The organism is Bradyrhizobium sp. STM 3557, assembly GCF_045571465.1.
Lineage (GTDB): Bacteria > Pseudomonadota > Alphaproteobacteria > Rhizobiales > Xanthobacteraceae > Bradyrhizobium.
This window is the reverse complement of the sequence record NZ_CP120697.1, coordinates 4,314,106-4,425,924: the sequence shown is the minus strand read 5'-3', so window position 1 is coordinate 4,425,924 and position 111,819 is coordinate 4,314,106. Positions and strand designations below refer to the sequence as shown.

General features: G+C 64.3%; 111 protein-coding genes and 2 pseudogenes (2 of these 113 cut by a window edge). 51 read left to right on the top strand and 62 right to left on the bottom strand.

Annotated features, from left to right (window positions below; translation table 11 throughout):
• A protein-coding gene (locus P6U24_RS20150; protein WP_407154265.1) for a L,D-transpeptidase family protein crosses the window boundary here: on the bottom strand, positions 1–53 show its beginning. 1,525 nt of this gene lie to the left of the window's left edge; 53 of the gene's 1,578 nt are visible here — the first part of the coding sequence; its start codon is at positions 51–53; its stop codon lies off the left edge, out of view.
• 223 nt (positions 54–276) lie between these two features.
• Between P6U24_RS20150 and P6U24_RS20145 the strand changes: the two genes are divergently transcribed.
• Entirely contained in the window at positions 277–825 is a 549-nt protein-coding gene (locus P6U24_RS20145; RefSeq protein ID WP_407154264.1) for a CreA family protein, read from the top strand.
• Between the two features lie 7 nt (positions 826–832).
• Here the strand turns inward: P6U24_RS20145 and P6U24_RS20140 are convergent, their stop codons facing one another.
• Positions 833–1,033, bottom strand: coding sequence for a hypothetical protein (locus P6U24_RS20140; protein WP_407154263.1), 201 nt, complete (start codon positions 1,031–1,033; stop codon positions 833–835).
• Positions 1,034–1,628: 595 nt separating this feature from the next.
• On the opposite strand from P6U24_RS20140, the gene P6U24_RS20135 reads away from it, so the two are divergent.
• Positions 1,629–1,949 (top strand): hypothetical protein, encoded by a 321-nt coding sequence (locus P6U24_RS20135; protein WP_407160529.1) that lies wholly within the window; start codon positions 1,629–1,631, stop codon positions 1,947–1,949.
• A 111-nt stretch (positions 1,950–2,060) separates the two neighbouring features.
• Here P6U24_RS20135 and P6U24_RS20130 read toward each other — a convergent pair whose 3' ends face one another.
• Both P6U24_RS20130 and P6U24_RS20125 read right to left on the bottom strand, forming a co-directional pair.
• Complete coding sequence (locus P6U24_RS20130; RefSeq protein WP_407154262.1) at positions 2,061–2,333, bottom strand: DUF6719 family protein; 273 nt, start codon at positions 2,331–2,333, stop codon at positions 2,061–2,063.
• Positions 2,333–2,485: a hypothetical protein gene (locus P6U24_RS20125; protein ID WP_407154261.1), complete on the bottom strand. Its 153-nt coding sequence runs from the start codon at positions 2,483–2,485 to the stop codon at positions 2,333–2,335. Before P6U24_RS20125 ends, P6U24_RS20130 begins: the two co-directional genes overlap by 1 nt.
• 145 nt (positions 2,486–2,630) lie before the next feature.
• On the opposite strand from P6U24_RS20125, the gene P6U24_RS20120 reads away from it, so the two are divergent.
• The 3 genes from P6U24_RS20120 (at position 2,631) to P6U24_RS20110 (ending at position 5,189) form a co-directional block, all read left to right on the top strand.
• Entirely contained in the window at positions 2,631–3,911 is a 1,281-nt protein-coding gene (locus tag P6U24_RS20120; RefSeq protein ID WP_407154260.1) for an ArgE/DapE family deacylase, read from the top strand.
• Positions 3,912–4,006: 95 nt separating this feature from the next.
• The gene (locus P6U24_RS20115) at positions 4,007–4,408 is read left to right on the top strand and encodes a PaaI family thioesterase (RefSeq protein ID WP_407154259.1); all 402 of its coding nucleotides are present in this window, start codon (positions 4,007–4,009) and stop codon (positions 4,406–4,408) included.
• A 157-nt stretch (positions 4,409–4,565) separates the two neighbouring features.
• Positions 4,566–5,189 (top strand): GNAT family N-acetyltransferase, encoded by a 624-nt coding sequence (locus P6U24_RS20110; RefSeq protein WP_407160528.1) that lies wholly within the window; start codon positions 4,566–4,568, stop codon positions 5,187–5,189.
• Positions 5,190–5,299: 110 nt separating this feature from the next.
• Here P6U24_RS20110 and P6U24_RS20105 read toward each other — a convergent pair whose 3' ends face one another.
• From P6U24_RS20105 to fabG, 3 genes are all read right to left on the bottom strand, one after another.
• Positions 5,300–5,605 (bottom strand): hypothetical protein, encoded by a 306-nt coding sequence (locus P6U24_RS20105; protein WP_407154258.1) that lies wholly within the window; start codon positions 5,603–5,605, stop codon positions 5,300–5,302.
• A 77-nt stretch (positions 5,606–5,682) separates the two neighbouring features.
• On the bottom strand, positions 5,683–6,396 hold the full coding sequence (locus P6U24_RS20100) for a DUF2161 domain-containing phosphodiesterase (protein WP_407154257.1): 714 nt from the start codon (positions 6,394–6,396) through the stop codon (positions 5,683–5,685).
• A gap of 110 nt (positions 6,397–6,506) precedes the next feature.
• Complete coding sequence (fabG, locus tag P6U24_RS20095) at positions 6,507–7,187, bottom strand: 3-oxoacyl-ACP reductase FabG (protein WP_407154256.1); 681 nt, start codon at positions 7,185–7,187, stop codon at positions 6,507–6,509.
• Positions 7,188–7,318: 131 nt separating this feature from the next.
• Between fabG and P6U24_RS20090 the strand changes: the two genes are divergently transcribed.
• On the top strand, positions 7,319–8,077 hold the full coding sequence (locus tag P6U24_RS20090) for an SGNH/GDSL hydrolase family protein (protein ID WP_407154255.1): 759 nt from the start codon (positions 7,319–7,321) through the stop codon (positions 8,075–8,077).
• Between the two features lie 110 nt (positions 8,078–8,187).
• Complete coding sequence (locus P6U24_RS20085; RefSeq protein WP_407154254.1) at positions 8,188–8,406, top strand: hypothetical protein; 219 nt, start codon at positions 8,188–8,190, stop codon at positions 8,404–8,406.
• A 122-nt stretch (positions 8,407–8,528) separates the two neighbouring features.
• Here the strand turns inward: P6U24_RS20085 and P6U24_RS20080 are convergent, their stop codons facing one another.
• Complete coding sequence (locus P6U24_RS20080; RefSeq protein ID WP_407154253.1) at positions 8,529–9,272, bottom strand: tyrosine-protein phosphatase; 744 nt, start codon at positions 9,270–9,272, stop codon at positions 8,529–8,531.
• A 165-nt stretch (positions 9,273–9,437) separates the two neighbouring features.
• Complete coding sequence (locus P6U24_RS20075) at positions 9,438–9,635, bottom strand: DUF2735 domain-containing protein (RefSeq protein WP_407154252.1); 198 nt, start codon at positions 9,633–9,635, stop codon at positions 9,438–9,440.
• A gap of 546 nt (positions 9,636–10,181) precedes the next feature.
• Between P6U24_RS20075 and P6U24_RS20070 the strand changes: the two genes are divergently transcribed.
• The 6 genes from P6U24_RS20070 to P6U24_RS20045 all read left to right on the top strand — a co-directional run bounded on the left by P6U24_RS20070 (position 10,182) and on the right by P6U24_RS20045 (position 15,609).
• Positions 10,182–11,216 carry a glutamine synthetase beta-grasp domain-containing protein gene (locus P6U24_RS20070; protein ID WP_407154251.1) on the top strand — a complete coding sequence of 345 codons (1,035 nt, stop codon included), beginning with the start codon at positions 10,182–10,184 and terminating at the stop codon, positions 11,214–11,216.
• A 174-nt stretch (positions 11,217–11,390) separates the two neighbouring features.
• Positions 11,391–12,095, top strand: a complete 705-nt coding sequence (locus P6U24_RS20065; RefSeq protein ID WP_407154250.1) for a GrlR family regulatory protein — start codon at positions 11,391–11,393, stop codon at positions 12,093–12,095.
• A 41-nt stretch (positions 12,096–12,136) separates the two neighbouring features.
• On the top strand, positions 12,137–12,787 hold the full coding sequence (locus P6U24_RS20060) for a substrate-binding domain-containing protein (RefSeq protein ID WP_407160527.1): 651 nt from the start codon (positions 12,137–12,139) through the stop codon (positions 12,785–12,787).
• A 38-nt stretch (positions 12,788–12,825) separates the two neighbouring features.
• Entirely contained in the window at positions 12,826–13,650 is an 825-nt protein-coding gene (locus tag P6U24_RS20055; RefSeq protein ID WP_407160526.1) for a tetratricopeptide repeat protein, read from the top strand.
• A gap of 84 nt (positions 13,651–13,734) precedes the next feature.
• Positions 13,735–13,884 carry a hypothetical protein gene (locus tag P6U24_RS20050; protein ID WP_407154249.1) on the top strand — a complete coding sequence of 50 codons (150 nt, stop codon included), beginning with the start codon at positions 13,735–13,737 and terminating at the stop codon, positions 13,882–13,884.
• Between the two features lie 102 nt (positions 13,885–13,986).
• Positions 13,987–15,609, top strand: a complete 1,623-nt coding sequence (locus tag P6U24_RS20045) for an ABC-F family ATP-binding cassette domain-containing protein (protein ID WP_407154248.1) — start codon at positions 13,987–13,989, stop codon at positions 15,607–15,609.
• Positions 15,610–15,657: 48 nt separating this feature from the next.
• Here P6U24_RS20045 and P6U24_RS20040 read toward each other — a convergent pair whose 3' ends face one another.
• From P6U24_RS20040 to P6U24_RS20030, 3 genes are all read right to left on the bottom strand, one after another.
• The gene (locus P6U24_RS20040; protein ID WP_407154247.1) at positions 15,658–15,903 is read right to left on the bottom strand and encodes a hypothetical protein; all 246 of its coding nucleotides are present in this window, start codon (positions 15,901–15,903) and stop codon (positions 15,658–15,660) included.
• Positions 15,904–16,023: 120 nt separating this feature from the next.
• A complete protein-coding gene (locus P6U24_RS20035) occupies positions 16,024–18,102 on the bottom strand; it encodes a methyl-accepting chemotaxis protein (RefSeq protein ID WP_407154246.1) in 2,079 nt (692 codons plus the stop codon).
• Between the two features lie 147 nt (positions 18,103–18,249).
• On the bottom strand, positions 18,250–18,684 hold the full coding sequence (locus P6U24_RS20030; RefSeq protein ID WP_407154245.1) for a DUF1810 domain-containing protein: 435 nt from the start codon (positions 18,682–18,684) through the stop codon (positions 18,250–18,252).
• Positions 18,685–18,922: 238 nt separating this feature from the next.
• Here P6U24_RS20030 and P6U24_RS20025 point away from each other — a divergent pair, with 238 nt between their 5' ends.
• Positions 18,923–19,978: a DUF2778 domain-containing protein gene (locus P6U24_RS20025; RefSeq protein WP_407154244.1), complete on the top strand. Its 1,056-nt coding sequence runs from the start codon at positions 18,923–18,925 to the stop codon at positions 19,976–19,978.
• 193 nt (positions 19,979–20,171) lie between these two features.
• Positions 20,172–20,429 carry a hypothetical protein gene (locus P6U24_RS20020; protein ID WP_407154243.1) on the top strand — a complete coding sequence of 86 codons (258 nt, stop codon included), beginning with the start codon at positions 20,172–20,174 and terminating at the stop codon, positions 20,427–20,429.
• Positions 20,430–21,517: 1,088 nt separating this feature from the next.
• On the opposite strand, the gene P6U24_RS20015 is transcribed toward P6U24_RS20020, so the two are convergent.
• Positions 21,518–21,976 carry a hypothetical protein gene (locus P6U24_RS20015; RefSeq protein WP_407154242.1) on the bottom strand — a complete coding sequence of 153 codons (459 nt, stop codon included), beginning with the start codon at positions 21,974–21,976 and terminating at the stop codon, positions 21,518–21,520.
• Between the two features lie 386 nt (positions 21,977–22,362).
• Here P6U24_RS20015 and P6U24_RS20010 point away from each other — a divergent pair, with 386 nt between their 5' ends.
• From P6U24_RS20010 to P6U24_RS20000, 3 genes are all read left to right on the top strand, one after another.
• Positions 22,363–22,644: a hypothetical protein gene (locus tag P6U24_RS20010; protein WP_407154241.1), complete on the top strand. Its 282-nt coding sequence runs from the start codon at positions 22,363–22,365 to the stop codon at positions 22,642–22,644.
• Between the two features lie 438 nt (positions 22,645–23,082).
• On the top strand, positions 23,083–23,673 hold the full coding sequence (locus P6U24_RS20005) for an NADPH-dependent FMN reductase (RefSeq protein WP_407154240.1): 591 nt from the start codon (positions 23,083–23,085) through the stop codon (positions 23,671–23,673).
• Between the two features lie 207 nt (positions 23,674–23,880).
• Complete coding sequence (locus P6U24_RS20000) at positions 23,881–24,612, top strand: alpha/beta fold hydrolase (protein WP_407154239.1); 732 nt, start codon at positions 23,881–23,883, stop codon at positions 24,610–24,612.
• An 18-nt stretch (positions 24,613–24,630) separates the two neighbouring features.
• Here the strand turns inward: P6U24_RS20000 and P6U24_RS19995 are convergent, their stop codons facing one another.
• Together P6U24_RS19995 and P6U24_RS19990 are read right to left on the bottom strand one after the other, a co-directional pair.
• The gene (locus tag P6U24_RS19995; protein ID WP_407154238.1) at positions 24,631–24,876 is read right to left on the bottom strand and encodes a hypothetical protein; all 246 of its coding nucleotides are present in this window, start codon (positions 24,874–24,876) and stop codon (positions 24,631–24,633) included.
• A 134-nt stretch (positions 24,877–25,010) separates the two neighbouring features.
• Positions 25,011–27,320, bottom strand: a pseudogene (locus P6U24_RS19990) (molybdopterin guanine dinucleotide-containing S/N-oxide reductase).
• Between the two features lie 289 nt (positions 27,321–27,609).
• Here P6U24_RS19990 and P6U24_RS19985 point away from each other — a divergent pair.
• The 8 genes from P6U24_RS19985 (at position 27,610) to P6U24_RS19950 (ending at position 37,643) form a co-directional block, all read left to right on the top strand.
• Complete coding sequence (locus P6U24_RS19985) at positions 27,610–28,497, top strand: LysR substrate-binding domain-containing protein (RefSeq protein ID WP_407154237.1); 888 nt, start codon at positions 27,610–27,612, stop codon at positions 28,495–28,497.
• A gap of 249 nt (positions 28,498–28,746) precedes the next feature.
• Entirely contained in the window at positions 28,747–30,024 is a 1,278-nt protein-coding gene (gene gabT, locus P6U24_RS19980; protein ID WP_407154236.1) for a 4-aminobutyrate--2-oxoglutarate transaminase, read from the top strand.
• Positions 30,025–30,065: 41 nt separating this feature from the next.
• Positions 30,066–31,364, top strand: a complete 1,299-nt coding sequence (locus tag P6U24_RS19975; RefSeq protein ID WP_407154235.1) for an ArgE/DapE family deacylase — start codon at positions 30,066–30,068, stop codon at positions 31,362–31,364.
• A gap of 180 nt (positions 31,365–31,544) precedes the next feature.
• Positions 31,545–32,471 (top strand): 2-hydroxyacid dehydrogenase, encoded by a 927-nt coding sequence (locus P6U24_RS19970; RefSeq protein WP_407160525.1) that lies wholly within the window; start codon positions 31,545–31,547, stop codon positions 32,469–32,471.
• A gap of 46 nt (positions 32,472–32,517) precedes the next feature.
• Positions 32,518–34,107, top strand: coding sequence for an ABC transporter substrate-binding protein (locus P6U24_RS19965; protein WP_407154234.1), 1,590 nt, complete (start codon positions 32,518–32,520; stop codon positions 34,105–34,107).
• Positions 34,104–35,141 (top strand): ABC transporter permease, encoded by a 1,038-nt coding sequence (locus tag P6U24_RS19960; RefSeq protein ID WP_407154233.1) that lies wholly within the window; start codon positions 34,104–34,106, stop codon positions 35,139–35,141. The genes P6U24_RS19965 and P6U24_RS19960 overlap by 4 nt, the downstream gene beginning before the upstream one ends.
• Before the next feature lie 13 nt (positions 35,142–35,154).
• Entirely contained in the window at positions 35,155–35,994 is an 840-nt protein-coding gene (locus P6U24_RS19955) for an ABC transporter permease (RefSeq protein ID WP_407154232.1), read from the top strand.
• Entirely contained in the window at positions 35,991–37,643 is a 1,653-nt protein-coding gene (locus tag P6U24_RS19950; RefSeq protein WP_407154231.1) for an ABC transporter ATP-binding protein, read from the top strand. The genes P6U24_RS19955 and P6U24_RS19950 overlap by 4 nt, the downstream gene beginning before the upstream one ends.
• 18 nt (positions 37,644–37,661) lie before the next feature.
• On the opposite strand, the gene P6U24_RS19945 is transcribed toward P6U24_RS19950, so the two are convergent.
• The 3 genes from P6U24_RS19945 to P6U24_RS19935 all read right to left on the bottom strand — a co-directional run bounded on the left by P6U24_RS19945 (position 37,662) and on the right by P6U24_RS19935 (position 38,588).
• Positions 37,662–37,994, bottom strand: coding sequence for a hypothetical protein (locus P6U24_RS19945; protein ID WP_407154230.1), 333 nt, complete (start codon positions 37,992–37,994; stop codon positions 37,662–37,664).
• Between the two features lie 193 nt (positions 37,995–38,187).
• Positions 38,188–38,346 carry a hypothetical protein gene (locus P6U24_RS19940; protein ID WP_407154229.1) on the bottom strand — a complete coding sequence of 53 codons (159 nt, stop codon included), beginning with the start codon at positions 38,344–38,346 and terminating at the stop codon, positions 38,188–38,190.
• Between the two features lie 8 nt (positions 38,347–38,354).
• Complete coding sequence (locus tag P6U24_RS19935; RefSeq protein WP_407154228.1) at positions 38,355–38,588, bottom strand: DUF6894 family protein; 234 nt, start codon at positions 38,586–38,588, stop codon at positions 38,355–38,357.
• 301 nt (positions 38,589–38,889) lie between these two features.
• Between P6U24_RS19935 and P6U24_RS19930 the strand changes: the two genes are divergently transcribed.
• From P6U24_RS19930 to P6U24_RS19905, 6 genes are all read left to right on the top strand, one after another.
• Complete coding sequence (locus tag P6U24_RS19930; RefSeq protein ID WP_407160524.1) at positions 38,890–39,075, top strand: hypothetical protein; 186 nt, start codon at positions 38,890–38,892, stop codon at positions 39,073–39,075.
• A gap of 183 nt (positions 39,076–39,258) precedes the next feature.
• Positions 39,259–40,143, top strand: coding sequence for a hypothetical protein (locus P6U24_RS19925; RefSeq protein ID WP_407154227.1), 885 nt, complete (start codon positions 39,259–39,261; stop codon positions 40,141–40,143).
• A gap of 79 nt (positions 40,144–40,222) precedes the next feature.
• Positions 40,223–40,555 (top strand): cytochrome C, encoded by a 333-nt coding sequence (locus P6U24_RS19920; protein ID WP_407154226.1) that lies wholly within the window; start codon positions 40,223–40,225, stop codon positions 40,553–40,555.
• Positions 40,556–40,704: 149 nt separating this feature from the next.
• Positions 40,705–41,544, top strand: a complete 840-nt coding sequence (locus P6U24_RS19915; RefSeq protein ID WP_407154225.1) for an HD domain-containing protein — start codon at positions 40,705–40,707, stop codon at positions 41,542–41,544.
• A 185-nt stretch (positions 41,545–41,729) separates the two neighbouring features.
• Positions 41,730–42,872, top strand: a complete 1,143-nt coding sequence (locus P6U24_RS19910) for a PepSY-associated TM helix domain-containing protein (protein WP_407154224.1) — start codon at positions 41,730–41,732, stop codon at positions 42,870–42,872.
• A complete protein-coding gene (locus P6U24_RS19905; RefSeq protein ID WP_407154223.1) occupies positions 42,869–43,027 on the top strand; it encodes a hypothetical protein in 159 nt (52 codons plus the stop codon). The genes P6U24_RS19910 and P6U24_RS19905 overlap by 4 nt, the downstream gene beginning before the upstream one ends.
• 3 nt (positions 43,028–43,030) lie before the next feature.
• Here the strand turns inward: P6U24_RS19905 and P6U24_RS19900 are convergent, their stop codons facing one another.
• From P6U24_RS19900 to P6U24_RS19855, 10 genes are all read right to left on the bottom strand, one after another.
• Entirely contained in the window at positions 43,031–43,705 is a 675-nt protein-coding gene (locus tag P6U24_RS19900; RefSeq protein ID WP_407154222.1) for an HAD family hydrolase, read from the bottom strand.
• Between the two features lie 160 nt (positions 43,706–43,865).
• A complete protein-coding gene (locus P6U24_RS19895) occupies positions 43,866–44,249 on the bottom strand; it encodes a hypothetical protein (protein WP_407154221.1) in 384 nt (127 codons plus the stop codon).
• A gap of 75 nt (positions 44,250–44,324) precedes the next feature.
• Complete coding sequence (locus tag P6U24_RS19890) at positions 44,325–45,458, bottom strand: alpha/beta fold hydrolase (protein ID WP_407154220.1); 1,134 nt, start codon at positions 45,456–45,458, stop codon at positions 44,325–44,327.
• Between the two features lie 63 nt (positions 45,459–45,521).
• The gene (locus P6U24_RS19885; protein WP_407154219.1) at positions 45,522–45,728 is read right to left on the bottom strand and encodes a hypothetical protein; all 207 of its coding nucleotides are present in this window, start codon (positions 45,726–45,728) and stop codon (positions 45,522–45,524) included.
• 214 nt (positions 45,729–45,942) lie between these two features.
• The gene (locus tag P6U24_RS19880; RefSeq protein ID WP_407154218.1) at positions 45,943–46,863 is read right to left on the bottom strand and encodes a hypothetical protein; all 921 of its coding nucleotides are present in this window, start codon (positions 46,861–46,863) and stop codon (positions 45,943–45,945) included.
• 383 nt (positions 46,864–47,246) lie between these two features.
• Entirely contained in the window at positions 47,247–47,456 is a 210-nt protein-coding gene (locus P6U24_RS19875) for a hypothetical protein (RefSeq protein WP_407154217.1), read from the bottom strand.
• Positions 47,457–47,587: 131 nt separating this feature from the next.
• Positions 47,588–47,809, bottom strand: coding sequence for a hypothetical protein (locus P6U24_RS19870; RefSeq protein ID WP_407154216.1), 222 nt, complete (start codon positions 47,807–47,809; stop codon positions 47,588–47,590).
• Positions 47,810–47,875: 66 nt separating this feature from the next.
• On the bottom strand, positions 47,876–49,204 hold the full coding sequence (locus tag P6U24_RS19865) for a PQQ-dependent sugar dehydrogenase (protein WP_407154215.1): 1,329 nt from the start codon (positions 49,202–49,204) through the stop codon (positions 47,876–47,878).
• An 8-nt stretch (positions 49,205–49,212) separates the two neighbouring features.
• Entirely contained in the window at positions 49,213–49,605 is a 393-nt protein-coding gene (locus tag P6U24_RS19860) for a DUF2231 domain-containing protein (RefSeq protein WP_407160523.1), read from the bottom strand.
• 386 nt (positions 49,606–49,991) lie between these two features.
• On the bottom strand, positions 49,992–50,459 hold the full coding sequence (locus P6U24_RS19855; RefSeq protein ID WP_407154214.1) for a hypothetical protein: 468 nt from the start codon (positions 50,457–50,459) through the stop codon (positions 49,992–49,994).
• 178 nt (positions 50,460–50,637) lie between these two features.
• On the opposite strand from P6U24_RS19855, the gene P6U24_RS19850 reads away from it, so the two are divergent.
• Both P6U24_RS19850 and P6U24_RS19845 read left to right on the top strand, forming a co-directional pair.
• Positions 50,638–51,489 (top strand): 3-hydroxybutyryl-CoA dehydrogenase, encoded by an 852-nt coding sequence (locus P6U24_RS19850; protein ID WP_407154213.1) that lies wholly within the window; start codon positions 50,638–50,640, stop codon positions 51,487–51,489.
• A gap of 953 nt (positions 51,490–52,442) precedes the next feature.
• Positions 52,443–52,742, top strand: a complete 300-nt coding sequence (locus P6U24_RS19845) for a copper-binding protein (protein WP_407154212.1) — start codon at positions 52,443–52,445, stop codon at positions 52,740–52,742.
• Between the two features lie 8 nt (positions 52,743–52,750).
• Here the strand turns inward: P6U24_RS19845 and P6U24_RS19840 are convergent, their stop codons facing one another.
• Complete coding sequence (locus P6U24_RS19840) at positions 52,751–52,948, bottom strand: hypothetical protein (RefSeq protein ID WP_407154211.1); 198 nt, start codon at positions 52,946–52,948, stop codon at positions 52,751–52,753.
• Between the two features lie 464 nt (positions 52,949–53,412).
• Between P6U24_RS19840 and P6U24_RS19835 the strand changes: the two genes are divergently transcribed.
• Positions 53,413–54,174, top strand: coding sequence for a DUF2066 domain-containing protein (locus P6U24_RS19835; RefSeq protein ID WP_407160522.1), 762 nt, complete (start codon positions 53,413–53,415; stop codon positions 54,172–54,174).
• Positions 54,175–54,266: 92 nt separating this feature from the next.
• On the opposite strand, the gene P6U24_RS19830 is transcribed toward P6U24_RS19835, so the two are convergent.
• A complete protein-coding gene (locus P6U24_RS19830; protein ID WP_407154210.1) occupies positions 54,267–54,482 on the bottom strand; it encodes a hypothetical protein in 216 nt (71 codons plus the stop codon).
• 280 nt (positions 54,483–54,762) lie between these two features.
• Here P6U24_RS19830 and P6U24_RS19825 point away from each other — a divergent pair, with 280 nt between their 5' ends.
• Complete coding sequence (locus P6U24_RS19825; RefSeq protein ID WP_407154209.1) at positions 54,763–55,491, top strand: DUF3750 domain-containing protein; 729 nt, start codon at positions 54,763–54,765, stop codon at positions 55,489–55,491.
• A 13-nt stretch (positions 55,492–55,504) separates the two neighbouring features.
• Here P6U24_RS19825 and P6U24_RS19820 read toward each other — a convergent pair whose 3' ends face one another.
• From P6U24_RS19820 to P6U24_RS19810, 3 genes are all read right to left on the bottom strand, one after another.
• Positions 55,505–56,266, bottom strand: coding sequence for a hypothetical protein (locus P6U24_RS19820; protein WP_407154208.1), 762 nt, complete (start codon positions 56,264–56,266; stop codon positions 55,505–55,507).
• 191 nt (positions 56,267–56,457) lie between these two features.
• Positions 56,458–56,727 (bottom strand): DUF2312 domain-containing protein, encoded by a 270-nt coding sequence (locus tag P6U24_RS19815; protein ID WP_407154207.1) that lies wholly within the window; start codon positions 56,725–56,727, stop codon positions 56,458–56,460.
• Positions 56,728–56,899: 172 nt separating this feature from the next.
• A complete protein-coding gene (locus P6U24_RS19810) occupies positions 56,900–59,461 on the bottom strand; it encodes an ATP-binding protein (RefSeq protein ID WP_407154206.1) in 2,562 nt (853 codons plus the stop codon).
• A gap of 332 nt (positions 59,462–59,793) precedes the next feature.
• On the opposite strand from P6U24_RS19810, the gene P6U24_RS19805 reads away from it, so the two are divergent.
• The gene (locus P6U24_RS19805; protein WP_407154205.1) at positions 59,794–60,033 is read left to right on the top strand and encodes a hypothetical protein; all 240 of its coding nucleotides are present in this window, start codon (positions 59,794–59,796) and stop codon (positions 60,031–60,033) included.
• 88 nt (positions 60,034–60,121) lie between these two features.
• On the opposite strand, the gene P6U24_RS19800 is transcribed toward P6U24_RS19805, so the two are convergent.
• The 5 genes from P6U24_RS19800 to P6U24_RS19780 all read right to left on the bottom strand — a co-directional run bounded on the left by P6U24_RS19800 (position 60,122) and on the right by P6U24_RS19780 (position 65,296).
• Complete coding sequence (locus tag P6U24_RS19800) at positions 60,122–61,312, bottom strand: cytochrome P450 (protein WP_407154204.1); 1,191 nt, start codon at positions 61,310–61,312, stop codon at positions 60,122–60,124.
• Positions 61,313–61,363: 51 nt separating this feature from the next.
• On the bottom strand, positions 61,364–61,597 hold the full coding sequence (locus P6U24_RS19795; RefSeq protein ID WP_407154203.1) for a hypothetical protein: 234 nt from the start codon (positions 61,595–61,597) through the stop codon (positions 61,364–61,366).
• A gap of 50 nt (positions 61,598–61,647) precedes the next feature.
• Positions 61,648–61,950 carry a hypothetical protein gene (locus P6U24_RS19790; protein ID WP_407154202.1) on the bottom strand — a complete coding sequence of 101 codons (303 nt, stop codon included), beginning with the start codon at positions 61,948–61,950 and terminating at the stop codon, positions 61,648–61,650.
• Positions 61,947–62,597, bottom strand: a complete 651-nt coding sequence (locus P6U24_RS19785; protein WP_407154201.1) for a transglycosylase SLT domain-containing protein — start codon at positions 62,595–62,597, stop codon at positions 61,947–61,949. Before P6U24_RS19785 ends, P6U24_RS19790 begins: the two co-directional genes overlap by 4 nt.
• A 1,454-nt stretch (positions 62,598–64,051) precedes the next feature.
• The gene (locus P6U24_RS19780; RefSeq protein ID WP_407154200.1) at positions 64,052–65,296 is read right to left on the bottom strand and encodes an oxalate decarboxylase family bicupin; all 1,245 of its coding nucleotides are present in this window, start codon (positions 65,294–65,296) and stop codon (positions 64,052–64,054) included.
• Between the two features lie 245 nt (positions 65,297–65,541).
• On the opposite strand from P6U24_RS19780, the gene P6U24_RS19775 reads away from it, so the two are divergent.
• Positions 65,542–67,845: an FdhF/YdeP family oxidoreductase gene (locus P6U24_RS19775; RefSeq protein ID WP_407154199.1), complete on the top strand. Its 2,304-nt coding sequence runs from the start codon at positions 65,542–65,544 to the stop codon at positions 67,843–67,845.
• A gap of 38 nt (positions 67,846–67,883) precedes the next feature.
• On the opposite strand, the gene P6U24_RS19770 is transcribed toward P6U24_RS19775, so the two are convergent.
• From P6U24_RS19770 to P6U24_RS19750, 5 genes are all read right to left on the bottom strand, one after another.
• Positions 67,884–68,048 carry a hypothetical protein gene (locus P6U24_RS19770; RefSeq protein WP_407154198.1) on the bottom strand — a complete coding sequence of 55 codons (165 nt, stop codon included), beginning with the start codon at positions 68,046–68,048 and terminating at the stop codon, positions 67,884–67,886.
• 10 nt (positions 68,049–68,058) lie between these two features.
• On the bottom strand, positions 68,059–71,202 hold the full coding sequence (locus tag P6U24_RS19765) for an efflux RND transporter permease subunit (RefSeq protein ID WP_407154197.1): 3,144 nt from the start codon (positions 71,200–71,202) through the stop codon (positions 68,059–68,061).
• A complete protein-coding gene (locus P6U24_RS19760; RefSeq protein WP_407154196.1) occupies positions 71,199–72,374 on the bottom strand; it encodes an efflux RND transporter periplasmic adaptor subunit in 1,176 nt (391 codons plus the stop codon). Before P6U24_RS19760 ends, P6U24_RS19765 begins: the two co-directional genes overlap by 4 nt.
• An 18-nt stretch (positions 72,375–72,392) precedes the next feature.
• Positions 72,393–72,917, bottom strand: coding sequence for a hypothetical protein (locus tag P6U24_RS19755; RefSeq protein ID WP_407154195.1), 525 nt, complete (start codon positions 72,915–72,917; stop codon positions 72,393–72,395).
• A gap of 123 nt (positions 72,918–73,040) precedes the next feature.
• Positions 73,041–73,400: a hypothetical protein gene (locus P6U24_RS19750; protein WP_407154194.1), complete on the bottom strand. Its 360-nt coding sequence runs from the start codon at positions 73,398–73,400 to the stop codon at positions 73,041–73,043.
• 214 nt (positions 73,401–73,614) lie between these two features.
• On the opposite strand from P6U24_RS19750, the gene P6U24_RS19745 reads away from it, so the two are divergent.
• Positions 73,615–74,403, top strand: coding sequence for an alpha/beta hydrolase (locus tag P6U24_RS19745; RefSeq protein WP_407154193.1), 789 nt, complete (start codon positions 73,615–73,617; stop codon positions 74,401–74,403).
• Positions 74,404–74,766: 363 nt separating this feature from the next.
• Here the strand turns inward: P6U24_RS19745 and P6U24_RS19740 are convergent, their stop codons facing one another.
• From P6U24_RS19740 to P6U24_RS19730, 3 genes are all read right to left on the bottom strand, one after another.
• Positions 74,767–75,147, bottom strand: coding sequence for a response regulator transcription factor (locus tag P6U24_RS19740; RefSeq protein WP_407154192.1), 381 nt, complete (start codon positions 75,145–75,147; stop codon positions 74,767–74,769).
• 106 nt (positions 75,148–75,253) lie between these two features.
• Entirely contained in the window at positions 75,254–75,928 is a 675-nt protein-coding gene (locus P6U24_RS19735) for a response regulator transcription factor (protein WP_407154191.1), read from the bottom strand.
• The gene (locus tag P6U24_RS19730) at positions 75,891–78,200 is read right to left on the bottom strand and encodes an ATP-binding protein (RefSeq protein WP_407154190.1); all 2,310 of its coding nucleotides are present in this window, start codon (positions 78,198–78,200) and stop codon (positions 75,891–75,893) included. The genes P6U24_RS19735 and P6U24_RS19730 overlap by 38 nt, the downstream gene beginning before the upstream one ends.
• Before the next feature lie 55 nt (positions 78,201–78,255).
• Here P6U24_RS19730 and P6U24_RS19725 point away from each other — a divergent pair, with 55 nt between their 5' ends.
• Both P6U24_RS19725 and P6U24_RS19720 read left to right on the top strand, forming a co-directional pair.
• A complete protein-coding gene (locus P6U24_RS19725) occupies positions 78,256–79,110 on the top strand; it encodes a helix-turn-helix domain-containing protein (protein ID WP_407154189.1) in 855 nt (284 codons plus the stop codon).
• Positions 79,107–79,316 carry a hypothetical protein gene (locus P6U24_RS19720; protein ID WP_407154188.1) on the top strand — a complete coding sequence of 70 codons (210 nt, stop codon included), beginning with the start codon at positions 79,107–79,109 and terminating at the stop codon, positions 79,314–79,316. The genes P6U24_RS19725 and P6U24_RS19720 overlap by 4 nt, the downstream gene beginning before the upstream one ends.
• A 127-nt stretch (positions 79,317–79,443) precedes the next feature.
• Here the strand turns inward: P6U24_RS19720 and P6U24_RS19715 are convergent, their stop codons facing one another.
• The 4 genes from P6U24_RS19715 to P6U24_RS19700 form a co-directional block, all read right to left on the bottom strand.
• Positions 79,444–80,025, bottom strand: coding sequence for a DUF488 family protein (locus P6U24_RS19715; RefSeq protein WP_407154187.1), 582 nt, complete (start codon positions 80,023–80,025; stop codon positions 79,444–79,446).
• Positions 80,026–80,041: 16 nt separating this feature from the next.
• Positions 80,042–80,257, bottom strand: coding sequence for a DUF2945 domain-containing protein (locus P6U24_RS19710; protein ID WP_407154186.1), 216 nt, complete (start codon positions 80,255–80,257; stop codon positions 80,042–80,044).
• 69 nt (positions 80,258–80,326) lie between these two features.
• Positions 80,327–81,691 (bottom strand): S41 family peptidase, encoded by a 1,365-nt coding sequence (locus P6U24_RS19705; RefSeq protein WP_407154185.1) that lies wholly within the window; start codon positions 81,689–81,691, stop codon positions 80,327–80,329.
• 432 nt (positions 81,692–82,123) lie between these two features.
• A complete protein-coding gene (locus tag P6U24_RS19700; RefSeq protein WP_407154184.1) occupies positions 82,124–82,252 on the bottom strand; it encodes a hypothetical protein in 129 nt (42 codons plus the stop codon).
• Between the two features lie 49 nt (positions 82,253–82,301).
• On the opposite strand from P6U24_RS19700, the gene P6U24_RS19695 reads away from it, so the two are divergent.
• Positions 82,302–82,625, top strand: a complete 324-nt coding sequence (locus P6U24_RS19695; protein ID WP_407154183.1) for a hypothetical protein — start codon at positions 82,302–82,304, stop codon at positions 82,623–82,625.
• 692 nt (positions 82,626–83,317) lie between these two features.
• Positions 83,318–84,496 carry an ABC transporter substrate-binding protein gene (locus P6U24_RS19690; protein WP_407160521.1) on the top strand — a complete coding sequence of 393 codons (1,179 nt, stop codon included), beginning with the start codon at positions 83,318–83,320 and terminating at the stop codon, positions 84,494–84,496.
• Positions 84,497–85,145: 649 nt separating this feature from the next.
• Here P6U24_RS19690 and P6U24_RS19685 read toward each other — a convergent pair.
• The 5 genes from P6U24_RS19685 to P6U24_RS19665 all read right to left on the bottom strand — a co-directional run bounded on the left by P6U24_RS19685 (position 85,146) and on the right by P6U24_RS19665 (position 97,814).
• Positions 85,146–88,940: a vitamin B12-dependent ribonucleotide reductase gene (locus P6U24_RS19685; RefSeq protein WP_407154182.1), complete on the bottom strand. Its 3,795-nt coding sequence runs from the start codon at positions 88,938–88,940 to the stop codon at positions 85,146–85,148.
• A 562-nt stretch (positions 88,941–89,502) separates the two neighbouring features.
• Positions 89,503–91,752 carry a CHASE3 domain-containing protein gene (locus P6U24_RS19680; RefSeq protein ID WP_407154181.1) on the bottom strand — a complete coding sequence of 750 codons (2,250 nt, stop codon included), beginning with the start codon at positions 91,750–91,752 and terminating at the stop codon, positions 89,503–89,505.
• 47 nt (positions 91,753–91,799) lie between these two features.
• Positions 91,800–94,070: a CHASE3 domain-containing protein gene (locus P6U24_RS19675; RefSeq protein ID WP_407154180.1), complete on the bottom strand. Its 2,271-nt coding sequence runs from the start codon at positions 94,068–94,070 to the stop codon at positions 91,800–91,802.
• A 129-nt stretch (positions 94,071–94,199) separates the two neighbouring features.
• Positions 94,200–96,494, bottom strand: a complete 2,295-nt coding sequence (locus tag P6U24_RS19670; protein WP_407154179.1) for a CHASE3 domain-containing protein — start codon at positions 96,492–96,494, stop codon at positions 94,200–94,202.
• A gap of 627 nt (positions 96,495–97,121) precedes the next feature.
• Positions 97,122–97,814, bottom strand: coding sequence for a BA14K family protein (locus P6U24_RS19665; protein WP_407154178.1), 693 nt, complete (start codon positions 97,812–97,814; stop codon positions 97,122–97,124).
• 221 nt (positions 97,815–98,035) lie between these two features.
• On the opposite strand from P6U24_RS19665, the gene P6U24_RS19660 reads away from it, so the two are divergent.
• A complete protein-coding gene (locus tag P6U24_RS19660) occupies positions 98,036–98,446 on the top strand; it encodes an NADH:ubiquinone oxidoreductase subunit NDUFA12 (RefSeq protein ID WP_407154177.1) in 411 nt (136 codons plus the stop codon).
• A gap of 362 nt (positions 98,447–98,808) precedes the next feature.
• Here P6U24_RS19660 and P6U24_RS19655 read toward each other — a convergent pair whose 3' ends face one another.
• On the bottom strand, positions 98,809–99,504 hold the full coding sequence (locus tag P6U24_RS19655; RefSeq protein WP_407154176.1) for a DJ-1/PfpI family protein: 696 nt from the start codon (positions 99,502–99,504) through the stop codon (positions 98,809–98,811).
• Positions 99,505–99,625: 121 nt separating this feature from the next.
• On the opposite strand from P6U24_RS19655, the gene P6U24_RS19650 reads away from it, so the two are divergent.
• Both P6U24_RS19650 and P6U24_RS19645 read left to right on the top strand, forming a co-directional pair.
• A complete protein-coding gene (locus tag P6U24_RS19650) occupies positions 99,626–100,564 on the top strand; it encodes a GlxA family transcriptional regulator (protein WP_407154175.1) in 939 nt (312 codons plus the stop codon).
• A 32-nt stretch (positions 100,565–100,596) separates the two neighbouring features.
• Positions 100,597–100,869, top strand: coding sequence for a hypothetical protein (locus P6U24_RS19645; protein ID WP_407154174.1), 273 nt, complete (start codon positions 100,597–100,599; stop codon positions 100,867–100,869).
• Positions 100,870–101,085: 216 nt separating this feature from the next.
• Here P6U24_RS19645 and P6U24_RS19640 read toward each other — a convergent pair whose 3' ends face one another.
• Complete coding sequence (locus tag P6U24_RS19640; protein WP_407154173.1) at positions 101,086–101,469, bottom strand: tautomerase family protein; 384 nt, start codon at positions 101,467–101,469, stop codon at positions 101,086–101,088.
• Between the two features lie 94 nt (positions 101,470–101,563).
• Between P6U24_RS19640 and P6U24_RS19635 the strand changes: the two genes are divergently transcribed.
• The 4 genes from P6U24_RS19635 to P6U24_RS19620 all read left to right on the top strand — a co-directional run bounded on the left by P6U24_RS19635 (position 101,564) and on the right by P6U24_RS19620 (position 105,282).
• Complete coding sequence (locus P6U24_RS19635; protein ID WP_407154172.1) at positions 101,564–102,451, top strand: LysR family transcriptional regulator; 888 nt, start codon at positions 101,564–101,566, stop codon at positions 102,449–102,451.
• 99 nt (positions 102,452–102,550) lie between these two features.
• Positions 102,551–103,309: an SDR family NAD(P)-dependent oxidoreductase gene (locus P6U24_RS19630; protein ID WP_407154171.1), complete on the top strand. Its 759-nt coding sequence runs from the start codon at positions 102,551–102,553 to the stop codon at positions 103,307–103,309.
• A gap of 31 nt (positions 103,310–103,340) precedes the next feature.
• Positions 103,341–104,585 carry an NAD(P)/FAD-dependent oxidoreductase gene (locus P6U24_RS19625; protein WP_407154170.1) on the top strand — a complete coding sequence of 415 codons (1,245 nt, stop codon included), beginning with the start codon at positions 103,341–103,343 and terminating at the stop codon, positions 104,583–104,585.
• Positions 104,586–104,613: 28 nt separating this feature from the next.
• Positions 104,614–105,282 (top strand): amino acid ABC transporter permease, encoded by a 669-nt coding sequence (locus P6U24_RS19620; protein ID WP_407154169.1) that lies wholly within the window; start codon positions 104,614–104,616, stop codon positions 105,280–105,282.
• Between the two features lie 264 nt (positions 105,283–105,546).
• Here the strand turns inward: P6U24_RS19620 and P6U24_RS19615 are convergent, their stop codons facing one another.
• From P6U24_RS19615 to P6U24_RS19605, 3 genes and pseudogenes are all read right to left on the bottom strand, one after another.
• The gene (locus P6U24_RS19615) at positions 105,547–106,425 is read right to left on the bottom strand and encodes a transporter substrate-binding domain-containing protein (RefSeq protein ID WP_407154168.1); all 879 of its coding nucleotides are present in this window, start codon (positions 106,423–106,425) and stop codon (positions 105,547–105,549) included.
• Between the two features lie 162 nt (positions 106,426–106,587).
• Complete coding sequence (locus P6U24_RS19610; protein ID WP_407154167.1) at positions 106,588–107,835, bottom strand: cation:proton antiporter; 1,248 nt, start codon at positions 107,833–107,835, stop codon at positions 106,588–106,590.
• A 145-nt stretch (positions 107,836–107,980) separates the two neighbouring features.
• Positions 107,981–109,368, bottom strand: a pseudogene (locus tag P6U24_RS19605) (MFS transporter).
• A gap of 148 nt (positions 109,369–109,516) precedes the next feature.
• Here P6U24_RS19605 and P6U24_RS19600 point away from each other — a divergent pair.
• On the top strand, positions 109,517–110,437 hold the full coding sequence (locus P6U24_RS19600) for a LysR substrate-binding domain-containing protein (protein WP_407154166.1): 921 nt from the start codon (positions 109,517–109,519) through the stop codon (positions 110,435–110,437).
• A 178-nt stretch (positions 110,438–110,615) separates the two neighbouring features.
• Here P6U24_RS19600 and P6U24_RS19595 read toward each other — a convergent pair whose 3' ends face one another.
• Positions 110,616–111,617 carry a Na+-dependent transporter gene (locus tag P6U24_RS19595; RefSeq protein WP_407154165.1) on the bottom strand — a complete coding sequence of 334 codons (1,002 nt, stop codon included), beginning with the start codon at positions 111,615–111,617 and terminating at the stop codon, positions 110,616–110,618.
• Between the two features lie 106 nt (positions 111,618–111,723).
• Positions 111,724–111,819, bottom strand: partial view of a D-cysteine desulfhydrase family protein gene (locus P6U24_RS19590; RefSeq protein WP_407154164.1) — the final stretch only. It continues 927 nt past the right edge of the window; only the last 96 of its 1,023 coding nucleotides appear in the window; the start codon falls outside the window, past its right edge — the gene reads right to left on this strand; it ends in the stop codon at positions 111,724–111,726.

Genomic DNA, 111,819 nt, shown 5'->3' with positions numbered 1-111,819 from the left:
ACAACTGCCGCACAATAGAACTGCCCCCTGGCAGCCGCACGAACGCAGAGCATTCAGACAATCCTCAAGAACCCTATGGTCAAACTGTCGCAGCCCCGAGTCTGCGTTCACCAGCTTGGGGCTTCTGCCCTCTGCGATTCCCCCAGCGTAGCAAAAAAGCCTCACATCGCGTTAAACGCGGGCTTGCTGCGCCAGTCGGCTGCCTTCCTTGCAGGCCTTTGTGTTCCTACATGGGCGGCGAGTCGTAACATGGGCAGCGGTAACACGGAGATCAACATGACGTTCAAGGCCGTCGGTCGGCGCGCGCTGTGGCTGAAATGCTTCACTTTGCTGCTGCTTGCCGGATTGTCTTTACCCGCAACGTCCGCGCGCGCAGCCGATGAGCCCGATCTGATCTTCCGTCGTTCCACCGTATTCAAGCTGCTCAGCCCGAATGACAAGCTCGCGACCTACGGCGTTGATGATCCTGAGGTCGACGGCGTCGCCTGTCACTTCACGGTGCCGGAGAAGGGCGGTTATGCCGGCTGGCTCGGCCTGTCCGAGCAGGTCTCCGACATTTCACTGGCATGCCGCCAGATCGGGCCGATCAAGTTCAAGCATAAGCTGGAGCAGGCCGACGACATGTTTCGACAGCGCCGCTCGCTGTTCTTCAAGAAGATGCAGATCGTGCGCGGCTGCGATGCCAAGCGCAATGTGCTCGTCTATATGGTCTATTCCGATAAGCTGATCGAAGGCTCGCCGAAGAACTCGACCTCGACGGTGCCGATCATGCCCTGGGGCGCCGGTGACACCGCCGTGCAGAAATGCGGCGACTTCATTCAGTGAGCTGATGTCAATGACGCGGACGTGATCGCGGCGCGGCCTGCCGCGTGCTGGCCGCAGCCGCCTTTTTCGTGCGGGCATCGTGGCACCCGACCAGCCGGACCAGCGTCTGCGGCGCGGACGGCGCCCCGAGATCGGGCCGCTGCTGCGCCATCGGCGTCGCCTGGCTGGACTTGCCGGAGCGCCGCGCGGTCACGTCCTTGTGAGCCATAGGTGCCGTCCCGTCGAAGCAACAGTATTTCAACGCGCAGACCACTGCCTGGTTGCGGTCTCGCGGTGGTGCCGGCGAACAGTGATCTTTGAGCAAATAAAGCTTAAGAAGTCGTCCTATTGCGCTGCCGCATCCTCTCAAGTCTCGCCCGTCGATACTTCGCGCTGGCGCGAAGTTCCCTGCGCAACATCCGGGAGGCAAATGCCTTTCCGCTTTGTTTCGCCGTCCGGCCGGCGACGAAACAATTCCCTGGCCGACGAAACCATTTTCACGTTGTCGCGCAGAACGGGCGAAATCGGGTGTGGGTTATTACCTTGCGGGGTCGGGCCGACAGGGCCGGACGATGGACCGACAGGCCGTCAGGTGAACATCCTGAGCTTCAATCTCGCATCTGCGTTGCTGCCGGCCGGCTCGAACCTGGCGAACTCGGTGAATTGCCTGTCGCGGGTCGACACCTTCCACTACAGTGCTCCGCGGATAACAACTTCCGCGTCGCGCGCGATTCCGGTACGATGGCGCCGATCAATAAAAGACTGAGGACCAGCAGCCGATCATGTCGTCTCGTTTTGGTGTAGTGGCGATCGCCATATCGTTGATGCTCGCACCGACCGCGACGCAGGCACGGCCGACTGCGAGGCTGCCGGATCCGCGCGGCGAATTCGTGCGGCAATGCGCGCCCCACATGCTCGGACGCTGGGCTCATCCGGAACAGGTCTGCTCCTGCCTGCACGATCACGCGGCGGCTGTCGTCGAGGACACCGACCTGCGCGAGGCGCTGCTCCGCGGCATCAGTGAAACAGGCGTGCCGTCGATCGAGACCGATTGGGTACCTCTGGCCAAACAATCCCAGATCGGTCCGACCTTCACCAAGATCGCCAGGCCGGCGCTGCAATGCATGTTCGAGCCAGCGAAATAGCCTCGCCTTCCCACTCCCAACCCCGCCCGGCCGGGTTTCCATTTTGAAAGTCGGTCGACGCCGGATGGCGCGACCGACGCTGCATCGCAGGCGAGCCGCGCGAGGTCCGGATTATTTCTTCTTCGGCCCGAAGCGCGGCACACACTTCGCTGCACGCGCAACACCATCCGGTGTCATCTTTGCACCGGAAACTTCCTTGACCTGTCCAGCCGGGCAGGTGCCGTCGTCGACGAGCACGCGCTGGCCGAGGCGGAGATCGGTGATGTCCTGCTCGCGGCCGAGATATTGCGCTCCCGCGGGCGCTGCGCCGATGAGCAGCACGGCACCGAGCAGGGCCTGCCCGATGAGCACCGTCTGCGACCTGCGCATATGAGGACCACGCATCACTTGCTCTCGATCTTGAGGCCGTTCGGCCCGACATTGATCTGCAGGCCTTCAGGCTGCTTCTTGGCTTGATAGAGATTGAAGCCGAGAACGCCGACGGCAACGACCAGGACAGCAATGATCAGATAGAGAACGTTTCGGTTGTCGGCCATCCCTCACCATCCAGCACGCAGCAAAGCGGTATATGCGAAACTGTAGGGGGACCTCTGCGATTCTGAAAGCAGCAGCAAAAGACCTGCAATCCGCGGGCGAACTGTGGTTGGATCGTCTGCCGAAGCTTTAGGAATCTCGAACACAATGATCACGAGCGATACGCAACAGCGCATTATCGATGCCGTCGACGCCGGATTTGACCGGCAGCTTGCCACCACGCGCGATTTTGTGGCGATTCCATCGACGCGCGGCGCGGAGGGGCCGTGTCAGGACATGATCGGCGACCTGTTGCGCGAGCGTGGTTATGAGGTCGACGACTGGCATATCGATCTGGATGATCTGAAGCAGCTGCGCGGGTTTGGTCCGGTCGAGACGGATTTCTCGCGCGCCCGCACCGTGGTTGGAACCTATCGTCCGTTGAATAACGCCGGCAACTCGCTGATCCTGCAGGGCCACTGCGACGTGGTGCCAACCGGACCGCTCGACATGTGGGAGACGCCGCCGTTCTCGCCCGTGATCAAGGACGGCAGGATGTATGGCCGCGGCGCCTGCGATATGAAGTCCGGCACCATCGGCGCGCTTTATGCGCTGGATGCGATCAAGGCCGCAGGGTTTAGACCGACCGCGCGCATCCATTTCCAGTCTGTCATCGAGGAGGAGAGCACCGGCGTCGGCGCGCTCTCGACCCTGCAGCGCGGCTATCGCGCCGATGCCTGCTTCATTCCAGAGCCGACCGGCTGCAAGATGGTGCGCTCGCAGGTCGGTGTGATCTGGTTTCGCCTCCGCGTGCGCGGCTTCCCCGTGCATGTGTTCGAGGCGGGCGCCGGCTCCAACGCAATCACCGCGGCATATCACCTGATCCACGCGCTCGAAAAGCTCGAGACCGAGTGGAATGAGCGGGCCAAGGCCGATGCCCACTTCAAGAATCTGAATCATCCGATCAACTTCAATCCGGGTATCATCAAGGGCGGCGATTGGGCCTCCAGCGTGCCCGCCTGGTGCGACGTCGATTGTCGCATCGCCGTGCTGCCCGGCTGGTCGATCAGTGATTGCCAGAACGAGATCCTGGCCTGCGTCTCTAACGCGGCGCGCAGTCATCGCTTCCTGTCTAACAATCCACCGGTCGTGGAATGGTCGGGCTTCCTGTCGGAAGGCTATGAGCTGAAGGATTCCGCCGAGCCGGAGGCGGCGTTCGGCCGGGCGTTCAACGCCGTGTTCGGCGGAGATGTGCAGGATCTCGTGTTCACCGCGCTGACCGACACGCGCTTCTACGGTCTCGAATACAACATTCCGAGCCTCTGCTTTGGCGCCAGCGGCGCAGCGATGCACGGCTTCAACGAATATGTCGAGCTCGACTCGCTGCGCCAATCGACCAAGGCGACGGCGCTGTTCATCGCCGAGTGGTGTGGCGTCGAGCCGGCCTGACCAGACATCCAATGACCGAGGCAATGACCTCTGGGGTCATTGCCTCGCCTGGCGGCGCGCGTCATGTTTCCTGAACAATCGTTGAGGAGGGGAGCATGACGCCGCTCGAAAAGATCAACTCGCTGAAGATGCCGTTTGCCGAACTGAAAGGCGTCACCTTTACCGAGGCGGAGCCCGATCGCGTGGTCGCACGCATGGCCATTCGACCCGATCTCTGCACCTTGCATCACACGGCTCACGGCGGGGCTGTCATGGCGCTCGCCGATTCCGTCGGTGCGGCTGCGACGGTGATCAACCTTCCTGATGAGGCCAAGGGCACCACCACGATCGAGAGCAAGACCAACTTCATCGGCGGTGCCAAGGAAGGAGCGACCCTGGTTGCGACTGCCACGCCGGTGCATCGTGGCCGCCGTACCCAGGTGTGGCAGACCCGCCTGGAAACCGACGACGGCAAGCTGGTGGCGATCGTCACGCAGACGCAGCTTATTCTCGTGTGACTGCGGGTTGGACGGCCGTTAACTGCGCGTTGCCTGATCCAGCGCGACAGATAGCCTCGCAGGAAGGCGGGGCTTGAATTCGATGTTGCGATGCACAATATGCTTGCATCTAGGGACTCAACGCCTCCTCGAGGGCTTCCAAGAGGAGTTATCGCAAGTGACACAGGTCGATACTTTCCGTCCCCGGCCGGGCTTCGGCTACGTACGGACGCTTAGCCAGCACGAAGAATTGCCGCTGCTCCGCGACCATTTGCTGCGGCTCGATCCGGACAGCCGCCATGACCGCTTTAACGGCTTTCTGGATGACGGCTTTATCGAGCGTTATGCCGCCAAATGTGCCGCCGACGGCACCATCATCGTCGCCTATATGGAGAACGGGATGGTGCGCGGCGCGGCCGAACTGCATCCGCCGGAGCAGTCCGATGACGGGCTGCCGGAGATCGCCTTCAGTGTCGAGGCCTGCCTGCGCCGGCGCGGCGTGGGCAGCCTGCTGTTCGAGCGGGTGATCGCGGAAGCGCGCTGGAAGGGCTATCGGCGCCTGCGCGTCACCACTGGCGCGCAGAATCACGCGATGCGCGCGCTGGCCGCCAAGTTTGGTGCCCATCTGATGTTCGAGCGAGGCGAATCCAGCGGCACGATCGACCTGACCCAGCAGCCACAGGACGAGCTGACGAAACTTGTGATTGACGCACCGCTGGCAGCGGCGCGGGCTTTCTTCCAGCTCAATCGTGCCTGCTGGAAAATGGTGGGGCGGATGTACGGCGCCAAGCGCGCGGCGTGAGAGCGCGACGTCTTACAAACAAACAATGGGAGCGCGGCAGCGGCTTTCGCTGTCGCGCTCTCGTTATAATATTTGGACCGGATTCGATTTGAACCGGCGAACGCGCTCGTTCAGGTCCCTGTGCGCGGGGCGAAGTTGAAGCGGCGCACCGTGCGGCGCTCGACCACCACGGCGCGCTGCTGCGTGCCCTGGTCCGCCATGACGACACGGGTGTTGGTGCGCGCCGCAATACGACTGGTCTTCTTCACTTCGGGCAGCACCTGCTCGAGCGGAAGACCCATGAGCGCCGCGGCAAACTCCGCCTGCGCCTGCACGTCATCGGTGATGCCGGAAGCGGCAAAGATCGCTTCCTCCAGCGTCGGCGGATCGCGCCGCACGCGCCGCGTGCCGTACTTGGTATTCCAGTCTTCGCTCATGGGGTCCTCGTGAATGATCCGGGATACCTAGAAGCCTCTATGCTGCATTGCAATATGAAATTCGCGGAACAAGCCAGCTATGCACTCACTGTGTCGCGAGCCGGCAACGCCTGATCCTGTACCTGGGCGTCCTGCATGTGGGAATCCTGGGGCCAGCGCCGCAAGGCCGCCCGGCCGGCGTCGGTCAGCGCGTAGACGCCACGCTCGGTGCGATCGAACCAGCCATAGACGTTGTGCTGCAGGATTTTGGGCGCGTCCGGTACTTGCGGCCGCAGATCGCGCACGCGTCGTGGGCCGGTCGCCATCGCGGCGGCGCAGGCCAGCGCCTGCTGGCGGTAGGCAGTCATGATCGGGGCGCGCGTCGAACCGCCGAGCGCGGGATCGCCCTTGCGGCGCTGATGCTCGGCAACGAGCCGCGAGCGCTTCTTCGGGTTGCGCCGCGGCGCTGCGGTCGGCGGCGCGACCAGCACCTCGACATCGCCGCGATCGGTGACGGCGAGCATGCCAAAGCCGAGCCGCCGGCACAGATTGCGGTAGCGCGCATCGCTCTCGCGGCCCTTGCCGCGCGCCGACAGTCTTGCAGCGATCCAGGTCTCGTCGCAGGCCCCAGCGCGATCGACCGCCTGCAGCAGAAGCTCGAGGTTGAACGCCTGCTTGAGCTCGCAGATCACGACAAGGGGGGGATCGTCACCTTTGAGTGCAACCACGTCGCAGCCGCCGACTTCGCCCTTGACCGAGAAGCCGAGGGTTTCGAGGAAGCGTTTGACGGGAAGGTAGAGCGCGGTTTCCAAGCGGGATCCAACGAGATCTTGCAACCAACAGGGTGCGACTCAAGCGCCGCGAGTCTAACGGCATGCGGACATACATGGCAGCGTAAAGTTGTTTCCGCCGCGTGTCGTGACTACACCCGTCCGGCCACCGGTATCAGCGCGCCGGTAACGCCGCTCGCGGCGTCGCTCGCCAGGAACAGGATCACCTCGGCGAGCTCCTGCGGCTTGACCCATTTGTCGAAATCGGCCTTCGGCATGCTGGCGCGATTGGCGGCAGTGTCGATGATCGAGGGCAGCACCGCATTCACGGTGATTTTGCCCTTCCACTCCGCGGCCAGCGCCTCGGTCAGGCGGTGCACGGCGGCCTTGGAGGCGGCGTAAGGGCCCATGCCGGCACCGGCCTGCAGCGCGCCGATCGCCCCGACATTGACGATGCGCCCCGAATTCGAACGCGCCAGATGCGGAATGGCGGCGCGCGATGCATTGAGTGCCGTCACCAGGTTCATCGTGTGCATCTTCTGCCAGACGCTGCCGTCGCCATCGGCGGCTGCCTCGAAAGCAAAGCCGCCGGCGATATTGATCAGCGCGTCGAGGCGGCCGAAATGCGCGGCCACCGCGTCGATCGCGGTCTTGGCTTGCTCGGCATCGGAGAGATCGACCCCGCCGAGCTCGATACGGTCGTCGGTCGCGGGCAGTTGCGCCTGAGCGTGGTCGACGCCGGCCACGCGGGCCCCGCGCGCCAGCGCAATCTCGGCCACGCTTCGACCGAGCGCACCCAGCGCTCCCGTTACCACTATGACAGTCCCGTTCATCCCACGTTCGTCCCGATCTCTCGCCGCCCAGCATCTGCCGTTCAATATCGCCGCGACGGATCGGACTTGCAATGCCACGCGCTTCGCAACACCATCCAACTTGAGATCGTCGTCGACTGGCGGAGGGGCAGATGACAGATGGATCCGTTTGCAATCCCTATCCTGATCTGATGGCGTTCGGCCCCGGACTTGGTCGCTTGCGCGCAAGCCTGAAAGGGCGGCGCAAGACCCGTATTGTGGCGATTGGTTCATCCTCGACGTCAGGCGAGGGGAATGTCATCCCCTATCCTCACCGTCTTGAGCTTGCACTTCGTGCCCGTTTTCCGGACCGAATGGTCGACGTCATCAATCGCGGAATTGGCGGCCAGGAGGCGCCCGAGGAGGCTGCGCGGTTCGAGTCCGATGTCCTCTTGGAGGAGCCGGCTTTGGTGATCTGGCAAGTCGGCACCAATGCGATCTACCATCGCGAGCTCTACGATCCGGCACGCGTCGCCGCAGCCATCGCAGCCGGATTGAGCTGGCTCAAGACGTTGGAAGCAGACATCATCCTGATGGACTTGCAATATGCGCCGGAGCTGTTGACCGCGACCCTGAACGAGTGCGACAGGAAGGATCCCCAGAAGCAGAAGGCCGCTGATGCCGACAGGAAGGCGGCCACGCTCCATATGGTCGAACTGATCAGACAGGCGGCGACTGACGCTGGCGTCAATCTGTTCCGGCGCTTCGCATTGATGCAACGTTGGGTTGAGCAGGACCATATCGACATTGAGAAGCTGATCAATGCCAGCGACCGATTGCATCAGACCGAGTTCGGCACTGCCGGTGTTAGCAATGCGCTCTATACGGCAATCAAGGGCGCAATCGGCGATATCCCGGGGGCCGCGGTATAAGCTCGCGGCCAGGCGCAGATTCGATAAAATTATCGGGAGTTTCGTAAGCGGATCGCGAGGGCGGCGCGCTAGCTTTGATCCCTGCCATAGAGGGGTGTTGGAGCTTCGCCATGATGAGACATCTGCCGGACCATGGTTTGCCGCTGGTTCAGCTCAAGGAGCAGCGCCGCGACCTGGTGGTCGCCCTGCAGAACCGTACCGGACCGGTCAGCGGCTGGGAGTTGATGCAGATCGCCGCCGTGCAGCAGGCCATTTCCGCCTTCGAGGAGGTCATCGCCGATCTCGATGCAATGGAAGCTGCGGAAGCAGAGCCGGCCGACGCAGCCTGAGCGCGTCTTCGCTCGAGCATCATCTCCGCGCAAACGCATGTCGCGTTTGTCGCGAGGAAAAAGCGGTTTCGACCTTGCGCGCCGCGGCCCTCCGGGTCCGGATCATGTTCTTGCAGCGTCCGTCAGGACGTCAGGTAGCGCGCCTGCAATGCGGCGCGTTCCTGCTCGCCGATGCCGAGCCCGTCTCTGAGATAGCCTTCGAGGCCGCCATAGCCGGCCTGCACCGCCTCGAAGCCGGCAGCCAGAAACGAGGCATCGACCGATCCGATCGCGTCCCTGACGTCGTCAGGCAGATCGGTGCTGGCGGTGGGATCGCGCCGATAGAAGCGATTGGTCAACAGATAGTCCTCAGCGATCACCTCGTCCGGCACGCCGAGCGCATGCAGGATCAGGGCGCAGGCAAAGCCGGTGCGGTCCTTGCCGGCGGTGCAGTGGATCACGAGCGGCGCGCGATCTTCCAACAGATGCGCGAATAGCCCGCGAAAGCTGTCCGTGCTGAGACGCACGTAGTTCCGGTAGGATTCCCGCATGACCTCCAGCGCATCCTCCGCCGTGAGACATCCGGCGGCGAGGCGCTCGCGCAAGGTGGCCACGACCGTCGGCTCGATCGGCAGCGAATGCACGGCGATCTCGGCCATCGCGCAAAGAGCTGCCGCACGTTCTTCGCGGCCACGGAAGTCGAATGCGCTGCGGACGCCGAGCTGGCGCACGATCACGATGTCGGTCTCGGTCAGATGACCGAGATGATTTGAGCGGAAGATCTGGCGCCAGCGCACCATGCGGCCGTCACCAGTCGGGTAGCCGCCGAGATCGCGAAAATTGCTGGCGCCTTCGAGGTTGAGATGACGGGGAGGGATCTCTGACATCGACCCAGTCTACGCCATCGGCTGCAGCCGTAAAATGACCCCGGCGCACGGTTCCGCTACGAGCGCAACATGAGGCAAGGCTCGAAAAACAAAGGGCCGGAACGATCTTCGTTCCGACCCTTCAATCGAGACGGCAGCAGGCCGCTCGTCCAGCTGCTTTGGGCATCAGTGATCCCATGACGGCTTGGCTTCCTGGATCGCCTCTTCATGATACCAGCTGCCGCTGCAGATCGACGGCTGGAGCGAGGGGGCAGGCTGCTGCGTGGTCTCGACCTCGCCGTAACGGCGACCGCCGAGAGCGGCACGGCCGCCTCGCGGAAATTGGTAGATCCTGGCGGATCCCTGGCCGGTATTTGTGTCCATCCTTCGATCTCCTTTCCATCGGACTACAACCGATGGTGCGCCCGACTCGTTCTCTGAGGGTTACCAAAATCGATATTTGCCCCTGCCTTGAAGAATGCAATCTGATGAAAAGAAAATCAGCTTCTGCGCATTTAGAAGGCAGTCTGAGGTTTGCCCCACGTGAAGCAGCGGGCAGATGATCAACATCTGAGCCGGGCGGAAGGTTGCGGAAGCGGCCCGTCGGTCTTTTCAAAAATTTCCCTCGCTTGCCGCGGGCTTGATCGGGAGGATATCGCGGCGCCGCAAATGCCGCGAAAACAAGCGGGATTTTGTCATAAGCCGTCGTCGGAGGCCGCTCGGGAACCAGCAAGGCGCGGTGCTATGTCGCACCCGCCATTGGGCCGAAAAAGCTGGGGATGTCCTTCCTCGCATCTGCGTGGGGTGCGGCGGCGCGTCGCAGTATTTGGCACGTTACGTGCTTAAGGAAGGCCGGCCGATCGTGGCCGGGTAAGCGGGGCAGGCCCAGTGCTTCTGGCCTCCCACCTTTCGATTTAGCAGAGAGGCTCAATGACGAAATACAAGCTCGAGTATATCTGGCTCGATGGCTACAAGCCGGTGCCGAATTTGCGCGGCAAAACTCAGATCAAGGAATTCTCTTCGTTTCCGACTCTTGAACAGCTGCCTTTGTGGGGGTTCGACGGCTCGTCGACCATGCAGGCCGAGGGTCACAGCTCTGATTGCGTGCTGAAGCCGGTCGCGGTCTTCCCGGACGCCGCTCGCACCAATGGCGTGCTGGTGATGTGCGAAGTCATGATGCCGGATGGCAAGACGCCGCACCCGTCGAACTCGCGCGCGACCATCCTCGACGATCCGGACGCCTGGTTCGGCTTCGAGCAGGAGTACTTCTTCTACAAGGACGGTCGTCCGCTCGGCTTCCCGGCGTCCGGTTACCCGGCACCGCAGGGCCCGTATTACACCGGCGTCGGCTATTCGAACGTCGGCGATCTCGCCCGCAAGATGGTCGAAGAGCATCTCGATCTCTGCCTCGCGGCCGGCATCAACCACGAAGGCATCAATGCCGAGGTGGCGAAGGGCCAGTGGGAATTCCAGATCTTCGGCAAGGGCTCGCGTACCGCCGCCGACCAGATGTGGATGGCCCGCTACCTGATGCTGCGTCTGACCGAGAAGTACGGCGTCGACATCGAGTTCCACTGCAAGCCGCTCGGTGACACCGATTGGAATGGCTCCGGCATGCATTGCAACTTCTCGACCAAGTACATGCGCGAAGTCGGCGGCAAGGAGTACTTCGAGAAGCTGATGGCCGCGTTCAAGGAAGCCCGTGCCGACCACATCGCGGTCTATGGCCCGGACAACCACATGCGTCTGACCGGCAAGCACGAGACCGCCTCGATCGATACCTTCAGCTGGGGTGTTGCCGATCGCGGTGCGTCGATCCGCGTACCGCACTCCTTCGTGAACAACGGCTACAAGGGTTATCTGGAAGACCGCCGTCCGAACTCGCAGGGCGACCCCTACCAGATCGCGTCGCAGGTTCTGAAGACCATCTCGACGGTTCCGACCGACGCGAAGGCCGCAGCCTAACTGAGACGCCGAACATAATCCCAGGACGGCAAGCCATGATCCGCCGGAGTTTCGCTCCGGTGGATCATTTGTTTTTGCTTCGGCGGACTCTGTGACCTCGCACACTTTCCATTCGATTTCTCGCCGTGTTAATCAACGGCAGCGCAACATCCAGCCGGCAAGGGGAACGCGGCTGTGTTCGGCGGATTCTACACAAGCAGGTATCAACTCGGCCAGACCCCGGGTCGCGGCGTCATGTATGTGCATGACGGTCGCATGCTCGGCGGCAGCTCGGCTTTTGCCCATATCGGCTCGTTCGAACAGATCGGTGAAGAGGTCGCGATCGAGATCAGGACCAGCCGGCACAATCCCGACCCGGCCTATCCAGCCATGGCGGGCACCGACGATGCTACCTTGCTGGCCCGTGGTCGCCGGGATGGCAGGAATTACCGTTTTGCCGGCGAGCTCAACGAGCTGCCGGGCGTGCCGTTTCAGTCGGTATTGACGCCGGTCGAGGAGCCGTCGCTGCCGTCGCTCGGCGGAGTGAGTGAGGGCGGTATCGTCAACGGGCTCTATTCGATCCACCTCCGCCTGCTCGATGGTGTCGACGGCGGGTTGACGGGTGTGATGCTGCTCAATGAGGGCCGCATTCTCGGTGGCGACAATTATTTCTACTATCTCGGCAACTACACGTCCGGGAATGGCCGCTGGAAAGGACAGATCCTCAATCAGGAGCACACGCCGGCACTTGGCGTGGACCTGATTTTTGGCGGTCACGAGGTCGGCATCGGCTTTGCCGGCACCTGCGACATGGACAGCGCGCAATTCGAGGCGACGGCGCTGGCCGGCAAGCGCAGCCTGCGTCTCAGCGCTGCGCTCAGGCTGCTGCAGCGGGCTTGAATGCAGTGAGCGATGCCGTGCGCCTGCTTTCGACGCTGGCCATGAGAGGCGCGGTGCAGGACCTTGCCGATCCCTATCTACACGCGAGCGGCTGTCGGATCGACGCGGACTTCGCGCCGACGCTCGCACTCCTCGAGCGGCTGCGCGCGGGAGAGCAGGCGGATCTCGTGATCCTCACCCGCGAGGGCCTGCATGAGCTTGCCGGTGCCGGGATGGTAGTGGCTGAGAGCTGCACGGATCTTGCGCGCTCTTATGTCGGCATTGCGGTCAGAGCTGGTGCGACACATCCCGATATCGCCGATGAAGCGGCCTTGCGGAAGACGTTACTGACGGCACGCGCCGTGGCTTACTCACGGATCGGCGCCAGCGGCATCCTGTTCGCCGGTCTCATTGCGCGGATGGGAATTGCCGCCGAGATCAACGCCAAGGCCGTCATCATTCCCTCGGGCCTCACCGCGGCGCGCTTGGTATCAGGCGAGGCGGAGCTGGCGGTTCAGCAGATCAGCGAGCTGAAGCAAGTTGGCGGCGTCGAGGTCGTCGGACCGATCCCGCATGCGCTGCAGACGCCGGCCGTATTTTCCGCCGGCCTGATGACCGCGTCGCCGCGGCGTGCGACGGCCCGAGATCTGTTGCGCCATCTGGCGTCGCCTGAATTTTCCGACGCGCTGCGCGCCGCAGGATTGGAGCCTTGAAATTGGCAGCGCAGCTCAGCAATGTTCAGGCCATGATGATGAAAGGCGTGCATTCCTTATTCGTCGTGCTGGCGGCCATCGTGCTTGCGCCATTGGACGTGCGGGCGCAATCGGCTGATCTCGTGCTGTGCGATCGCATCGCCGCCGATCCGTCCGATCCCGACAAGCCGGCCGACGTCAAAGGCGTGACCGAGATCGCCAGCGCCGACATTCCGACCGCGATCAGGTTCTGCAAGCAAGCTCAAGCGTCGCGGCGGGCGCTGTTCCAGCTCGGCCGGGCCTATGCGGCCAACCGGCAGATGGTGGAGGCGATCGCGGCCTGGCGCAAGGCCGCTGACAAGGGCTCGACCTCGGCGATGGTCGAGCTTGGTGTGCTCCATGCCACCGGCACGGGCGTGCCCAAGGACGAATCGCAGGCGCGCAAGCTGTTCGAACGTGCTGCGCAGGCCGGCAATCCGCGCGGCGTCAGCAATCTTGCCGCGCTTGGCGGTGGTGCTGCTGCGCCCGCCGATCCCGCGCGAGCGCGCGAACTGCTCGCCAAGGCAGCCCAGACCAACGCGGAGGCACAATACCAGCTCGGGCTGATGCTCGCCGACGGCACCGGCGGCGCCAAGGACGAGGAGGGTGCAAGGGCGCTGTTCGAGAAAGCGGCTGCACAGAACCATCCGGGCGCTTTGGCGCGGATGGGAGAATTCTCCGAGCACGGCCGCGGCGGTCCGAAGGATACGGCCGCCGCCAAGAGCTACTATCAACGCGCAGCGGACCTCGGCGATGAGGACGCCAAGAAGGCGCTCAAGCGGCTGGACTGTCCGATCGTGCTCAAGGACAAGCGCGGTAATCTCGTCAGTAATCTCTGTTTCTGATTCATCGAGCGTTGCACGCTGGCTTTGCTCGGGAACGCAAGCCGAGCGCGCCGGTTGATGGGGCGAATACGGAGGAGATCGGTCATGATCCGCAAGTTGCGTTCCGGCGAATACCGGCTCTATTCGCGCAAGGTCGATCCGAGGACCGGCAAGCGGCGTAACCTCGGCACGTTCAAATCGCGCGCGGCGGCCGAAAAGCACGAGCGCGAGGTGCAATATTTCAAGCGGCATTAGGGCGGCTTGGAAGCAGGGGATCGGAAGCGCGAAAAGCGCCTTCCACTGCGGCGCAGCATCGACTAAGAGCGGCGGCAAATCGGTCCACGCTCTTGAGCCCACATGATCCGCCTCGATAACGTCAGCAAGCAAGTCGGCCACCAGATCCTCTTCATCGAAGCATCCGCAGCCCTGCAGAAGGGCGAGAAGATCGGCCTCGTCGGCCCCAACGGCGCCGGAAAATCGACGCTGTTCCGTATGATTGCGGGGCAGGAGCAGCCGGACGAGGGGCAGGTGTCGCTCGATCGCGGCATCTCGATCGGCTATTTCAACCAGGATGTCGGCGAGATGTCGGGCCGCAGCGCGGTTGCCGAGGTGATGGATGGCGCCGGCCCGGTGTCGGCGGTGGCGAGCGAATTGAAGGCGCTGGAGGCGGCGATGGCCGATCCCGACCGCGCCGACGAGATGGACGAGATCATCGCGCGCTATGGCGACGTGCTGGCCCGTTTCGAGGAGCTCGACGGCTATGCGCTGGACAGCCGCGCACGCGAGGCGCTGGCGGGCCTTGGCTTCAGCCAGGAGATGATGGACGGCGACGTCGGCAAGCTCTCCGGCGGCTGGAAGATGCGCGTGGCACTGGCCCGCATCCTCCTGATGCGTCCCGACGTGATGCTGCTGGACGAACCAAGCAACCATCTCGACCTCGAAAGCCTGATCTGGCTGGAGCAGTTCCTCAGAAACTACGAGGGCGCGCTGATGATGACCTCGCATGATCGCGAGTTCATCAACCGGGTCATCGGCAAGGTGGTCGAGATCGATGGCGGCCAGCTCACGACCTATTCCGGCAATTATGAATTTTACGAGCAGCAGCGCGCGCAGAACGAGAAGCAGCAGCAGGCGCAGTATGAGCGCCAGCAAGCGATGCTCGCCAAGGAGATCAAGTTCATCGAGCGCTTCAAGGCGCGGGCCTCGCACGCGGCGCAGGTGCAGAGCCGCGTGAAAAAGCTCGACAAGATCGAGCGCGTCGAGCCACCGAAGCGGCGCCAGACCGTGGCGTTTGAGTTCCAGGTTGCGCCGCGTTCGGGGGAGGACGTGGTCAGCCTGAAGAACGTGCACAAGGCTTATGGCAGCCGCCGGATCTATGAGGGGCTGCACTTCATGATCCGTCGCCGCGAGCGCTGGTGCGTGATGGGCGTCAACGGCGCTGGCAAGTCGACGCTCTTGAAGCTCGTCGCCGGCGCGACTGATCCCGATGATGGCTCGGTGACGATCGGCGGCAGCGTCAAGATGGGCTACTTCGCCCAGCACGCGATGGACCTGCTCGATGGGGACCGCACTGTGTTCCAGTCGCTGGAAGATGCGTTTCCGCAGGCGGGGCAGGGCTCGCTGCGCGCGCTGGCCGGGTGCTTCGGCTTCTCCGGCGACGATGTCGAGAAACGATGCCGTGTGCTGTCGGGTGGCGAGAAGGCACGGCTGGTAATGGCAAAGATGCTGTACGACCCGCCGAACTTCCTGGTGCTGGACGAGCCGACCAACCATCTGGACATGGCGACCAAGGAGATGCTGATCGCGGCGCTGTCGGAATTCGAAGGCACCATGCTGTTCGTCTCCCACGACCGCCACTTCCTGGCGGCGCTGTCGAACCGCGTGCTCGAGCTCACCGACGACGGCATCCACCAATATGGCGGCGGCTACACCGAATATGTCGCGCGCAGCGGCCACGAGGCGCCGGGCCTGCGCAGCTGAGGCGCTGCCCCGCCTGAAGCAAGCGGGGCAGGCCGACGTCGTACCGGCCTAGCCGCCGGCCTCGCACTTCTTCATGAAGGAGGTCTTGGCGGCTCCCGCGAGCTTCTTGCCGTCGGAGCCGACCGCCTTGGCCGCGCACTCATCCGCCATGCACTTCTTCATGAACGAGGTCTTGGCCGCGCCGGCGAGCGGCTTGCCGTCCTTGCCGACCGCCTTGGTCTCGCAGCTGTCCTGCGCGAAGGCGGAGCCGGCTGCGAAGCTGGCGAGCGCGGCAACCAGAAACAATTTCCTCATCGGTGCGTCTCCTGTGAAAAAACAACACTCCAGATGGGAGCCACAAATCTTGGCGCGATCAAGTTACCGCGCCTCGCTCTGGCGAGAAATCCCCGTTCATCAACCGCCCCGGCCGCATCGTCAGGCCGCCCGCACCTCCGAGAGGAAGCGGTTGACCTGGCCGGCCAGGTCGCGCGATTGCGAGGACAATTGCGCGGCGGCCGACAGCACCTGCTGAGCCGCCTGACCGGTCTGGTCGGCCGCCTGCTGCACGCCGGAGATGTTGCTGTTGACCTCGCGCGTGCCGCGTGCGGCGTCCTGGACGCTGCGCGAGATCTCCGATGTTGCCGAGCCCTGCTGCTCGATCGCGGAGGCGATCGCAACCCCGATCTGGTCGATCTCGGTGATGACGTTCACGACGTCCTGGATCGCCGCCACCGTCTCGTCGCTGGCGGTCTGGATCGAGGTGATCTGCTCCGAAATCTCGCTGGTGGCTTTCGCGGTCTGTTCGGCAAGCGACTTGACCTCGGAGGCCACGACGGCGAAGCCGCGACCGGCTTCACCGGCGCGCGCGGCCTCGATGGTCGCGTTCAGCGCCAGAAGGTTGGTTTGCTCGGCGATGCTGCGGATCAGGGTGACGACATCGCCGATCTTCTGCGCGCCTTCGGCCAGCGAGCGGGCGGTGTCGCCCGTGCGCCGCGCATTGTCGACGGCGCGCGCGGCGATCTCGGTCGACTGGGCGACCTGGCGGCCGATCTCGGAGATCGAGGAGGTCAGCTCCTCGGTCGCGCTGGCGACCGTCTGCACATTGCCCGAAGTCCGCTCGGAGGCGCTGGCAACCAGGCCGGCCTGCCGGTTGGTGGCGTCAGCGGTGGAGGACATCGATTGCGCGGTGGTCTCCATCTCCGCGGAGGCGCCCGACAGGCCGCCGATCAGTCTGGTGACCTCGATCTCGAAGCTGCGGGCGAGTTCGTCGAGCATCTGCGCTCGCCGCATCTTGACGTCGCTCTCGGTGGCCTTCTCCGCGGCGAGCGTGTCCGCCCGGATCATGTTGTCCTTGAACACGCCGACGGCCGCGGCCATCGCGCCGATCTCGTCGTCGCGCTCCAGGCCCGCGATCGCGCAGTCCACATCGCCGCCGGCGAGGCGCTCCATCGACATCGTGAGATCGACGATCGGCTGGCAAATCCGTCGGCGGACCATGACGATCAGACCGGCGCTGACCGCAACAAAGGAAACGAGCACCGCGAGGGCCACGAAAAAGCTGACGCGGGCAGAGGCATAGGCCGAGCTGAGGATCTGCTCGGCGTTGTCGTAGAACGCGTCGCGCACGCCGATGATGGTGCCGAGACCGCGCTGGGATTCCGCATAGAAAGCGTCGACATCATGCTCATACTTGCCGGTCGCGGCGCCGTCCTTCACCATCTTCAATTCCTGGCCGAAGCGCTGAACATAGGCCTCGTTCATGCGCTGCAGCGCCGCGACGACGCCGGCTGGCGTCGCCGGGTTCTTGCGCAGCTCCTCCAGCGTGAGCAGGATCTGATCGGTGCGGCCCTGACTGCGATAGAGCTCCTTGATCTCCGCGTCAGTGGCGGCACGTTTGGCGCCGACCAGCGCCTTGTGCAGGCTGGCATTGAGACCGCCGATGTCGCGCAGCGCCCAGGCGACGTTGGCGTAGGTGGCCTGGCGGAAGGCATCGCCGTCGAGCGCAGCGAGCCTGCGCACCTGACCATCGAGCAGGTCGGCGACCGCGGCGTTGAAGGCACTGTTCTCGGCGACGGCAGCCTTTGCGGCGTCGCGGCGCGCCTCAGGCGGCTTGGCGAGGCCCTGATCCATCGTATCGCGGAGGCCGGCGAATTTCGCCTTCAAGGCATTGATGGCGCTCGCCACCGCATCGGCATCATCGAGCCCGGAGAGCTGTTTTCGCACCTCCATCATCTTGTCGACTGCGCCGTCGGTCTGCTTGCGATAGGTGTCGAGATCGGCGCGTTGCTTGGGATCGATGACGGGCGGCCCGAACAGGATGTTGGTGGCAAAGCCGCGTTCCGGGTTGAGATAGCGTGGGATGTCGCCGGCGGCCCGCACCACCGCAAGCCGGGCTTGCGCGACGGACACCTGGCCCATGGTCTGGTACTTCGTTGCGGCGACGTAGAGCGAAATGCCGCCGCCAACCGTGGACAAAGAGACAATCGAAATCGTGAGCAGGGCGCCGAGCTTCATGCGACTGGACCAATCACGGTTAGAAAAATGTGTACCGTGACCCTAAAATGCGCGGATTAATCGCGGGTTTATCTGTGCCTATTGCGTAGGCATTTTGCATCATCCCGAAAGATGTCTCTTCTCGCGTGCGTTGTTTTTCGCTCAGGATTAGCCGGCCATGCGCTCCAGAGTTGCGAGTGTCGCCTGATCTTTTTCGCCCGCGTAGTATTTCTCGATTGCTTCCGCGAAGATCGGATTGTCGGAGACGGCATCGAATAAAGTCATCGACGAACGAAACTTGAGATCGTCGGGCGAGCCGAGAATGGCGCGGATGGTCTTGCCGGTGACGCCGAGCACGAGGCGCGTGCATTCGATCAGGCGCGGGCCGAGCACGGGATGGGCGAGATAGGCCTCAGCCTCCGCGCGCGAATCAATCGCGTAGCGCTGCGCCATGACAGAGGAGCCGAGCCCGGTGATTTGCGGAAAGATGAACCACATCCAGTGGCTTTGCTTGGCGCCGGCCGCAAGTTCGGCAATCACGCGCGGGTAGATCGGGGCCTGGGCCTCCACAAAACGGTTCAGATCATGAGCTAGCCTGTTCATGGATGTCTCCAAGTTTTTGATCTGCAAGCCTTTGATTTGAATGGCGTTTGACCAAGCTCCGGCGTGCTTTTCGAGGACGTGGGGCGTCCTGGTTGCAGCTCGGCCGGACAAAACTTGTCTGGGCTTTGTCTAGATTATGCCGCACTCTTGTCCATCCTATGCCACGACGGGTCGAATCTCCCCGCGGGGTCGGACGCCCAGCTTGAGGCGATCCGATGGGGAGTGTATTGGGGTTGCGATGGCTTCCGACGACGTAAGTCTTGAAGTGCTGTTGTCGCGCGGCCGCATCGGACGGTCGGAGGCGATTGCGCTTGTGCTTGCCGCGCTCGCGGTGGCAGCCGGCGCGGCGGCCTGGGTGAGCGCCGACGCGGATCGCGCCCCGCTTGCCGCCGCCGCTTTGCCGGCGCCTCCACCCGCTCCCGCCTCGACATTCGAGTCGCGCTTCGGCTCCGCGCCGTCTGCTACCTATCCCGCGAGCGAGGCCGTGCAGGCCCTCGACCGATTCGCCACCCGTGCGCTTGATCGCCAGCTTCTCGATGCGCGGGCGGCGCTGGTCCGGGGCATGGGCATGCCGGATCCGACATCGCGCGATCTGGGCGCCGGCGATTTCCGGCCGACCTTGGTCGAAGGCACCACGAGCGTGGCAATGCCGGCCCCCGGCGTCCCGCTGCCGCGGCCCCGGCCTGCCGCCGCCAACCTGCCGGCCAGCCTGGTGCCGTCGCTGGCGCAGGTCGATCCGAACGCGCACCCCGACGATCGCTCGCTGCTGCAGAAGCTCTCCGATCTGCTGCCGCATCCGGTCAGGCTGGCTTCGCTGGCGCCGGACGGCGGGGGCATCGTTCGCTCCGGCATCGATCTCGGAGCGCTCGGTTATGACCGGCAGACAGCCGTCTACGACATCACCGCCAAGATGCTCTATCTGCCTTCGGGCATCGGTCTCGAGGCGCATTCCGGCATGGGCGACCTCCGCGATGACCCCGGCCATGTCTCCCAGCGCATGGTCGGCGCGACGCCGCCAGCCACTTATGAGCTGAAGCCGCGCGAAAAGCTGTTCCACGGCGTCCGTGCCCTGCGCATGACAGCGGTCGAGGGCTCGACCCTCGGCCGCGTCGGCCTGCTCACCCACAGCTATATGCTTGGGCCGGACGGCGACTCGAACGGCTGTGTCTCGATCAAGAATTATGATCGGTTCCTCAAGGCCTATGACGATGGCGAGTTCTCCAAGCTCGTGGTCGTGACGAGCCTCCAATCGGCGGTTGCGACCCGGACGGCGCAGAAGTCCCCGGATCAGTGACGTTTCGCCTGCGCCGCAGCGCGGTTTGGCGGTCTTCCGTAGTTCCTCTTCAGGTCCAGCCGGGCCCGCATCTTTCGCGCGCAAATTCAAAAGCGTACACGAATCATATTTGCTAGAGCGGACCATGATTCCGGGCTCCGCGATACGACGGCGAGCTTGAGGAATCCGAGCACTCGTTTCCGGAGCATCTGATATGAGCGACCCCGCAAGCTCTGAGACGCGGTTGCGCACCACGTTCAACATCAAGGTGAACGGCAAGTCGACTGCGATCTCGACCGTGGGGCAGGCCTACCAGTTCTTGTCCAGCCTCAATTCGGTAGAATGGATGGAGTTCAAGTCGCTGCACGATCAGGCGATGGATTCGCTGGAGGCGGCCGCCGACAATGCAATCATGACGATCCAGGCCACCAATGCGGTGCGCACGCTTTTCGTGAGCGCAAAGCTGTTGTGAGGCATGACTCGCTTGTCTCGGGAGGGTATCACGCTCAAGAGGCATATTCCGGTGTCGTCCTCGCGAACGCGAGGACCCATAACCACAGAGCGCAGTTCGTGGCAGGCTCGTCGTTGGCCCTCGCAAAACAATAACTCCCTGTGGTTATGGATCCCGGGTCTGCGCCCGGACAACGCTGGCGCGTTGCCGGGACTTGCCCGGGACGACAGCTGAGCGTGGGGCGCTTGAGTTTCAAACAGCGAGCAATTGCGTTCTCGCGGCACTGAGTGCCCGAGTCATGCTGCTCGAACGAACCCTCCTCAACGAGGAGGGCGCAGGGAATGCCGGGTGCTGGCCGCACCCATGGCCCGCCTGCAACAAAGAAAGCAGGCGGCAGTCACCACAGGTCCAGCCGAACAGCCCGGCATTCCCTGCGCGATGGTCTTAACGCTTATACGCGCTCTCCTCGGGGACCGGCTTGATTGTCCCCGTGTCGCGACAACGCGCGAGGCGCGTTGCGCTGGGCCTCAGCACCGGGAGGCCAGGACCACACGATTTCGCGTACGCATCGACCTCGTTCGTCCGCACGCACAAAGCATGCTGCGAGCCGCTGCGTCCACCGCATCCCCGCCTCGCGTATCGTGACGATCGCGCGCAACGCCCCTCCGTGGTGAGGCGGGATGACGTGAGACAATATCATTTTCCGAAAAAACGAAAGCGATTTATTTTCGTCTGGCCGTCTTGACCCGGGCGAACCAATTGATCGGGCTCGCAAAGTCCGCGTTTCGGCGCAGCCGAAATCGGCCCGTGCCGGTTGCTGAGCGCGAGACGGTGCGGGCTCAGTCGCTCAAATCGTCGGCTTGATTCGCCCGACGGGCAGTCCGGAAGACGGTGTCGTCTCGCCCATAGCCACAGGCGGGCGTGTTGGAGCGAGCTGGAGCTCCAGCCTTCGTCAGATGAGGTTCGGTGGTTAGGGGACCCGGGTCGGCGCGCTGCGCGCTTGCCCGGGACGAGCATCAAGGATTTGCCCAACCGGTCGTCCACGGACTTGTGCCCGGGACGACGGCGGAGCAAGCGCCGGGAGTTAGCCCTGATAGCCGGGCCGGCCGTTATTCGGCTGGCTCGCCTTCGAATTCCATCTCGGTCAGCTCGGTCTCGTCGTGATCGGCATCTTCGAACATGGTCTCTTCAAGATCGGCGTCCTCGAAATCGGCTTCGTCGAAGTCGGACTCGTCGATGTCCTGAATCTCGTGCCCGGCCATCTCCAGCTCGTCGGCTTCGATGTCCTCCGCTTCGAGCGCGGCGGCGACCAGCGCTTCGGCCTCGAGCTGTTCGTCCGCCGGTTCGGGCGCGACGACCGGCTCCGGCTTCACCTGATACCAGGAGAACCGCTTGGCCAGCGACGCTTCGAATGCGCGCGGCTCGAAATCACTGCCGTCACCGTCCACGATGACGACCTGCCAGCCCTCGCTCTGCAACATCAGTGCATTGGCCAGAACGATCAGAGCGCTTTCGCGCTGCTTGCGCACCTTCTGATTGTTCCGCTCTGCGATCATCGTATACGCCATGATCAGCCTCCCTGACGCCACCCCTACACGCGACGAGAGTGGGCGTGGGCCTTGGCCGCAATGCGTTCGGGTCGTGACAATTTGGCGGCGCATGTCGGTTCCCATCGTGGCGCGCAAGATGCACATCGCGGGGGCGTGCTGTTGATGCACTGCGCTGATACATGCGCGGAAGATGCAACAGGCGACAAAATTGTGGTGCACGGGCCAGCCTGAATCTTGAAGGCGCGCATTGACGTGTCATGATTTGATTCTGCTGCGGCAACTGCTTCGCAACGATGAGACGGGACGTGGGGCGTCGTTGTGGGGGCATCGATCAAACAGCTGATCAAATAACAGTCAAACAGTTGGCGACTGAGCAACGACACGCGACTCTTGGGGGCGATGGGATGATGCGAACCGGTGTTTTTACGACACGAAACTTCAATGCGATGCTTGCAGGCGCCGCGCTTCTGACGCTGCTGCCGAGCGCGAGCCACGCCTTCACGGAAGACGATCAGCGCAGGCTGTGCACCGGGGACGTGTTCCGGCTGTGCTCGTCGGAAATCCCGGACCGGGCACGGATCATCGCCTGCATGCACCGGCAGCGCGCGAACCTGAGCGAGGGTTGTCGCAGCGTGTTCGGTAAGCCGACCGAGCGATCCGCCTCCGCCGACGGCTGGTCCCGATGAGTTTCCTTCCAGATCAGGAATGAGACAGGGCCGGAGCGCGGACTGCGTTCCGGCCCCTTTGCCTTTGGCATCGTGTCAGACGGCTTGGGAAAGCCGACCATCCGGAACGCGGCTATTGCGTTACCTCCGTCCAGTCATCCCCTCCGGCCCGTTTTGGTTTCGCCCGGATATCTACGGCCCTGGATGCGCGCGCCGCTGCGGCCGATGCGAATGCGATTCCAGATCGCGCAGCTAAGTCACTCATAACTAATGAGGAAGATCATCGGGAACCGACCCTATCGGGGGGCTTCCATGCGCCCGACTTGACGATGACGCGCGGCGACGACGGCCAGGCCGCGCCGATGATATCGACGTGATCGTCCCGGCGATGCGACATGATCTCCCTTGAGCCGCGGCACATGATGCGGTCAATGTGCGGCGCCGCAATGGGAGACCGTCATGCCCTATCGCATTCTCGTCCTCTACGGGTCCTACCGGTCCGACCGGATGGGCATCCGGCTCGCACAGTTCGTGGTCGACGGCCTCAGCGCCTTGGGGCATGACGTCGAGCTGATCGACGCCAAGGCGGTGGGCCTGCCGATGCTCGACCGCATGTACAAGGAATACAAACCGGGTGAAGCGCCCGCCGTGCTGGAGGAGCTTGCCGGCAAGATCCGCAATGCCGGCGGCTTTGTCTTCGTCACCGGCGAATATAATTGGGGCATCCAGCCGGGGCTGAAGAACCTCACCGATCACTTCCTGGAGGAATGGTTCTGGCGGCCGGCAGCGATCGCCAGCTACTCGGCCGGCCGCTTCTCCGGCGCGCGCGCCGCCACCGCCTGGCACGGCACGTTGTCCGAGATGGGCATGGTGGTGGTGTCGAGCACGATCGCGGCCGGGCCGATCAGCCAGACGCTCTCGGCCGAGGGCCAGCCGATCGGCGAGGCCGGCAAGGCGCTGCAGCGCGCCTTCCCGCGCTTTGCCGAGGACCTGTTGTGGTGGGTCGAGGCGGCCAAGGCGCAGCATGCCCGCAAGAAGCCGCCATATTGAGCGGTGGTCCGCTGGCATCGGCGGCGCGTTTCGCCATCGTCATTGCGAGGCGCGGTAGCGCCGAAGCAATCCAGTCCATTTTATCAGAAGAAGGATCTGGATTGCTTCGCTTCGCTCGCAATGACGGACACATCGGACGACGTCGCTCTATTGTTCGACCCGTCCCTAATTCCCATGTACCCCTGAAAAGGGCAGGGGGGACTTCACATGCCGTTCGCGATGCATCGCGGGCAGCGCATCCACTACACGGTGGACGGCGCAGGGCCGCTCGTTGTTCTCCAGCACGGCGTGCTGCTCGACGGCGAGAGCTGGCGGCGCTGTGGGATCGTCGACGTGCTGGCGCAGGACTTTCGTGTTGCCTGTGTGGATTCACTCGGCCATGGCCAAAGCGACAACCCGTCCGATCCGGCGCTCTACACACAGGAGCAGCGTGCCGGCGACATCGTCGCCGTGATCGATGACCTCGGCTGCGAGCGTGCCCATGTGGTCGGCCATTCCATGGGCGGCTGGCTCGCGGTCGGCGTCGCCAAATATCAGCCGCGCCGGTTGTCGTCGCTGGTGGTGGCCGGCTGGAATCTGGTCAGCGGATTACCACCGGGTGCCAAGGGGCCGATCACTTTCGATGGATTCATGAAATTCGCGCGGGGGACGGCACCGCAGCTCACCGCATGGGTCACGTCACAGAACGAACCGGGGGTCCGTGCCTGCTTCGATGCGCTGGATCAACTCGATGGGGCAGAGCAGGCTGTGCTTGGCCTGGTTTGCCCTGTCATGCTGTGGAACGGCCGCGATGACCCGGCGCATAATCCGATGCAGGCCTTCGCCGAAAAGCGCGGCCTGTCTTATCTGTCGACCGGCGGCGATCATCTCGGGATGTTGTTCAGGCACGGCGGGGAAGGCGGGCAGGGGTTGCGCGCCTTCCTGCATCAGGCGCCGTAAATGGATGGACGAGCCGCCTCAGCGCTGCGGCTGGTCGCTGCCGGCAGCGAGCGACTTGCGCTGGGGCTGTGCCGCGGCGCCATGCTCCTGGCAGGGCAGCGCTGTCCAGGTGCCGTCCGGCGCCTGTTGGTAGGCGTGGCAGGAAGCTGAGCTCGTCTGCTCTTCTGTCGTCTTCTGGTTTTGAGAGTTCTTCGCCAGCGCGGGCGCCGTCGCAGCGACGAGGGCGGCCAGCGAACCGACGAAGATCACCGGTGTGATCCGCATCTTGTTCTCCTGCTCGAATGCTCGAAGCGGGCGGATTTTCAGACCCGGATTATGGAAACTTTGCGGCAAATGCGCCGCATGTTTTCTGGTGTGACTAATAGTTTCTTCGGGTCGCGGGCGGGCCGTTTACGAACTCACGCCGGCTGCGGCGGATCGAAGGCGCGAATCTCGGGCGGGGTGCCGTCGAAGCGCTCGCACTCGACCACGGTGACCTGGCCGCAGCAGCCTTGCGCCAGCTTCGAGGTGCCGATATCGCGCGTCAGCACATTCGGATTGCCGTGGATGCAAGCTGGTTCATCGCCGCCGGCCGGATCGGGATCGTACCAGGCGCCGGTCGAGAGCTGGACCACCCCTGGCATCAACCGGTCGGAGAGGACCGCGCCGGCAAGACAGGCGCCGCGATCGTTGAACAGGCGCACAAGGTCGCCATCCCTGATGCCGCGCGCCGCGGCATCCCCCGGATTGATCCTGACGGGCTCGCGGCCGGCCACCTTGCTGGCCTGGCTGTGATTGCCGAAATCGAGCTGGCTGTGCAACCGCGTCGCCGGCTGGTTGGCGATCAAGGTCAGCGGATGACGCGTGCTCGCCGGCTCGGTACTCGGCATGAAACTCGGATGGCCGGTACAATCGTCATAGCCGAAGCCGGCGATGGTCTCGGAGAAGATCTCGATGCGGCCGCTCGGCGTGGCAAGCCTGTGCCTCTCCGGATCGTCGCGGAAGGCGCGCAGGAAGCCGCCGTCATCGGGACCGGACGGCAGCGGCAGCTCGCCGCGCGCCCAGAACGTCTCGAAATCAGGCGCATCCCAGCCGGCCGCCGCAAGCGCCGCGCGCGTCGGCTCGTAGAGATGAGCCAGCCACTGCCTGACGTCGCGGCCCTCGGTGAAGGGCTCGCCGGCACCCATGCGCGTCGCCAGCGCGGCGAAGATGGCCTAATCGTCGCGCGCTTCGCCGATCGGCTCAGTGACCTTGCGCATCGCCACCAGCAGCGGGTCGGTGGGAGCGGCGCCGATGTCGTCGCGCTCCAACGTCATCGTCGCCGGCAGCACGATGTCGGCGAACTTCGCCATCGGCGTCCAGGCGCTCTCATGCACCACGATGGTCTCGGGCTTCTGGAAGGCGCGCCGCAGCCGATTGATGTCCTGGTGATGGTGGAACGGGTTGCCGCCGGCCCAATAGACCAGCCTGATGTCGGGGTAGCGCCGCCTCTCGCCGTTGTAGTCGAACGGTCCGCCGGGATTGAGCAGCATGTCGGCGACGCGCGCCACCGGAATGAAATCGCTGATGGCGTTCCGCCCTTGCGGGAAAGTGGGGCTCGGCACCGCGTTGAGCCGGCGGCCGGTATGGCCGAGCGCGCCCAGCGCATAATGATAGCCGCCGCCGGGCAGGCCGATCTGGCCGAGCATGGCCGCCAGCACCGCGCCCATCCACACCGGCTGCTCGCCATATTGCGCCCGCTGCAGCGAATGCGACACCGTGATCAAGGTGCGGCCGTGCGGCATGCGCCGGGCGACATCGCGGATCGTATCAGCCGGAATGCCAGTGATCGCGGAGGCCCAATGCGCGTCCTTCGGCGTGCCGTCGTCGTGGCCGAGCAGATAGCGCGCGAAGCGCTCGAAACCGGTGGTGTAGCGGGCGATGAAATCCGCATCGTGCAGGTTCTCGGCGAGCAGGGTGTGCGCAAGGCCGAGCATCAGCGCCACATCGGTGCCGACCTTGAGCGGCAGCCAGGTGGCCGCGGCCTGCTCGGGCAGATCGTCGCGCAGCGGGCTGATGCAATAAAAGCTGGCGCCGCGCGCGGCCGCACGGGCCATCGCGTCGCGCTCGATGTGGCGACTGATGCCGCCCGAGGCCACGTCGGCGTTCTTCACCGCCATGCCGAAGGCGAGCACGAGATCCGAATGTTCGGCGATCTGCTCCCAGGTGACGTTGTGGCGGGAGATGCCTTCGTAATTGCCCATCACATGCGGCAGGATCACCGCCGAGGCGCCAGCGCTGTAGCTGTTGACCGAGCGCACATAGCCGCCGAACGCGATGTTGAGGAAGCGGTGGATCTGGCTCTGCGCATGGTGGAAGCGGCCGGCGCTCGCCCAGCCATAGGAGCCGCCACAGACGGCAGCGGCGCCATGCCGATCGCGCACGCGCGACAGCTCATCGGCGAGGATATCGAGCGCCTCGTCCCAGGGCAGCGCGACGAAGGGGCTGTCGAAGCTGCGCCGATGCCGTGCCGATCCATCGCGCCGGGACTGGTCGAGCCAAGACCTGCGCACCATCGGCCGCAGCACGCGCGCCCGGTGCCTGAGCGCATTTTGGAAATTATCCAGGATCGGCGACGGCGCGGGATCGGCGGCGTGAGGCTTAAGCTCGAGCGCGCTGCCATTCCAGCGCGCGGCGAAGGCGCCCCAATGCGCGCTGTGAGGAATCCAACCACCGCCGTCCTGCGTCATTTCGTCCTTCCATGGTTAACGATCCGCCGAAGTTTGCCGGCATCTCGTCAGCTTGGATTCACTCTCATTCGATCTATTCTGGCATTACGCCGCTGCAGGCGCTAAGAGCATTTCAGCCTTACGCGAAGCAGCACCTTATCATTGCCCGATCGGATGTTCCGGACAAGAATCGGCGCATGTCGGCATGTGTCTGCGGCATGCGTTCATGTTCGTGCCGGAACGTCTCGCTGGCCCGCAAATGGGACGGCCTGTGTGACGGGTAGCCCGTTACGTTCAAGCCAGTGCGAGCATGACCAGACCACGACTGCCTTCTCTCATCGCGTTGCGCGCCTTCGAGGCGGTCGGACGCACGGGCAGCGTGCGCGCGGCCGGCGATGAACTCGCGGTCAGCCATACCGTGGTGTCGCGCCACATGCAGAACCTGCAACGCAGCCTTGGTGTCGCGCTGGTGCGGGCCGAGGGCCGCGGCATCGCCCTGACCAGCGCCGGACAGATGTTCCATGCCCAGGTCACGCAGGCCTTCGACATCATCGCCCGCGCCGTCACGATGATCCGCCCAGCGGCGCGGCCGACCCTGAACATCTGGTGCATCCCCGGCATCGCCAACCGCCGGCTGTTGTCCCGATTACCGGAACTGACCGGCCCGCCGCGCAACTGGGATATCAACCTGCAGCCGACGCTCTCGCATCCGGACCTGCTGCGCGGCGAGGCCGACGCCGAGATCGTCTACGCCGATGCGATCGACATCAAGGGTCCGCTGATGGCGGAAGCGTTGGTGCGGCCGCGGGTGTTCCCGGTGGCAAGCCCCGCTTATTTGGCGCGCCATCCGGCGATTACTAATTTGTCGGAGCTCGCCAAGGCGCAGCTCATTCATGAAGAGTCGACCGAGCAGTGGGAGCGCTGGTTTGCGCTCGCCGGCCACATCGAGCCGGGGCCACTGCGCGGGCAGCGGCTGTGGCACGCCCATCTCGCCATCGAGGCGGCGCGCTATGGACAAGGTGTCGCGCTCGCCAACGAGGTGCTGGTCGGCGACGACCTGCGCAGCGGCGCGCTGGTCGAGGTGATCCCGTCCATGATCTATCTCGAATCATACCAGCTCGTGGCGCTCAGGGAACGCTGGGAAGATCTCGCGATTGTCGCGCTACGGGTGTGGCTGAAGAAGGTGCTCGCGGAGTAAGCGATTTTTCTCGCAGCTCCCGCCAAGCCTTGCGCGCATGGGTGAATGCGCGCCGCGCAATCGCGCGCTGCCGCCGCTTCCTCTCTGGATGCAAACTGGTCAGAACGCTGAGGATATGGACGAGGCTTGCACAGAAGGCAGGCTGCGTCACCGCATTGGTGCACTGGCTGCACCTGTCGCGCCCCGTCAAGCTGATTGATCGCAATTCCTCGCCTCCTACGCTCGCTGCCAAGAGTGTGGAGGGGGCCGATGGCTGCGAACGAGCAATTGCTGGCGCGACGACACCAGGCGGTGGTGCGCGGGGTCAGCCAGGCGACGCCGATCTTCGCCGAGCGCGCGCTCAACAGCGAAGTCTGGGATGTCGAGGGCAGGCGTTATGTCGACTTCGCCGGCGGCATCGCGGTGCTCAACACCGGCCATTGCCATCCGCATGTCGTCGCCGCGATCCGCGCACAGCTCGACCGCTTCACGCATACCTGCTTCCAGGTGCTGCAATATGAGCCTTATGTCGAGCTGACCGAAAGGCTAAACGTGCTGGCGCCGATTGCAGGTCCGGCCAAGTCGATCCTGCTCACGACCGGCGCGGAAGCGACCGAGAACGCGATCAAGATCGCGCGCGCCGCGACCGGGCGCAGCGGCATCATCGCCTTCACCGGCGCGTTCCACGGCCGCACGGCGCTCGCCAGCGCGATGACCGGCAAGACGTCGCCTTACAAGAAGAGTTTCGGCCCGCCGCTGCCCGGTGTCTGGCACGCGCCGTTCCCGGTGGCGGGCAGCGGCGTGTCGGTCGAGGACACGCTGAGCTACATCAATTTCATCTTCAAGGCCGACATCGACGCAGCCCAAGTGGCCGCCATCATCATCGAGCCGGTGCAGGGCGAGGGTGGTTTCCATCCGGCGCCGCCGGAGCTAATGGAAGGCCTGCGCCGGATCTGCGACACATACGGCATCGTGCTGATCGCCGACGAGGTGCAGACCGGTTTCGGCCGCACCGGCAAGATGTTCGCGATGGAGCATTACGACGTGCAGGCCGACGTGATCTGCGTCGCCAAGAGTCTCGCCGGCGGCATGCCGCTGTCGGGCGTGATCGGCTGCGCCACGATCATGGATGCGGCGGAGCCCGGCGGGCTCGGCGGCACCTATGGCGGCAATCCCTTGTCCTGCGCCGCGGCGCTCGCCGTGCTCGACGTGTTCGAGAAGGAGAAACTGGTCGACCGCGCCAATGCGATCGGAGACCACTTGCGCGCGGCCATCGAGCGCTTCTCCCGCGCCAATCATCTGGTGCCGATCTCGGCGCCGCGCGGTCCCGGCGCCATGGTCGCCTTTGACATCGTCAAGCAGCGCGGCAGCGACGAGCCTGACGCGGAGATGACCAAACGCGTCACCCAGCTTGCGCATGAGAACGGCCTGATCCTGTTGTCCTGCGGCGTCACCGCGAGCACGATCCGGATTCTGGTGCCGCTGACGGCATCGGACGCGATCCTCGACGAGGGGCTCGCGATCCTGGAGAAGTGCCTGGCCGCGTGAGACGCGGCCATTCCGCTGAACTGAAATTTGAGGTGAGACGCGTGGCTGAGACGATGGCGGCAGTGCCGAACGACGTGATGGAGCGGCTTCGCGCCGCCATCGACGACAACTTCAACGACCAGGTCGCATTCCTGCAGAAGATGGTGCAGTTCCGCAGCCTGCGCGGCGAGGAAGAGCCGCTGCAGCAGTGGCTTGCCGCGCAGTTCGAGAAGCGCGGCTATAAGGTCGATCAGTTCAGCCTCGCCGACGTCGACCTGATGAGCCACCCGAAGGCGGCGCCGATGGATACCATCCCGCTGGAAGGCTCCAGGCAAGTGGTGGCGACGCTCGACGGGGGCGGCAAGGGCCGCAGCCTGATCCTGCAGGGCCATGTCGACGTGGTGCCGGAAGGCCCTGTTGATCTCTGGGCCGATGCGCCGTTCGAGGCCATCGTGCGCGACGGCTGGATGATCGGCCGCGGCGCGCAGGACATGAAGGCCGGCGTCTCGGCGATGATCTTCGCGCTGGATGCCATTAAGAGAGCGGGCTTTGCGCCCGACGGCCGCATCCATCTGGAGACGGTCACGGAAGAGGAAAGCACCGGCAACGGCGCGCTCTCGACTCTCATGCGTGGCTACACCGCGGATGCCTGTTTGATTCCTGAGCCGACCGGCCACACGTTGAGCCGCGCACAGGTCGGCGCGATCTGGTTCCGGTTGCGCGTGCGCGGCACGCCGGTGCATGTCGCCTACTCGGAGACTGGCACCAGCGCCATCCTCTCGGCGATGCATCTGGTGCGCGCGTTCCAGGATTACACCGCGGAGCTCAACGCCAGGGCCATTTCGAACAAATGGTTCGGCGCTATCAAGAACCCGATCAAGTTCAACGTCGGCATCATCAAGGGCGGCGATTGGGCAAGCTCGACGCCGGCCTGGTGCGAGGTCGACTGCCGGCTCGGTCTGTTGCCTGGCTCGACCCCGGCGGAGGCGATGAAGGGCATCGAGCAGTGCCTGGCGGACGCGCAGAAGAATGACAGCTTCCTGTCGAGCAATCCGGCCGAGCTGATCTGGAGCGGTTTCCAGGCCGATCCATCCGTCTGTGAGCCCGGCAGCGCGGCGGAAGCGGCGCTCGCCGCCATCCATGAACGCGTGTTCGAAAAGCCGCTGGAAGACCGCATGTCGACCGCGGTCAACGACACCCGCTACTACGCCGTCGATTACGGCATTCCGGCGCTGTGCTACGGCCCTTACGGCGTCGGCCCGCATGCCTTCGACGAGCGCGTCGATCTCGACAGCGTACGCAAGACGACCTTGAGCATCGCTCTGTTCGTCGCGCAATGGTGCGGCCTGAAGGCGCTGTGATGTCGGCATCGTCTGCGGCCCGATCGACATTGGCATTCCGCTTGCAACAGGTACGCAGTGGCCAACAAGTGCGCGGTGGCCAACAGGTGCGCGGTGGCCAACAGGTGCGCGGTGGCCTGTCCCGATCGCGAGGTGATCAATCCGCGGGCCGACGGCAGCGAGGTATATGACGGGCGCGACATGATCAGTATCGCTTTTCTCACCACGCCGGGCGTGATGGGACCGCTCGTTGATCCGTTGCAAGATGAATTGCCGGGTGTGACGCTGACGTCCTGGCCGCAGCCTGAGGCGCGCGAGGCCGACATCGCCGTGTGCTGGAAGCCGCCCGCCGGCGCGCTCGCTGCGATGCCAAATCTGAAGCTGATCCATTCGATCGCGGCCGGCGTCGACAACATCCTCTGCGATCCGACGGTGCCGGATCATCCGGTCTGTCGCATCGTCGATCCCGATCTGACCGCAGGAATGACCGAGTTCGTGCTGTGGGGCACGCTGTATTTCCATCGCGACTTCGACCGCGTCATCGGCAATGCCCGCGAGAGCATCTGGCGTCGTTATGAGCAGCGTGCACCGTTCGAGACGCGGGTCGGCATTCTCGGCCTCGGCGCGCTCGGCAGCGATGCAGCGACGCGGCTTGTCGATCTCGGCTTTACCGTCAGCGCCTGGTCGCGCTCGCCGAAATCGCTGCCGGGCGTCACGGTGTTCAGCGGCGAGGATGCGCTCGATCCGTTCCTGGCCGAGGTTGACGTCCTGGTTTCACTGCTGCCGCTGACGCCGTCAACGATCGGCATTCTCAATGCCGAGCGGCTGGCGCGCCTGCCGAAGGGCGCGGCCCTGATCCTGTGCAGCCGCGGCGAGCATCTCGTCGCCGACGATCTCGTCGCGCTGCTGCGTCAGGGGCATCTGCGCGGCGCCATCCTCGACGTGTTCGAGCGCGAGCCGTTGCCGTCGGATCATCCGCTGTGGCGCGAGCCGGGCGTGCTGGTCACGCCGCATATGGCGACGATCGCGACCCCGCGCGTGATCGCGCAGCAGATCGCGGAGAACGTCAGGCGCATGCAGCGCGGCGCGCCGCTGCTCAATCAGGTCGATCGTATCAGGGGCTACTGACCGATGCGCTGTTATTGGAAGTAGTTTTTTCGGAAGCGAGGATGGCATGAATAGACGCGAATTCACCAAGCTCGGCCTGGCTGCTGGCGCCGTCGGCATCGGCGGCTTTCCGCTCGGCATCGTCAGGGCGGCCGGCCAGACCAAGGGCGGCACGCTGAACACCATCATCCAGCCCGAGCCGCCGATCCTGGTGACCGCGCTGAACCAGCAGCAGCCGACATTGACGCTCGGCGGCAAGATCTATGAGAGCCTGCTGCGCTACGATTTCGACCTGAAGCCGATGCCGGGCCTGGCGCAGTCCTGGGAGGTTTCCGAGGATCGCAAGACCTATACGTTCAAGCTGTATCCGAACATCACCTTTCACGACGGCCATCCCCTGACGGCGGAGGACGTTGTCTTCTCCTGCACCAAGGTGCTTATGGAGACGCACCCGCGCGCCCGCGTCACCTTTGCGCGGCTGGAGAGCGCGGAGGCGCCGGATCCGCTCACCGTCGTGTTCAAGCTGAAGGCGCCGTTCGCGCCGTTTCTTGGCTCGTTCGACTGCACTACCGCGCCGATCGTGCCGAAGCACATCTATGAGAACACGGATTATCGAAAGAACCCGGCCAACGACAAGGCGATCGGATCAGGTCCGTTCAAGCTGAAGGAATGGGTGCGCGGCTCGCACGTCCACCTTGTCAGGCACGAGGGCTATTATCGTCCCGGCGAGCCGCATCTCGACGAGATCATCTATCGCGTGATTCCGGACGCGGCATCGCGCTCGGTCGCGCTGGAGCAGGGCACTGTGCAGCTCACGCAATGGAGCGACGTCGAGCCGTTCGACGTGGCGCGGCTGTCGGCGCTGCCGAACCTCACCATGACCACGAAAGGCTACGAGTTCTTCGCACCGCATTCGTGGATCGAGCTGAACAACCGCGTCGCGCCGCTCAACGACAAGCGTTTCCGCCAGGCGCTGATGTATGCGCTCGATCGTCCGACCATGCTCAAGCGCATCTATTTCGGCCTCGGCAAGGTAGCGACCGGCCCGGTCTCGTCCAAGACCCGGTTCTACGAGAAGAACGTCAGGCAGTACGAATTCTCGATCGACAAGGCGAAGGCGCTGCTCGACGAGATGGGGCTGAAGCCCGGGCCGGACGGCAAGCGCGTCTCGATCCCCTATCTGGTGCCACCCTATGGCGAGACCTATACACGGGCGGCCGAATTCATTCGCCAGTCCTTTGCCAAGATCGGCGTCGACGTCCAGTTGCAGAACACCGACATGGCCGGCTGGGCGGAGAAGGTCGGCAACTGGGACTACACCATGACGGCGAACCTCGTCTATCAGTTCGGCGACCCGGCGCTGGGCGTTGCCCGCACCTACATCTCCTCCAACATCAAGAAGGGCATCCTGTTCTCCAACACCGAGGGTTACTCCAACCCGGAGGTCGACCGGTTGTTCGAGGAGGCCGCGGTGGCGCCGACCGATGAGAAGCGCCAGGAGCTCTACAGCCAGGTGCAGAAGATCCTGGTCGAAGATGTTCCGGTGCTGTGGACGTTCGAGGCCGACTATCCGAACATCATGGACAAGAGACTCAAGAACGTGATCACGACGGCGGTCGGCGTGCACGAGACCTTCGGAGCGGTGACCCTGGGATGAGCGAGGTCGCTGCATCGGAGGGGCAAGGGGATCGGGCTGGCGGCCGCGTTGTCGCAGCCGGCCTTGCGGTCCTTGGCTGGCTGGTCAAGTTCGTGATGGTGGTGGTGGTCATCGCCACCGTCAACTTCATGCTGGTGCATGCGGCGCCGGGCGACCCCGCGCAGGTCATGGCGGGACAGAGCGGCGCCGCCGACGAGAAGCTGCTGGCCCAGCTCCGCGCCGATTACGGTCTCGACAAGTCTTATCCGATCCAGCTCGCCAATTATCTCGGCCGCGTGCTGACGCTCGATCTCGGTTACTCCTACCGCCAGCAGCGGCCGGTGCGGGACCTGATCCTCGAGCGCCTGCCCGCGACCTTGCTCTTGACAGCGACCGCCTTCATCGCGGCCCTCACCATCGGCGTGATGCTCGGCCTGTTCGCCGGCGTCAGGGCAGGTCGATGGTCCGATACGTTCATCACCATTCTGTCGCTGCTGATGTATGCGACCCCGGTGTTCTGGCTTGGCCTGATGCTGGTCCTGTTGTTCTCGGTCAAGCTCGATTGGCTGCCGGCATTCGGCTACGTCACGATCGGCGTCGAGATGAACCCGCTGCAGCGGATCGGCGATGTCGCCGCGCATCTCGTGCTGCCGGCAACGTCGCTCGCCGCCATTTATCTTGCGATCTACGCGCGGCTGACGCGCGCCTCGGTCATCGAGGTGATGCATCAGGACTTCATCAAGACGGCGCGCGCCAAAGGCCTGACGCAGGGCCGCATCGTTGCCCGCCACATCCTGCGCAACGCGATCCTGCCCGTGGTCACCGTGGCCGGCATGCAGGCCGGCGCGCTGGTCGGCGGCGCGGTCGTGATCGAGACGGTGTTTGCCTGGCCGGGTCTCGGCCGGCTGATCTACGACGCGCTGCTGCAGCGCGACTATCCCGTCATGCTCGGCATCTTCCTGGTGATGTCGGTGATCGTGATCATGCTCAATCTGCTGACGGACGCGATCTATCGAGTGATCGATCCGCGCGTGTCGATGCGCACGGCATCGTAAGGGAGAGCAGCTGATGCTTCGGATCAAAGCTTTCCTGCGCCATCCGACCGGCATGATCGGGCTGGTGATCCTGTTCGGCGTCGTCATCCTCGCAGGCCTCGCACCGACGCTGTTTCCCGACGATCCCTGGGACATGGTCGGCGCGCCGTTCCAGCCGCCGTTCAGCGACGGGCTGCTGCTCGGCTCCGACACGCTGGGCCGCGACGTTGCGGCTGGGATCGCCTATGGCGCGCGGGTGTCGCTGATGATCGGCATCACGGCGACGGCCGCCGCCGTGCTGATCGGTGTCGTGATCGGCGCGGTCGCCGGTTATTTCGGCGATAGGGTCGATGAAGCCATGATGCGGCTGACCGAGCTATTCCAGACCATACCCGGCTTCATCCTGGCGATCCTTCTGGTCGCGACATTGGGTCCGACGCTCGGCCATGTCGTGCTGGCGATCGCTGCGGTGAGCTGGCCGCCGGTGGCGCGGCTGACGCGGGCCGAGTTCCTGCGCCTGCGCGGCCGCGAATTTGTCCAGGCCGCGGTGTGCCAGGGACAGCCGCCGCTGGTCGTGGTGCTCAGACACATTCTGCCCAACGCGCTCTCGCCCATCATCGTCACGGGATCACTGACGATCGCGACCTCGATCCTCCTGGAAAGCGCCCTCAGCTTCATGGGGCTCGGCGACCCCAACCTGATGTCTTGGGGCTTCATGATCGGCGCCTCCCGCACCGTCATCCGCCAGGCCTGGTGGATGAGCGTGTTTCCCGGCGTCGCCATCCTGCTCACCGTGCTCGCGATCAACCTGGTCGGCGAGGGGCTGAACGACATTTTGAACCCGCGCATTGCGCGCAAGGTGCGCGCCGCATGACCGAGACGCTGCTCCGAATCGAAGATCTCTCGGTGGCGCTGCCGCGCGGCGGCGACCGCGCGCTTGCGGTCGAGAATGTCTCGTTGCAAGTCGGCCGCAACGAGATCGTCTGCTTGGTCGGCGAGTCCGGCTCCGGCAAATCCGTCACCGCCCATGCGATCCTGAAACTGCTGCCGCCGGAGGTCGAGTTGGCCTCGGGCGCGATCCGCTTCGGCGCGACCGATATCGCAGCCGCCGATGAGGCGGCGATGCGCAACTTACGTGGCGGCGCGATCGCGATGATCTTCCAGGAGCCGCTGTCGGCGCTCAATCCGCTGGCGCGGGTTGGCGACCAGATTGCCGAGGTCATTCTCACCCATGCGAGTCCGAAGCCTCAGCGCGCCCAGCTGGATGCGCGGGTGCAGGAACTGATCGCAGCGGTAGGCCTGCCTGACCCAGCGACGCTCGCCCGCGCTTATCCGTTCCAGCTCTCCGGCGGCCAGCGCCAGCGCGTCATGATCGCGATGGCGATGGCGAACAATCCGGCGCTGCTGCTCGCGGATGAGCCGACCACCGCACTCGACGTCACCACGCAGAAGCAGATTCTGCTTCTGATCCGCAAGCTGCAGGCCGAGCGCGGCATGGGCGTGTTGTTCATCACCCACGATTTCGGCGTCGTTGCCGATATTGCCGACAGGGTCGTGGTGATGCGTCACGGCAAGGTGGTGGAGCAGGGCAGCGCCACCGAGGTGCTGCGCGCGCCGAAGGATGACTACACCAGGGCGCTGATCGCGGCGGTGCCGGGCAAGCGTTCCGCCTCGGCGGTCGCCCGGCGACTTGACGGCGAGCCGCTGCTCGACGCGCGCGATCTCAACAAGACCTTCGTCACCAGGCAGGGATTGTTGCGCCCGGCGCGCCGCGTGCCGGCAGTGCGCGATATCGCGCTGTCGCTGCGGCCGCGCGAGACGGTCGCGGTGGTCGGCGAATCCGGCTCCGGCAAGTCGACATTGGGCCGCATCATCATGCGATTGATCGAGCCGGATGCCGGCGCGGTCGCTTTCGGCGGCGAGGATTTCCTCAAGCTGCGCGGCGCGCAGCTGCGCGCGATGCGCCGCAAGGTGCAGATCGTGTTCCAGGACCCGTTCGCCGCGCTCGATCCGCGCCAGAAGGTCGGGGCTGCAATTTCAGCCGGTCCGATCGCCTACGGCACGCCGGCTGCGGAGGCTATTGACGAGACCAAGCGCCTCCTGGAGCGGGTCGGGCTGAAGGCTTCGGCCTTCGACCGCTATCCGCACGAATTTTCCGGCGGCCAGCGCCAGCGCATCTGCATCGCACGCGCGCTGGCGTTGAAGCCGATGGTGCTGGTGGCGGACGAGGCGGTCTCCGCGCTCGACGTCTCGGTGCAGGCGACGATCCTGGAGCTGCTTGCCGAACTACGCGAGGAGATGAATCTCGCGATGCTGTTCATCACCCACGACCTGCGCGTCGCGGCCGAGATTGCCGACCGCATCATCGTGATGCAGCGTGGGCAGATCGTTGAGCAGGGCGAGACCGGATCGGTGTTCCGCAGCCCCCAGCACGCCTATACGCGCGCGCTGCTCGATGCGGTGCCGGGCCGCAGCCTGTTCGCAGGCCCCGGCGAGGCGCCCGCGATCAGCGCCATCGCCTGAGCAAACCTCAAGAGGCGGCTATTCCAGCGTCTGCACCGGCGGTGCCGCAGGAGCCGGCGGTATGGCTGCGGTGGCCGATCGGGGCGTCGGCAGCGGGACTTCGGCGTGCGCCTCGCGGGCAGGTTGGCGCACCTGACGCGCCGTGCGCGAGCGACGGAAGCCCCAGGATCGTGCGATCGAAGGACCCGCGGTGTAGCCGACGACGGCACCGGCGACAGCGCCCACGGGGCCGAACACGACCGCGCCGGAGAGGGCGCCGAGTGCGGCATCGCCGCCGCGATGCTCATCCGCGACAGCCGCCTGCGACAGCAATGTCAGCGCGACCGCAGTGATGGCCATGGTCCTGATCATGAGAGCTCTCTCCGTCCTTAATCATGACCAGCCATACGCAACAATATGGCGAGAAGAATGCAGCTCACTGCGCTCGCACAGGTTCCGTGGCAGCTTCAATTCAAAGCCGGCCCCGTCGTCAAAGGTACGCTGGTGCGTCCTGGTTTCCGAAGTTCGCAGACGAACTGCGCGACATGACATTGGAAACGGGGCACTAGGTCATGTGCAGCCCGTTCTTGGCATGCCACTTCGGCCCAGGGCCGCGCATGTAGTGCTTTTCGGGACGGTAGGGATCACGGATCATCGTTGCCAGGCGCTGCCAACGTTCGGCAAGCGCATCCAGGCGATGGCGAACGGCGCAGCGGATCGACATCGCCGGCCTCACTGCATCGGACCCAGATGATCGGCGAACGACAGGGCGAAGATCTCCTCGCCGAGATCGTCGGCGATGTGCAGCACCCATTCGCGCCAGTCATCTGCTGTCCCGGCGCTGATCAGCGACTGCATGACGCGCGCGGCATGATCGCGCGCCTCGGAAAGGTCCAGGACCGCGGCGCCGCGACGGTCGATCAGGACCTCGTCGGCGCTGGAGCAATGGAAATAGACCTGGGTCATCTTCCGTCTCCTGTTCACAAGCAGGCGATTCGCATCCAGGCATAACAGTGGCAAAGCGCAGGTGAAATTAGGATGAACGCGGCGTCGTAGTACTACGGACGTCAAATCCAGGGTGACCGGCCTCACACAGGAACCGCAACCGGTGCAGAACCGCGAAACGATCGGTTGGACGGAACGGGCGCTGACGCTTGGCCGTTGCAAGGAGGTCCGCCGCCAGTGCCGCGAACAGACCTCAAGTCGTCGCATCGTCCTGGCGATGGGGACGCGCCCACCATCCGAACCCTCTCGGGAGAGCGACATGATGATGTCCGAAACCCAGATTCACACCGTCGCGCGCCAGATGCTTGAGAAGCACGGTCCCAGCGCCATCGCACAGGCGGCGCAGAAGGCGCAGGCCTGCGAAAGCCAGGGTGAGGCCGAGGAGGCCAAGGAGTGGCGCCACATCGCAGACGCGATGAAGATGATGCGCGGCCCGCACCAGAGCTGACGCTGGCCCCCATCTGAAGGTCCGAACCGCGTGGCCTGCCATGCGGGAGGGGGGTTTTGTTCAGCCAGCGGGGGACAACCCGCCGCCTATACCCATATCCTAGTTTCCGACCCAATTGTCCCGCATGACTCTGTTGACATGATTCGGCCGCGGATTCGCCGTGTGTCGGCAGGGGATAGTGCCATGGCCTTTTTCAAGCGCGAGCTCAGCCCGGTCGCGATCTTCGAACGTGCGCTGAAGGACAAGCAGGCAACGCGACGAAAGCTCGATGAGCGCCTGGTCGTGGCCGAGAAGGCGCTGGACGAACAGCGAATGTTGGCCGAGACGCTGGCGAAGGCCGGCGCCAGCAATGCGCAGCTCGACCGCGCCGAGGCCAAGATGCGGGTGGTCGAGGACAAGGCCAAGACGCTGCGAGCGGCCGTCGCAGAATGCGACGAGCAGATCGTGCTGGCCGAGCGCGCGCTCGGCGAGGCCGTGGCGCAGCGCGATCGCGACAAGGCGGCGAACGAGATCGAGGCCGTGGCAGCGGCGATCGAGCAGGCGGTGCCGCGCTTCGAAATCGGCGCGGCCGCCCTGGTCGATGCGGTGACACGCAGCAAGCCTGTGATGTCGGAGGCAACGCGTTTCGGTGCTGATGTCGACGAGATCCGGCGCGAGGTGCTCGCGATGGCCGAGCTGATCTGCTGGGAATTGCGCTCGGCGGCGGTCCGTACCCGCGCCGGCAACGCCAACATCGCGCTGCTGGCGCCGCCCGAGATCAGGCAGCTTCCACCGCCCGAGTCCGACCGGCAGATGGTCTACACGCTCAGTCCGCTGACCTGGCGCGAAGGCGAGGAGCCCAAGCGGGCAGCGGCCTTCACCATGGTTGCGCTGCCGAAAGGCTTGTTGCCGGCTGCACTGCAGCACCAGCATGTCGACTACCTCAATGCAAGGCGCGTGCAGACCCTGATGCATGTCCATGGCAGCGGTCAGCTTCAGGTCGAGCCCGGCGCGGACGATCCTGCACTGGTCGATCTCGACGCGCTGGCGTCGGAGGCCCAGGCAAGTCCGCAGGCCGATGTCGCCTGAGCCACTGGCCGGCTGCCGGCACCGACCAGTATGTTCTGGAAACCAGAGGCTGCTGCGCGCCGGGCTTGCCGCGGCCGGCATGTTCTTGCTCTCGGCCAGCCTTCTGGCCGGCGCTGTCGCGCGCGCGGAGAATCTCGATGCGGGTAAGTCGGGCGCCAGGCTGTTTGCCGAGAGCTGCACGACGTGCCACCGCAGCGCACGCGGACTCGCCAAGGGCCGTTTCCGCCTCACGCTCTATCTGTTTCTGCAGCAGCATTATGCCTCCAGCTCCGACTCGGCGTCCGCGCTGACGTCCTATCTGCAGTCGGTGGACACGCCGGCGGCAGCGGCGCCGCGTGCCGCCAGGCATCCGCGCCCCGGCGCCCGGTCCTTGCGGCCGCCGCGTCCGCCGATGCCCGTCCTGAACCGCTAGGCGTCGATCTCCGATCGTCCGCAGTTGATCCGGGTGCATGGTTCGGCCTGTGGCCGACCTCGCGCAGTTCGGCTATGCTGCATGGTCAGCGGCACAGCATCAGTGCTTGGGAGTCAACGCGGCAGCTCGACTGAAGCGGGGTAGCACCCATGATGACCTTACCGGAGCTCGCGGCGGATGCGCTGGAGGAATTCCTCGGCTCCTACATGCGCCGCCGTTTTGGATCGTTGCAGTCTCGGCTCTCCGAGCTCGTGCCCGCCACGGCCCGTGTCGCGCTCGAATGCATTGGCAACAGCGACGCGCTCTATCACAATGTCGAGCATACTTTGCTGGTGACGTTGGCCGCTCACGAGATCCTGCGCGGCCGCGCCCTGCACATTTCTGTGCCGCCCGACGACTATGCACATGTCATCATCGCCTGCCTGCTGCACGACATCGGCTATGTCCGCGGCGTGTTCAAGGACGAGGACGAGGGCGACGAATTCGTTGTCGACGATGGGAATCAGAAGGTCGTGCTGCCGCGCGGCTCCTCCGATGCGGCTTTGATGCCGTATCACGTCGATCGCTCGAAGCTCTTTGTCATGAAGCGGATGGTCAACATGGAGCCGCTCGACAAGGAGCGCATCGCGCGCGCCATCGAGGGCACGCGCTTTCCGCCGTTGCCGGGGCAGCAGTTCGACGAGGAGCAGTCGATCGTGCGCGCCGCCGACTTCATCGGCCAGCTCGGCGATCCCAACTACATCCGCAAGGCCAATGCGCTCTATTACGAGTTCGAGGAGGTCGGCATCAACCGCCAGCTCGGCTACGATTCGCCGGCCGACATCGTCAATCGCTACCCGCAGTTCTATTGGCAGAGCGTCGCGCCGAACATCCAGACCGAGATCCGCTATCTCAACATGACCTCGACCGGCCGGCAGTGGATCGCCAATCTCTACGCCAACATCTTCCGCGCCGAGCGCGACATCTCGCTGTCGGGTCCGCAGACCTGAACCACGCCCGGAAGCGGCGTGATCAGCTCGCCGCGACCTGCGATCAGCACCGCGATTTTGAGACGAATGCGCGGCATCCCGCCGCAGTCTCGCGCGTCATTAGACCAATTCAAGTCTGTCGCACCGCCTCATCGCCGCGTGCTGATGTTAAGCAGCGCACGGCCACGAGAGGGAGCGAAATTGCGGTGACGGCGAAGGCAGTGCGGGTCTGGCGATGGGTCCATCAATGGACGAGCCTGGTCTCGACCATTTTCCTGCTGTTGCTGTGCCTGACCGGGTTGCCGCTAATCTTCCATCACGAGATCGACGACTGGCTCGGCTATGCGCCGCAATCGAGGCCGGCGCCGGCGGATGGCCGCAAGGCTGCGATCGACGACATCGGCCGCGCGGCGCTGGCGCGCGAGCCCGGCAAGGTGCTGCAATATCTGGCCTGGGACAAGGACGAGCCCGGGCTCGTCACCGCTTATGTCAATCGAGCGGCGGACGGCCCTCCCGACGAGACCGTGGTCGCGGCGTTCGATGCCTATGATGCGCAGCCAGCCGGCCGTGTCGACACCGGACCGATGCTGGTGCTTTTGAAGCTGCACACCGACATGTATCTCGGTCTGCCTGGCGAGCTGTTTCTCGGCGGCATGGGTCTCTTGTTCCTGATCGCGATCGCCTCCGGCATCGTGCTGTATTGGCCGTTCACGCGGAGGCTCGATTTCGGGACGTTGCGGCGCAAGTCGTCGCGCCGCGTGCGATGGCTCGATTGGCACAATCTGCTGGGCATCACGACCGTGGTCTGGGCTATCGTGGTCGGCGCCACCGGCGCCATCAACACGCTGGCTCAGCCGATGCTCGATCAATGGCGCGCCACCGAACTCGCCGCCATGGTCGCGCGCTACGCCGGAGCGCCGGCACCGGCGCAGCTGGCCTCGCTCGACAAGGTGGTGGCGGAGGCGGCCAAGGCCGCGCCGGGCATGGAGGTCGCCTTCATCGCTTTTCCCGGAACGCCATTTTCGTCATCGCATCATTTCGCGGCCTTCATGCGCGGCGACCAGCCGCTGACGTCCCGGCTGCTCAAGCCGGTGCTGCTCGACGGCGCGAGCGGCGAGGTGAGCGATACGCGCGAGCTGCCGCTTTATCTGAAGGCGCTGTTCGTGTCGCAGCCGCTGCATTTCGGCGACTATGCCGGGCTGCCGCTCAAGATCATCTGGGCGATCCTCGACGTCATCACTATCGTCGTGCTCGGCAGTGGCCTTTATCTGTGGGCCGCGCGAACCGTGCGGCGGCGTTCGCGCACGGGCGAGGGCGCTGCCCTGCGCGCCGCCCGGGAGGCGGCATGACGCGCGTGTTCGCAATGCCGCTCGCGCTGGCGGCGGTCAGCGCGTTCGGTCTCATCGCGGCGTTCGCCTTCGGCGAGACCGGTCACGTGCTCTCGTGGCTCGGCGTCGGCGCGCCGATCGCCGTGATTGCCTGGTTCGGGCTGCGGAGCCGCTAGAATTCAGCGCCGCCCGCCGACTTCGTCGATATGGTCGAGAAGATCGGCGGGATCGTCATAGACCCTGATGGCGCCGGCCTGCCTCAGCTCCTCGGAGCCGTAGCCGCCGCTGAGCAGGCCGACACCGAGCGCGCGGCAGCGCGTTGCGGCGAGCATGTCCCAGATGCTGTCGCCGACCACGATCGCGCGCTCGATCGGCGTGTCCAGGCGCGCGGCCGCGGCCAGGAACAGGTCGGGATCGGGCTTGGCATAGCGGACCTGGTCGCGGGTCACCACTGGGCAGGTGTCGGGATCGACGCCGAGCGCCTGGAGATTGACGGCTGCGGTCTCCATCCGTCCGCTGGTCGCGATCGCCCAGGGGATGCCGGCCTCGCTCAGGAAGACCAGCAGCTCGCGCGCGCCGGGCAGCGGGCGGACGGTGCTGCCCAACTGCTGATAGGCCTCGGCATGGGTGCGGCGCAGCCGCTCGATCCGATCGGGTTCGATGGCAAAACCGGTCTCGCGCAGGAGCTGGTTTGTGAACAGGCCGCCGCTCATGCCGATCTTGCGGTGGATGCGCCAGACGGAGAGATCGATGTTTTCGCTGTCGAGCGCGGTCTTCCAGGCGAGCACGTGCTGATAGACACTGTCGACCAGCGTGCCGTCCAGATCGAACAGAAAGGCGGTTTCGATGCGCATCGGCCATCTCCCAATGAGGAATTGCTGCCGTGCGACAGGCGCGGCCGCTCGCCAACGTTCCTAGCTAACCGAGACTTCCGGCGATGGTCGCTGCGCAGACGCCCGGATCACGTGCTCCTGACCATTCGGGGCGCCGCATTTGTGCAACTGGCGCTCACGCTTAGTTTTCCTTGGGACGAATGAACCCGGCGAGGCGCTTCTTCTGGTCCGCACACCAGGCGGTCATGCCGACATTGCGCTGGTCGTGGTCGGTCACCTGCGTCGCTATCGCGACCTCGGCCATCAAGTCATCATCCTGCTTCTCGCCCATGCGGCCGCCGGTGTGCAAATAGGCGATGGCCTTGCGCACCTTCTCCGTGGTGCCGTCGGGCATGTGCATGTCCTGCGCCCGCTGCACGAGGTCCTGATAGACCAGGTCGGTGCCGGGGCATTCGACCTTAGCCGCGAAGGCCTGCAGCACCATGGTGACATAGACCGAACGCGGCTCGGCCTGCACTGGCGCGGCCGCAACCAGCAACGCAGCCATCGTCAAAGCATAACGCATCCTTGGGACCTCCCTGAACCCTGTCGTTTTCAGCAAGGCTACCGTCGCAGCGTGCGCACGGCAATAAGCAAGATTTCATTCGAGCGAGGGTGCGGGGGCGGGATTGGGAGGATCGGCGAACGGCCGCACGCGCGCGACCAGCTCTGCCAGAAATCGATCCGGCCGATCAAACGGAATGAAATGATCGCCACCACGGACCAGCACAAATTCCTTATGTGGCGCGATCAGCCGTTCGAAATATTGTTCGGCTGGCCCGCTTGGCGTGACGTCATCGCCGTCGCCCTCGATGAAGAACGCGGGTATCGGGAATTCGAAGCCGAGCGAGGCGAGATCCCGCTTGAACATCGGACCGTCGCGCCCGCGCAAGTACTTTGCCGAGAACGCGATCCCTCCATTCCAGTTGTACCAATCAAGGAGAGAGAAGTCCGGCATGAACAGAGGCGGGATGGGACCGGCCGGCTCGAGACGATCGGCGGATGGGAGCGCCAACGCCTTGCTCCATTTTTCCGCAACGAGCCGATTTTCTCCATTCATCGCCGGCTGCGAGGCGATCGGCGTCAACTCGGCCAGGGCTGCTGTGTTGTTCGCCGCCTGCGCCAACGCGCGTAGATGAGCGATTGTGATCTCGAAGCTCTTCTCGAAGGTTGCTCTCCCGACGACCTGCCCCGTGCCGACATAGGCATAGAACAGGTCCGGACGTTGCTTGACGATGCTGACGCCGAGAAAAGAGCCCCAGGAATGCCCGACCAGGATGATCTTGTCCTTGTGCAGACGGGTTCGCAGATGCTCCGCGAGCTCGATGCCATCGAGCGTCATCCGCTCCAATGTCATGGTTGGAGCGATCGCTTCTGTGTTCGCGCCATAGGTGCGGCCGGCACCGCGTTGATCCCACTGCACGATGGTGAAGTATCTCTCCCAAGGCAGCCAGCTCGACGAGAGGGGCAGGGTCGAGGCGCCTGGGCCTCCGTGGACGAACAGAAGGACTGGATTGTTCCGATCTTCGCCGCGGATTTGGACCCACTGTTCAATGCCGCCGAGGCGGACAAATGCTCCCTCCTGTACTCCGCTGGGCGAATGGATTGCGAGGAGATCGCTAGCCAGATGCTGGCGGTAGCCACGATAGCTCAGTCCGGCGCCCGCCACCGCGACCAGGAGTCCGGCGACGCACAGGAGAGGTATCCAAATCGATCCCGCAGCTTTGCGCAACATCGACGGCACCTATCGTCGTCTGCGATAGCGCGGGCGCCCGTGCCAGGGGCCCGCACCCGCGCATCACTTGTTCAGGCGACGCTCCTGCTCCTTCAGCAGGATGTCGAGTTCGTCGGATTGTTGCGCCAGACGCTCCGCATTGCGTTCTTCGTCGGCCGCGCCGGATTGCGAAGCGGCCTGCTCCGTGATCTGGCGGATGTTGTCGCGCAGCACCGCGATGCGATGGGACAGTTCGGATGTCGATAGGGAGGTTGGATCGGTCAGGCTCATGGGCTCCTCGCCATACGCGCCGCAAGGCAAGTCAGCCTAGAGCATGATCCGGAAAAGTGGAAAGCAGTTTTCCTCGCGACAAGCGCCGAAGACGTCTGCGCCGAGATAATTAATCAAATAGATGAGATCATGATGCGATTCCTTCCCATCGCATCATGACCTACCCGGCGCGTATTCTTGTCGCACCACCGCACCGGCCATGCTCTCCCAAAGGTCACCTCACCGGCATCGGCGGTCGCACTACGGTCTCAACACCCGGGTCGGACGAGACCGGCGGCGGCGGTGCTGACGGCAGCGGCATCGGAGCCGGGGCTGCTGCGATCGGCTGCGCAGGCGGCGGCGAATAGACCGGGCGGGGCCGGTGGAGCGGCGCGGCGGTGGCAACTGTCGAGGCAGCCGGCCGCGGCGCCGGGCGTGGACGCAGGGTCTGTTCGATCGCCTTGGGATCGAACGGCTTGGCCTCGGCCGTGCGCTCCGCAGCCTTCTCGGACCCCCGCGCCATGTCGCGGGCCATCTGCTCCTGGCCGGCCTTGAGCTGCGCAATGCTGGCTTTGAGATCCGCGATCTGCTGGCCCATCGCGGCAAGATCATGGGCCATCGACTGCAGGAGCTGCGTGCTGTCCTGGCTCGGGGCGGCTGCCGCCGGCACGGTCGGCGCTGCCGACGCCGCACTGTCGGTCGCTTGCGCCGTCGTCGCCGGCGTTTGCGCTGGATCCTCGGTGGCTGCTGCCTGCGGCGCGGTGGCGTCCGGCTGCGCCGGTGAAGCGACCTTCTCTACCGCGGGGTTCGATAGCGAGATCCGCGGCATCCAGCGTCCGATCATCTCCTGTGCCTGGTCGCCATAGGTCTGCCAGGCCGCGGCCCCGACGGCGCTGCAGACGGCCAGCGCCACCGCAAGCCCGGTACGGACCGCCCAGGTCGCGATCGAACTCCGGCCGCCGCCTGGATTTAGCGCATCCACATCCGAGGGGCGGAATGTGGTGTCGACTGTTGGCGTCGGCCCCTCCAGGGCCCGCCGGGCTGCATCGGAACCGGCACCGGAGGCCACCCGGTCGGCCCGGGCGGCGAGCACCACCGCGGGGTCGATCACCGGGCTGTGCGGATCAGTGTCTTTCGTGGTCGGCGTGGAAAGCATCGACGCTCCGTCCTCCATTGTCGCCCGCCTGGAAAGAGCGGGGCGCGGATCTGCGCCAACGTGTGACACGGCCCCGGAGGGAGCCTACGCGGGCGCAAAGTGGATACCGGTTGTCCCCTGGCGCCAACGCTCATGGCGTTCGTGCGTCCAGTCATTTCCTATTGAAAGCCCGGCGCAGGAGGTCCCATCCAAGACTCTTTTGCGCCTGCTCAATAAATCCCTGCCAAGCTCCACAGTCCAGCCGGATTTGACCAAACGAAGGCATGGATTTGGCGAATGTCGGGCTGCTTTGTGGATCATTTGGAGCGCGGAACAGGCGGGGTCGCCGGCCGCGGGGGGACGGGGCATGATTTTGCGCTGCGGCGGTCGCGGCGCGAGCTTCATCAACCGGGAGAGGAGGGACGCAGGGTCGGCGAACTCAACAATTCATTGATGGTCGCAGCGGTCTCGGCCTGGCGCGCCTTTTTCATCAATGCATCGCGCTCCTGCCCGGCGGGCAACCGGCGCGCTGCCTCCCGCGCTGCGGTTGCCGCCTCCCGTAGTCGCTGGTCGAATGATACGGTCTGCTTGCGCCGGTTTCGTCTGGTCGTCACATCGGCCTCCTTGGGTTTGGAAGCCGTAAGTGTCGAACGGACGCAGCATGGCCGCACTAACCCACGTTACTGTGCACGATCACGATAATAAGACGGTGGACCCAGGAACGATTTCGCGTTTTGAGGTCACATCATCCGTTCGGGGTCATCTGGAAGGGCGCCCCGGAGCGCGCAGCTTCTCCGGCCGGCACGCTTAGATGCACTTCGTGTCCCTGTCGGATCGCCAGCGACGCGGCCGCGGCCGCGGACTCGAACGCCGCTTCCTTGGTGGCGAAGTCGCCTTCGACATCGCCGTCGTGCAGCACGCTCCAATGGTCTTGAACCGGTACGATCGCGTATTGCGCAAGTCCCACGTGAACCTCCCGCAGATCTCTCAGCTGACAAGAACGCGCTGGCCGATGTCGCGTTCCCGCACTGCCTCAACTGCCGGCCGCTGTCACTCGCCAAACCGTGTTGCCGACATCGTCGGCGATCAGCAGTGCGCCGGTCTTGTCCACCGCGAGCCCGACGGGGCGGCCACGCGCCTGGTTGTCGCCGTTCAGGAAGCCGGTGACGACATCCTGCGCCATGCCGTTGGGCTTGCCGTCGCTGAAGGGTACGTAGATCACCTTGTAGCCGTTGAGCGGTGTGCGATTCCAACTGCCGTGCTCTCCGACGAAGGCCCCGCCACGATAGGATTGCGGCAGCGCGTCGGCCGTGTAGAACACCATGCCGAGCGGCGCGACATGCGAGCTCAGCGCGTAGTCAGGCGGTATCGCCTTCGCCACCAGGTCGGGCCGCTGCGGCATCACCCGCGGATCGACATGCTGGCCGTAATAGCTGTAAGGCCAGCCATAGAAGGCGCCTTCCTTCACGGAGGTCATATAGTCCGGCACGAGGTCAGGGCCGATCTCGTCGCGCTCGTTGACGACGGTCCACAGCGCGCCGCTTTGGGGCTCGAAGGATAGGCCGTTCGGGTTCCGCAGGCCGCTGGCGAAGATGCGCCATCGCCCGCTCTCGCGATCGACCTCGAGAATGTCGGCGCGGTTTTTCTCCGCTTCCATCCCGTTCTCTGTGATGTTGCTGTTGGAGCCGACGCCGACATAGAGCAGCGAGCCGTCCTTGCTGGCCACCAGGCTCTTGGTCCAGTGATGATCGATCGGGCCGCCCGGCAGCTCCGTCAGCGTGGTGCCCTGTGCCTTCATCTCGCTCTCGCCGGGACGATAGGGATATTTCACGATCGCATCGGTGTTGGCGACATAGAGGTCGTTGCCGACCAGCGCAACGCCGAACGGCGAGTTGAGATGGTCGATATAGACGCTCTTCGCCTCCGGTACGCCGTCGCCATTGGCGTCGTGCAGCAACGTGATGCGGTTGCTCGGTCCGGTGCTGCCGCCCGAGGTTGCCCAGGACTCCACAAGGGCCATCACAATGTCCTTTGGCCGCTTCGGTGGCGGCGGGGGAGGCGCCTTGGACTCCACCACCAGCACGTCTCCATTGGGCAGCGTATAGAGCGAGCGTGGATGCTGCAGGCCGGTCGCAAGAGCTTCGATCTTCAGGCCAGGGGCGACCGTCGGCGTCTCACCCTGTTTCCAGCCCACCACACGCGCGATATTCACCGGCGGCAGCAGATATTGCGTCAGTGCCGGTAGTGCGGGGTTCGCGCCGACCTGGGCTTTGGGATCGCCGCCTTCGTTGCAGCCGGAGAGCGTGACGGCGATGCCGCCGAGCAGCAGCGCGGTCAGCCAGGGAGCCCAGCGAGCGGCCATGGGCATTCTCATCGCGCCACTCCCACGCCATGACGATAGACCAGAGACCAGCCGAGCCAGCCCGTGAACGGCAGGATCAGCACGGTGACCAGCGAGAGGATGAGGCCGACCGGCACGACCGACGTCCACGCATCCCGCGTGTGAATCAGCATGTTGAAGAAGGCGAGAATGATCACCGCGATATTGCCGAGCATATGCGGCCATGCCGGAGACTGGCTACGGATGCGGCGGTTGCCCAGGAAGTCGATCAGGCCTGCGATCGCGGCCAGCACGCCGAAGATGAGGCCGACCGTCAGCAGCCAGGCGGAGAAATTCGCCCACATCATCTCGGCCGTCAGCCAATACGCGATATCAGTAATGAAGGCCCCGACGAAGCAGGTGATGGGGATCGGGACCAGCATGACATGGATGGGATGGCGCGCGATCTGGACGGTCGGCTCGAGATGATCGCCAGGCGTCAAGGCAGTCTCCTGCAAAGCGCTCTCCTGACAGTAATGGGACAGATCGAAATTCCCTGAGGGTTTCCGCGAACCAATCCGCGGCCACCGGGCTCGGTTCCAATCGCAGCGAATCCAGGCGATCACAGCGTGGCGAGGGCGCTGCTGATCAACGATGAGTGCGCCGCTTGCGATTAGTCCTTCACGGATGCCCCATGGGGCGATGCGTGAAGGCCTTTGGTCCCGCAAGCCCACGCAGCAAGCCGCGCCTTTGCGCGTCGGGAACGTCGGTAAGGCGAGCGGCCCACTCCGATTGATCGGCGCGAATTGGCTGCCGAGAAGCGGCGCGCTCAGCGACTCCTGTTGAGGGGCGCGTTACCTCGCGCACTGTCGCTCCCCGCATCGTTCGCCGGCGCTGGCGGCGCCGCAGAACTGGGCTGGTTGTTCCGCGATGCACTGCCCGTCGTCTGACTGCCCGTGCTCTGCTGGCCGCCGGTAGCCTGGCGGGATGGCCCGGACGGACCGTGCGTGTCGGCGAGCGACCAGATCATCAGCGCGACCGCGAACACCACCACCACGATCGGAATCAGGATTGCGTACGGCCTGCTCGCACGCATGGGAAGGTCACCGCCGGCCGGCGCGTTTTGCTCGGCGTCATCATGGGCTCGCATTGCCGCTTCCGTATTCCGATCGAGCCGCGCCCGCTCGCCGGCACCCAGCCGGCCGGCACGAGTGGCCGCAAAAGCAAGGATGAGTCCGAGAATAATGATCCCGGCACCCCACAACCAGAACGTCTGGAATCCACCGGTGTCAGCCATCTCACTGCTTCCTTTGCTCCATCAGTCGCAGCTCCGCGACATCAACTGATCGCGCCAACGGATGGATGTTGCGATCGTTCCTAACGCTCGGCGGGCTCTATCGGACGCCCGGTTTGCCTGTTAAGCAACGTCTCGGCACGGGACGCGATCCCGGTTCGGGACGGAAGGAGAGCAGCATATGATTGAGACGCTCGGCATCATCGGGGCTGGCACCATGGGCAACGGCATCGCGCAGGTCTGCGCGGCGGCGGGCGTGCCTGTGATCATGATCGACATTTCGGAAGCCGCGGTGGCCCGGGGGCTTGCCACGGTCGGCTCGAGCCTCGACCGCCTGGTGAAGAAGGAGAAGCTCACGGCTGCCGACAAGGAAGCGGCGCTGTCGCGCATCACCGGCTCGACCGACCGCGGCAAACTCGCGGCTTGCGACCTGGTGATCGAGGCCGCGACGGAGAACGAGGAACTCAAGCTGAAGATCCTGAAGGATCTCTGCCCGATCCTGAAGCCGGAGGCGCTGATCGCCACCAACACGTCCTCGATCTCGATCACCAAGCTCGCCACCGCGACCGATCGTCCGGATCGCTTCATCGGCATGCACTTCTTCAATCCGGTGCCGATGATGGCGCTGCTCGAATTGATCCGGGGCCTACAGACTTCGGATGCCACGCACGCTGCAGCGGCCGAGTTCGCCAAGCGGATCGGCAAGGTCGCAATCACCGCAAAGAACAGCCCGGGCTTCGCGGTCAATCGCATTCTCTGTCCGATGATCAACGAGGCGATCTTCGCGCTCTCAGAAGGCATCGCCACGGCGGCCGACATCGACGAGGGCATGAAGCTCGGCTGCAATCATCCGATCGGACCGCTCGCGCTCGCCGACCTGATCGGGCTCGATACCATGCTGTCGGTGATGGAGGTGTTTTACAACGGCTTCAACGATCCGAAATATCGTCCTGCGCCGCTGTTGAAGGAGATGGTTGCGGCCGGACAGCTTGGCCGCAAGTCCGGCAAGGGGTTCTACGATTACAGCAAGTAGCGCGGAGGAATGTCGATGAGGTCATCATCATCGCGACCAAGCTGATCGATAACTGATAAATGACACAAACCAACGGCGGGCGTTGCTCCGCGCGTCCGCCGTTCCCCGTACGGTCATATCCTTGTGAATCCCATCCCTGTGGATCCGATCCCGAATCGAGGGAAATGCCGTTTCAGCCATTTGATCAATTCGTCGATTGAACCCCGTTCGATCTCCAACTGATGGCTTTGAACACGGCACAGCGCCGGGCGGGAAGGGGCCATGCCTTGCTGATGCGGCCCGCTAAACCTCGACCCGGCGTGCCGTTCGTGGGGTTGCCGCTATGCGCCGGCCCGATCCGGACAACCGGAGCACTCAGCGGTTCTGGTACGGAGGTGGCGTCATCAAACCTCCCTTGCTCTGGTCGAAGTCGTCGCCATAGCGATCAACATCGCTGTTCCGACGCAGTCGCTTCGAACGACGCATCTGATGCTCCTCCCATCATGTCGCGCTGTCAAGCCGCAATATGACGCAACGATGAATGCTGACGAGACGCGCAATCCGAGATCCGCGAAATGTCAGCCGTCATGACCATGATCGTCCGCTCCAATACGTGTGAGATGTTGAAAGTCCGCAGTGTCACGGCTGATGCAAGACTAATGATGACGCGGCTCCATGTGAGACATGCGCGGAAAGCCGGCTCCAAGGATGCGTATAAATCAACATCGCCGTTTCAGGACTTCGTCAAACCGCCGCGTTTGCGTGTCAACATACGCATGGTTCCCGGAACCAGGCGCAGGGGCGGCGTCTTGTAGCCGCGAGCAGACGTTCTGTCGTGTCGCCATGAGAGGTGGCGTGTACGCAGGGTGCGAGCTAAGAAAGTCGCGAGCACCTGGGCTGATCTACGTTGCACAACATGCTGCGGTGTCGGGATGAACATCGAGGCCGCTGCACGGACTATGAGGAGAGGGCCGATGAGAGTAGCAACAATTCTTTTCGCAGGTGTCGCGGCCGCCGCCATCAGCCTGTCAGCCCATGCGGCCGAGCAGGGCGCGACAGGCATGGTCACCGGCATCAACCGGCTGAACGGCACCATCGCGATCCAGCGCATCCAGACCGGCACGGTTGGCGCCAACACCGGCGGCACAGCCGAGGAGTTCAAGATCAAGGATACTGCCATGATGGAGGACGTCCACGCCGGAGATCGTGTGACATTCTCGACCGTCGACAGCGGTGGGGCCAAGACCATCACCAAGCTGGATCGGCAGAAGTAGTCCGCAGGTCATGCAGAGCGATGACCAACGCCGGATGAAGCGGTGCGAGCCGATTCGTCCGGCGCGGCGTCGTGATGGTCATGGATCATGATCATGGATCGCAGCGGCTGCGGAGCATCTGGAATAAAGCGCAACAATCTGACACAAAAATCGACAAATGCGGGAAACGCCGACGATGCCGCGCGATGAGTGACGCGATCCGACATCAGTTATTAGACATCATTTATTAAATGAGTGACTGGACGCGCTCTCGATCATTCTGCCTCAGTCGCTGAGCTGCTCGAATGCAACACGCCCTTGCAATCTCCACGGGTTGCAAAGACTTAGGACGTAATTGAACCGCTCCGGTGTAAGCGCCTTAATCCCGTCTTCGCGGGACACTCGGCGGGGCAGTACGTCAGCGACGGTCGGGTCCGGCGGTCGCGACGGCACGACGTCGAGGCGGGGAGACCGCGCATGGGTTTCTGGGCGGGGATCAGACGGTGCGCGCACCAGGCGCCGCCGGCGGCGATGAATCCGATTCCCGTTGCCATCGCGCGTGTATATGCTGCGGCCCACGACATCGAACGATACTTCCCCAGAGGTGGAGATCATCGATATGGTTCGGCAGTGGCACGGTTGGGACGTCCGGAGCGTTCTCTTCGGAGTGTTGCTCGTCATCTCGTTCGGCATGACGCCGGCGCGCGCTGACGATCTCTATCGTGCCCAGACCGCCGTCACCGGACAGGGCGAACCCAACCGCCTGATCGGCTTTGCAGCCTGCCTGGAAGACGTGCTCATCAAGGTCTCCGGCGCATTGCAGCTCGCCGGCGATGCGCGACTTGAACCGTTCAAGTCTCGCGCGGCCGATTTCGTCACCGCCTTCGATTATCACGACCAGATGTCGGGCAAGCCCAAACGCGACGAGCAGGGCACGCGCGACCGGCCCTATGATCTGATCGTCGATTTCGACAAATCAAAAATCGATGAGCTGCTGGGCTCCCTTGGGTTGAAGCCATGGCTGTCGCATCGGCCGACGCTCGGCATCATCGTCGCCATGGTGGCGGCGGCGCGCAGCTTCATTGTCACGGCAGACGGCAGGCAATCAGACCTGCAACGCGATTCCGCGCGGATCGCCGCGTCCAGGCGCGGCATGACTATCTTGCTGCCTGACGAGGCATCCGTGGCCAAGCTGAATGTCGGTGATGCCGCGCTGATGACGGCGCCCGTCGAGACCCTGGCGCCGCTGGTCGCCGCGCAGGGGCCGGAGGCCATCCTGATCGGACGGCTGGCCTGGGACGATGATGATCTCGGCTGGGTCACCGAGTGGCGGCTCGACGCCGACGGGCGGTCGCACCGATGGAAGATGCGCGGCGTCACCTTCGACGAGGCGTTCCGTCGCGGCATCGGCGGCGCGGCGCAGGTGCTCTCGGGAAACGGCGATCCCGGCTAGTGCGGAGAATCAGACCTTCACTTAGGGATGGCCTCGGCAGGATTAAGCGAGTGTCCGAGCAGGCACACCGGCCGGTGGCGCGCCGCCGCAGCTCAGGCCTGGCTTTTGGGGGTGTACTTGCCTGCGACGCATTTGTAGCTCTGCAGATGCCAGGACTGATAGGGGCCCTTGGAGAGCCAGTCGGCGATACCGATCTGCGCGTTGACTGCGCATGACATCATCGTGATTCCGGACATCTCGCTATTGGTCACGACCTTTTCCATGCAGAGCTGGCCGTTGCAAAGCAGGGCGACGAGAGTGACGAGCATGATAACCTTGCGTGAAAGATGGAACCCGGCAATGATGAGCAAGCATGCTTTATGCCAAGTTCCAAGATCGTGCTTCTGCGGCCCGTAGTTCTACAGGGCGAAACAGCGCGATGCGGCTCGAAGGTCGGCAGTAGGGCCCGCGATCACTATCTCGTTTGCCGCGAGGGAAGTTCTGAACCCACGGCGGCGGAGGTATCACTGGCGAAGGCGGCCGCAGTGACTACATCGCAGTCATCGCCTGCCGCTCCCCCGGTCGCCCGCCCCCTTCGTGAAGAAATCCGTGCTCCTCCTGGTGTTTCTCATCTTCGGCCCGATTGCTGTTTCGGCCGCCAGCTATCTTGCCGTCGGCGATCGTCGCGCCAACTGGCAGACTGCGGACCGTTCCAGTGCAGGGCTGCTGCTGCCGGCGTCACAGCACCTGGATGCGTTGGTCCGGGTCTATGCCGCGCGCACGGTGCGCTGGCGCGGCATCTTTGCGGTCCATTGCTGGATCGTGCTGAAGGAACGCGGCGCCCTGCGCTACACGCGCTACGATTACACCGCCTGGGGTGAGCCGATCCGCGTCGACGGCTTCGCGCCCGATGGCCGCTGGTTCGGCGCCTTGCCGGAGACCGTCTTGGCCGTCGATGGCGACGATGCGGAGCGAGTGATCCCGAAGATCCGCGCGGTGGTCGAGACCTATCGGTTTCGCAGCCTGGGCGACTATCAGGCCTGGCCCGGGCCGAACTCCAACACCTTCGTGCAGGCCGCGCTGAATGCCGTGCCGGAGCTGCGCGCAGTGCTGCCGCCGACTGCAATCGGCAAGGACTTTCCCTATCACGGCGAGTGGTGGGGACGGACCGCCTCGGGCACGGGCCTGTTCGTCTCGCTCGGCGGCTATCTCGGCCTGACGGTCGGCTGGATCGAAGGCGTCGAGCTGAATCTCTTCGGCGCGGTGCTCGGCTTCGACCTGCGGCGGCCGGCGCTGAAATTTCCCGGCACGGGCCGGCTCGGCATGCCTCTGACCTGAAACCGTCTGCAGACTACGGCTGCGTCGTGACGATGCCGAGCCTGCTCCATTCGGACGATGGCAATTCAGTCATTTGGTGCGAGGCCGAGTTGCGGTCGACGATGTCGAGCAGTGCAGGATCGACGCCCATCTCGCGCAGATAGATCCTGAACTGCGTGTCGAAATACGTCGCCATGCCCTCGCGGTGTTCGTCGGAAATATTGGGTGCCCGGCGATTGCGGATCGTCATGCCTTCCAGGATCATCTGGGTGCCCGGAGGAAGGCGGCGATGCACCGCGCCGGCCAGCATCAGCACGCAAGCCGTGTCGCAGCGGGGCGCGGACTGATCAAGGCGGGCATCGAGCGGTCCACCGGGACGCTTCAGCGCAAAGCAATCCGCACCCGGCCTGTCCTTGCAAGCATCGACCTCGGTGCGGCCGGCAGTGGCGTCGATGCCGCGGTCGCGCAGGATCCGCCCGAGACTGGTGGCGACATTCAGAGCGGACGCGCCCCAGGTCTGAATCACGAGCGGCAGCTTGTGGCCGGCTTGCCGGTCGAGGATCGCGATCAGCCGCTTATGCGTATCCCATTGCACGGTCCCTTCGGCCGCGATCCAGTCCGAGCAGCCAGGGCCGCAGGCATCGGTCGCGCCATGCGCAACATAGAAGATCATGGCGTCGGGCGGCGAGCCGAAACCGCCGACCGGCGACCGTACGGTGGTCTGGCCGAAGGCGGTCGTCGCCGTGATGATGACGGCGATAAGCGCGCCGAAAAACAATGCGCGTCCCGCACTCATGTCCGCAGCCCCTGGTTGATCCCCGAGGCATTGTCCATCGGGACGGAGCGCGGCGCAAGCAGCGCATTGCAAGACGCGTTTCCCGTTGGATCATCGCGCAGCGACGCACATATCGGAGGATGGAGAGGCGGGTTGCGCACCCGCCGTCTCCTCGTCGGTTGCGGCGGAGAAGCCGCCTCGCGCGTCAAACCTCAGGCTGCTTTGGCTTGCGGTTCCTTCTCGGCCGTCTCCATCGCGCGCAGATACATGTCGAGCAGCGTCTCGTGCTCATCGCGCTCGTCCTGATCCTGCTTGCGAAGCTTGATGATCTCCTTGAGGATTTTCACGTCGAAGCCCTCGCCCTTGGCTTCCGAGAAGACTTCCTTCTTCTGCTCGTTCAATTCCTGCAATTCGCTGTCCAGAGTCTCGATCCGCTCGATGAAAGAACGAATACGACCGCCGGGAATGCTGATGTCGGACATGGTGCCTCTCTGATGAAGGAGACCGCGAAAATGCAGGCAAAGATCTAACCAAGATGTTAACGCTGAACGGCCGGCCGTGCTCGATTGCGACGTGCTTAATGCGGAACCGCAATCCGCTGTTCGCAGTGAAAGAGCCGGCCGATCCACGGCAGCAATGGCCCGGCCATTTGCATCACGACCCCTGCATCACCGATTTGAGATATTGCGCGAGCTCGGCACGTCGAAACGGCTTGCCGATGATCGGAAACTCGTCCTCCGCGCCATGGCGGGCCAATATGTCGGCCGCATTGCCCGAGGTGAGCACGATCTTGATGCCGTTGCGCAGCCGCCGCGCCTCGCGCGCGAGCTCGATGCCGCTGATGCCCTGCGGCATCACGACGTCGCTGAACAGGAGATCGAACTCCTCCTCGCTCCTGAGCATCTGAACGGCCTCTGCGCCCCGGCGCGCACAAAGCACCTGATAACCGAGCTGCTTCAGCATCGCGGAGGTGACGTCCAGCACCTCGTCATCGTCCTCCACCACGAGGATGCGCCCCGAACCGGCCGGCAAGTCCTGGATCTGCAGTGCCTGTGCCTGCGCTTCCGGCATCCTGGTCGATTTCGGCAGGTACAAGCTGACTGTGGTGCCCGCGCCAACCGCGCTCTCGATCGTGACGTGGCCGCCGGATTGCCGGACGAAGCCATAGACCATGCTTAATCCAAGGCCGGTGCCCTTGCCGACCTCGTTGGTGGTGAAGAACGGCTCGAACACCCGGTCCAGAGTCTCGCGCGGCATGCCGCGTCCGGTGTCCGTGACGGACAGCTTGACATAGGCGCCCGCCGCAACGCCGGCGATGGCGCCGTCCTCCAGCGTGACGTTCCGGGTCTCGATCTGCAGCGCGCCGCCATCCGGCATGGCGTCGCGCGCGTTGAGGACGAGATTGAGCAGGGCGGTCTCGAGCTGCGCCGGATCGACGTGACAGAGATGGACACGATCGTCCGAGATCAGCCTGACTTCGTTGCCCTCGCCGATCGCGCGGCGGATCAGCCCTTCGAACTCGCGCACCAGCGTGCCGGCATGGACCGGCTTCGGGTTCAGTGTCTGTTTGCGGGAGAAGGCGAGCAGCTGTGCAGTGAGGCGGGCGCCGCGGTCGGCAGCCTTGCGCGCGGACGCCGCCAGTTGCCGGATGCTGTCGTTCTCGCCGGCGAGATCATCGATCAGCTCGAGATTTCCGGAGATGACCATCAGCAGATTGTTGAAATCATGCGCGACGCCTCCGGTGAGCTGACCGACCGCCTCCATCTTCTGGCTTTGATGCAGCTGCTCTTCCATCGCGCGGCGCGCCTCGACGGCGTGCTTGTGCTCGGTGATGTCGCGGAACAGCACGGCGACGCCTTCGCCCGACGGGAATGCGTTGACCTCGTACCAGACGCCGCCATAGCAGGTTTCGAATGAGGCCCGGCGCCGGTTCGGCACCGCCTCGTGCACCAGCGCCGAGGTCTCCAGATTGACCGCGTCCGGAAACGTCTCGCACAGGTTCAAGCCGAGCAGGTCGCGCCCGCCGGCAAGCTGCAGCCTGGCGTTCTCGTTGAGATAGGTGATGTACCATTCGGGATCGACGATGATGACGCAATCCGTCGTCGATTCGAAGATCGCCGTGATGCGCGCGGCGGCGTGCTCGGCTCGCTCCTTGGCCTCGCACAATTCGTGCTCGCGATCGGCGAGCGCATTGGCCATGGTGTTGAACGCTGCAGCGACCCGGCTGATCTCCGACTGCCTGTCCACGATCGGCACGCGCCGTGCGTAGTCGCCGAGCCGCCACTGGTTGGCGGCATCGGCCAGCTGCGTCAGCGGATACTGGATAAAGCGCCGTGCGCCGAACCATGTCAGCGCCAGTGCCACCGCGGTGCAGAGCACGATCAGGAGGATGCCGAGCCGGGTGCGCTGCTGGATCGCGCTGAAGGCCAGCGTCTTGTCGACGCCGATCGTGACCAAGAGCTGCCCGGAATCGGTCTGCAGCCCGGCGTAGCCGACGATGCGCTCGACGCCATCGAGATCGCGCGTGGTGACCGTGCCGGGGCGATCCAGATCGGTGGCATGGTCGGACGGCATCTTCCGGCCTACGAAGCTTGCATTGTCCGGATAGCGCGCCAGGTAGGTCCCATTGCGATCGGTGATGGCAAGCACCGCTCTTCGCTGCACGCCTTTGTGCGCGATGTAATCGGCGAGCCAGTCCAGACCAAGGGCAGCAATGACGACGCCGCCCATCTGGGCATCATCGCCATAGAACGGTACCGCGAAGTGCAGCACCCTGCGACCGGTCTGCCGGCCGATCGCATAGCTGCCGACCGTGAACTTGCCGCTCTTCACCGCGCTGGCGAAATAGGCGCGCCCGGCGGCGGTCTCTCGCTTGAACGCGCCGCTGGAGTCGCAAAACGCCTCGCCCTCCATGTCGACGACGATGAAGCTGATGAATTCCGGATACCGCTCCCTGATCCTGGAGAGATAGGCGCCGCAACCCTCTGCATCTCTGGACTTGATCGCCGGAAGCTCCGAGAGCGCGATCAGCGCCTGGCGAATGCCCTGCACGATCTGCTGCTGCTCGGCCGCGGCGAGCTTGGCGAGCCCGAGCACCTGCTCCTGCACCTCCATTTCGCGCGACCGGCGAAGATCGAATTCATTGTAGGATTGCACGGCGATCGCCGGCAGGAGCGCAACCGCGACCAATAGAAATAGGCGCAACAACAGGGTCACGGCTCGTCATCCAGCGTCCACTCAAGCTCTCCTTCGAAGCCGATGCTCCGCTATTCGTGAAGCGATCTCAGCGCGCATGGGCCTTGCGGGTGAGTAGCAGAACACTTGTTTTTTTCAGCTACGGAATCGTTGCCTCGCCCCGAAACTCCGTTACGGCCGTAACGAGATCTGGACGGTGCTGCCATGAATGACGTGTTTGCTTCGGCGTGAAATGCCAATACCGAAAGTGGGAACGGACCTGAATATGCGTTCAAGAAAGTTTCGCCCTCGAAACCGGAACGGTGGTCTGATGCATTCGTTTTCTGTCCAGGGTAACGAGAGGAGAGAGGATCATGATGAAACTTTCCTATGTTCTCGCCGCACTTGCGACCCTCGCAGTGGCAGTGCCGACTGTGGCAAGCGCTGAGGATTTCGGCGTCCACATTGGCGTGGGCGGCGACCGCTACTATCGTGACTACGATGGTCCGCGGTTCTACAGGCACGATTATGGCTGGCACCGTGGATGGTATGATCGCGACGCCGATCGTACGGTCGTCATCAGGCGCCACCACTTCCATGATTGGGACGACTAAGCCCAACGCGTGACGGAACAGGCGTAACGAAGATGGCTCCCGAAAGGGAGCCATTTTTCGTTCGTAGAACTCAGCTACTTCCAACATCTCAGCCAACAGCGATCACCGCGTCGCGCAGCTCATAGCCCGTGCTCACCGGATTGATGGTCATGGTCGGCGGCCGTTCCAACCGCAGGCGGGGAACGCGCAACAATTGTTCGAGGAAGATCGCGGCCTCCTGCAGCGCGACCGCCGCGCCGGGGCAGCGATGCGGCCCGTCGCCGAAGCTCATCAGGCTGGCGGCGGCCTTGGGAGCGCGCACGCGGTCCGGATCGAGCTGATGAGGGCAGGGACCTGCCGCAGCTTCATCGCGATTGGCGGCGCCGACGTCGATCTCAATGAGCGTTTGTGCGGCAATCGTCATCGGCCCGGCATCGGTCTCGAGGGCCATCGTGCGCGCCGCTCGCCGCTTCAGCACGGAGACCACCGGTTCGAGCCGCAGCACCTCCTCCAGAATGATCATCCGCTCCGGCTCGTCGGCATCGAGGAAACGCGCGCGCAGCTCGTTACGCTCGAACAGCCGCAGCGCCGCCATCACGATGAACTCACGGGTGGTGGCCATGCCGGCCGCGGCATAGGTGAGGCATTCGGTCAGGATCTCGCGCTTGGAATAGCCTTCCGCGATCAGATGCGAGATGACGTCTTCGCGAGGGTTGAGGCGACGAGCACGAATAGCCGGCCGCACGTCGAACAGATAAAAGCTGAGGGTGCGGAGCTGGCCACGCACGACGTTGCCGACCGTCGCGAATGTCCCATGCCGTCCCGGGGTGGCGGAGAAAAACCGGTTCAGCCGAAGCGCCATGCTCTCGCGCGAACTATCGGTGAGCCCGACGATATCGGCGGCGACCGCCACCGCGAGCTCCAGGCTCATGTCGTCGAGCCGTGCGCGACCCGCGGCGCGAAAACGCTCCACCAGCGTGCGGCTGGTTGCCTCCATCAGCGCCCGCGTTGCCACCACGCGCGGTGCGAAGAAGCGTGCGGTGGCGCTGCGCTGCCGCTGATGGGCTTCGCCATCCTGGTACATCACGGGCGCGTGGGCGCGGCCGATGAAGCGCGAGACGAGCTCGGCGTTGAAACCTGCCTGTCGGACATCGGCGGAACGCAGCACCTCGCGCGCCGCGGCAAAGCTGTCGATTTTGAGCACGGCCGCGATGTCGCCCTTTGCGGTCTGATCGGATGTCGAGGACTCGGCCTGGTGCGGGCAGCTCTGCTGCTGCAAGGTCGCCCGTTCAGATAGCATGATGCATTCCCGGTGCCGTTTGCGACGTCGCTGCATTTTGCAATCGGCGCATCAGGCCTCGCTCTCGTCGGTGTAGCTGTTCGGTCCACGACGCAGGACGCCGTAGTTGCTCGATTTGCTGCCGTCTGCCTCGGTGATCCCGGCCGAGGCCAGCCCCAATTTCAAGAGCTCGCGTACGGCGGCGGCACGCGTCGGCATCCGATGGGCGAACCGGAAGTCGTCGATGACGGCAAGCTCTGCCGGCGAGAGCATGATCTGCAGGCGTTCCTCGCGGATCTTGTTCATGACTGCCCCTTTTCGCTGTCAGGGCTCTGGATTGGACCATGAGTAGATAGCTAACTCTGAGTAAGAGTTCGAAGTTCCGGCAAAGTCGACGAATTCGCCAAATGAGTAATAAACATCAATAAATTCAATGGGTTGTTCATTTTGCGGTCATCTTGGCAGGCGTAGCCTTTCGGCCAAGGAGATTGGCTCATGGAAAAAAGAATCGAGCTTCCGAAAATCCCAAAGGACTCGAAGCCGCCGAAGCGGCCGAGCCAGGATGAGGTGAGAGAGAACGCAGATAAATGGGCGCTCAGTCCGGGCCTGCAGCCGCCCAAATAAGGATCGTTGTCGGCGCCGCAGCGTCCGCCGATCATTGCTCGTTGCGGTCTTCGGCCGCCAGACGCTTGAACTCCCGCTTCATCGCATTGACCCGGCCCAGATAGCCGGAGACGAGATGGTCGCCGCAGCGCTCGCCGTCGGCCACCTGAAAGGCGCGGCGCGCGAAGGCGAGCGCCGGGCCGGCGCCGCAGAGATGAATGATGGTGGCGAGATCCTGCTTCTGCTGCGCGTTCGGCTTGGCGTCGGGTACGCGCGCCAGCACGGCAGCGACATTGCGATCGAGGTAGATGGCGGCGAGCGCGATGGCGTGGCTCGGGACCACGCGGAGGTAGGGGCTCGCCCCGCAATCATCATCGACGACGGCGTGATTGCGGATGCAATAGCGCGCCACTTCCGCATAGGCCGGATCGGTTGTCTGGTAGAGGCCGACCGCACTGGACGCGGGCTTGTAGAGCGAGAACGGATTGAGCGCGAGCTGCCAGCGCCAATAGGTGCGCGCGACCGGATTGCCGGAGCTTTCCGTCTGCGCCAGTGCCGCCAGCAGCTCCGGCGTGATCGTCGCGGTGGAATAGGTGCGAAACAGCGACCCGTATTGCCGCCACGTCTCCGACGGCTCCTTGTCGAGCCGATGGCCGGCGATGAAGAACAGCTCGGTCGGCTTGCGCGCCACCTGATAGATCATGTTCGCGATAAAGAATATCGCGAGCAGGATCGCTGCGATGACGATGATCCTGATGGGCCGGAACGTCGCGCCCAGCGTCCCGCCCTGTCCAATGTCCCGGCCGCCAGCGCCTGATGCGGCGGAGCAGGGCGCTCCAGCGCTTGCCGGTGCGGGATTTGCTGGAAGATCTGGAGCGCGGCGGCACGAAGGACGATCTGCGTTTCGGAACGACAGGCGTGCTTGTAAGGGGATGCGAGCGGGAGCGAAAGTCGTTGTCGAAGGCTGGCGTTGATCGCGCAGCCGGCCATCTGTTCCGGCGTCATCGGCCGGTTCAACCGGCCGCCACTGCCCTCTCCGCGCGTCATTCCGGGGCGCCCCAACGGGGCCGCGCAAAGCGCGGCCCGATGGCAGGCTTCGGGTGAGGCCGGAATCCATGACCACGATTGTGAGCATGGATTCCGGGCTCGCGCCGCTCCGCGGCACGCGCCGGAATGACACTGTCTGTGTTGCGTACTCTGTCAAATATGAGTCAACCTCCTCGCGGCGCGATGACGCGTCCGAGCTTTGCAAACCGTTCACCCTCATCATGCAGAGGGCGCAGGGAAGGCCGGATGCAAGGCCTGCACCCATGGCCCGCCTGCAGAAAAAAGCAGGCGGCAGTCACCACAGGTACGGCCCAACAACCGGCCTTCCCTGCGCGGATGGTTTTGACGGCTTATACGTACTCTCCCCGGGGACCGGCTCTTTTGTCCCCGTCGCTCATGATGCTCGTCGAGCATCCAAGCTTGGTCTCAGCACCGGGAGACCAGGACCACACGATTTCGCCGTGCGCACCAGAGCTGTTCGTCCGCATGACGCGAATCACGCTGCAGCCAGATACGCCCACCGCATCCCGCGCTCCACGTTCGTGACGATCGCGATACGCCCCTCCTGGTCGAGGCGGGATGGCGGGATAAGAACATGATTTCCGAAAAAACGAAAGCAAAATATTTTTGTCTGAAGGTCTGGACAAAGACGCAAATCAGGCGAACGGCGAGTGATGTTGCAAGCGACGGCAAACGAGCTCAATGGGTCGTCGTTGCGAGGGGCGCAGCTACAAAGCTGTACAACGGCCCTTTTCGTGCGGACGGGCAATATCGGCCGCTGACGCGAAAGACGGCCCGGGACGGGTTTCGTAGCTTGCTCCTATCGCCTGATCCTGCCGATTGTACAGTCGACGTCCGCGGGCTCTGGCTCTTCTGCCGGCATCATCCTCACCGCGGCCGAATGCTTGTCGGCAGCGATCCGCTCCAGCGACCGATCATGGCTCGCTGACGCCCAGAGCACCAACTGCCATTCGACAAGAGAACATTCGTTCGGGGAAGCGTGCGCCGTGCAACATACGTAGCTTTTGTCGAGCAGCGCCAAGAGGCGTTTCGCGGTCAACTGCCATGTGAGGCAAGGAAGGCGCCGGCTTCCGACGCCTTTCTCTTGGTTCAAGACCTTGGCATGGTGCCCGGACTCTTATCCGGCCATTGCGCGATCAGCTTTTCATCAATGTTGAGATGCTGCGCGACGAGTTTGGTCGGCGTGTGGGTCAGCCAGTTGGAGAGAGAGACCTCCTCGTAGCGCGGCGCGCGGAACACGCCGACAAACTGCAGCTCGGTATCTCCGACGTTCTCGACATAATGTCCCAGGTTGCGTGGGACGTAGCCGATATCGCCGGCGGAAAAATCGGTCGTGCGCGCATTGGGGCCGGTATCGAACACGGTCATCCGCGCCTTGCCCTTGATGTAGTATTGCCATTCATCGGCGTTCGGATGCCAGTGCATCTCCCGGATCGCGCCCGGTGGCATCGTGACCAGCGCTGACGCGACGGTCGTCGCGACCTTGAAGTTGCTGCTGTCGGCAACACGAATGCTGCCGCCGGAATTCTCCTTCAGCGGAGCCGAGCTGCCGAGTGCGTAGACGAACGGGTAGGGCGGAGCCTCGGCCTGCCGAGCGATCGCTGCACGATCCGCGGCGAGATCGCCCGGCACCGTGCCCTGGAAAATCCAGAGATTGTGCAGGGGAATATTCGCGAAGGCTTCGACCGGGACGCCGAAATTTTTGGCCAGCACCTCGGGCGGCGTGTGAGCGAACCAGTCCGTCACCAAGAGCGTGTTGAACTCGTTAGCGTGGCCATCGTCGAAGCAGATCACGAATTCGCAGCCGTCCGGGCCAAGCCCCTGCAGGGAATGCGGTGCGCCCGCCGGAAAATACCAGAGATCTCCGGTCTTGACGTCGGCGACATAGGGATGGCCCTGTGCATCGAGCACCGTGATGCGGCAATTGCCGTAGGTCATGATCGCCCATTCGGCCGCCTGATGCCAGTGCAGTTCGCGGATGCCGCCGGCGGACAGCCGCATATTGACGCCGGAGATCTCCTTCGAGATCGCGAAATCGTCGACGGTGACCTGACGGGCCCAGCCGCCGTTCTGGATGCGCCTGGGCGCGGTGTTGAAGGAGGCCCAGTCCATCGGCAGACCGCCGACGTCGGTCGCCGGCGGCGTTTGCGCCGAGGGAAACTGCTTGGCGAGAGCCGGATCTTGCGGGCCCGGATCGGTCAGGCTTCCCGGACTTCTGGCGTTCACGGCGCCTTGCGGCGGTTCGTCCGGATTGCCGAAGCTTGCGGCTCCTGCGCTGGAGCCGACCATGGCGGCGCCCGCAGACATAGCCAGCAAATCACGTCGTGAAAACATGTTGCTTGCTCCTGTAAATCACCGGAGCCTTTCCATCGTGAGAACGCTCCAGCATTCCAATTAGTTCGGGCTTGCCTCGTTAGGCTTCCGCGAACGGTGGTGCTTTTTCCGGAGCGCACTGTCGGGGCGGGGCGGCTCCCGTCTGCGCTGTGCAATCGAGAAATTCGAACTCCGATTTGAAAAGACGATCCCGCGGCAACCGATCTTAACTGGCGCGAGCATCGTCGCATCGAGAGATCTCGCAGATGACCAGGAAATCGGTTCGTCCCTATCACGAGCCTGCCGGAGGCTGGGGCGCGCTCAAGGCGCTTAGCGAAGCCCTGCTTGTGCAGAGGGTGCCGATCAAAGGCGCGGCAACGCTGAGCCGCATGAACCAGCCGCAAGGCTTCGACTGCCCCGGCTGTGCCTGGCCCGATCCGAAGCACACGTCATCGTTCGAGTTCTGTGAGAACGGCGGCAAGGCGATCGCCTGGGAAGCCACCGCCAAGCGCTGCACGCCCGAGTTCTTCGCTGCGCATACCGTCACGGAGCTTGAGACGTGGAGCGACTACGAGCTCGAAATGACCGGGCGCCTCACGCACCCGATGGCCTATGATGCGGCCTCCGATCGCTATCTTCCGGTGGAGTGGAGCGATGCGTTCGACATGATCGGTCGTCACCTTCGGGATCTGCCCGATCCGAACATGGCGGACTTCTATACGTCCGGGCGGACCTCGAACGAAGCCGCCTTCCTCTACCAGCTCTTCGTGCGCGAATACGGCACCAACAACTTCCCCGATTGTTCGAACATGTGCCACGAGGCGACCAGCGTCGGCCTGCCGCATTCGCTCGGCGTCGGCAAGGGGACCGTGCTGCTCGAGGATTTCGACAAGACCGACTGCATCTTCATCTTCGGGCAGAACCCGGGGACCAACAGCCCGCGGATGATGACGAGCCTGCGCAACGCGGCCCGCCGCGGCACTTCGATCATCTCGTTCAATCCATTTCGCGAGCGCGCGCTGGAGCGCTTTCAGGCGCCGCAAAGCCCGGTCGAGATGATCACGCTGAGTTCGACCAAGATCAGCTCGAAGCTGTTTCAGGTGCGAGTCGGCGGCGACGTCGCCGTCCTCAAGGGGATCATGAAGATCCTGGTCGAAGCGGACGAGGCCGCTCGCGCCGCCGAGCAGCCGGAGATCCTGGACTGGGATTTCATTCGCGGGCACACCATCGGCATCGAAGCGCTGATCGACGACCTCAGGCGCACGCAATGGCCCGACATCGAACGCCAGTCCGGCCTGACGCGCGAAGACCTCGACTATGCGGCCCAGGCCTACATGAAGGCGGAACGCGCCATTCTCGTGTTCGGCATGGGCATCACGCAGCACCGGCGTGGTGCGCATAACGTGCAGCAGATCGCCAATCTGGCTCTGTTGCGAGGCAACGTGGGACGTGAAGGCGCCGGCATCTGTCCGGTGCGCGGCCATTCCAACGTGCAGGGCGACCGCACGGTCGGCATCACGGAGGTGCCCAGCGCCGAGCTTCTCGACCGCCTGGAGCGACGGTTCGGCTTCAAGCCGCCGACGGCACCCGGACACAACGTCGTCACGGCGTTGGAGGCGATGATCCGCGGCGAGGTGAAGGTCTTCTTTGCGATGGGTGGCAATTTCGCCGCGGCCATTCCGGATTGGCGGGCAACGCGGGCCGCGCTGCGCAAGCTCGATCTGACGGTTCACGTCTCCACCAAGCTCAACCGCAGCCATCTGATCCACGGCCGCGCGGCGCTGATCCTGCCGTGCCTTGGTTGCACCGAAATCGACATCCAGGCGGCAGGGCCGCAGTCGATCACGGTGGAAGATTCGATGTCCATGGTCCATGCCTCGGGCGGTCGTAACAAGCCGGCCTCGGAGCATCTTCTGAGCGAGGTGGCGATCATCGCCGGCGTGGCGAAGGCCACGCTTGCCGGCCGCACGGTGGTCGATTGGGATGGCTTCGTCGCGGACTATGATCGCATCCGCGATGCGATCGAAGCGGTGTTTCCGATTTTCCAGGGCTACAACGCGCGCATCCGCTTGCCGGGCGGCTTCCACCTCACCTCGACCGCGCGCGAGCGCATATGGGCGACGCCGTCCGGCAAGGCGAACTTCCTGGTGTTCGAAGGCTGCGGCGAGGATCCGCTGCAGAGCGACCCCGACGTTCTGTGGCTCAGCACCATACGCAGCCATGATCAGTACAACACCACGCTCTACTCGATGTCCGACCGTTATCGGGGCGTCTTCGGCCAGCGCGACGTGGTGTTTCTGAGCGAATATGAGCTGAAGAAGCGCGGCCTCATCGATGGAGATCGCGTCGATCTGATCACGGAATCGACCGACGGCGTCGAGCGGATCGTGCGCAACCTCCGCGTCGTTGCCTATTCCTTCCCGGCAGGCTGCTGTGCGGCCTATTACCCCGAGACCAATCCGCTGGTGCCGCTCTATGCCCGCGATCCCATGAGCTTCACGCCGTCCTACAAGGGCATTCCGATCCGCTTGGTGCGCTCGGCCGCTTCGGCGTCTGAGCGCGGGCAATAGAGGAGATCGGCAGTGTAAACCAGAAGCGGGCGCCGCCTTCACGAGTCCTGTGACTTTTTCGAAATTTTTTCCGAAACGCACGACGTCGCGCACGCCGCACGATGCGCCACAGCGCGCGTCGCTGCTTCGATCTCGCGCACACGTTGCTTTCGAGGCGTGACGGTCACGCGTTTTTCCGCGGCCATGCCAAGTGCGATCTTCAAGTGCGATCTTTCAGACGGATTCATGACTCAACTTCGTAGGTGCCGCGGCCGGTGACGTTGGGGGCACTTGGGTCGCCTGTGACTTTCGTCCGGTGAACCAGGCGCCGAGCCGGTCGAGATAGAGATAGACCACCGGCGTCGTGTAGAGCGTCAGAATTTGCGAGAGCATCAGGCCGCCGACGATCGTGTAGCCGAGCGGCTGGCGCAGTTCTGCGCCGGTGCCGGTGCCGATCATCAGCGGCACGCCACCGAGCAGTGCGGCCATTGTCGTCATCAGGATCGGGCGGAAGCGGAGTGTGCAGGCCTGGTAGATCGCTTCCTCTGGGCCAAGGCCGTGCTGGCGTTGAACCTCGAGGGCGAAGTCGACCAGCATGATGCCGTTCTTTTTCACGATGCCGATCAGGAGAATGATGCCGATGATGGCGATGACGCTGAGATCCATGTGAACGGCGAGAAGCAGGAGCAGCGCGCCGATGCCGGCGGACGGCAGTGTCGACAGGATCGTGATGGGGTGGATGAGGCTCTCATAGAGCACGCCGAGAATGATGTAGATCACGATGAGTGCCGCACCGATCAGGAGCGGAGTGCCAGCCAGAGAGGATTGGAAGGCCTGCGCATTGCCCTGGAACGAGGTCGACAGCGAGGCGGGTTTGCCGGTGTCTCTCTCGATCTTCTGAATCGCCGCCACCGCATCGCCAAGTGCAGCGCCGGGTTTGAGGTTGAAGGAGATCGTGACGGAGGGAAACATGCTCTGGTGATTGATGAGAATCGGCGCCGGCTTGATGACGCTGTGGACCAGCGTGCTGAGAGGGACCTGCTTGCCGCTGGCCGAGTTGAGGTAGATGTCCTTGAGTGCCTCGGGGCCGTATTGGAAGCGTGGGTCGACCTCCATGACCACATGGTACTGGTTCAGCGAGGTGAACATGGTCGAGACGATGCGCTGGCCGAAGGCATCGTCGAGCGTGTTGTCGATGGTCGAGGGCAGGATGCCGAAGCTGGAGGCGACCTCGCGGTTGACGGCAACGTCCAACCGTGGGCCTGCATTGGCCTGATCGCTTGCGACGTCGGTAATGATATCGAGCGCGCGCAGCTTGTCTAAGAAGATCGCCGACCAGTGGGCCAGTTCATCGGAGTCCGCGTCCGTCAGCGTGTATTGATACTGCGTCTTCGACAGGCGCGCCCCGATCGTGATGTCCTGGGCCGCCTGCATGTAAAGCGTGATGCCCTGGATGTGAGCGAGCTCGGGTCGCAGCCGGTCGATGATCTGGCTGGCGCTGGCTTTGCGTCCAGGTTTCGGCTTGAGAACGATGAAGATGCGCCCTTGGTTGAGCGTCGCGGTGGGGCCACCGGGGCCGATATAGCTTGCCACCGACGCGATGTCCGGATCCTTGAGCAGGACACCGACGAGCGCCTGCTGGCGTTCGGACATGGCAGGAAAGGAGATGTCCTGCGACGCCTCGGTGATGCCGACGATCTGTCCCGTGTCCTGCTGCGGGAAAAAGCCCTTGGGGATGATCACATAAAGATAGCCGGTCAGCGCGATGGTGGAAAGCATCACGAGCAGCGTCGCGAAGCGGTGCCGAAGCACGATCCGCAGGCCTTGCGCGTAGATCGCGAGCAGGGCATCGAAACCGCGCTCGAACAGGAGATAGAGCCTGCCGTGCTTCCTCCGCGACTCGTCCTTCAAGAGGCGCGCGCACATCATCGGCGTCAATGTGAGCGAGATGATCAGTGACAGCAGCAGCGAGGCGGTGATGGTGATGGCGAATTCCTCGAACAGCTTGCCGACATAGCCGCCCATCAGGAACAGCGGAATGAACACCGCGATCAACGACAGGGTGATGGAGACGATGGTGAAGCCGATTTCGCCCGAGCCCTTGAGGGCCGCCTGCATCGGCGTCAGGCCGTCTTCGAGATGGCGCACGATGTTCTCGATCACGACCACGGCGTCGTCGACCACGAAGCCGACCGCGATCGACAGCGCCATCAGCGAGAGATTGTCGAGGCTGTAGCCGAGCACGTAGAGGATGGCGAAGGTCCCGATCAGCGACAGAGGGACGGTGACCGCCGGAATGATGGTGGCCCAGAAATTCCGCAGGAACAGGAATATCACCATCACCACCAGCGCGACCGTCAGCAGCAGGGTGAACTGGACGTCGGAGACGGCGGCACGAATAGTGGCGGTGCGGTCGGCGGCGATCGTCACCTTAATCGCGGGGGGAACGGAGGCCTGCAGTTGCGGCAGCAGCCTCTTGATGCGATCGACGGTCTCTATGACATTGGCACCGGGAACGCGCTGGACCGCAAGGATGATGGCAGGCTGTTTGCCGTACCAGCCCGCCAGAAGATCGTTTTCCGGCGCTTCAATGGCTCTGCCAATGTCACGGATGCGCACCGGCGCGCCGTTCCTGTAGGCGATGATCAGGTCCTCATAGGCCGACGGCTTGAGCAACTGATCGTTGGTGTTCAGCGTGTAGGTGACGCGCGGGCTGTTGAGCGTGCCCTTCGGTAGATCGACATTGGCGCCTGCGATCACGCTGCGCACGTCCTCCAGACCGATGCCGCGGGCGGCGAGCGCCTGCGGATTGACGCGGATGCGGATCGCGGGCTTCTGCTGGCCGCCGATGCCAACGAGGCCGACGCCTGGGATCTGCGAGATCTTGGGCAGCAGGATATTTTCGGCATAGGCATCGACCGTGGTCAGCGGGAGCGAGTCGGACGACAGCGCGATCAGCATGATCGGCGTCTCGGCGGGATTCACCTTCCGGATGGTCGGAGGGTAGGGGATGTTGGGCGGCAGAAAGGGACTGGCGGCATTGATTGCAGCCAGCACGTCGACGGCCGCGCTGTCGACCGTCCGCGAGAGCTCGAACTGGACGGTCAGCTGCGCCACGCCGAGCGCGCTGGATGAGGTGAGCTGTGTCACGCCGGGGATCTGGCTCAGCTGCTGCTCCAGAGGGGTGGCAAGCGAGGAAGCGATGGTCTCCGGATCGGCGCCGGGCAGCTGCGCCGAAATCTGGATCGTGGGGTAGTTGACATTCGGCAGCGCGCCGACCGGCAACAGCGGATAGGTCGCAAGGCCGCACAGTAGCAATCCGGCCATCAGCAAGGCGGTTGCGATCGGCCGCAGGATGAACGGGGCGGAGAGATTCATGGGATGGCGTCCTGCACGGAGCTCTGCAAGTCGGCCTCGCGCGCGGCCTTGCCGGTAAGCTGCCGAACGGTGCTACCTTCCTTGAGGCGGTACTGGCCATCGACGACGACGACGTCGCCCGGCTTCAGTCCCTGATCGATCAGAGCCTGGCCGTCACTGATCTGGGCGACATGAACAGGACGCAAGGTGGCGGTCTGGTCGGGAGCGACGACATAGACATAGCTGCCATTCGGGCCATCCTGCACCGCCGAGCCGGCGACCGTCAGGGCATCCTTGCGCATCTCCAGCAGCAGGCGCGCATTCACCAGTTGCCCCGGCCAGAGCTGATGATCATGGTTCGGAAATTCCGCCTTGAGCTGAATGGTGCCCGTCGTCTGCGCGATCTCATTGTTGACCAGCAGCAGGCGGCCTTCGCCGAGCTTCACCTTGTTGTCCTGGCTGTAGGCGATGACCTTCATCTGTCCCTTCGCCATCTGCTGCTGGATCGCCGGCAGATCGGTCTGCGGAAGGGTGAAGAGCAGCGAGATCGGTTCGATCTGCGTGACGACGACAAGTCCGTTCGGATCGGTCGGATGAATCACGTTGCCAACATCGATCTGGCGCACGCCGGTGATGCCGGGAATGGCCGACGTCAGCCGCGTGTAGCTGAGCTGCACATTGGCTTGGTCGATCTGCGCCTGGTCTGCCTTCACCGTGGCGCGCAGCTGCGCCACCTGCGCGGTCTGCGTCTCGATCAGTTGCGGGGTCGCGTATCCCTTGTCTCCGAGTTGGTGATAGCGGGAAAGATTGGCCTCGGCGTTCATGAGCTGGGCCTGGTTGCGGTCGCGATTGGCCGTCAGCTGCTCGATCTGGGCTTGATAGGGACGCGGATCGATCTGCGCGAGCAGATCGCCGGCCTTGACGGTCTGCCCCTCGGTGAAAGCGATCTGAACGATCTGCCCCTGAATCTGGCCGCGGACGACGTCCGTATTGTAGGCGATCACCGTGCCGATGCCGCGCAGGTAGATTGGGACCTCCCTGCCGGTGACGGTGGCCGCGACCACCGGGACCGCGGCAGGAACAGGCGCGACTGCGACGGCTGACTGCCTGTGCCTGGCAAAGAACCAAAGGCCGGCTCCTACCGCCGACACTGCGACGAGGGCGACAAGCGTGAAGGTGAGCTTTCGTTTCACGGCGCTGTTCCTTTGACCTCAGGGATGGCCGGAGCCGCTCGCCGATCCCACACTGCCGGAAAAAGGTGAGCCGGGCATCGGCGCGACTGGGCTCACGCCGGCGCCGACGAGCTCAGTCGCACCCAAGGGAATTCCGACCCGTCCGACCGATGATGGTGGTGGCAAGGCGAATGCCGGGATGCGGCTGTCAGCGCAGGAGAGCGATGTGCCGGAAAGGCCACCGCCGTCGAACAGGGCTCCCGGTGCGGCATTACCGGAGGCGGCACATCTCCCCTGCGGCGGACCGGCCGCAGCCAGGCCAGGCGTTGCAATTTCGGTTGAGCCCAGTGGAATGCCCGCAGGCCGAATTGCCATCGAGGCGGGCGGCGATGTCACGCCCATCCCGACCTGAGGCGCCATCCCCGGCGAGGTGGTCTGCGCTGCCACCGCGGCCGGCAACAGCCGTCCGATGCCCAACGTCAGCGTCGCATTCAGGAGCAGCGATGCGAGTTTACCTGATCGCGGCCGCGTAGGTTTGCTGATTGGCGAGAGCTGTTGGCACATCGTCCGTGCTCCGAGGCGTTCATCCGGAACGGACGATAGGAAGCGGCGGAAGCACTGGTATTCCGAGAACGCACGTCCCGCTGTCTCGCCGCACGATAGGAAGCGCACAGCGCAATCGAGGGATCACTGCCGCCGCTGAAGGATGAGCTTCGCTTCGGAAAGCGCGCGACGGCACGTGGCTATCTGACCGGAATGATCCGCGGCGCGGGCACGATCGAGCGCATCGAGTGCGAGCTGAAGGTCCGCGCCGTTGCTTCCTTCGGACTGTGCCAGGGAGCGTGGAGTCGGCTGATAGCCGCGCAGCGCGGCGAGGCTTTCCGGCTTCCATTGATCCGAACCGGCGCTCTTCTCAATCGCTGCGTCGACCTGCGCCTGCACGCTCGCGATCGACCGTTCGCACGAGCCAGCGTGAGCGGCTGGTGCGGCCAGCAGCAGCGCGCCGAAACTGATGTAGCACGTGGTGATTCTTATGATCGTTGTCATAGCTTAATCCCTCAAGAGGATGGAGCCGATGTCAGCATCCGGCAATGAAATGATATGGCACCTGCGGCTCGTCTTTCGTGAAGGAATGGTCGGGGTCGAGCCAGCGCGGGAATTCAAGCCGTCGACGTGCAAACTGGAAACTATCCTGAATTGAGGAAATACGTCGGCGATGTGCCTCGTTAGTGTCGGACCATCGCAACCGGAGTGATCTGACATGAAGCACCTCAATGCTTGTCTCGCCGCTACGACCGCATTTTCGCTCTTCTCAGCTATCATGCCGGCAAGCGCGGAACCTCTGAAGAATATCGTCCTGGTGCACGGCGCCTGGGTGGACGCGTCCGGCTGGAAGCCGGTCTATGACGTCCTGACCAAGGAAGGCTTCCACGTCACCATGGTGCAGGAGCCGGAAACGTCCTTTGCCGACGACGTCACGGCGGCAAAGCGGGTGCTCGATCTCCAGGATGGCCCGACGCTCCTCGTTGGCCACAGCTATGGCGGATCGATCATCACCGAAGCCGGCGTGCATCCAAGCGTCGTTGGTCTCGTCTATGTCGCCGCTCACGCGCCCGACGTCGGGGAGAACGAGGCGGAGCTCGCCAACAAGACGCCGAGCGTGTTGAGAAAGACCGAAGGCGTCATCAAGATAACGCCCGATAAGTTCACCTATCTCGATCCCGTGCAATTCCCCAAACTGTTCGCGCCCGATCTGCCGCGTGAACGCGCCGAGTTCGTCGCCCGCTCCCAGGTCCTGGCCGCCACGCAGGTGTTCAGCACGCCGCTGACTGCCGCTGCCTGGAAGGCGAAGCCGAGCTGGGGCATCGTTGCCGGCGGTGATCAGATCATCAATCCGGACCTCGAGCGCTGGTATTACGAGCGCGCCAAGAGCCATACGATCGTCATCCCGGGCGCCAGTCACTCCGTTTACGAGTCGCATCCGAAGGAAGTGGCGGCTGTCATCGCAAAGGCGGCGCGCGAGGTCTCGCAAACGGCCGCCGCACGTTGAGTTCGGCTGCAGGCTGCTCTGCATCGCCCGCAGAAGAAAGGGCTGGTGGGGAGAAGAGCATCCCGCGAACACCGAACCCCACCAACGGCGGCGGAGCCGACGGCGTTCAAGCATGACGCTCTTGGTCGATGCTCGCGAAAAACCAAGCGCGTGATATCCTATGCGATCGTAATGGCGCTGCTGCGGTTTTCTTCGTGCCGTTGCTCGGATATGCGGCGGGCAGACGTCGCGATCGCTGCGCTGTTCCCTGGTCAGGCCACACCGACGCTTGCGATGCCTTCGTGATCGGCGGCGGACACGAGGCGCTCCGCACGTCGATACGGAGAGAACGCGCTCCTCGAGCGGGTCAACGTCCGGGAGGGGCTATCGTTGCCCGTGAGCGGCAAGTGCGTCTTCGAGGCAGCGGATGATTTCGTCGCCCGTGGAGGGCTTGCCGAGATAGCAATGCGCGCCTGCGGCCATCACCCGCTGGCGCATAGACTCGCTCGGAAACGCCGTCATAAAGATGACTGGGAAACGACGGCCTGCAGCAACGAGCTGCGCCTGCAATTCATCACCGGTGATCACCGGCATCTGAATATCGGCGATCATGCAAGCCGGTTCGTCTTCCGGTTGCTGCTGCAGGAAGTCGACGCCGGACTCGTAAGTGTGCGCTTCGTAGCCGAGCGAGCGCACCAGGCTCGCAAGGGATTTACGAACGCCCTCGTCATCATCCACGATTGCAATTACGGGGGGATTGACCATCGGCGGATATCCTGACCGCCGTGCTTTTCGCAGGGAAGGGAGGATGTCTCCCGATACGCGGCCGGTAGCATCTTATGCACCCCGAAGGTCCCGCTCGAAACTATACTCAGGTTTGGCCGGTGGTCTTGCGGGACTGGGAGATTCCAAGCGCTTCGGCCTTGCGAACGAGATCGGCGAACGAGCGGACACCCATTTTGCGCATGACGTTGCCGCGGTGGATCTTGACCGTGATCTCGCTGAGCCCGATCAGGCCGGCCACCTGCTTGTTCATCAGCCCGGCTGTGACATGGCCCATCACCTCGCGCTCGCGCGCGGTCAATGTTTCGTATTGCGCGCGAATGTCGTCTTGCGCCGCGGCTTCAGCCCGGCTTTGCGCGTCGCGCGCGAGCGCCGCCGTGACCGCATCCAGCATGTCCTGGTCGCGAAACGGCTTGGAAAGAAAATCGACGGCACCGGCTTTCATGGCGCGCACCGACATTGGAATGTCTCCATGGCCCGTCATGAAGATGATCGGATACCTGATGCCATGTCGGGCCAGTTGCCCCTGGAGATCGAGCCCGCTCACGCCAGGAAGCCGGACGTCCAATACGATGCAGCCGGGAATGTCGGGCAGCGAGCCGCCGAGCAATTCGCCAGGCGAGCCGAACAGGCGCGTTTCGAGACCGACGGATCGAAACAGGCTGTCGAGCGACGCACGGAGTCCCGCGTCATCATCGACGATGATGACGACGGAACTTGCGGATTTAGCCGACGGATGCCCGTCGTCGATTGATCGTGTCATGGCGAGATGTGTTCTCGGGATGTGGCAGCGTGAGGCGGAATGTCGTACCGGAACCGGGCGCGCTCTCTGCCGACAAGTTGCCGCCGTGAGCTTCCACGGTCGTCCGGCAGATCGCAAGCCCCATGCCCATCCCGCCTGGCTTCGTCGTGAAGAACGGAGCAAACAGGCGCGGCAGGTCATCGGGCGCGATACCGGGTCCGGTGTCACGCACCGTGACGGAGAGGTCTCCGTCGGCAGTGGCGCCGGCGCGAAGTGTAATGATGCGAGGGCCACTCTGGCCCGACATCGCCTGGCTGGCATTGACCAGCAGATTGATGAGCACCTGCTGAAGCTGGATGCGGTCGCCTTGAATGGCCGGCAAATCGTGTTCAGTCTCGATGGTCAAAACGATGTTGTCCATCGCGAGCTCGCGGGCGACCAGGCGTGCCGCTTCCTCGATGATCTCACTCACTTGCAGCGTGTCGCGCTGTGGAGGCTTCTTTGTCAGGAAGGCACGGATGCGGGCGACGATCTCGCTTGCGCGGCGGCCTTCGGCTACGACGTGGCCGATTGCATTTGCCACTTCTTTCAGATCAGGGACGTCGCGCCGCAGCCACCGCAGGCCGGCTTCGCCACTGGTGACGATCGCCGCCAGGGGCTGATTCACCTCATGGGCGATCGAAGCGGTGAGCTCGCCAAGGGTGGCGACGCGCGCAGCGTGAGCGAGCTCTGCCTGTGCCGCGAGCAGCGCGTCCTGCGACTGCCTGCGCTCGGTGATATCGACGACGAAGGCGAGGACGTTGCGGTCCCCATCGGGCCCGGCGGGAAAGGTGATCGTAAATAGCACGGGGACCTTGTGCCCATCGAGGCTGATGAGTTCCGTCTCCCCTTCGTAGAACGGCTCTCCTTTCGCAAAGGCCGCCAATGCACCGACAAAGCTCCGGTCGGCCTCGCCCAGAAGTCTGTCGGCGCTCTCGATGAAGGTGCAAGGGCTGCTCGCTCCCACGATTCTTTGCAGGGCCGGATTGACGTCGGTGATCTTGGCAAGCTGCCGCGCGCGGCGGACGAAATCGGGATTTCGCACGAGATGGTCGCGAACATCCGCGACATCGGCGGTCAACGAGTTCAGCGCGGCTCGGACTTCGGTCCAGTCCTCTTCGACGATGCCGATCCGGCTTGCATCGAACATGCGGCGATACCGCCGCTCGCTCTCAACCAGCGCAGCGTGCGCCGCCATGCGGTCTGTAACGTCGGTATGAGTCTCGAGCACGCCGACCGGTTTGCCGAGGTGGTCGCGCTGCAGGGCCCATCGGGCATCCACGCTGAGCGCCATCCCGGCTTTCGTCCGCTGCTCGATCCTGCCCTCCCATCGGCCGGCGTCGAGCAGAACCGACTCGATCAGGTCTCGCTTTTCGGGATACACAGTCTGCAGCAGTTCATCGGCGAACCGTCCGACCGCGTCTTCCGCGGTCCACCCGTAGGTCTGCTCCGCGGCCTGGTTCCAGAAGGTGATCACGCCGCGGCGATCCCTCACGAAGATCATGTCATGCGACAGGTTGAGCAGGCGGGCCTGTGCCGCGAGCCGGTTTGTCGCGGCCTGGTTCTGCAGCGCGAGCAGTGTCGTGATGGTAATGGCTGCAAGGCTCACCAGCGCGCGCAGGGCGGGCGAAGCGACAGATCTCAAGTCGTGCGATAGGGAGTAGCCAAGCACGGTCAGAGTGACACATCCGGCAGCAGCGATGATGATGTCGTTGCGCCGGCTTGTCCTCGCCGCGAGCAGAATCGCAACGACATAAAGGACCGCGATGGCGCCCTCAAGCGGCGTGAGGACGTCGACAAGAAACACCGCGAAGGCAAGCACGGCGGACCAGAACCGCAAGCCGGCGCGGCTCATGGATGAACCTGTGGCTCGATCACTCGTCATCGTCACTGGCTGCTGTTCGTCCCATTCCGATCCGTAGATGCCGCGATTTGAGCGCCCCGACAACATCCATGCGAATTGTTTTTCGTGCGCTTTGGGAAGACACCTGCAGCGACCGGGGTCGTTCGAGCGCTGAAAAGCATTTTTCGGGGAAAACATGCCACTCAGCGATGCCCTGATTGCCCGGCTGTCCCGCCGGCGCGTCACCTTACCGCAGGCGGGCAAGCCGGTGATGCCATGGCTGGCGGGCCGGCGCGAGAGAGGTGCCGCGACATACTTGAGTATGACGCAGCCAACCCGAGAATTTAGCAGCGCAACCGCGCGTAGAATGGGGAGCACGCGGATCGGCGGATTACTTTGCTCCTGTTGCATCCGGACGAGCCAGCGAGGCTCTGCCGGACAGATAGCGGGACAAGGAGTTTCGACGATGTCGCTGGAGACGTCACACCAGAAAAGCGTCAGGGATCACATCGTTCGCCCGATCGATGGCAGTGGCATCGATCGCCGTCGGCTCAGGCTGTCGAAAATTCCCACCGGCTCTGGCGAGAACGGAGTAATGCTTGCGCTCATTCATCTGGATCTGGCGCTGGCCGTCGAGGTGCAACCAGCGAATGCCGAGACGTCTTCCGATGATGCGACCAGCTTCAGGGTTTCCGCCAAACGCCTCGCGGGTGCGTCGGCCGAAACTGACGATGCGTCCGCGGCGGGCGAATTCACGGACCCGGTGATGCGGCGCCTCTCCGACGCGCTGGCGATAACCGAAGCTGCGCACGATTTCCACTCGGCCATCCTGGCGGACGCGTTGCGCCTTGCCATCCTCACCCGCAGGTTCAGCCGGCACACGGCTGAGCGACGAACTGAAGCCGATGCGACCACCGTGGTTCGCGAGGACCATGCCGGTCGGGCGGTGCGGTCGTTGCAGAAATGGCGCCTCAACCGCGTCCTGCAATATGTCGACGATCATCTGAGCGCTAAGATCACGCTGCAGGATCTGGCCAGCGTTGCCGGGCTGAGCCGAATGCACTTCGCCGCGCAGTTCCGGGCAGCCATCGGCCTGCGACCCCATGACTACCTGCTGAAGCGGCGGATCGAGCGTGCGCAAGAGCTGCTCAAGCAATCCAATGTCTCGCTCGTCGATGTCGCCCTGACGGTGGGCTTCCAGACACAGGCGCATTTCACAACGGTGTTCAAGCGCTTCACGGGCGATACGCCCCATCAATGGAGGAGCGCCTATCTCGCGCGATGCATGGCGGGGCGGCGCGCCGGAGAGAGCCTGTCATGACCAGCTTTGGCATCCAGGCGTTGATACTGCCGTTGATCGGCTTCCACGCAGCGTCGATATATCACGAGCTCCTGGAGGCGCTCGAGCTCGCACGCGTTCTGGCGAACTCCTATCGCCTGGCCTCGTCAGGGCTGGGATCGGGCCTGATATACGGCCGCTTCATCTTCGACTTCTGCAAGACGGTTGCTGCGGGCGCCACGAGGTAGCCTGCAGCCTGCGTCGCGGGTAGGACGGGTGGGGGCCTGGTCCGCCGAGGTCCCGGAGAAGCCGAAGCGATACCTACTCATCAGAGCGGACAGCATCGCAGATGGGTATGGCTGCGCTCCAGCCATCCTACGACTTGCCTGAAGCCGGATAATGCAGTCTGTCGCCGGCACGCACGGCGCCAGGCGTCAGTGCCGCTGGCTGGACCTCGTCGGTGCCCATCAGGTGATACACGGTGCGGCCGGCATTGATCAGATAGTCGGCGACGATGCGGCGATGACATCGCCACCATACGGCCTCCGCACACATGATCGCTGCGCGCTGCGTGGCTGATACTTTCAGAAGACAGGCAAGGCCGCGATGAAACTCGTCCGACAGCGCGTAGTCCGCATAGTTATGGAAGCTCCGGTTGGTCCAGAAGCCGTTCGTATCAGGCGGAACCTCAGTTGCCTTGCGCAGGCCGCCAAGCTCGGCCATGCGCATGTAAGCGATCTGATGATGCGCCAGCGCGGCCGGCAGCACCTCGAAATTGTATTGCGGGTTGGCCCGCGAGCGCGGCATCCGCCTGATGTCGACGACGAGCTGAACTCGGCCTGCCCTCAGCAGCGCCACGAACTCGGCGATGGTGCGCGTGGAATGGCCGATGGTGAAGACGGGAAACGCGTCGCCTGTCTGCGCCTCGGTGGCCTCGGAAGGTGAACGCCGGATCATTCCGAAGAGCCGCGGCCTATTTGCCGCGCACCTTGGTCAAGGCGCTCTCCTTGTGGGCGGCGACGTGATCGCTCTTGTCGCTCTTGATCTCGTATTGCGGCGACTCCTTCGAGGCGTGATGGCGGTGACCCTTGTAGTCGAAGTCGCGCACATGCACCGCGACGATATGGCCGGTCACATGGCCCGCTTCCGAGTTCCACGAGACGTGGTCGCCTTTTGCAAATTTGGTCATGGGCTGCCTCGTTCAACACGCTTCGCCAAACCGCCCTACAGACTGTTTGCTCAACGACAACTGCGACAATCACTTCGCTCCGGGCTCGGCGGCCGACCGGTTCGTCGATCCCGGCTGTCGATCCGCATGCTCGTCCAGATAGGCGAGGGCAGCCTTCAGCTGCGCGTCGTCTGGCTTGCCGATCAGGTCCGCCTTGATCGGGGCCGAATAGGCGGCCTTGACCTGCGTTGCGGCCTGCGTCGCGCCTGTGCCGGGCGACGGGTTGAGCGGTCCAGGATTCTTGAACGCGCCTTGTAGCGCGGCTTCGCGCATCAGCGCTCCGCCGCTGATCTGCTGCTCCTTGGGCGCTTCCACGACCACATTGGGCGCGATGCCTTCATCCTGAATGGAGCGGCCCGAGGGGGTGTAGTAGAGGGCGGTGGTGAGCCGCACCGCGCCATGTCCTTTCAGCGGGACAATGGTCTGCACGGAGCCCTTGCCGAAGCTCTGCGTTCCCATGATGGTGGCGCGGTGCCGATCCTGCAGGGCGCCGGCGACGATCTCCGAGGCCGACGCGGAGGCGCCATTGATTAAGACCAGGACGGGGACGCCGGGCAGCATGTCGCCATGCGCGGGCGCGGTGAAGCTCCGCTGATCCTCCGCCTGCCGGCCCCGAATGCTCACCACCGATCCGCCGTCGAGCAGATCGCCGGCGACGTCGACGGCGGCGGTCAGGAGCCCGCCCGGATCGTCGCGCAGATCGATCACGAGGCCCTTCACGCCGCCTTCGGCGTTGCGCTTGAAATCCGTGATCGCCTTCTTGAAGGCGTCAGCCGTATCGCCGCCGAACTGGGTGATCCTGACATAGCCGACGCCGCCGGGCTTGAGCTCCGATTTGACCGATGCGACCTTGATGATCTCGCGAGTCAGCGTGACATCGAACGGATCCTGCTTGCCGCGCAGGATGGTGATGGTCACCTTGGTGCCGGGATCGCCGCGCAACTGGTCGACCACCTTCTGCAGACTCACCCCCAGCGTGCTCGTGTGGTCGACCATGACGATCGCGTCGCCCGGTTCGAGGTTCGCGCGCGCGGCCGGGGTTCCATCGATCGGCGCGATGATCTTGACCACGCCCTCCTGCTCGGAAACCTGCATGCCGAGGCCCCCGAACTTCCCGGCGGTGTCGGCCTGGGAATCCTTGAACTCCTGTTCGTCCATGTAATCCGAGTGCGGGTCGAGCCGATTGAGCATCCCCTTGAGCGCGTCCTTGACCAGCTCGTCCGAGCCGATGGGATGGACGTAATCCTGGCGAACGAGCTGGATCACGCCGGCGAGCACGGCAAGATCCTGAGCGGCGAGCCCGGTATCCTGAACGGCCACGGCGGCGACAAGAGGCGCTGCGAGCGCGCTTGCGCCCACGATGAGACCGGCAATCGCCAATCGGGCTCTGATCATAACCGTGCACTCCTCCGCCTTGACGCATCTCGCCGTCCTGCAGGAACGGCCGAATGGGAGGTTTGTTTCAGCCGGGAACCCGGCCGGATGCGCAAAATTGCGTTAGGGGCCGGCAGTTGGTGAGCGGCAGCCTAGATGATTACGGCGCGTTAAGCCAAGCCATAACCTGCAGTCGCGCTGTGTCGGCGGACTGTGCCTCGCGCCTCATCTGATCAGCTTGTCGTCGTCAGCATGAGAGCCGATCCAGAAGCACAAATAGCCGTCGTCGACCTCGACGGCGAGAGCGCGATAGCGGAGCCCGACCCACGCTGAGCAATAACGTCCGACTTTCTTGAACTGTAGGGAAGGATGGCGTGGGTCACTCTTCAAGAGTGCGAAACTGGAAGAGTGCGAAACTGGCGTCGCAAATTTCGGACGGCGAGTGGGAGCGCCTCATAGGCGGTCCAGAACTTCGGCGATGCGAAGTGCCTCACAGCTCGCGCGAGCGGCCTGTGCGATGCGCCGCGAGGGCTCTTCAGCCAGCGCATCGAGCCTGCCGGAGTGGGCGTCGCGCTCGATCATGGAAGAAGGCTCGCCGGTATAGGCAATTCCTTGTCTCGAACGGACTCCGGTGCATGCGGCTTCGATTCCCTTCGATCGCAAAGCAACCTTCGGCGGCCGCGAGCCTGCTTCATTCACGCCTTGCGGACGAACTCAGACTTCAGGTTCAACTGCCCGATGCCCTCAGGTTCAACTGCCCGATGCCCTCGAGGCAACCAGCATCGACGAAGCGCTCGAGGTTCTGGAGCCCGCCGAAATCGAACTGACCTTTCTCGACCTGTTGATGCCGGGCACGACGGGGCTCTCCGGCTTGGTCCGCATCCGCAAAGCCTTTCCAAGGAGTCCGATCGTGGTCGTCGAGCCGAGGCACTCACTCAGCGTGGGGCCGACCTGAAGAGGGTCGCCGACGCCTGGGAGCCGCTCTACAAGACGCTCAGCGAGGATCAGAAGAGAAGGATGGCATTCGTTACGGTCGTCGGCTTCCGCGGAATACGAGACACGATCGCACACCATATGGAATCGGAAGACGACGAAGACTGAGTTTGAAGTTGAACGAGCTGCCGCCGTCGCGGAGTTGCTGTTCGATCCGCGCAGCGGTGTCATTTTCCAAGTGCTCGCGTTGAATGCCGGCGGATGGCTGAGGTTGCCCGAGCGCTTTCAGCCGTCCAGGACGTGTCGCGAGTGCGCCGTCGGGGTCGACGTCGGCGCGGACGGCCAGATCGGCCATCACGTCAACGTCGAGCTCGTCGCTGGAGTGGCGCGCGACGGTGCCGGTCGGAAGCCGCGTTACGGCCCAGGGAGTAGTTCGCGATCTGACGCAGATGGCGATCGAAATAACTACCACCGACATCCGTTCCAGCTTGGCTCGGTTGCTTCCGCATTGTTGCGACGATCATGGGAACTGCTGCACCTGGGTCGCCGTCCCAGCCATGCCGTCTGAGGCACGGCGCGGGAGCAAAAGCCGATGCCCTGCTTTGCAGCGATGCCCTTCCCCTGTACGATCGCGTCAACACGATCGGCAGTCAGCCGTCGCTACAGCAAGGGAGGAGTTTGATGCGTCGCAACGTTATCGCCGCGCTTGCGCTCATGTTGTGGGGAGCAGGGCTGACCGCCACCGCGCTCGCCGAGCAACCAGTGAAGCTCGGTGTCCTCAACGACCAGACGGGACTGTACGCGGACCTGACCGGCATGGGCTCGGTCCACGCCGCGCGCATGGCGGTTGAGGATTACGGCGGTAGGGCACTGGGCCGACCGATCGAAGTCGTCTTCGCCGACCACCAGAACAAGCCCGACATCGGTGCGAACATCGCGCGGCAATGGATCGAGACCGAGGGCGTCAACGTTATCCTCGACATTCCCAATTCCGCCGTTGGGCTCGCCGTGCGCGAGGTAACGCGTACGCACGATGCCGTCGACATCAACACCGGCGCCGCCACCTCGGATCTCTCGGGAAAGTTTTGTTCGCCGCACGGCGTGCACTGGAGCTTCGACACCTACGGTCTGGCGGCGACGATCGGGCAGGCGCTTGTGAAGCAAGGCGGGGATACCTGGTTTTTCATCACTGCCGATTACGCATTCGGGCATGCGCTCGAACGCGACACCTCGGCGTTCGTCACGGCCGCCGGAGGCAAGGTGGTGGGGGCCGTGCGGCACCCGCTCAATACCGCCGACTTCTCGTCCTATCTGCTGCAGGCGCAGGCCTCCAAGGCCAAGATCGTCGCTCTCTCGAACGCCGGCGGCGACACCATCAACGCGATCAAACAGGCCGCGGAGTTCGGCCTGACCCGCGGCAGCACGCAACGCGTCGCGGCGCTCCTGCTGCAGTTTCCAGATACCCACGCGCTTGGCCTTGAGGCGGCGCAGGGCCTGACCGCCGCCGAGACTTTCTTTTGGGACCTCGACGAGGTGACCCGCGCCTGGACCAAACGCTTCCTCGCCCGCAACGGCGGGAAGCCGCCAAGCATGATCCATGCGGGGACCTACGGCGCGACATTGCACTACCTCAAGGCGGTGGACGCAGCAGGCACGACCGACGCCACCAAGGTCGTCGCCAAGATGAAGGAACTCCCGATCGATGACTTCTACACCAAGGGCACGGTGCGTGAGGACGGGCGTGTGATGCGGCCCTATTATCTGCAGCAGGTGAAGAAGCCCTCGGAAAGCAGATATCCCTTCGATTATCTCAAGCTGCTCGCGACGGTGCCGGCCGAGGAAGCGGCGCGTCCCCTGAGCAAGAGCGAGTGTCCGATGGTCAAGCACGGCTGAGTGGGGCGCGGCGACATAGGAGGCCGCGGTCGGAACTCGCTCTCACCATTTGTTATCCGCGGTGAGGCGGCAGGCGGTCATCGCCAACCGTTGCACGACGGTCAGCGTCCTGCGCGAAAAGCGCGCGATTGTACTGGATCGACCTGCCGATTCCGGTCCGGCGTGCGGCCATGGAGTAGGGCGCGTTAGCGAAGCGTAACGCGCCTGCCGCGTTCGGATGGCGGATCACGCTGTGCTAGTCCGCCCCTACTTGTTGGTTACCGACCTAGCAAGCGGTCACCTGCCGATGCTCTCACAGCCGCACGTCGTAATCGACGTAATCGGCAAAGCCGTGGCTGCCGTAGCTGCCTCATAGGCGATCCTCGATATCCAGGTAGACGGTACTGTGATCGATCTGTTGCAGCAACTTCCGCTTCCCGCTTAGGCCATCCAGGATGCCGGATCATTGAGGTAAAGTGGACAAAGGTCCAATCAATCAACATTCGTCTCGCTGAGAGGGCCCAAATGAAAAGCCCCACCAATCGCTGGCGGGGCTTTCTGTGTTTCAGGCTAGGGGACCTACTTTGCCCCCATTAGCTAGGAACAACTTATAGGAACCAACTTTGCCGACCACCGCTGCAGCAGCAGCAGCGGCGATATAGCTGCGCCCTCACGAACACCCCGTCGTGCTTCCGCACGTGTCGCACTTCATGCAGGTGCCGTTGCGCACCAGGGTGAAGTTGCCGCACTCCGAGCACATCTCGCCTTCGTAGCCTTTGGCTTTCGCCTCGGCGCGGCGCTCGGCCTTGGTGGCCGTCGCGGCAGTGCCGGGCTTGCTCCACTGCAGGGCCTCTAACTTCTCCGTGGGGGAGAGATCGTGCTGGGCTTCCTGCTTCAGGGCAACGGCGCCTTCGATGGTGTCGCCGGTCCTAGAAGAGGAGAGAGCCTTGACCTTGGACCCCCCTCCCTGACCCTCCCCCGCGAGGGGGGAGGGGACGGAGCCGCCAGCGTGTGTGGCCGACCCAGATCCAGCACCGTGCGAGCCGCCGCGCATGACGACGAGATTGTCGGTGCGCGAGCGGGTTAGGCCGCGCGACAGGTATTTCGTCGCCTGATTGCCGCCGCCGTCCTCGTCCGCCATCTTGCCCTCGTCGACGCCGCGGCCGAGCGCATCGAAATTGCTCTCGCTAGGGTCCACGTGGGCGAGGTCGAAGCGGCTGAGATAGCTGACCGCGAGCTCGCGGAACACGTAGTCCAGGATCGAGGTCGCGTATTTGATGGAGTCGTTGCCCTGCACCGGGCCCGCGGGCTCGAAGCGGGTGAAGGTGAAGGCGTCGACATACTCCTCCAGCGGGACGCCGTACTGCAGGCCCAGCGACACCGCGATGGCGAAGTTGTTGATGAAGGAGCGCAGCGCCGCGCCCTCCTTGTGCATGTCGATGAAGATCTCACCGAGCCGGCCGTCGTCATATTCGCCGGTGCGCAGGTAGACCTTGTGGCCGCCGACCACCGCCTTCTGGGTGTAACCCTTGCGGCGATCCGGCATCTTCTCGCGCTCGCGCATCACGACGATGCGCTCGACCAGCTTCTCGACGATCTTCTCCGAGACCTGGGCGGCACGCGCCGCCATCGGCTTCTCGTAGAGCGCCTCGATTGCATCGTCCTCGTCCTCATCATCGCTGATGAGCTGCGAGTTCAACGGCTGCGACAGTTTAGAGCCGTCCCGATAGAGCGCGTTGGCCTTCAGCGCGAGCTTCCAGGAGAGCAGATACGCCGACTTGCAGTCCTCGACCGTGGCGTCGTTCGGCATGTTGATGGTCTTGCTGATCGCGCCCGAGATGAAGGGCTGTGCCGCCGCCATCATGCGGATGTGGCTCTCGACCGAGAGATAGCGCTTGCCGATCTTGCCGCAGGGATTGGCGCAGTCGAACACCGCATAATGCTCGGCCTTCAGGTGCGGAGCACCCTCGACGGTCATCGCGCCGCAGATGTGCACGTTGGCCGCCTCGATCTCGCGCTTGGTGAAGCCGATCGTCGTCAGCAGATCGAACGTCGGCGACGCCAGGGTCTCGGCCGGCACGCCGAGCTGGGCGCGAATGAAGTCCTCACCCAAGGTCCATTTGTTGAAGACGAACTTGATGTCGAAGGCGGTCGGCAGCGCCTTCTCGACCTTGGCGATAGCCTCATCCGTGAAGCCCTTGGCCTTCAAGGTGGAGGCGTTGATCCCGGGCGCGTTCGACAGCGAGCCGTGACCGACTGCATAGGCCTCGATCTCGGCGATGTCGCTCTCGCGATAGCCGAGCGCACGCAGCGCCTCGGGCACGGCGCGGTTGATGATCTTGAAGTAGCCGCCGCCGGCCAGCTTCTTGAACTTCACCAGCGCAAAATCAGGCTCGATGCCGGTGGTGTCGCAATCCATCACAAGGCCGATGGTGCCGGTCGGCGCCACGACGGTGACCTGCGCGTTGCGATAGCCGTTTGTCTCGCCGAGCCCGAGGGCATCGTCCCAGGCCTTGACGGCATGGGCGATGATCGAGGCCTGGGGGCAGGAGGCATGGTCGAGCGGCACCGGGTTGACCGACAGCGCCTCATAGCCGGTGGCGTGGCCATGCGCGGCGCGGCGATGGTTGCGGATCACCCGCAGCATGTGCGCGGCGTTCTTCTTGTAGCCCGGGAAGGTGCCGAGCTCGCCGGCCATCTCCGCCGAGGTCTTGTAGGCGATGCCGGTCATGATCGCCGAGAGCGCACCGCACAGCGCGCGGCCTTCCTTGCTGTCGTAAGGCAGGCCCATGGTCATCAGGAGGCCGCCGATATTGGCGTAGCCGAGGCCGAGGGTGCGGAATTCGTAAGAAAGCTCCGCGATCGCCTTGGACGGGAATTGCGCCATCAAGACCGAGATCTCGAGCACCAGGGTCCAGAGCCGGCAGAGATGCTCATAGGCTTCGACATCGAAGCTCTTGGTCGTGGTGTTGTAGAAGGTGAGCAGATTGGCCGAGGCGAGATTGCACGCCGTGTCGTCCAGGAACATGTATTCCGAGCACGGATTGGACGCGCGGATGTCGCCGGACGCCTTGCAGGTGTGCCAGTCGTTCATCGTGGTGTTGAAGTGCAGGCCGGGATCAGCGCTGGCCCAGGCGGCGTAGCCGATCTTCTCCCAGAGATCCCTGGCCTTCAGCGTCTTGGTGACCTTCTTGGTGGTGCGGCCGACGAGATTCCAGTCGCCGTCGGTCTCGACCGCGCGCAGGAAGTCATCCTTCAGCGATACCGAGTTGTTGGAATTCTGCCCCGATACGGTGAGGTAGGCCTCGGAATCCCAATCGGTGTCGTAGACCGGGAAGTCGATATCCTTGTAGCCTTGCTTGGCGAACTGGATCACCCGCTTGATGTAGTTGTCGGGCACCAGCGCGCGGCGCGCCAGCTTGATCTCGCGCCGCAGGGCAGGGTTCTTCTCGGGATCGAAGCAGTCGTCGCCCGAGCCCTCGCAATTGACGCACGCCTTCAGCACCGCCTTGAGGTGCTTCTGGTTGATCTTGGAGCCGGTAACGAGGGCGGCGACCTTCTGCTCCTCCTTCACCTTCCAGTCGATATAGGCCTCGATGTCCGGATGGTCGGCGTCGACCACCACCATCTTGGCCGCACGGCGCGTGGTGCCGCCCGACTTGATGGCGCCGGCCGCGCGGTCACCGATCTTGAGGAAGCTCATCAGGCCGGACGAGCGGCCGCCGCCGGACAGCTTCTCGCCTTCGCCGCGCAGGCTGGAGAAGTTGGAGCCGGTGCCGGAGCCGTATTTGAACAGGCGCGCCTCGCGCACCCAGAGGTCCATGATGCCGCCGTCATTGACGAGGTCGTCCTCGACGCCCTGAATGAAGCAGGCATGCGGCTGCGGATGCTCGTAGGACGATTTGGATTTGGTCAGCTTGCCGGTCTTGTAGTCGACGTAATAATGGCCCTGGCCGGGGCCGTCGATGCCATAGGCCCAGTGCAGTCCGGTGTTGAACCATTGCGGCGAGTTCGGCGCCACCATCTGCTTGGCGAGCATGAAGCGCAGTTCGTCATAGAACGCCTGGGCGTCGGTCTCGTCGGTGAAGTAGCCGCCCTTCCAGCCCCAATAGGTCCAGCAGCCGGCGAGGCGATCGAACACCTGCTTGGCGGAACGCTCGCTGCCATAGCGCTCAGCTTCCGGCAGCGCACCCAGCGCCTCGATGTCCGGCACCGAGCGCCACAGGAACGAGGGCACGCTCTCTTCCTCGACCTTCTTCAGGCGCGCGGCGACCCCCGCTTTGCGGAAATATTTCTGCGCCAGCACGTCGGAGGCGACCTGCGACCAGAACTCCGGCACCTCGACATTCTCGAGCCGGAACACCACCGAGCCATCGGGATTGCGGATCTCCGAGGTGGTCAGGCGGAAATCGATCCCCGCATAGGGGGACTGGCCTTCAGTGGTGTTGCGCCGTTCAATCCGCATCGGTGGTAACCCCAATTTCTTGCCGGACTGCGCCCCCGCAGTCTCGGATAGTTTCATTTGCTGCGTGCAAGGCCCGTCGCCGGACCAGTGTCGCAACTGTTCAAACCGGTCAGCCCGGCCCGTCTCTCTTCAACGCCCCAACTGTGCCGCCCGAGCCTTTTTGCTGGCCCTTGTCGGCGTGTCCCGGACGGCCCGAAACAGGGCAGACACGCCCTTCACCCGAAAGCCTCCTCGGCCGGCGGAGTGGTCGTTTCGAACCCTTCTGGGAATGCCCGGTGGGATAACAAACTCACCCGTCCAAGCCGGGTCGAAAGCTAGGCCGACTCCGTCGCACCCGTCAAGAACTAGTGCGAGTTCCTGAATCAAACACTAAATATGGTGGAAAAGGCGGGAAAACAGGGCGCTGCCGCGGTTGTGATCGGGCCTAAGTATCGGTGAATCCGACCGGATTCGAAACGCGAAAAATTTGTCAGAACGGCTGTCCCCAGCCCTTCGTCCCGCTCTCCACAGGGCAGCTATTTGGTGGCGCAAATCGCCCCCTTGGGGCTTGCATGTGGTCGACTCAGGCGACGGGCTCGACCTGCAGGGCTTCGCGCACCATCCGCGCCAGTTCGGAGCGCCGATAGGGCTTGGACAGGAGCAGGGCGCCGTGGTCGAGCTGGCCGTGCTCGATCATCGCGTTATCGGTATAGCCTGACGTGTAGAGCACGCGGGCCTGCGGCCGCAGCCGCTTCACCTCGTCGGCGAGCTCCTTGCCGGTCATGCCGCCGGGCATGATGACGTCAGTGAACAGGAGGTCGACGCGCTCGCCGGCCTTCACCGCTGCCAGAGCCTCCGCGCCGTTCGACACCGCCATCGCGGTGTAGCCGAGCCCGTGGAGCTGGCCGACCACGAATTGCCGCACCAGCGTGTCGTCCTCCACCACCAGAACATTCTCGTTACCCAGCGGGACCGGCGCCTCCGGCACGGCATCTGCCTCGATGCTCGCCTTGGCCGGCGGCAGATAGAGCCGGACCGTGGTGCCGCGGCCTTCCTCGCTGTAGATCTTGACGTGACCGCCGGACTGCTTGGCAAAGCCATAGACCATGGACAGCCCGAGACCCGAGCCCTTGCCGGCCTCCTTGGTGGTGAAGAACGGCTCGAAGGCGCGATCGCGCACCTCGGCCGGCATGCCGGTGCCGGTGTCGCTTACAGCCACCATGATGTAGGGGCCCGGCGTGACGCCGGCATTGGCCGCGGCATAGGCCTCGTCCAGCACCGCCTTGTGCGTCTCGAGCAGGAGCTTGCCACCATTGGGCATCGCGTCCCGGGCGTTGATCGCAAGATTGACCAACGAGTTGGCGAGCTGCGCCGAGTCGACATGGGCGATCAGCGTTTCTTCCTCGATGATCGAATTGATCTCGATCTGCTCGCCGAGCGTCGGGCGCAGCAGCTTGGCGATGTCGAGCACGGTCGAGTTGACGTCGATGTCGCGGGGCCGCAGTGGCTGCTTGCGCGCGAAGGCGAGCAGATGGCGGATCAGCTCGGTGCAGCGGTCGGCCGCCCGGCCGATCAGGGCCGCGAGCTCGGCCGTGGCGGGCCGGTCCTTGATCTGCTCGACCAGCGCTTCGATAGACCCGGTGATGATGGTGAGCATGTTGTTGAAGTCGTGCGCGACGCCGCCGGTAAGCTTGCCGATGGCGTCGAGCTTCTGTGCCTGCTGCAACAGCCGCTCGGTCTCATGCGCGTTGGTGATGTCGTGATAGACCATCGCCGCGCCGCCAATGCGGCCGTCGGGATTGCGCAGCGGCCGGCCGCTGACCATGAGCCGGACCTGAGGCCGGCCGTCGGTCGGCTTCACCACCACTTCCTTGCGGTCGAATTCCTCGCCGCGCAGCGTGCGCGCGATCGGCAGTGCCGCATCGGCAATCGGCGTGATGCCGTCACTCTCGTAGAATTGGTTTGCCGCCTTCATCTCGTTGAAGGTCTTGCCCGGCCGCATTCCCAGAAACTGCGCCACCGCTTCGTTCGCGATCACGATCTTGCCATCGGGCTCGACCACCAGCACGCCTTCGGCCATGCTGTTGAACGTATTCTCCAGGATCTCGGAGGAATGCCGCAGATTCTCGTACGCTGCGATCAGATGATCCTGCTGCTCCAGCGCGCGGGCTTCGAGCGAGCTCGTCTCGGCCTTGGAGCGGCTCAGCGACGAGCGCAGCGCGCGATTGGAGAGATAAGTGCTGCGGATCAGATAGGCCGCGAGTAGAAGAATGAGCATCACGCCGGCGAGATCGGCAGCCAGCAGCAGCGTGCCGGTCGTTCGCGATGTCGCCGTGCGCGCGGCCAGCTGCCGCTTCTCCTCCGCGACGAAGTCGTCGAGACGTTGCGAGATCACCGCCATGGCCGCGCGGCCTTCGGCCCGGGCATTGAGCGCGTCGATCCCGGCCTGGTCGGATATGGTATGGAGCCGGATCAGCTCGCCCGAGATCGCGATCCGGCGCTGGATCAGCTCGTCGATACTGCGCAGCCGCTCGACCTGGGCGGGGCTGTCGCTGACCTCCGCCTGAAGCGCGGCAAACGCCGCCGGGATCCGCGCGCTGGCGGCGCGAAAGTCGTCGATGAAGGTCGGCGCGCCGGTCAGCGCATAGCCGCGCCCGGCAGCCTCCGCCTGGCGAAGCTCGACACGCAACTCCGAGGTGTCCTGCAGCACCTTCAGCGTATGATTGACCCGCTCGACATCGTGCCGCGACTTGATGTCGAGCGCGGTGGACGCAACCCCAATGCCCAGCAGCATGCCAAGGCCGATGCCTGCTGCGACACCTCGCCGGATCATCGTGCCGCCTCTGCTGTCGGCATCGCCATGTGCAGTCTCCGTCGCAATCACACCTGGGGCGCGGTCATGGGAGCGCCGGCCGGCGCGTCGAGCGCCGCGCGGATCATCTGCGCGAGCTCGGAGCGGCGATAGGGCTTGGCGAGCAGCTGGGCGCCCTGGTCGATCCGGCCATGCGCGGCCATGGCATTGTCGGTATAGCCGGAGGTGTAGAGCACCCGCATTCCCGGCCGCAGCCGGCGCACCTCATCGGCGAGCTCTTTGCCAGTCATGCCGCCGGGCATGATGACGTCGGTGAACAAGAGATCGAACGCGCGGCCGGAGGTCACGATGGCGAGCGCCGCAGCGCCAGTCGTCACGGCGATCGTGCTGTAGCCAAGGCTGCGCAGCTGGGCGAGCACGAAGTCGTGCACCAGCGGATCGTCCTCGACCACCAGAATGGTTTCCGTGCCATATGGCATCGGTCCATGCGTGACGGGCGCGATCTGCGCGTCGGTCCGGGAAGGCGGCAGGTAGAGGCGGATGGTGGTGCCGTGGCCTTCCTCGCTGTAGATCTTGACGTGCCCGCCGGACTGCTTGGTGAAGCCATAGACCATGGAGAGGCCGAGGCCAGCGCCCTTGCCGGCCTCCTTGGTGGTGAAGAACGGCTCGAAGGCACGGTCGCGCACCTCCGCCGGCATGCCCGAGCCGGTATCGCTGACCGCGACCATGATGTAGCCGCCGGGCGCCACGCCGGGATTGGCCGCGACATATGTCTCGTCGAGCACCGCCAGGCTGGTTTCGAGCAGAAGCTTGCCGCCATCAGGCATTGCGTCGCGGGCGTTGATCGCGAGGTTGACCAGAGAATTGGCGAGCTGCGCGGAATCGACATGCGCGATCAATGTGTCATCGTCGAGGAGCGTGTGGATCTCGATCTGCTCGCCGAGCGTCGGGCGGAGCAGCTTGGCGATATCGAGCACGGTCGAGTTGACGTCGATGTCGTGCGGCCGCAGCGGCTGCTTGCGGGCGAAAGCAAGCAAATGGCGGATCAACTCGGTACAGCGGTCGGCCGCCCGGCCGATCAGGGCGGCGAGGGCGGCGGCCGCGGGCCGGTCCTGGATATCCTCGATCAGGGTCTCGATCGAGCCGGTGATGATGGTCAGCATGTTGTTGAAGTCGTGCGCGACACCGCCGGTGAGCTTGCCGATCGCATCCAGCTTCTGCGCCTGCTGCAACAGCCGTTCGGTGTCCAGCGCGTCGGTGACATCGTGATAGACGAGGGCTGCGCCGGTGATCTTGCCATCCCGATTGCGCAGCGGCCGGCCGCTGACAGTCAGGCTGAAACTTTCGCGGCGATCGTTACGTCGGACGATGACCTCGCGTCCGTCGAATTGCAGGCCACGCAAGGCGCGCGCCGTCGGCAGTTCGAACTCCGGAATCGGGGTGATGCCGTCCTGCTCGAAGAAGCGGTTCTGGCTCTTGATGTCGGCCAGCGTGGTCGCCGGCTTCAGCTGGAAGATCCGCACCGCCGCCGGATTGGAAAGCACGATGGCGCCCGTCTGGTCGATCACCAGCACGCCTTCCGCCATGGTATTGAAGGTGTTGTTCAGGATCGCGGCTGAGTGGCGCGCCTGCTCATGCGCCAGGATGAGACTTTGGTTCTGCTCGATCGCCTGCGCCTCCAGCGAGCTTGCCTCGGCTTTAGAGCGGCCGAGCAACGAACGCAGCGCGCGGTCGGCGAGATAAGCGCGACGGATCAGATAGGCTGCGATCATCAACAACAGCGCGAGCCCGGTCAGGTCGACCGCGAGCAGCAATGAGCCATTCGCCTGCGAAGCGGCTGTGCGCAGATCGAGCAGCCGCTTCTCCTCAGCGGCGAACGCGTCGAGCCGTTCCGCGATCTCGGCCTGTGACGCTCGGCCTTCGGCCCTGGCGTGAAGCGCTGCGAGCCCGGCATCGTCGGACGCGGCGGAGAGACGAACCAGTTCGCTCGATACCGCGATCCTGCGTGCGATGAGGTCCGAGATCGAGTTGAGCCGTGCAAGCTGCAGCGGATTGTCCTGCACGGCCCGCTTCAGATCAGCGATCGCCGCCGGGATGTTCTTGCGGGCGTCATCGAACTCGGCAGAGAAATCCTGCGAGCGGGTCAGCGCGAAGCCGCGGGAGGCGCTTTCCACCTGCCGAAGCCGCAGCCGCAGATCGGACGTCTTTTGCAGCACAAGCAGCGTATGCTCGACCAGGGCGGCATCGTGACGGGACCTGATGTCCAGCGCCGTCGCGGCCGCGCCAATGGCCAGCAGAATGCCAAGCCCAAGTCCGATCGTCCAACGTTGTCGGATCATTGCTTCTCAGTCTCGGTCGTCCTCTGAAACGCATGACGCTGTCCGAAAACGCATGTTGAAAATGCACGCTACCAAGCGCATGCCGCGGGTTGGAGCATCCGCGGCCTGATGGGGTGTGTACAAATTTGCCTATCCGCGATCTGTCTGCGCCGACAGCTCTCCGCTCGCGACCAATACCGCCTTGTCGGAAGCACTGAGCGCCGCGCGAACCATCTGTGCAAGTTCTGACCGCCGGTAGGGTTTCGTCAGGAGCATCGCGCCTTGGTTGAGGCGGCCATGCTCAATTAGCGCATTGTCAGTATAACCGGAAGTGTATAGGACCTTCGTTCCCGGCCGGCGGCGGCGGACTTCGTCGGCAAGCTCCTGGCCGTTCATGCCGCCGGGCATAATGACGTCGGTAAACAGCAGATCGAAGACCTCGCCGGCCTCCATTCTGCTGAGCGCTTCGGCTGCGGTCGAGGCGGGGAGCGTCTTGTAGCCGAGCGCTTGGAGCTGCACGACGACGAAATCACGCACCAGCCTGTCGTCCTCCACCACCAGAATGGTCTCGCCGCCACGCGGCAATGACGTATCGGGTACGGATGCCGCGAGGTCAGCGCTCTTTGCAGGCGGCAAATAGAGGCGAACGGTGGTGCCCCGGCCTTCTTCGCTGTAGAGTTTCACATGGCCACCGGACTGCTTGGCGAAGCCATACACCATGCTCAGGCCGAGGCCTGAGCCGTCGCCGGCCGCCTTGGTGGTGAAGAAAGGCTCGAACGCCCGGTCCTGGACCTCCTGCGGCATGCCGATGCCGGTGTCGCTGACAGCGATCATGATGTAGGGACCCGGCCTGACGTCGGGATTGGCCTTCGCATAGCTGTCGTCCAGCGTGACCAGGCGGGTCTCGAACAGCAGCTTGCCGCCGTTGGGCATCGCGTCACGAGCGTTGATGGCCATGTTGACGAGCGAATTGGCCAGCTGCGCGGAGTCGATGTGCGCGAACATGGCCTCCTGTTCGAGAATCGAATTGATCTCGATCTGCTCGCCGAGCGTCGGACGCAGCAGTTTGGCAATATCCAATACCGTGCTGTTGACGTCGCTATCGCGCGGATGCAGCGGCTGTTTCCGCGCGAAGGCAAGCAGATGGCGGATCAGTTCGGTGCAGCGGTCGGCCGCCTGGCCGATCAGCGCGGCGGTTGCGGCGGCCGCCGGGCGGTCGCGCAGCTCATCGATCAGCGCCTCGATCGCGCCGGTGATGATCGTCAGCATATTGTTGAAATCATGCGCGACGCCGCCGGTGAGCTTGCCGATGGCGTCGAGCTTCTGCGCCTGGCGCAGCAGCCGCTCGGTCTCGTGGGGCCCGGTAATGTCGTGATAGACCATCGCCGCACCGGTGATGTCACCGGCGGCGTTGCGCAAGGGACGGCCGCTGACCATGAGGCGAATGCCTTCGCGGCTATCTCCCAGGTGAACCACAACCTCGTGACGGTCGAAAGCTTCGCCGCGGAGCACGCGCGGCGTAGGCAGCTCATTGACCGGGATCGGCGTGACGCCGTCACGCTCGAAAAAGCGCCGCTCCGCCCGGATATCGGCGAGTCGTCGGCCCGGACGGTAGCCGAGCAGTCGCTCGACGGCCGGATTGGAGAACACCACCGCGTCGGTGGAGTCGATGACCAGCACGCCTTCGGCCATGCCGTTGAAGGTGTTCTGCAGCACCTCTGCCGAATGACGAAGCTGCTCGTGGGCCGCCGCAAGGCTCGCATCCTGCTCCTGCGCCTTGGCGGCCAGCGAGCTCGCAGCCGCCCTTGTACGGATCAGCGAGGCATGTAGCGCGCGCTGCGCCAGATAAGAGCGACGGATCAAGAAGCCGGCAATGAGGAGAACCAGCGCGACGCCAGCCAGATCGATCGCAAGCAGCAGCGAGCCGGTCGTTCGCGAGGTAGCCGAGCGTAACGCCAGCAGACGCTTTTCCTCAGCTGTGAAGCGGTCAAGATTGGCAAGGATGGTCGCCATGGTGGCGCGACCTTCCCCGCGGTCCCTCAGCGCCTCGATGTTAGCAATGTCCCCGGCGGCATGGAGCCGGGCGAACTCCCTGCTGATCTCGAGCCTGCGGCTGATCAGTGGTTCGGTGTTGCGCAGCAGGTCACCCTGGAAGGGATTGTCCTCGACGGCGTGAGACAGGTCGGCGATGGCCGACGGAATCTTACCGGCGGTCTCCTCGAACTCGGCGCGCAGGCTTTCGGACTTCGTCAGCGAGAAACCGCGCGCCGTGCTCTCGGCGGTGCGAAGCAGCAGCCGCAGGTCGGAGGTCTTCTGCAGCACTCCGAGCGAATGATCGACCCAGGCCGAATCGCGCCGCGACTTGATGTCGAGCCCGACCGATGCCGCGCCGATCATCAGCAACATTCCAAGACCCAATCCAAGAGCGATGCGCTGTCGGATCATCGGCACGTCTCGGGCGTGGTTTGCGCCGGACACCGCGCAGGGCTCCCGCCGGCCGCTCGGCGTCGGGCCGGTCCGAACGTCCGATGCGGTGGACATAGGGCGCGCCGCACGCCATGCCGGTGCGGCGTACCGGAGATCGGTGCAATCTGTAAAGGCGGTGGCAGGACAGACATCCGGAAAATTGACGATTGGTCGAGATATCACGGCTCCAGGCGCCGTTCCCGACGTCTCAAGCATCAGCTGCTCAAGTCTCACGCCGACGATGGCGACAGGAAAGTCCTGGCGGCCGGTCGAGTTTGACCTCGTGCTCCGATTCCGAAGCTCGTAAACGAAGATGCCGCAATATGATACGAACTTCGGAATCGAGGCATTGGATGTGCGCCGACGTCCGGTATTGATCAAATAAGCGCGGCACCTCCTTGAGGAGCGTCCTCAGCGCAGAATCACAAACCGAGCGATGATGACCCGAAAGCCGGGCATCTTCTGCACGGTACCGGGCATATGGGGACGCGGAGCCGCGAACAATTTTGCGAGCTGTGGATTTCCGGGGTCTGTATCCGGCGGGACGCAGAATGGCAAAGGCGGCGCACGGAGCGCCGCCTTTGCCGCTATCGCTCAGCTGGCGTGTTATGGGCAGGGGTGCCGCTCGCCGTCATAGCCGAGATAGGTGCCCGAGGCGGGGTCGTAGGACCGATAGCGCCGGGCGCAATAGCTGGCATCGCCACCAACGACGCCGACCTCGACGGCAGGAGCGCTGTCATCGTAGTAATAGGAATTGTCGGCGTAGTAGTCCGGGCCGTAATAATAGTCGGGACCGCCGTAGTAGGCATAGGAATCGGCCGCCAGCGCGCCGCCAACGATGGCGCCGGCCGCAACGCCCGGCCAGAAGCCGCCATGGCGATGATGCCATCCGCCGCCATGCCAGCCGCGGGGGCCTCCCGCGAAGGCACCGGGACCTGCCGCGCCCGCGACGCGTGGGCCAGCCGCCATACCGCCACGGGGCGCGGTGAAGTTTGCTCCGCCGACTGCCGGACCGCTGGCCGCGAAGGACGCGCCGCCACCCGGGCCGCGCGCCGCGAAGGATGCGCCGCCTCCCGGACCGCGAGGGCCACTGAATGCCGCGCCACCGCCCATTCCGCCGCCACCGCCCCCGATGTGGCCGCCGCCACCCATTCCACCACCCATGCCACCGCCGACATGGCCGCCACCGCCGCCGACACCAGCACCGCGCGCGCCCTGCGCAAAGCTTGCGGTGCTCGCCGCCAATGGCAGAATCAGCGCCAACGCCGTCATGGCGGTCAGCTTTTTAAGATTGCTCATTGATTGGACTCCATCACGAGGAAAATGACCTAACCCGCGGCGATGCTGGTCGTTCCAGGGTGCATATGTGCGGAGCCTGCGATTGCAGGGTTGGCAGGTCGTCCCGAGACGGAATGAACGCTGGTTCAGAATGCAGAAGGCGGGCTGGCTTCGCGGTACTGGACAATCCTGCTGCAGGGTGGCATCAGAGCCCGCACCGCCACCAAACCGGCCTCTCGCGCATGAAACAATTCTTCCTCAAGCTCTTCACGTGGTGGAATGGCCAGACCTTCGGCACGCAGCTGTGGACCTGGCGTTTCGGCGAGTTGGTCGGCGAGGACGAGCAGGGCAATCGCTACTACCGCACGGCCGGCGGCAAGATCGATCCCGTGCTGCACTTCGAGCGCCGCTGGGTGATCTACAACGGCCTGGCTGAGGCCAGCCGCATTCCACCTTCCTGGCACGCCTGGATCCATCACGTGGTCGATGTGCCGCCGACCCAGGACGGCTACGAGCCGCGGGAGTGGGAAAAGCCGCATCAGCCGAACCTAACCGGCACGCCGCGCGCGTACCGGCCTTCCGGCTCGACGCTGGCCAGCGGCCGCCGTCCGAAGGCGACCGGCGACTACCAGCCCTGGACGCCGCGTAGCTGACCGCCCCGGGCGGCTTCCCGCGTCGCTTCCGGTTCCAGTCTGTGGATAGCGAGAAGTGCGGGGAGAGTTCGCGCTTGGCGCGAGCACCCCGTTGCGCGGTGACGCCGGTTGGGGCTGAATGATGCCGTCTTGCGAAGGTGGTTTCAGACCACTGCGACGGTTCAGGATACGGAATCGCGACCGTTCCTGATATGCAGCGGCACCCGATCAGGATCCCCGCGACCGGGGCGACCAGCCTCCGGGTTGCGCAAGGCCTGCAATCGCCCGGCACGATGTGGTGCCGTCGTAAGATCAGGAAAGGCCGCTGGGGCAACCCGGCGGCCTTTTTCGTTGTCGTCTTCCGCAGGTCAGGGGGCCGCCCGTCAGGCGCCAGCCCTCAAGCGTTGTGAGGCCCGGGCTACGGCGTTCCGCCGTCGCTGCTGGAATGGCGCGATGCGCTCCTGCATCAGCGCGAGGACGGCGGGCGGAGCGCTCTCCGGCGCGCCGGAGTCGAATGGCGGCGCGGGGATGTATTCGATTGCGAGCTGGATCGCTTCTGCCGTGGAGCGATCAATCAGGATCGACACCAGCGTCAGCGCAAAATCGATGCCCGCGGTGACCCCACCACCTGTGACCCGGTTGCGGTCGATGCAGACACGCTCGGTCGAGAGAGTGGCGCCGAATGGCGCGAGACAGTCGCGCGCGCTCCAATGGGTGGCCGCGCGATAACCGTCGAGCAGGCCAGCCGCGCCCAGCGCCAGCGAGCCGGTGCAGACCGACGTGATGTAGCGGGCGCCTTCGGCCTGACGCTTCAGGAAGTCGAGGACCTCCTCGTCATTGACGATGTCATCGACGCCGGCGCCGCCGGGAACACAGACGACGTCTAGCTGCGGACAATCAGCAAAGGTCGTGGTCGGCAGCAGCGTCAGCACGGAATCGGTCGGGATTGGCTCGATGCGCTTCCATAACAAATGCACGGTGGCGCCAGGCACGCGGGCGAACACCTGCACAGGACCTGTGAGGTCGAGCTGGGTCAGCTTCGGAAACAGGACGAATCCGATCTGGAGCGGGGCAGCCATGATGCGCTTCCTTCGGTGCGTGAAAAGGGCTTGACGGCATGCAGTCTGGCATGATCGCCTCGTGTCTGAAATGGCAGATTTCCCTCGTTTTCGGTCGCAACTGAAAAAAGGGCCCCTGACGATGATCGGCGTCCTGATCTTTCCTGACTTCCAGCTCCTCGATGCGTCCGGCCCGATCTCGGCGTTCGAGATCGCTGCGCGCTACGCGCGGCAGACACCGTCGATCAAAGTAATTGCCGCTCAGCCGGGACCGGTTCGCTCAACGGCGGGCGTCGAGATGCTGGCGCGCAAGTTCGGCCCGGCAAGCGCTCTGTCGACTCTGATCATCGCCGGCGGGGAGGGTGTCGAAGCGGCCGCGCGCAATGCCTGCACCCTCGCTTTCGTCCGTAATGTTGCAAAGCGCGGCATCCGCGTCGCCAGCGTCTGCTCCGGCGCCTTCATCCTTGCCGAAGCCGGCCTGCTCGATGGCAAACGCGCCACCACGCATTGGCAGCGGACGCGGCAGTTCCTCAAGGCCTATCCGAACGTGAAGCTCGAGCCCGACAGCATCTACGTGCGTGATGGGATTATCTGGACCTCGGCCGGCATCAGCGCCGGCATCGATTTGGCGCTCGCGATGGTCGCCGAGGACCATGGCGAGGAAATCGCGCAGAAGACCGCGCGGCAGCTGGTGCTCTATGCCAGGCGCAGCGGCGGCCAGTCTCAGTTTTCACAGCTGTTGGAACTGAAGGCCCCGAACGGCCGGTTCGCCCCGCTGCTGACCTGGGCACGCGAGCATCTCGACGCGCCTCTGACGGTGGATGACCTTGCCGACCGGGCCGGCATGAGCGCGCGGCATTTCACCCGGGCCTTCATTGCCGAGACCGGGACGACGCCGTCGAAGGCGGTGGAACGGCTGCGCATCGAGGTGGCGCGGCAGCGGGTGCAGGCGTCCAGCGAGCCGATCGAGCGGGTCGCGGAGATCACCGGTTTCCGCGATCCGGAGCGGATGCGCCGTGCCTTCATCCGCGCCTTCGGCCAGCCGCCCCAGGCGTTGCGGCGCGCAGCACGGGCGGGATAGAGTTTCGATCAGCGGTCCAAGAGGTCGGCCTGATGGCCAGTCATGCCATGGCTTTCGCAATTCTGTTTCCGAGGCCCTATGTGCTGGAAGTCTCCAAGCTGCGCCAGCAGCTGGAGGAAGCGCATCTGGCGTGGGCAACGGAGTGGAGGCTGCGACAGCAGGAGTTCGTGATCGAGAACATCCGCTTCGCGCATGACCCGCATTGGAAGCAGCGGTTTTTCAGCCTGCAGTCGGCGCGCGATGGAGCGCATTGGTTCTGGCAGGCCACGAGAGTCATCGTGACCTGCACCGGAGCGTCGATCTAGCCGTTGTTCTTATGAAACCGGTATCTCGCAATTGACGCGTGGTTCCCGCGGCCTCGTCATTGCGAGCCAACGGGTCCGCGCGTATGCGCGGCCCGATGACAGGCTCCGCGAAGCAATCCAGTGTCAGAAAGGAAGTCTGGATTGCTTCGTCGCTTCGCTCCTCGCAATGACAAATACGGTAGGCAACTTATCCCGCGGTGAATTGTCGCTATTAGTCTAGACGACGTACTGCGCGATGCCGTTGCCGAACGACCAGTTCTCCTTGACGACTTCCACGAAGTTCACGAACACGTCCTCGGGGCGCAGGCCGGGACGCTGGCGCAGGCGTTCGACCAGCCGGGCGTAGAACGCCTGCTTGGCCTGCTGCGTGCGGGTGTTGCTCACGGTCAGCTGGATGATGACGAAATTATCCGACCGTTCGATCCCGAGATAGCTGCGGTCGAAGACGAGATTGTCCTCATGATGTTCGTTGATGACCATGAAGCGGTCGTGCTCGGGCACGTTGAACGTCTCCCGCATGGTCTCATAGATCTCGTTGGTCAACGTTCGCTTGAATTCGCCGGATTTGCCCCGGCGCAGATCGATCCTGACGAGCGGCATGACGGCATACTCCTGTTGTTGTCATTGCCGCATCATAGATGAACCGCTAGGATCATAAAAATGAATGTTCGGCGGCCAAGCATGACGGTTCGAAATGCATAGATTGCCAACCCTCGAACTCGACTGGTTGCGCGCCTTCGTCACCGTGGCCGATGCGCGCAACTTCACCGTCGCCGGCGAGGCGGTCGGCGCCACGCAGTCGGCGGTCAGCGTCCGGATCCGCAAGCTGGAGGATCGGCTCGGGCAACGGCTGTTGGAGCGCAACGCCCGTCACGTCGCGCTGACCCGTTTCGGCATGAGCTTCCTGCCCGACGCGCGGCGCCTGCTGCAGCTCCATGACGACGCGGCGGTTCGTGCCATCGGCTCGGCGCGCAGCCGCAGCTTCGAGCTGGCGGTCAGCGACCACACGGCCGGCGATCTCTTGCCGAAGATCCTGGGGCCGATGCGTGAGCTGCCGGATGGTCGGCGGCTGTCCGTCGTGGTCGGACGGTCGCCGGAGTTGGCGATCGCATTCGCGGGCGGGCACTACGACGCCGTGATCGGCCGGGCGGACGATTTCGGCGGCGAGGGCGAGACCATCATCGAGGATCGCATGGTGTGGATGACCGCGAGGTCGTTCGAGTGGGAGGCTGGCCAGCCGCTGCCGCTGGTCTTGCTGTCGGCGCCTTGCACGGTTCGGGATGCGACGCTGACGGCGCTGGCGCGGCATGACGTGCCCTGGCGCGAGGCCTTCGTCGGCACCGGCGTGGCCGCGATCCAGGCCGCTGTCGTCGCAGGCTTCGGCATCGCCGCCCTGGAGGCGCGCAACGTGCCACCCGATTGCGTGACGCAGGGCGCATGGCTGAAACGATTGCCGCCGCTGCCCCCGACGCGGGTGGTGATCCGCGCGCGCGAGGCAACGGCGACCGATGCGCAGATCGTGCGGATGATCGCGAGCGCGTTGAAGCAGGTCGCGCCGCGCAGCCGTCGTCGCGCCCGCTGAGGTGGGACCTGCACAGGGGTACGCGGCGAGCGTGGCCGTGTTGGCATTCGCAGATGCGAGACCTATAGTCGGCGCAAACAGGTTTTCGATCTGGGGGTCATGCGCATTTCCATCATCACCGGCGGGGGCGCCGGTATCGGGGCAGCCGTGGCGCGGCGTCTGGCCGCGCCGGGCCAATGCCTGGTATTGCACGGGCAGGGTGCGGACGATGCGGGCCGGCAGCGGCTGGCCGCTGTCGCCGCCGCGTGCCGACAGGCCGGCGCCGAGGTGGCCGTCCTTTCCGGCGATCTCGCTGCTCCCGGCTCCGCGTCAGATCTCGTGAGCGCCGCCCGCGACACTTTCGGTCCGGTGGGCGCGATCGTTCACGCCGCGGGCTTTGCCGATCGCCGCAGCTTTCGCGATCTGCCGCGGGAGGGACTCGATCGTTCCTATGCCGTGATGGCCGGCGCGTTTCACGAACTGGCCAGCGCGGCGCTGCCGGATCTGCTGCGCGGTCCCGAGAGCCGGGTCGTCGCCATCTCCAGCTTCGTGGCGCACCGCTTCGTGGTGGGCGGCACCTTTCCAGCTTCGGCTGCCGCCAAGGCCGCCCTGGAAGCCCTGGTGAAGTGTCTGGCCATCGAGCTCGCTGCCGTGGGCGGCACCGCCAACGTCGTCGTGCCCGGCTATACCCGCAAGGATCCTGGACGGCAGGGATCGCTCGATCCCGCGGCCTGGCAGGTCGCGGCCAGGGCCAATCCGCTGCAGCGTCTGGCCGAACCCGACGATATCGCTGCAACCGTCAAATTCCTGCTGACGGCGGAGGCCGGCCATATCACCGGCGCGGTGCTGCCAGTCGATGGCGGGCTGACGCTGAGCTGAGTGAAATCTGGACAGAGTAATGAGCGAGAGCATGACGGATCAAGCAACCGACGTGGTCGTGCTGGGCGCAGGCATCGTCGGCGTGTCGGCAGCCTTTGCGATCCGCGAGCGCGGCTTGTCGGTGATGCTGATCGATCGCAAGGCGCCGGGCGAGGAAACCTCCTACGGCAATGCCGGCATACTCAGTAGCGGATCGATCCTGCCGCTTAACAAGCCCGCGCTGTTCTCGGCGCTGCCGGCTTATCTGACCAACCAGAGCGCGTCGCTGCGCTGGAATCCGGCCTGGACGGTGCGCAATCTCGATTGGGTGCTGCGCTTCCTTGCGAACGCGGTGCCGTCGCGGGTCAAGCCGCGGGCGGTTGCGCTGCATGGCCTGATCGGCGCGTCCCTGGCTCTGCATCGCGACTGGATCGTCAGAGCCGGCGAGCCGCAGCGCATCCGCGAGACCGGCTGGCTCAAGGCCTGGCGCGGCGACGGTACCTTGGCCGCAAAGGAGGAGCAGGCCTGGCTCGCCGAGTTCGGCATCAAGAGCGAACTGCTCGACCGCCAGGCGATCTCCGCACTCGAGCCCAATATCCTGCCGGTCTACAAGGTCGGCCTCCTGCACAGCCAGACGGCTTCCGTGGATTCACCGGGCAATGTGGTGAAGGCCTATGCGAGAATGTTCGAAGGCCTCGGCGGCGTGGTCCGGCAGGCGGCGGTCAGGGCGCTGGCGCCGGATGGCGCCGGCTGGCGCGTGATGTTTCAGGACGACATGATCCGCGCGCGCCATGTTGTGATCGCGCTCGGGCCGTGGTCGCCAGACATCCTGCGACCCCTCGGCTATCGCGTGCCGATGGCATTCGAGCGCGGCTATCACCGCGAGTTCAAGCCCGATCCATCGCGGCGGCTGCTACGGCCGATCAACGATGCCGATGGCGGCTTCCTGATGACGCCGATGGAGCGGGGCGTGCGCATCACATCTGGAGTCGAGCTGACCGATCGCGACGCGCCGTCCTCGTTCGCGCAGCTCGATCAGGTGGTGCCGCTGGCGCGCAGCGTGATCGAATTCGGTGAGGCTGTCGGTGAGCCCTGGCGCGGCGCGCGGCCGACCCTGCCGGACTCGCTCCCGATGATCGGGTCGGCGCCGCGGCATTCCGGCCTGTGGCTTGCATTCGGCAACCAGCATATCGGCTTCACCACCGGGCCGGCGACCGGCGCGGCCATCGCGGCGATGATTGCAGGCGAGCAGCCAGCCTTCGACGTCTCGGCTTTCGCGCCGAGCCGCTATCTCTGACAGGCAAACACCAAACCCTGGGATCGCCATGCGCTACGTCTGGGATTTCGCGATCCTTGCCAAATACAGCCATCTGTTCTGGGTCGGGCTCGGCTGGACCATGGCTTACACGGTCGGCACCATCCTGGCCGGGACGCTGATCGGCCTCCTCGTCGGCATCCTGCGGCTGCGGCGGTTGCCGGTGATCGACTGGCTGCTGCTCAGCTACATCGAGCTGTTCCGCTGCACACCGCTGCTCGTGCAGATCATCTGGTTCTACTACGCCTTTCCAGTCGTGATCGGCGTCAATATCCCGGCCCATATCGCCGCCATGAGCGTGCTCTCGCTCTATGGCGGCGCGTTCTACGCGGAGATCGTGCGCGGCAGCATCGAGAGCGTGCCGCGCGGCCAGTGGGATGCGGCGCGCGCGCTGGGTTTACGCTCCTGGCGGATGATGCGGCTCGTGATCCTGCCGCAGGCGCTAAAGCCGATGCTCGCGCCTTATGTCAACCAGTCGGTGACGCAGCTGAAAAACACCTCGCTGGTCTCGGTGATCGCGGTGCCCGACCTCGTCTACAACGCGACGCTGATCAACGCCGATACCTATCGACCGCTTGAGGTCTACACCATCGTTGCCCTGATCTATTTCGCGATCCTGTTTCCGGCGACGCTCGCCGGGCGCCGGTTCGAGCGCGGCATGACCTACGACAAGGCCTAGACGATCGTTTCCAAAGTCACGGCCTATATGTAGCCCCCGCTGTCATCGTCCGCGAAGGCGGACGATCCAGTACGCCGTGACGTTTCGGTTCGATCTCTTCTGTCGCGGGGTACTGGATGCTCCGCAGGAGCCTGTCATCCGGCCGGCCGACGGCCGGACCGGGTGGCGGAGCATGACAGCGTTGGAGGTGGCGAGAGGTCAACCCATCCACCGACAGCCGATTTCAAGGAAACGCCGGTGTAGATTATGCCGCGCGATCGTCGCTCAGATGTTGAGCTCGACCGGAATGTCCTCGGCCTTGACGCCCGAGAGCGCGAGACCCTTGACGAACCATTCCCGCATCTGGCCAACGCCTCTGTTGTAGTCGATCCAGACCGAGAGAAAGTCGCGCCAGCGCTTGTCGGGCTCGCGCCGCACCGCGGTCGCCGACGCCACGGTGACGGAGGGCGACTGCAGGATTTTGTAGGTGCCGAGATTGGGGTTCTTGGCGATTGCGGTCAGGCCCAGTACCAGCGCGTTGACGACGCAGTCGACGCGGCCCGAAGCCATCTCCAGCATCACCTCGTCGCGCGACTTCAGCGACTTGATCGTGGCGCTCGGCGCAAAACGGCGAGCCACCGCCTCGTTGGCGGAGCCGACATCGACCGCAATCCTCACCTCGGGCTTGTTGATGTCGGCCCAGGTCTTCGCCTCCATGCCCTTCTTCAGCATGGCGCCGAACGGATGGGGAAACACCGTGCTGGTGAAATCCACCACCAGCGCGCGCTGCGGGGTCGGATTGAGCGCAAAGCCGAGATCGATCTTGCCGGACTGCAGATCGAGGATCGAATTGCCGTAGGTTGACTCGGTATATTCGAGCTTGACGTCGAGCAGCTTGGCGATGTCGTTGGCCATCTCGATCGAGAAGCCTGACCAGGTGCCGGTGGCGAGATCCTTGTTGAAATAGGGCAGCTCGCCCGGCAACACGGCGATGCGCAGCGTCTTGCTGGCGCGGACGCGATCCAGCGTATTGTCGTCACCCTCGGCGGCCGACGCGGGGCGCGTCATCGCGGACGCGAGCGCAGCGCCGCTGCCGATCGCCAGCGCGTAACGCAGCGCGTCGCGGCGGTCTTCGGAAATCTTCTGTTCGTCGGATATGGTCACGTCGTCCTCCTGCACCAATCAGGAGAAAGCCTAGCGTCGACGTTGCATGCCAGCAACAGCCATATCGGCCGTTCCGGCAACTGATACGCAACGTGCAGTGCCGCGGCGACCTCTAGATGCATCGGGGCGACCATGCGATGCCTGATCGGCATGCAGCGCTGATCAAGGTTTGGCCGGATCGGCCATCACACGGAGCCGGCGGCCGAGCCATTCGGTCGTCGTTGCCTGGATCAGGATGGTCATCACGATCGCGACGAAGGTTACGGACGCGATGACCTCGGCGCCCGGCGCCTTGATGCCGAGCAGGAGGCCCGCCAGCGCGGCCGGGATCACGCCGGTCTCCCGAGTCCAGCACATGAAGACGAGCTCGGCGAGGCTCCAGCGCGCACGCCGGTCGAGACCGGCGCAGATGAACACGGTCAGCGGCCGTGCGACCAGCATCAGCACTGTGACAACAGCAACGTCGCCGAGCCAATAGCGGCCCATCAATGCGAAATCGACCTGGGCGCCCAGCAGGATGAAGATGAAGAGGCGCATGATGAAGGCGGTGGTCAGCACGAACTCGTCGAGCTTGGCCGCCTCTCCGACCTCCATCCGAAAGCCGAGCGCCTCCTTGTTGCCGAGCACGACGCCGAACACGAACACGGCCATGAAGCCTGAGGCGTGCAGGCCGGAGGCCCCGAAATAAGCGGCGATGACGGCGACCAGCGTGACGACAGGCGCGTATTCGGTGAGAAAGGCCCATTTCTCATGCGCGATCAGCAGGCACGCGAGATAGCCGAGCACGAGGCCGGCACCGATGCCGACAGCGGATTGCCAGATGAGATCGAACAGAGCGCCGGCCGGCGAGAAGCCGCCAGCGCCGGTTGCGATCGCGAGCAAGGTGAAGGTGATGATCGCGGCCATCGCATCGTTGAAGGCGGACTCGCTCATCACGGTCTGCGCGAGACGATCGCGGATCCGGACTTGCCGGAACACGGGCATCAGCGTCGCCGGATCGGTTGAGGCAATCGATGCGCCGAGCAGGAGCGCGATCGGCAGCGGCAACGACAGAAACCATGCGGCTGCGATCCCGGTGACCGCGCCGGTAATCACGACGCCGAGCGTCGCAATGATCAGGATCGTGATCCAGACCTCGCGCAACACGGTGAGGCGGAGCGCCGCCCCTCCGTCGAACAGGATATAGCTGGCCCCGAACAGCAGGATGATCTGGTTGAGCGCCGAGTCCGCTCTGATGTTGATCAGATCAAGCGCGTGCGGTCCGATCGCAATGCCGGCGAGGAGGAACAGCGCGACGTCAGGAATGCGCACCTTCTGCGCGGCGAAGGCAACCAGCGTGCCGATCGCGAGGATGAGTCCGGCATCCAGCAGCGTATGGCGCGCGATCTCGATCGACGTCGATGTCTCCATGAGCAGCCGCCTCCATAGGCTGAAATCGGGTGAGGCGTGGTATCATGCTTGCCGGACCGAGGCGACGGGCAAGGACAACGCCGAACGTGTTGAAACCGGGTACACGAACCGCGATCGGGCTTTCCTCTTTACTGTTGCTCGTTTTTCACTGTCGCTCTATTGCGGCTGGACCTGAGAGTGCGGCAAACACGCATGCCGCAAGCAAGAGCGTGATCGCACTGACGAGAAAATAAGCTGGCGGATACCGGTTGTCCCCGCCCCGATTCAGCACGGCTCCTATCAGCGCGATGCCGAGGGCGAAGCCTGCCTGGCGCATGGTGACGCACATGGCGGCCGCCGTCGCCGCCCGGTCCGCCGGGACGGAAGAAACAGCGAACGCCGTGATCTGGGCGTTGATCAGCGCACATCCCGCTCCGCCCAGGAGCAACATCGCTGCAACGGCCCAGGCCGCTGCCGGACCGGACAGATCCGTCGAGACGACCGCCAGGCCCAATCCCGCGACGCCAACGACCGCCAATCCGCCGCCGAAGTACAGCCGCGCCGGCATGACCTGCGACAAGCGTGCCCCGAGGCTCGGCAGAAGGAGCATTGGCACAGTGAGCGCGGTCAACAGCAGCCCGGAGTGGCCTGCATCCAGGCCCATCGGCCCGCGCATCATCTGCGGCAGATGGACAAGCAGAGACCAGTAGCCGATCGAACAGGCAATAGCCGTGATGCAAAGAGCCAGGAATCGAGCCGACGCAAAGAGCTCGAGATCAAAGGCCGGGCGCGGGTGCCTGCGCTCCGCGATCCAAAACGCCCAAGCCGCGACCACATTCATTGCGAGCGCAATTCCGCGAAATCCGCCTGGTGAGAGCAGTGCGTATGCTGACGAACCGACGACAAGTGCCAGCAAGCCCGGTCCGAGCCAATCCATTGACGGCCGGGAGCCGACACGTTCCGATTCCGCCAGTGGCAAGGCCAGGACCACGAGCGCCATGCAGAGCGGAAGATTGATCCAGAAGATCCACGGCCAGCCGGCAGAGGCGGCGATGAGCGCTCCGAGTGGCGGTCCGATGACCATTGAGGCGCCGATGACAGTGCCCCAGACGCCGAAAGCCCAAGCGCGTCGCTTCCCGGATAAGCGGCCGCGAGCAACGCCGACGCCGACGATGTGATGGCAGCTCCGGCGACGCCTTGCAGGACGCGCCAGGCCAGCAGGCTCTTGAACGTGGTTGCCTCGGCACAGAGCGCCGAGGCCAGGCCGAACAAGACACCGCCGCCGATGAAGACCCGCCGTCGGCCGTATCGGTCTGCGACAGGACCGGCAACCGGAAGAGCAAATATGAGAGCAAGGCTGTAGACGTCCATGATCCAGGCTTGGTCCTGCACGGCTACGCCGACACTGCTGGCGATGTCGGGCAATGCAGCGACCAAGCCGGTTAGATCGACCTGGAACAGGAAGCCGCTGACACCGGCCGCGAGAAGCGCAAACCACGCCAATCGCGAAGAAGGAGTTCTGTCCGGAATCGCCGGATCGTTCGCGACCGTCATTCTTGGATGTTCTGCCATTGCCATAAGCTGGCCGAAAAACGGCGTGGGCGCGAATGAAGCGTTCTCAAAACGCCATGAAACTGTATCATGCGGTCCTCGTTGATAGTTGCTGGCTCCAATGGTCCGTCGCCTCCCACCGTTCACATCATTGGTCGCGTTCGATGCAGTCGCGCGCCACCGCTCGTTCACCCGTGCGGCTGAAGAACTTGGCGTGACCCAGAGCGCGGTCAGCCATCAGATCCGGCGGCTCGAGACATTCTACGGGACGCCTCTGCTGCGCAGACTCAATCCGGGAGTCGAACTGAGCGCCGAAGGCACCATGCTAAGAGCTGAGCTTGCGATTCTGCTCGACACCATCGCCGGACTGGAGCCTCGTCTGCGTCGTCGCGCCGACCGCCGAACGGTAAGGTTGGGTGCAGGGACCGCGCTGGCGGCATGGTGGCTCGTCCGGCGCCTTCCATCGTTTCAGGCCGCACATCCTGAAATCAATGTCGAATTCGAGCCAATCGGAACGGAGCAGGACGCGGCAAGCTCGGTCGATCTTCGCATCGTCTGGACGTCGCTCGCCGAAGCGCGGCCCAATTCGACCCAATTGCCGCTGTTTCAGGAGCGCGTGGTCCCGGTGTGTGCGCCTCGCCTGCTGCCCGAAGGCAGGCCGCTGACAGATCCGGCCGACCTGGTTGAGCTTCCGCTCATCCAAAAGGGGGCCGATCCGGCTGGCGAGTGGAGTTGGGAATTCTGGTTCAAGACGCTTGGACTAAGCGGAGCTTGCTCACGCGGTCCCGTCCTGCGCGACATGGGGCTCTGCCTCACCTCTGCCGTCGAAGGTGGCGGGGTCGCGCTCGGGCGGTCGCTTCTGATCGCCGACGCAGTCGCCGATGGCCGTCTCGTGCAGGCGTTGGTGGCGACGCCTCACGTATCATCGAGCAAAGTCCACGTGGCACGCTGGCGTCCAGAACTCATCGGCGATCGGGCCATCCGGACTTTGGTCAATTGGCTTGCTCGGGAAACATCGGTCACGGTCACTGCGCCTGAGCCCGGATACGACGCGCAGAACGCAGACCTGTGAACCGTGCGCGCGGGCAAGCGCGGGCCCCCTCTGTCCAGCTCGCATCCGTCCGGCTAGGGCTGGCTGCTGCCCGCGAATGAGTCGGCGCCCAGCAGAGTCGGATTGCCAGTGTGGCTTGTGCCCGTCGTCAGCTAACAGAACGCGCGGTCACTCCGGAGCGAACGACAGACACGCGACACTAGATATCAGCAGCAGCCGGCGCAGCCGAGCGGGTCGCTTGGCGCACGCGCGTGGCGAGCGGGCTCAGGATCTGGGGCGCCAGATAGATTGGAAACTGGCTCATCGCGAAATAGAGCCAAGTGATGCCCGGCAGCGCGCCTTCGGTCGCCGCCAGCATCAAGCCCATGTTCCGCAACGAGACCATCAGGCCGAGCGCCAAGGCGCGCTCGGAGCCGTAGCGCCGAAACAGCAGCAGCGTCGCGCCAAGCAGCACGAAGAATACCGCAAAGGCCAAGGCTGCGAGCGCCAGAACGTGCAGAGGGGCGGCGCGGAAGTCAGCGACGAAATTGCTCATGACAGCCGCCACGAACACGAACAGGATCAGTACATTGAGGCCGTCGATCGGCGCGCGGTGGCGCTTGATGGCCGCATCGCCGAAGGTCAGCCGGATCACGACCGCGACCGCCAACGCGCCGGCGAGGATTGCGGCGAGCTTCACGCCGAGCGCAAACGGCGACAGCGACAGCATGCCGCCGAGGAAGATGTGAGCGAACAGAGGCGCGGTGAACGGCACCAGGGCGGTCGACGTCACAAGCGTGATCAGCACCAGCGTCGCATCGAGCCCCATCAGCGCCGCGAGCGCGGGCGATGCCATCATCGGCGAAGCCATCGCCTGCAGCATCAAGGCGAGAAACAGGTCCGGCGCGTTTGCGTCGGCGCCGATCAGGTGCGCGGCACCGCCAATCAGTGTAGGTACCGCGATCGTGGTCCAGACGGTCGCCGTGAGCACCAGAGCCGGGCGGCGCAGATAGGCGCGCAGGCTCGAGAGATCGACCCGCATGAAGGAGATGATGAGCAGCAAAAAGATCGCTTCGGTGACGTAGGGCCGCAGCACCTCCCCGAGCGGCGGCACGGCGATGCCGAGCACAACCAATGCAGCGATCGCGCGCGTACCTTGGCTGCCGAGCCAGTCGAGCGCGCGTACGGGCTGGACGAGGACCGAGTGGAGCGGGGAGGGCATCGCGAGTCCGGGCGAAAGGCGTCAATGAACGGCGCGACCATGCGTCAGCACGCGACTGACGCAAAGTCACATCTGGTTACGGATGATGTCGCCGGAGCGCGCCTGCTCAGATGCCGAGGGCGCTTTGATAGGCGAACAGCGCTGGCGCGCCGCCGGTGTGCAGGAAGATGACATCCTCGTCCCTGCGCCAGCGACTCTGGCG

Coding starts and splice junctions, on each gene's coding strand:
- P6U24_RS20145 (WP_407154264.1), top strand. CDS start 277: ATGACGTTCAAGGCCGTCGGTCGGCGCGCGCTGTGGCTGAAATGCTTC.
- P6U24_RS20140 (WP_407154263.1), bottom strand. CDS start 1,033: ATGGCTCACAAGGACGTGACCGCGCGGCGCTCCGGCAAGTCCAGCCAG.
- P6U24_RS20135 (WP_407160529.1), top strand. CDS start 1,629: ATGCTCGCACCGACCGCGACGCAGGCACGGCCGACTGCGAGGCTGCCG.
- P6U24_RS20130 (WP_407154262.1), bottom strand. CDS start 2,333: ATGCGTGGTCCTCATATGCGCAGGTCGCAGACGGTGCTCATCGGGCAG.
- P6U24_RS20125 (WP_407154261.1), bottom strand. CDS start 2,485: ATGGCCGACAACCGAAACGTTCTCTATCTGATCATTGCTGTCCTGGTC.
- P6U24_RS20120 (WP_407154260.1), top strand. CDS start 2,631: ATGATCACGAGCGATACGCAACAGCGCATTATCGATGCCGTCGACGCC.
- P6U24_RS20115 (WP_407154259.1), top strand. CDS start 4,007: ATGACGCCGCTCGAAAAGATCAACTCGCTGAAGATGCCGTTTGCCGAA.
- P6U24_RS20105 (WP_407154258.1), bottom strand. CDS start 5,605: ATGAGCGAAGACTGGAATACCAAGTACGGCACGCGGCGCGTGCGGCGC.
- fabG (WP_407154256.1), bottom strand. CDS start 7,187: ATGAACGGGACTGTCATAGTGGTAACGGGAGCGCTGGGTGCGCTCGGT.
- P6U24_RS20090 (WP_407154255.1), top strand. CDS start 7,319: ATGACAGATGGATCCGTTTGCAATCCCTATCCTGATCTGATGGCGTTC.
- P6U24_RS20085 (WP_407154254.1), top strand. CDS start 8,188: ATGATGAGACATCTGCCGGACCATGGTTTGCCGCTGGTTCAGCTCAAG.
- P6U24_RS20080 (WP_407154253.1), bottom strand. CDS start 9,272: ATGTCAGAGATCCCTCCCCGTCATCTCAACCTCGAAGGCGCCAGCAAT.
- P6U24_RS20075 (WP_407154252.1), bottom strand. CDS start 9,635: ATGGACACAAATACCGGCCAGGGATCCGCCAGGATCTACCAATTTCCG.
- P6U24_RS20070 (WP_407154251.1), top strand. CDS start 10,182: ATGACGAAATACAAGCTCGAGTATATCTGGCTCGATGGCTACAAGCCG.
- P6U24_RS20060 (WP_407160527.1), top strand. CDS start 12,137: ATGAGAGGCGCGGTGCAGGACCTTGCCGATCCCTATCTACACGCGAGC.
- P6U24_RS20055 (WP_407160526.1), top strand. CDS start 12,826: ATGAAAGGCGTGCATTCCTTATTCGTCGTGCTGGCGGCCATCGTGCTT.
- P6U24_RS20050 (WP_407154249.1), top strand. CDS start 13,735: ATGATCCGCAAGTTGCGTTCCGGCGAATACCGGCTCTATTCGCGCAAG.
- P6U24_RS20045 (WP_407154248.1), top strand. CDS start 13,987: ATGATCCGCCTCGATAACGTCAGCAAGCAAGTCGGCCACCAGATCCTC.
- P6U24_RS20040 (WP_407154247.1), bottom strand. CDS start 15,903: ATGAGGAAATTGTTTCTGGTTGCCGCGCTCGCCAGCTTCGCAGCCGGC.
- P6U24_RS20035 (WP_407154246.1), bottom strand. CDS start 18,102: ATGAAGCTCGGCGCCCTGCTCACGATTTCGATTGTCTCTTTGTCCACG.
- P6U24_RS20030 (WP_407154245.1), bottom strand. CDS start 18,684: ATGAACAGGCTAGCTCATGATCTGAACCGTTTTGTGGAGGCCCAGGCC.
- P6U24_RS20025 (WP_407154244.1), top strand. CDS start 18,923: ATGGCTTCCGACGACGTAAGTCTTGAAGTGCTGTTGTCGCGCGGCCGC.
- P6U24_RS20020 (WP_407154243.1), top strand. CDS start 20,172: ATGAGCGACCCCGCAAGCTCTGAGACGCGGTTGCGCACCACGTTCAAC.
- P6U24_RS20015 (WP_407154242.1), bottom strand. CDS start 21,976: ATGGCGTATACGATGATCGCAGAGCGGAACAATCAGAAGGTGCGCAAG.
- P6U24_RS20010 (WP_407154241.1), top strand. CDS start 22,363: ATGATGCGAACCGGTGTTTTTACGACACGAAACTTCAATGCGATGCTT.
- P6U24_RS20005 (WP_407154240.1), top strand. CDS start 23,083: ATGCCCTATCGCATTCTCGTCCTCTACGGGTCCTACCGGTCCGACCGG.
- P6U24_RS20000 (WP_407154239.1), top strand. CDS start 23,881: ATGCCGTTCGCGATGCATCGCGGGCAGCGCATCCACTACACGGTGGAC.
- P6U24_RS19995 (WP_407154238.1), bottom strand. CDS start 24,876: ATGCGGATCACACCGGTGATCTTCGTCGGTTCGCTGGCCGCCCTCGTC.
- P6U24_RS19985 (WP_407154237.1), top strand. CDS start 27,610: ATGACCAGACCACGACTGCCTTCTCTCATCGCGTTGCGCGCCTTCGAG.
- gabT (WP_407154236.1), top strand. CDS start 28,747: ATGGCTGCGAACGAGCAATTGCTGGCGCGACGACACCAGGCGGTGGTG.
- P6U24_RS19970 (WP_407160525.1), top strand. CDS start 31,545: ATGATCAGTATCGCTTTTCTCACCACGCCGGGCGTGATGGGACCGCTC.
- P6U24_RS19965 (WP_407154234.1), top strand. CDS start 32,518: ATGAATAGACGCGAATTCACCAAGCTCGGCCTGGCTGCTGGCGCCGTC.
- P6U24_RS19960 (WP_407154233.1), top strand. CDS start 34,104: ATGAGCGAGGTCGCTGCATCGGAGGGGCAAGGGGATCGGGCTGGCGGC.
- P6U24_RS19955 (WP_407154232.1), top strand. CDS start 35,155: ATGCTTCGGATCAAAGCTTTCCTGCGCCATCCGACCGGCATGATCGGG.
- P6U24_RS19950 (WP_407154231.1), top strand. CDS start 35,991: ATGACCGAGACGCTGCTCCGAATCGAAGATCTCTCGGTGGCGCTGCCG.
- P6U24_RS19945 (WP_407154230.1), bottom strand. CDS start 37,994: ATGATCAGGACCATGGCCATCACTGCGGTCGCGCTGACATTGCTGTCG.
- P6U24_RS19940 (WP_407154229.1), bottom strand. CDS start 38,346: ATGTCGATCCGCTGCGCCGTTCGCCATCGCCTGGATGCGCTTGCCGAA.
- P6U24_RS19935 (WP_407154228.1), bottom strand. CDS start 38,588: ATGACCCAGGTCTATTTCCATTGCTCCAGCGCCGACGAGGTCCTGATC.
- P6U24_RS19930 (WP_407160524.1), top strand. CDS start 38,890: ATGATGTCCGAAACCCAGATTCACACCGTCGCGCGCCAGATGCTTGAG.
- P6U24_RS19925 (WP_407154227.1), top strand. CDS start 39,259: ATGGCCTTTTTCAAGCGCGAGCTCAGCCCGGTCGCGATCTTCGAACGT.
- P6U24_RS19920 (WP_407154226.1), top strand. CDS start 40,223: ATGTTCTTGCTCTCGGCCAGCCTTCTGGCCGGCGCTGTCGCGCGCGCG.
- P6U24_RS19915 (WP_407154225.1), top strand. CDS start 40,705: ATGATGACCTTACCGGAGCTCGCGGCGGATGCGCTGGAGGAATTCCTC.
- P6U24_RS19905 (WP_407154223.1), top strand. CDS start 42,869: ATGACGCGCGTGTTCGCAATGCCGCTCGCGCTGGCGGCGGTCAGCGCG.
- P6U24_RS19900 (WP_407154222.1), bottom strand. CDS start 43,705: ATGCGCATCGAAACCGCCTTTCTGTTCGATCTGGACGGCACGCTGGTC.
- P6U24_RS19895 (WP_407154221.1), bottom strand. CDS start 44,249: ATGCGTTATGCTTTGACGATGGCTGCGTTGCTGGTTGCGGCCGCGCCA.
- P6U24_RS19890 (WP_407154220.1), bottom strand. CDS start 45,458: ATGTTGCGCAAAGCTGCGGGATCGATTTGGATACCTCTCCTGTGCGTC.
- P6U24_RS19885 (WP_407154219.1), bottom strand. CDS start 45,728: ATGAGCCTGACCGATCCAACCTCCCTATCGACATCCGAACTGTCCCAT.
- P6U24_RS19880 (WP_407154218.1), bottom strand. CDS start 46,863: ATGCTTTCCACGCCGACCACGAAAGACACTGATCCGCACAGCCCGGTG.
- P6U24_RS19865 (WP_407154215.1), bottom strand. CDS start 49,204: ATGGCCGCTCGCTGGGCTCCCTGGCTGACCGCGCTGCTGCTCGGCGGC.
- P6U24_RS19860 (WP_407160523.1), bottom strand. CDS start 49,605: ATGCTGGTCCCGATCCCCATCACCTGCTTCGTCGGGGCCTTCATTACT.
- P6U24_RS19855 (WP_407154214.1), bottom strand. CDS start 50,459: ATGGCTGACACCGGTGGATTCCAGACGTTCTGGTTGTGGGGTGCCGGG.
- P6U24_RS19850 (WP_407154213.1), top strand. CDS start 50,638: ATGATTGAGACGCTCGGCATCATCGGGGCTGGCACCATGGGCAACGGC.
- P6U24_RS19845 (WP_407154212.1), top strand. CDS start 52,443: ATGAGAGTAGCAACAATTCTTTTCGCAGGTGTCGCGGCCGCCGCCATC.
- P6U24_RS19840 (WP_407154211.1), bottom strand. CDS start 52,948: ATGTCGGATCGCGTCACTCATCGCGCGGCATCGTCGGCGTTTCCCGCA.
- P6U24_RS19835 (WP_407160522.1), top strand. CDS start 53,413: ATGACGCCGGCGCGCGCTGACGATCTCTATCGTGCCCAGACCGCCGTC.
- P6U24_RS19830 (WP_407154210.1), bottom strand. CDS start 54,482: ATGCTCGTCACTCTCGTCGCCCTGCTTTGCAACGGCCAGCTCTGCATG.
- P6U24_RS19820 (WP_407154208.1), bottom strand. CDS start 56,266: ATGAGTGCGGGACGCGCATTGTTTTTCGGCGCGCTTATCGCCGTCATC.
- P6U24_RS19815 (WP_407154207.1), bottom strand. CDS start 56,727: ATGTCCGACATCAGCATTCCCGGCGGTCGTATTCGTTCTTTCATCGAG.
- P6U24_RS19805 (WP_407154205.1), top strand. CDS start 59,794: ATGATGAAACTTTCCTATGTTCTCGCCGCACTTGCGACCCTCGCAGTG.
- P6U24_RS19800 (WP_407154204.1), bottom strand. CDS start 61,312: ATGCTATCTGAACGGGCGACCTTGCAGCAGCAGAGCTGCCCGCACCAG.
- P6U24_RS19795 (WP_407154203.1), bottom strand. CDS start 61,597: ATGAACAAGATCCGCGAGGAACGCCTGCAGATCATGCTCTCGCCGGCA.
- P6U24_RS19790 (WP_407154202.1), bottom strand. CDS start 61,950: ATGATCGGCGGACGCTGCGGCGCCGACAACGATCCTTATTTGGGCGGC.
- P6U24_RS19785 (WP_407154201.1), bottom strand. CDS start 62,597: ATGATCTATCAGGTGGCGCGCAAGCCGACCGAGCTGTTCTTCATCGCC.
- P6U24_RS19780 (WP_407154200.1), bottom strand. CDS start 65,296: ATGTTTTCACGACGTGATTTGCTGGCTATGTCTGCGGGCGCCGCCATG.
- P6U24_RS19775 (WP_407154199.1), top strand. CDS start 65,542: ATGACCAGGAAATCGGTTCGTCCCTATCACGAGCCTGCCGGAGGCTGG.
- P6U24_RS19765 (WP_407154197.1), bottom strand. CDS start 71,202: ATGAATCTCTCCGCCCCGTTCATCCTGCGGCCGATCGCAACCGCCTTG.
- P6U24_RS19755 (WP_407154195.1), bottom strand. CDS start 72,917: ATGTGCCAACAGCTCTCGCCAATCAGCAAACCTACGCGGCCGCGATCA.
- P6U24_RS19750 (WP_407154194.1), bottom strand. CDS start 73,400: ATGACAACGATCATAAGAATCACCACGTGCTACATCAGTTTCGGCGCG.
- P6U24_RS19745 (WP_407154193.1), top strand. CDS start 73,615: ATGAAGCACCTCAATGCTTGTCTCGCCGCTACGACCGCATTTTCGCTC.
- P6U24_RS19740 (WP_407154192.1), bottom strand. CDS start 75,147: ATGGTCAATCCCCCCGTAATTGCAATCGTGGATGATGACGAGGGCGTT.
- P6U24_RS19735 (WP_407154191.1), bottom strand. CDS start 75,928: ATGACACGATCAATCGACGACGGGCATCCGTCGGCTAAATCCGCAAGT.
- P6U24_RS19730 (WP_407154190.1), bottom strand. CDS start 78,200: ATGCAACAGGAGCAAAGTAATCCGCCGATCCGCGTGCTCCCCATTCTA.
- P6U24_RS19725 (WP_407154189.1), top strand. CDS start 78,256: ATGTCGCTGGAGACGTCACACCAGAAAAGCGTCAGGGATCACATCGTT.
- P6U24_RS19720 (WP_407154188.1), top strand. CDS start 79,107: ATGACCAGCTTTGGCATCCAGGCGTTGATACTGCCGTTGATCGGCTTC.
- P6U24_RS19715 (WP_407154187.1), bottom strand. CDS start 80,025: ATGATCCGGCGTTCACCTTCCGAGGCCACCGAGGCGCAGACAGGCGAC.
- P6U24_RS19710 (WP_407154186.1), bottom strand. CDS start 80,257: ATGACCAAATTTGCAAAAGGCGACCACGTCTCGTGGAACTCGGAAGCG.
- P6U24_RS19705 (WP_407154185.1), bottom strand. CDS start 81,691: ATGATCAGAGCCCGATTGGCGATTGCCGGTCTCATCGTGGGCGCAAGC.
- P6U24_RS19700 (WP_407154184.1), bottom strand. CDS start 82,252: ATGATCGAGCGCGACGCCCACTCCGGCAGGCTCGATGCGCTGGCTGAA.
- P6U24_RS19690 (WP_407160521.1), top strand. CDS start 83,318: ATGTTGTGGGGAGCAGGGCTGACCGCCACCGCGCTCGCCGAGCAACCA.
- P6U24_RS19685 (WP_407154182.1), bottom strand. CDS start 88,940: ATGCGGATTGAACGGCGCAACACCACTGAAGGCCAGTCCCCCTATGCG.
- P6U24_RS19680 (WP_407154181.1), bottom strand. CDS start 91,752: ATGATCCGGCGAGGTGTCGCAGCAGGCATCGGCCTTGGCATGCTGCTG.
- P6U24_RS19675 (WP_407154180.1), bottom strand. CDS start 94,070: ATGATCCGACAACGTTGGACGATCGGACTTGGGCTTGGCATTCTGCTG.
- P6U24_RS19670 (WP_407154179.1), bottom strand. CDS start 96,494: ATGATCCGACAGCGCATCGCTCTTGGATTGGGTCTTGGAATGTTGCTG.
- P6U24_RS19665 (WP_407154178.1), bottom strand. CDS start 97,814: ATGAGCAATCTTAAAAAGCTGACCGCCATGACGGCGTTGGCGCTGATT.
- P6U24_RS19660 (WP_407154177.1), top strand. CDS start 98,036: ATGAAACAATTCTTCCTCAAGCTCTTCACGTGGTGGAATGGCCAGACC.
- P6U24_RS19655 (WP_407154176.1), bottom strand. CDS start 99,504: ATGGCTGCCCCGCTCCAGATCGGATTCGTCCTGTTTCCGAAGCTGACC.
- P6U24_RS19650 (WP_407154175.1), top strand. CDS start 99,626: ATGATCGGCGTCCTGATCTTTCCTGACTTCCAGCTCCTCGATGCGTCC.
- P6U24_RS19645 (WP_407154174.1), top strand. CDS start 100,597: ATGGCCAGTCATGCCATGGCTTTCGCAATTCTGTTTCCGAGGCCCTAT.
- P6U24_RS19640 (WP_407154173.1), bottom strand. CDS start 101,469: ATGCCGCTCGTCAGGATCGATCTGCGCCGGGGCAAATCCGGCGAATTC.
- P6U24_RS19635 (WP_407154172.1), top strand. CDS start 101,564: ATGCATAGATTGCCAACCCTCGAACTCGACTGGTTGCGCGCCTTCGTC.
- P6U24_RS19630 (WP_407154171.1), top strand. CDS start 102,551: ATGCGCATTTCCATCATCACCGGCGGGGGCGCCGGTATCGGGGCAGCC.
- P6U24_RS19625 (WP_407154170.1), top strand. CDS start 103,341: ATGACGGATCAAGCAACCGACGTGGTCGTGCTGGGCGCAGGCATCGTC.
- P6U24_RS19620 (WP_407154169.1), top strand. CDS start 104,614: ATGCGCTACGTCTGGGATTTCGCGATCCTTGCCAAATACAGCCATCTG.
- P6U24_RS19610 (WP_407154167.1), bottom strand. CDS start 107,835: ATGGAGACATCGACGTCGATCGAGATCGCGCGCCATACGCTGCTGGAT.
- P6U24_RS19595 (WP_407154165.1), bottom strand. CDS start 111,617: ATGCCCTCCCCGCTCCACTCGGTCCTCGTCCAGCCCGTACGCGCGCTC.